This window comes from Xylanibacter muris (genome assembly GCF_013166605.1).
GTDB classification, from domain to species: domain Bacteria; phylum Bacteroidota; class Bacteroidia; order Bacteroidales; family Bacteroidaceae; genus Prevotella; species Prevotella muris.
Genome location: NZ_JABKKF010000001.1, coordinates 461,373 through 576,715 on the forward strand (window position 1 = coordinate 461,373; position 115,343 = coordinate 576,715).

General features: G+C 46.3%; 87 protein-coding genes, 2 tRNA genes and 1 pseudogene (2 of these 90 cut by a window edge). 42 read left to right on the forward strand and 48 right to left on the reverse strand.

Going from position 1 to position 115,343, the window contains the following annotated elements; all coding sequences use genetic code 11:
• The 6 genes from HPS56_RS01600 to HPS56_RS01625 form a co-directional block, all read left to right on the forward strand.
• Positions 1–441 carry the final stretch of a SusC/RagA family TonB-linked outer membrane protein gene (locus tag HPS56_RS01600; RefSeq protein ID WP_172272776.1) on the forward strand. The gene continues 2,844 nt to the left of window position 1, outside the view, so 441 of the gene's 3,285 nt are visible here — the last part of the coding sequence; the start codon falls outside the window, past its left edge; its stop codon occupies positions 439–441.
• Between the two features lie 21 nt (positions 442–462).
• Positions 463–2,229: a RagB/SusD family nutrient uptake outer membrane protein gene (locus HPS56_RS01605; RefSeq protein WP_172272778.1), complete on the forward strand. Its 1,767-nt coding sequence runs from the start codon at positions 463–465 to the stop codon at positions 2,227–2,229.
• Positions 2,230–2,269: 40 nt separating this feature from the next.
• Entirely contained in the window at positions 2,270–5,938 is a 3,669-nt protein-coding gene (locus tag HPS56_RS01610; protein WP_172272782.1) for a glycosyl hydrolase, read from the forward strand.
• Between the two features lie 370 nt (positions 5,939–6,308).
• Positions 6,309–8,654 carry a ricin-type beta-trefoil lectin domain protein gene (locus tag HPS56_RS01615; protein WP_172272785.1) on the forward strand — a complete coding sequence of 782 codons (2,346 nt, stop codon included), beginning with the start codon at positions 6,309–6,311 and terminating at the stop codon, positions 8,652–8,654.
• 463 nt (positions 8,655–9,117) lie between these two features.
• A complete protein-coding gene (gene kduI / locus HPS56_RS01620) occupies positions 9,118–9,963 on the forward strand; it encodes a 5-dehydro-4-deoxy-D-glucuronate isomerase (protein ID WP_172272787.1) in 846 nt (281 codons plus the stop codon).
• Positions 9,964–10,001: 38 nt separating this feature from the next.
• Complete coding sequence (locus HPS56_RS01625) at positions 10,002–10,805, forward strand: gluconate 5-dehydrogenase (RefSeq protein WP_172272789.1); 804 nt, start codon at positions 10,002–10,004, stop codon at positions 10,803–10,805.
• A gap of 183 nt (positions 10,806–10,988) precedes the next feature.
• Here HPS56_RS01625 and HPS56_RS01630 read toward each other — a convergent pair whose 3' ends face one another.
• Positions 10,989–11,264, reverse strand: coding sequence for an HU family DNA-binding protein (locus tag HPS56_RS01630; protein WP_172272791.1), 276 nt, complete (start codon positions 11,262–11,264; stop codon positions 10,989–10,991).
• 229 nt (positions 11,265–11,493) lie between these two features.
• Here HPS56_RS01630 and HPS56_RS01635 point away from each other — a divergent pair, with 229 nt between their 5' ends.
• The 5 genes from HPS56_RS01635 (at position 11,494) to bglX (ending at position 19,593) form a co-directional block, all read left to right on the forward strand.
• On the forward strand, positions 11,494–12,453 hold the full coding sequence (locus HPS56_RS01635; RefSeq protein ID WP_172272793.1) for a rhomboid family intramembrane serine protease: 960 nt from the start codon (positions 11,494–11,496) through the stop codon (positions 12,451–12,453).
• Positions 12,454–13,560 carry an endonuclease/exonuclease/phosphatase family protein gene (locus HPS56_RS01640; protein ID WP_172272795.1) on the forward strand — a complete coding sequence of 369 codons (1,107 nt, stop codon included), beginning with the start codon at positions 12,454–12,456 and terminating at the stop codon, positions 13,558–13,560. It abuts the gene before it with no gap.
• 115 nt (positions 13,561–13,675) lie between these two features.
• Complete coding sequence (secDF, locus tag HPS56_RS01645) at positions 13,676–16,684, forward strand: protein translocase subunit SecDF (protein ID WP_172272797.1); 3,009 nt, start codon at positions 13,676–13,678, stop codon at positions 16,682–16,684.
• Positions 16,685–16,991: 307 nt separating this feature from the next.
• A tRNA-Arg gene (locus tag HPS56_RS01650) sits at positions 16,992–17,063 on the forward strand.
• 268 nt (positions 17,064–17,331) lie between these two features.
• Positions 17,332–19,593, forward strand: coding sequence for a beta-glucosidase BglX (bglX, locus tag HPS56_RS01655; protein ID WP_172272799.1), 2,262 nt, complete (start codon positions 17,332–17,334; stop codon positions 19,591–19,593).
• A gap of 174 nt (positions 19,594–19,767) precedes the next feature.
• Here bglX and HPS56_RS01660 read toward each other — a convergent pair whose 3' ends face one another.
• From HPS56_RS01660 to HPS56_RS01675, 4 genes are all read right to left on the reverse strand, one after another.
• A complete protein-coding gene (locus HPS56_RS01660; RefSeq protein WP_172272802.1) occupies positions 19,768–21,909 on the reverse strand; it encodes a fimbrillin family protein in 2,142 nt (713 codons plus the stop codon).
• A gap of 98 nt (positions 21,910–22,007) precedes the next feature.
• A complete protein-coding gene (locus HPS56_RS01665) occupies positions 22,008–23,054 on the reverse strand; it encodes a fimbrillin family protein (RefSeq protein ID WP_172272805.1) in 1,047 nt (348 codons plus the stop codon).
• A 31-nt stretch (positions 23,055–23,085) separates the two neighbouring features.
• The gene (locus HPS56_RS01670; RefSeq protein ID WP_172272808.1) at positions 23,086–24,129 is read right to left on the reverse strand and encodes a DUF5119 domain-containing protein; all 1,044 of its coding nucleotides are present in this window, start codon (positions 24,127–24,129) and stop codon (positions 23,086–23,088) included.
• Positions 24,126–25,442: a DUF3575 domain-containing protein gene (locus HPS56_RS01675; RefSeq protein WP_172272811.1), complete on the reverse strand. Its 1,317-nt coding sequence runs from the start codon at positions 25,440–25,442 to the stop codon at positions 24,126–24,128. Before HPS56_RS01675 ends, HPS56_RS01670 begins: the two co-directional genes overlap by 4 nt.
• Positions 25,443–25,728: 286 nt before the next feature.
• Between HPS56_RS01675 and pelA the strand changes: the two genes are divergently transcribed.
• Positions 25,729–26,946: a pectate lyase gene (pelA, locus tag HPS56_RS01680; RefSeq protein WP_253952360.1), complete on the forward strand. Its 1,218-nt coding sequence runs from the start codon at positions 25,729–25,731 to the stop codon at positions 26,944–26,946.
• Positions 26,947–27,042: 96 nt separating this feature from the next.
• Here pelA and rseP read toward each other — a convergent pair whose 3' ends face one another.
• The 6 genes from rseP to tsaB all read right to left on the reverse strand — a co-directional run bounded on the left by rseP (position 27,043) and on the right by tsaB (position 32,884).
• Positions 27,043–28,419, reverse strand: a complete 1,377-nt coding sequence (gene rseP, locus HPS56_RS01685; protein ID WP_172272814.1) for an RIP metalloprotease RseP — start codon at positions 28,417–28,419, stop codon at positions 27,043–27,045.
• 62 nt (positions 28,420–28,481) lie between these two features.
• Positions 28,482–29,636, reverse strand: coding sequence for a 1-deoxy-D-xylulose-5-phosphate reductoisomerase (locus HPS56_RS01690; protein WP_172272817.1), 1,155 nt, complete (start codon positions 29,634–29,636; stop codon positions 28,482–28,484).
• Between the two features lie 8 nt (positions 29,637–29,644).
• The gene (rimM, locus tag HPS56_RS01695) at positions 29,645–30,154 is read right to left on the reverse strand and encodes a ribosome maturation factor RimM (RefSeq protein WP_172272820.1); all 510 of its coding nucleotides are present in this window, start codon (positions 30,152–30,154) and stop codon (positions 29,645–29,647) included.
• 25 nt (positions 30,155–30,179) lie between these two features.
• Positions 30,180–31,484 (reverse strand): UDP-N-acetylglucosamine 1-carboxyvinyltransferase, encoded by a 1,305-nt coding sequence (gene murA / locus HPS56_RS01700; RefSeq protein WP_172272823.1) that lies wholly within the window; start codon positions 31,482–31,484, stop codon positions 30,180–30,182.
• A 22-nt stretch (positions 31,485–31,506) separates the two neighbouring features.
• Positions 31,507–32,130 (reverse strand): DUF4290 domain-containing protein, encoded by a 624-nt coding sequence (locus tag HPS56_RS01705; protein WP_172272826.1) that lies wholly within the window; start codon positions 32,128–32,130, stop codon positions 31,507–31,509.
• A 61-nt stretch (positions 32,131–32,191) separates the two neighbouring features.
• Positions 32,192–32,884 (reverse strand): tRNA (adenosine(37)-N6)-threonylcarbamoyltransferase complex dimerization subunit type 1 TsaB, encoded by a 693-nt coding sequence (gene tsaB / locus HPS56_RS01710; RefSeq protein WP_172272829.1) that lies wholly within the window; start codon positions 32,882–32,884, stop codon positions 32,192–32,194.
• 155 nt (positions 32,885–33,039) lie between these two features.
• Here tsaB and HPS56_RS01715 point away from each other — a divergent pair, with 155 nt between their 5' ends.
• The 8 genes from HPS56_RS01715 to HPS56_RS01750 all read left to right on the forward strand — a co-directional run bounded on the left by HPS56_RS01715 (position 33,040) and on the right by HPS56_RS01750 (position 41,716).
• Positions 33,040–33,915 (forward strand): YicC/YloC family endoribonuclease, encoded by an 876-nt coding sequence (locus tag HPS56_RS01715; protein ID WP_172272832.1) that lies wholly within the window; start codon positions 33,040–33,042, stop codon positions 33,913–33,915.
• A gap of 38 nt (positions 33,916–33,953) precedes the next feature.
• On the forward strand, positions 33,954–34,523 hold the full coding sequence (gmk, locus tag HPS56_RS01720; RefSeq protein WP_172272835.1) for a guanylate kinase: 570 nt from the start codon (positions 33,954–33,956) through the stop codon (positions 34,521–34,523).
• 8 nt (positions 34,524–34,531) lie between these two features.
• Positions 34,532–35,131, forward strand: coding sequence for a nicotinate (nicotinamide) nucleotide adenylyltransferase (gene nadD, locus HPS56_RS01725; protein WP_172272838.1), 600 nt, complete (start codon positions 34,532–34,534; stop codon positions 35,129–35,131).
• 516 nt (positions 35,132–35,647) lie between these two features.
• Positions 35,648–37,672: a phosphoethanolamine transferase gene (locus tag HPS56_RS01730; protein WP_172272841.1), complete on the forward strand. Its 2,025-nt coding sequence runs from the start codon at positions 35,648–35,650 to the stop codon at positions 37,670–37,672.
• Positions 37,672–38,736 carry an acyltransferase family protein gene (locus HPS56_RS01735; RefSeq protein ID WP_172272844.1) on the forward strand — a complete coding sequence of 355 codons (1,065 nt, stop codon included), beginning with the start codon at positions 37,672–37,674 and terminating at the stop codon, positions 38,734–38,736. The genes HPS56_RS01730 and HPS56_RS01735 overlap by 1 nt, the downstream gene beginning before the upstream one ends.
• Before the next feature lie 51 nt (positions 38,737–38,787).
• A complete protein-coding gene (locus HPS56_RS01740; RefSeq protein WP_172272847.1) occupies positions 38,788–39,666 on the forward strand; it encodes a decaprenyl-phosphate phosphoribosyltransferase in 879 nt (292 codons plus the stop codon).
• A gap of 47 nt (positions 39,667–39,713) precedes the next feature.
• Entirely contained in the window at positions 39,714–40,295 is a 582-nt protein-coding gene (locus HPS56_RS01745; protein WP_172272850.1) for an HAD-IB family hydrolase, read from the forward strand.
• Between the two features lie 8 nt (positions 40,296–40,303).
• Entirely contained in the window at positions 40,304–41,716 is a 1,413-nt protein-coding gene (locus HPS56_RS01750; RefSeq protein ID WP_172272852.1) for a DUF6080 domain-containing protein, read from the forward strand.
• Here the strand turns inward: HPS56_RS01750 and tsaA are convergent.
• The 7 genes and pseudogenes from tsaA to dapF all read right to left on the reverse strand — a co-directional run bounded on the left by tsaA (position 41,709) and on the right by dapF (position 49,311).
• Positions 41,709–42,374 carry a tRNA (N6-threonylcarbamoyladenosine(37)-N6)-methyltransferase TrmO gene (gene tsaA / locus HPS56_RS01755; protein WP_172272855.1) on the reverse strand — a complete coding sequence of 222 codons (666 nt, stop codon included), beginning with the start codon at positions 42,372–42,374 and terminating at the stop codon, positions 41,709–41,711. The two genes, HPS56_RS01750 and tsaA, sit on opposite strands and share 8 nt — an antisense overlap.
• 14 nt (positions 42,375–42,388) lie before the next feature.
• On the reverse strand, positions 42,389–43,486 hold the full coding sequence (locus HPS56_RS01760) for a TlpA disulfide reductase family protein (protein WP_253952361.1): 1,098 nt from the start codon (positions 43,484–43,486) through the stop codon (positions 42,389–42,391).
• A 104-nt stretch (positions 43,487–43,590) separates the two neighbouring features.
• Positions 43,591–44,142 carry a hypothetical protein gene (locus HPS56_RS01765; protein WP_172272858.1) on the reverse strand — a complete coding sequence of 184 codons (552 nt, stop codon included), beginning with the start codon at positions 44,140–44,142 and terminating at the stop codon, positions 43,591–43,593.
• Positions 44,143–44,203: 61 nt separating this feature from the next.
• Positions 44,204–44,386: pseudogene (locus tag HPS56_RS13250) on the reverse strand (hypothetical protein); the annotation flags it as partial.
• Positions 44,387–44,894: 508 nt separating this feature from the next.
• On the reverse strand, positions 44,895–47,084 hold the full coding sequence (locus HPS56_RS01775; RefSeq protein ID WP_172272864.1) for a glutamine synthetase III family protein: 2,190 nt from the start codon (positions 47,082–47,084) through the stop codon (positions 44,895–44,897).
• A 115-nt stretch (positions 47,085–47,199) separates the two neighbouring features.
• Positions 47,200–48,429: an LL-diaminopimelate aminotransferase gene (locus HPS56_RS01780; protein WP_172272867.1), complete on the reverse strand. Its 1,230-nt coding sequence runs from the start codon at positions 48,427–48,429 to the stop codon at positions 47,200–47,202.
• Between the two features lie 18 nt (positions 48,430–48,447).
• Positions 48,448–49,311 carry a diaminopimelate epimerase gene (gene dapF, locus HPS56_RS01785; protein WP_172272870.1) on the reverse strand — a complete coding sequence of 288 codons (864 nt, stop codon included), beginning with the start codon at positions 49,309–49,311 and terminating at the stop codon, positions 48,448–48,450.
• A 1,190-nt stretch (positions 49,312–50,501) separates the two neighbouring features.
• Between dapF and HPS56_RS01790 the strand changes: the two genes are divergently transcribed.
• Entirely contained in the window at positions 50,502–51,134 is a 633-nt protein-coding gene (locus tag HPS56_RS01790) for a DUF4595 domain-containing protein (protein WP_172272873.1), read from the forward strand.
• 367 nt (positions 51,135–51,501) lie between these two features.
• On the opposite strand, the gene HPS56_RS01795 is transcribed toward HPS56_RS01790, so the two are convergent.
• The 5 genes from HPS56_RS01795 to HPS56_RS01815 form a co-directional block, all read right to left on the reverse strand.
• Positions 51,502–52,422 (reverse strand): acyltransferase family protein, encoded by a 921-nt coding sequence (locus HPS56_RS01795; protein ID WP_172272876.1) that lies wholly within the window; start codon positions 52,420–52,422, stop codon positions 51,502–51,504.
• 11 nt (positions 52,423–52,433) lie between these two features.
• Positions 52,434–54,914, reverse strand: coding sequence for a TonB-dependent receptor (locus HPS56_RS01800; protein WP_172272879.1), 2,481 nt, complete (start codon positions 54,912–54,914; stop codon positions 52,434–52,436).
• 168 nt (positions 54,915–55,082) lie between these two features.
• The gene (locus tag HPS56_RS01805) at positions 55,083–57,059 is read right to left on the reverse strand and encodes a glycoside hydrolase family 97 protein (protein ID WP_172272882.1); all 1,977 of its coding nucleotides are present in this window, start codon (positions 57,057–57,059) and stop codon (positions 55,083–55,085) included.
• Positions 57,060–57,079: 20 nt separating this feature from the next.
• Positions 57,080–58,054 carry a polysaccharide deacetylase family protein gene (locus HPS56_RS01810; protein WP_172272885.1) on the reverse strand — a complete coding sequence of 325 codons (975 nt, stop codon included), beginning with the start codon at positions 58,052–58,054 and terminating at the stop codon, positions 57,080–57,082.
• 287 nt (positions 58,055–58,341) lie between these two features.
• Positions 58,342–58,713, reverse strand: coding sequence for a DUF8177 domain-containing protein (locus HPS56_RS01815; RefSeq protein ID WP_172272888.1), 372 nt, complete (start codon positions 58,711–58,713; stop codon positions 58,342–58,344).
• Between the two features lie 810 nt (positions 58,714–59,523).
• Here HPS56_RS01815 and HPS56_RS01820 point away from each other — a divergent pair.
• Positions 59,524–59,790, forward strand: a complete 267-nt coding sequence (locus HPS56_RS01820) for a hypothetical protein (RefSeq protein WP_172272891.1) — start codon at positions 59,524–59,526, stop codon at positions 59,788–59,790.
• 86 nt (positions 59,791–59,876) lie between these two features.
• Complete coding sequence (locus tag HPS56_RS01825) at positions 59,877–60,365, forward strand: hypothetical protein (protein WP_253952362.1); 489 nt, start codon at positions 59,877–59,879, stop codon at positions 60,363–60,365.
• 405 nt (positions 60,366–60,770) lie between these two features.
• Here HPS56_RS01825 and HPS56_RS01830 read toward each other — a convergent pair whose 3' ends face one another.
• Together HPS56_RS01830 and HPS56_RS01835 are read right to left on the reverse strand one after the other, a co-directional pair.
• Positions 60,771–61,040, reverse strand: coding sequence for a zinc ribbon domain-containing protein (locus HPS56_RS01830; protein ID WP_172272894.1), 270 nt, complete (start codon positions 61,038–61,040; stop codon positions 60,771–60,773).
• A gap of 296 nt (positions 61,041–61,336) precedes the next feature.
• Positions 61,337–61,418: transfer RNA gene (locus HPS56_RS01835), tRNA-Leu, on the reverse strand.
• A 125-nt stretch (positions 61,419–61,543) separates the two neighbouring features.
• On the opposite strand from HPS56_RS01835, the gene HPS56_RS01840 reads away from it, so the two are divergent.
• Positions 61,544–62,635 carry a mannose-1-phosphate guanylyltransferase gene (locus HPS56_RS01840; protein ID WP_172272897.1) on the forward strand — a complete coding sequence of 364 codons (1,092 nt, stop codon included), beginning with the start codon at positions 61,544–61,546 and terminating at the stop codon, positions 62,633–62,635.
• Positions 62,636–62,755: 120 nt separating this feature from the next.
• Here the strand turns inward: HPS56_RS01840 and HPS56_RS01845 are convergent, their stop codons facing one another.
• From HPS56_RS01845 to HPS56_RS01855, 3 genes are all read right to left on the reverse strand, one after another.
• Entirely contained in the window at positions 62,756–63,154 is a 399-nt protein-coding gene (locus tag HPS56_RS01845; RefSeq protein ID WP_172272900.1) for an HIT family protein, read from the reverse strand.
• Positions 63,155–63,227: 73 nt separating this feature from the next.
• Positions 63,228–63,695: a transcription elongation factor GreA gene (gene greA / locus HPS56_RS01850; RefSeq protein ID WP_172272903.1), complete on the reverse strand. Its 468-nt coding sequence runs from the start codon at positions 63,693–63,695 to the stop codon at positions 63,228–63,230.
• Positions 63,696–63,923: 228 nt separating this feature from the next.
• Positions 63,924–65,615: a Na/Pi cotransporter family protein gene (locus HPS56_RS01855; protein ID WP_172272906.1), complete on the reverse strand. Its 1,692-nt coding sequence runs from the start codon at positions 65,613–65,615 to the stop codon at positions 63,924–63,926.
• 89 nt (positions 65,616–65,704) lie between these two features.
• On the opposite strand from HPS56_RS01855, the gene HPS56_RS01860 reads away from it, so the two are divergent.
• Positions 65,705–67,366, forward strand: a complete 1,662-nt coding sequence (locus HPS56_RS01860; RefSeq protein WP_172272909.1) for a nucleoside kinase — start codon at positions 65,705–65,707, stop codon at positions 67,364–67,366.
• A 199-nt stretch (positions 67,367–67,565) separates the two neighbouring features.
• Here the strand turns inward: HPS56_RS01860 and upp are convergent, their stop codons facing one another.
• Positions 67,566–68,222 carry a uracil phosphoribosyltransferase gene (gene upp, locus HPS56_RS01865; protein ID WP_172272912.1) on the reverse strand — a complete coding sequence of 219 codons (657 nt, stop codon included), beginning with the start codon at positions 68,220–68,222 and terminating at the stop codon, positions 67,566–67,568.
• A 290-nt stretch (positions 68,223–68,512) separates the two neighbouring features.
• On the opposite strand from upp, the gene pckA reads away from it, so the two are divergent.
• Both pckA and HPS56_RS01875 read left to right on the forward strand, forming a co-directional pair.
• The gene (pckA, locus tag HPS56_RS01870; RefSeq protein WP_172272915.1) at positions 68,513–70,123 is read left to right on the forward strand and encodes a phosphoenolpyruvate carboxykinase (ATP); all 1,611 of its coding nucleotides are present in this window, start codon (positions 68,513–68,515) and stop codon (positions 70,121–70,123) included.
• 128 nt (positions 70,124–70,251) lie between these two features.
• Positions 70,252–71,610 carry a DUF6080 domain-containing protein gene (locus tag HPS56_RS01875; protein ID WP_172272918.1) on the forward strand — a complete coding sequence of 453 codons (1,359 nt, stop codon included), beginning with the start codon at positions 70,252–70,254 and terminating at the stop codon, positions 71,608–71,610.
• A 56-nt stretch (positions 71,611–71,666) separates the two neighbouring features.
• On the opposite strand, the gene HPS56_RS01880 is transcribed toward HPS56_RS01875, so the two are convergent.
• Together HPS56_RS01880 and HPS56_RS01885 are read right to left on the reverse strand one after the other, a co-directional pair.
• Positions 71,667–72,581: a glycosyltransferase family protein gene (locus HPS56_RS01880; RefSeq protein ID WP_172272921.1), complete on the reverse strand. Its 915-nt coding sequence runs from the start codon at positions 72,579–72,581 to the stop codon at positions 71,667–71,669.
• A 2-nt stretch (positions 72,582–72,583) separates the two neighbouring features.
• Positions 72,584–73,459 (reverse strand): glycosyltransferase family 2 protein, encoded by an 876-nt coding sequence (locus tag HPS56_RS01885; protein WP_172272923.1) that lies wholly within the window; start codon positions 73,457–73,459, stop codon positions 72,584–72,586.
• A gap of 241 nt (positions 73,460–73,700) precedes the next feature.
• On the opposite strand from HPS56_RS01885, the gene HPS56_RS01890 reads away from it, so the two are divergent.
• A complete protein-coding gene (locus tag HPS56_RS01890) occupies positions 73,701–74,663 on the forward strand; it encodes a hypothetical protein (protein WP_172272926.1) in 963 nt (320 codons plus the stop codon).
• Here the strand turns inward: HPS56_RS01890 and HPS56_RS01895 are convergent.
• The 5 genes from HPS56_RS01895 to HPS56_RS01915 all read right to left on the reverse strand — a co-directional run bounded on the left by HPS56_RS01895 (position 74,654) and on the right by HPS56_RS01915 (position 83,724).
• Positions 74,654–76,117: a lipopolysaccharide biosynthesis protein gene (locus HPS56_RS01895; RefSeq protein ID WP_172272929.1), complete on the reverse strand. Its 1,464-nt coding sequence runs from the start codon at positions 76,115–76,117 to the stop codon at positions 74,654–74,656. The genes HPS56_RS01890 and HPS56_RS01895 overlap by 10 nt on opposite strands.
• A gap of 148 nt (positions 76,118–76,265) precedes the next feature.
• Complete coding sequence (gene metG, locus HPS56_RS01900; protein ID WP_172272947.1) at positions 76,266–78,311, reverse strand: methionine--tRNA ligase; 2,046 nt, start codon at positions 78,309–78,311, stop codon at positions 76,266–76,268.
• A gap of 97 nt (positions 78,312–78,408) precedes the next feature.
• Positions 78,409–79,113 (reverse strand): HAD family hydrolase, encoded by a 705-nt coding sequence (locus HPS56_RS01905; RefSeq protein ID WP_172272950.1) that lies wholly within the window; start codon positions 79,111–79,113, stop codon positions 78,409–78,411.
• A gap of 137 nt (positions 79,114–79,250) precedes the next feature.
• A complete protein-coding gene (locus HPS56_RS01910; protein WP_172272953.1) occupies positions 79,251–81,734 on the reverse strand; it encodes a glycoside hydrolase family 2 TIM barrel-domain containing protein in 2,484 nt (827 codons plus the stop codon).
• 16 nt (positions 81,735–81,750) lie between these two features.
• The gene (locus HPS56_RS01915) at positions 81,751–83,724 is read right to left on the reverse strand and encodes a six-hairpin glycosidase (RefSeq protein WP_172272956.1); all 1,974 of its coding nucleotides are present in this window, start codon (positions 83,722–83,724) and stop codon (positions 81,751–81,753) included.
• A 312-nt stretch (positions 83,725–84,036) separates the two neighbouring features.
• Between HPS56_RS01915 and HPS56_RS01920 the strand changes: the two genes are divergently transcribed.
• The 3 genes from HPS56_RS01920 (at position 84,037) to HPS56_RS01930 (ending at position 86,266) form a co-directional block, all read left to right on the forward strand.
• The gene (locus tag HPS56_RS01920) at positions 84,037–84,357 is read left to right on the forward strand and encodes a metal-sulfur cluster assembly factor (RefSeq protein WP_172272975.1); all 321 of its coding nucleotides are present in this window, start codon (positions 84,037–84,039) and stop codon (positions 84,355–84,357) included.
• A 76-nt stretch (positions 84,358–84,433) separates the two neighbouring features.
• Entirely contained in the window at positions 84,434–85,198 is a 765-nt protein-coding gene (locus HPS56_RS01925; RefSeq protein WP_172272978.1) for a UDP-2,3-diacylglucosamine diphosphatase, read from the forward strand.
• Positions 85,199–85,303: 105 nt separating this feature from the next.
• Positions 85,304–86,266: a Rossmann-fold NAD(P)-binding domain-containing protein gene (locus tag HPS56_RS01930; protein ID WP_172272981.1), complete on the forward strand. Its 963-nt coding sequence runs from the start codon at positions 85,304–85,306 to the stop codon at positions 86,264–86,266.
• 125 nt (positions 86,267–86,391) lie between these two features.
• Here the strand turns inward: HPS56_RS01930 and HPS56_RS01935 are convergent, their stop codons facing one another.
• From HPS56_RS01935 to HPS56_RS01950, 4 genes are all read right to left on the reverse strand, one after another.
• Positions 86,392–87,822 (reverse strand): NosD domain-containing protein, encoded by a 1,431-nt coding sequence (locus HPS56_RS01935; protein WP_172272984.1) that lies wholly within the window; start codon positions 87,820–87,822, stop codon positions 86,392–86,394.
• Between the two features lie 513 nt (positions 87,823–88,335).
• Entirely contained in the window at positions 88,336–90,444 is a 2,109-nt protein-coding gene (locus HPS56_RS01940; RefSeq protein ID WP_172272987.1) for a M6 family metalloprotease domain-containing protein, read from the reverse strand.
• Positions 90,445–90,516: 72 nt separating this feature from the next.
• Positions 90,517–92,835: a GEVED domain-containing protein gene (locus HPS56_RS01945; RefSeq protein WP_172272990.1), complete on the reverse strand. Its 2,319-nt coding sequence runs from the start codon at positions 92,833–92,835 to the stop codon at positions 90,517–90,519.
• A gap of 24 nt (positions 92,836–92,859) precedes the next feature.
• Positions 92,860–93,246: a hypothetical protein gene (locus HPS56_RS01950; protein ID WP_172272993.1), complete on the reverse strand. Its 387-nt coding sequence runs from the start codon at positions 93,244–93,246 to the stop codon at positions 92,860–92,862.
• Between the two features lie 306 nt (positions 93,247–93,552).
• Between HPS56_RS01950 and HPS56_RS01955 the strand changes: the two genes are divergently transcribed.
• From HPS56_RS01955 to proB, 3 genes are read left to right on the forward strand one after another with little or no spacing between them, the layout of a single operon-like run.
• On the forward strand, positions 93,553–94,107 hold the full coding sequence (locus HPS56_RS01955; RefSeq protein ID WP_172272996.1) for a helix-turn-helix domain-containing protein: 555 nt from the start codon (positions 93,553–93,555) through the stop codon (positions 94,105–94,107).
• A gap of 46 nt (positions 94,108–94,153) precedes the next feature.
• Positions 94,154–95,809 (forward strand): AMP-binding protein, encoded by a 1,656-nt coding sequence (locus HPS56_RS01960; protein WP_172272999.1) that lies wholly within the window; start codon positions 94,154–94,156, stop codon positions 95,807–95,809.
• A gap of 9 nt (positions 95,810–95,818) precedes the next feature.
• Complete coding sequence (gene proB / locus HPS56_RS01965) at positions 95,819–96,886, forward strand: glutamate 5-kinase (RefSeq protein WP_172273002.1); 1,068 nt, start codon at positions 95,819–95,821, stop codon at positions 96,884–96,886.
• Between the two features lie 246 nt (positions 96,887–97,132).
• On the opposite strand, the gene HPS56_RS01970 is transcribed toward proB, so the two are convergent.
• Entirely contained in the window at positions 97,133–99,529 is a 2,397-nt protein-coding gene (locus HPS56_RS01970) for a glycoside hydrolase family 31 protein (protein ID WP_172273006.1), read from the reverse strand.
• A gap of 512 nt (positions 99,530–100,041) precedes the next feature.
• Here HPS56_RS01970 and HPS56_RS01975 point away from each other — a divergent pair.
• From HPS56_RS01975 to HPS56_RS02010, 8 genes are all read left to right on the forward strand, one after another.
• Positions 100,042–100,674 (forward strand): hypothetical protein, encoded by a 633-nt coding sequence (locus tag HPS56_RS01975; RefSeq protein WP_172273009.1) that lies wholly within the window; start codon positions 100,042–100,044, stop codon positions 100,672–100,674.
• Positions 100,674–101,519, forward strand: coding sequence for a DUF5683 domain-containing protein (locus HPS56_RS01980; RefSeq protein WP_172273012.1), 846 nt, complete (start codon positions 100,674–100,676; stop codon positions 101,517–101,519). Before HPS56_RS01975 ends, HPS56_RS01980 begins: the two co-directional genes overlap by 1 nt.
• A gap of 59 nt (positions 101,520–101,578) precedes the next feature.
• Positions 101,579–102,874 (forward strand): carboxypeptidase regulatory-like domain-containing protein, encoded by a 1,296-nt coding sequence (locus HPS56_RS01985; protein WP_172273015.1) that lies wholly within the window; start codon positions 101,579–101,581, stop codon positions 102,872–102,874.
• Positions 102,875–102,886: 12 nt separating this feature from the next.
• On the forward strand, positions 102,887–103,633 hold the full coding sequence (locus HPS56_RS01990) for a LamG-like jellyroll fold domain-containing protein (RefSeq protein ID WP_172273018.1): 747 nt from the start codon (positions 102,887–102,889) through the stop codon (positions 103,631–103,633).
• Between the two features lie 6 nt (positions 103,634–103,639).
• The gene (locus HPS56_RS01995; protein ID WP_172273021.1) at positions 103,640–105,133 is read left to right on the forward strand and encodes a hypothetical protein; all 1,494 of its coding nucleotides are present in this window, start codon (positions 103,640–103,642) and stop codon (positions 105,131–105,133) included.
• 1 nt (position 105,134) lies between these two features.
• Positions 105,135–106,259 carry a CHASE2 domain-containing protein gene (locus HPS56_RS02000; RefSeq protein WP_172273024.1) on the forward strand — a complete coding sequence of 375 codons (1,125 nt, stop codon included), beginning with the start codon at positions 105,135–105,137 and terminating at the stop codon, positions 106,257–106,259.
• A complete protein-coding gene (locus tag HPS56_RS02005; RefSeq protein ID WP_172273027.1) occupies positions 106,256–106,696 on the forward strand; it encodes a hypothetical protein in 441 nt (146 codons plus the stop codon). Before HPS56_RS02000 ends, HPS56_RS02005 begins: the two co-directional genes overlap by 4 nt.
• A 159-nt stretch (positions 106,697–106,855) precedes the next feature.
• On the forward strand, positions 106,856–108,100 hold the full coding sequence (locus tag HPS56_RS02010; RefSeq protein WP_172273031.1) for a glutamate-5-semialdehyde dehydrogenase: 1,245 nt from the start codon (positions 106,856–106,858) through the stop codon (positions 108,098–108,100).
• 66 nt (positions 108,101–108,166) lie between these two features.
• Here the strand turns inward: HPS56_RS02010 and HPS56_RS02015 are convergent, their stop codons facing one another.
• The 7 genes from HPS56_RS02015 to HPS56_RS02045 all read right to left on the reverse strand — a co-directional run.
• Positions 108,167–108,949 carry a pyrroline-5-carboxylate reductase family protein gene (locus HPS56_RS02015; protein WP_172273034.1) on the reverse strand — a complete coding sequence of 261 codons (783 nt, stop codon included), beginning with the start codon at positions 108,947–108,949 and terminating at the stop codon, positions 108,167–108,169.
• Between the two features lie 20 nt (positions 108,950–108,969).
• The gene (locus HPS56_RS02020; RefSeq protein ID WP_172273038.1) at positions 108,970–110,109 is read right to left on the reverse strand and encodes an aspartate aminotransferase family protein; all 1,140 of its coding nucleotides are present in this window, start codon (positions 110,107–110,109) and stop codon (positions 108,970–108,972) included.
• A gap of 157 nt (positions 110,110–110,266) precedes the next feature.
• Positions 110,267–111,289 (reverse strand): N-acetyl-gamma-glutamyl-phosphate reductase, encoded by a 1,023-nt coding sequence (argC, locus tag HPS56_RS02025; protein WP_172273041.1) that lies wholly within the window; start codon positions 111,287–111,289, stop codon positions 110,267–110,269.
• Positions 111,290–111,408: 119 nt separating this feature from the next.
• Complete coding sequence (locus HPS56_RS02030) at positions 111,409–112,608, reverse strand: argininosuccinate synthase (RefSeq protein WP_172273044.1); 1,200 nt, start codon at positions 112,606–112,608, stop codon at positions 111,409–111,411.
• 129 nt (positions 112,609–112,737) lie between these two features.
• Positions 112,738–113,361, reverse strand: coding sequence for a GNAT family N-acetyltransferase (locus HPS56_RS02035; protein WP_172273047.1), 624 nt, complete (start codon positions 113,359–113,361; stop codon positions 112,738–112,740).
• Between the two features lie 33 nt (positions 113,362–113,394).
• Positions 113,395–113,871 carry an arginine repressor gene (locus tag HPS56_RS02040; RefSeq protein ID WP_172273050.1) on the reverse strand — a complete coding sequence of 159 codons (477 nt, stop codon included), beginning with the start codon at positions 113,869–113,871 and terminating at the stop codon, positions 113,395–113,397.
• A 416-nt stretch (positions 113,872–114,287) separates the two neighbouring features.
• Positions 114,288–115,343, reverse strand: partial view of a hypothetical protein gene (locus HPS56_RS02045; protein ID WP_172273053.1) — the end only. Its footprint extends 3,849 nt past the window's final position; the window shows 1,056 of its 4,905 coding nt (coding positions 3,850–4,905); its start codon lies beyond the right edge, outside the window; its stop codon occupies positions 114,288–114,290.

Below are 115,343 nucleotides of genomic sequence, written 5' to 3' on the forward strand. Positions count from 1 at the left end.
AACCTTGATGTGCGTTTCAATTACAGTCTCGGCAATGATGTGTACAACTATATGCGTTCTCAGCTTGAGGGTGGCAGCCGTTTCATGAATCAGACGAGCAACATGTTGGGCCGCTGGCAGGCGGAAGGACAGGTGACGGATGTGCCTAAGATCACATTCCAGGATCCGATGGGCAACTCACGTTTCAGCGACCGTTGGATAGAAGACGGCTCATATCTTCGTCTGAAAACTGTCACCTTGAGCTACCGTATGCCGATGAACTCACAGTATATCCAGGGGCTTGAGTTCTGGATTCAGGGCAACAACCTGTTGACATTCAGTAAATATCTTGGCTCCGATCCGGAATTTTCAACCACAACGTCTGTGATAGGTCAGGGTATAGACTGCGGTCAGTTGCCGCAAAGTGCGTCTTTTGTTGCAGGTGTGAGAATCAATTTGTAAAACATAACCATCAAGAAAGATATGAAAACAAAGTATATATTTGGCGGGATGATAACGGCCGCTTTAACAATATTTTCGTCATGCAGTGATTTTTTCGATCAAGACTCTGACCATGTCATCTTTACTGACGGTCATAAATTGAATGAGGCTTCCGACACTATTTACTCGCTGACGGGAATAATGACGAAGATGCAGGCACTTGGCGACCGCACTGTTCTTCTTGGAGAGGTAAGAGGAGATTTGGTGGACGTCACCAATGCTGCAAATGCCGACCTGCGTGAACTGGCACAGTTCAATATCAGCGACGAAAACAAATATAACAGTCCCAAAGACTATTATGCAGTTATAAACAACTGTAACCTTTATATCTCTAAGGCTGACACAACAATCAGGAACAGTTCAAACAAACCTCTGTTCCTTAAAGAATATGCCGCAGTAAAGGCTTATAGGGCATGGACCTATCTGCAATTGGTGTTGAATTATGGCAGAGTGCCGTTCTATACTGTGCCGATAACGACAAAGGAGCAGGCTGATGCGAAATATGAAGAGAAAGGCATCGTTGACTTATGCAATACCCTTATTGCCGACATTGCCCCGTTGGCAGATGTGGAGATGCCGGGATTGGGAAAAATAGGCGTCACGGACAGCCGTATGCTCTATTTCCCAATATACATGCTGTTGGGCGACCTGAATCTTTGGGCAGGGAACTATAAGGAGGCCGCAACGGCTTATTATAAGTATATAACTACCGCCAATGGCAGCAATTCATATTTCCCAATATCTTCATCGCGTGTATCCTGGGTCGGAACAGACTGGCTTAGTGCCCGTGATTCTTGGAGTACGCAATTTTATTCAGAGACTTTCACGCAAGACCGCGGAATAGTCACAATGATTGCCGGTGACTCTATTCCTTCTGACGGAAACTACAGCCAGTTGCGTAATATTTATAATAGTAATGTCGACAATGATTTCAAGCCGAGTCTTGTGCCTTCACAGTCGTTGATAGATCTGTCCGCGAGACAGGTATACTGTCAGTTGACAAACGGAGGCAGGGATACTATATATGCCCCTTCAAATCTCACTATGAACCGTGCCGGAGATTTGAGGCTTATATCATGCTGGAGTTCATACCGAGGCGTATATCAGGGCAATACCGTGACAAACCAGCGTATTTCAAAGTTCAGTTCGAGAAATATAACGGTATATCGCCGTGCCACTGTCTATCTTCGCCTTGCTGAGGCGTTGAACCGTGCCGGTTATCCGCATTTCGCTTACGAGATACTTGCTCAGGGCGTGAACAATACCATTATAGAAAGGCACGTGCTGCCGCATTGCAAGACAGCCGCAGACACAGCATTTGTCAAGTCATTTAATTTCCCGAGCGGTTCTTCCAACGGATATATTGTGGAGGATATTGCCAGCGGTCAGATTTATTATAACACCATAGGCTTGCATTCGCGCGGGTCGGGTTACAGTGACTGTAATAAGTATTATATGATGCCCGATGATGCCACTCTCGGTGAACAGGAGCGTCTTGACTATCAGATAAGCAAGGTTGAGGATATGATTGTCGATGAGGGCGCGCTTGAATTTGCCTTTGAAGGAACGCGTTATTACGATTTGCTGCGTGTGGCGTTGAGACGTAATGACCCGGATTATCTTGCCGGCCGTATCTATGCACGGAGAGGCGAGGACAAGACGGAAGAAGTGAAGTCGGAAATAAAGTCAGACCTTAGCGACATGAAAAACTGGTTTATGTCATGGGAGGGTAAGCTTGGCATAAGGTGAGACAACGTTTATAACGATATAAGATAATATGGCTATGCACATGAATATATGTTTTAGATGGGCTATGTCATTGTTGGGTATGATGACGGTATCGGCAGCCATGGCTGCCAATACCGTCACTACCGTTAACAAGGTGACATCAGATGTGGTAATTTCCGATGATGTTGATTATCATATCACGGATGCCGTTCCGTTTTCTGCTACCGGAAGCATCAATATTACGGCAGTAGACCATGCGGTGATTATTTTCGACAATGTGAAACCTTCGAAGCTTGTCAGCTATCTTCCGTATGTCAGGATAAATGGCGCCGATGCTGTCAATAACAGGACATGCCAGGTTAAGATATACAACCAGGGGTCTATGATTCTTCCATACGGCAGCGATATCAGGCCGCTTACTGTCTATAGCGGACAGAACTTTACCGGTACGTCGGTGAGCGACTTCGGTCTGGAGAGTAACGGAGGCTTCATGAATACCCTTAAAGATGAGAAACTGAACAACAAGATACGCAGTTTCAAGTTGAAGAGAGGGTATATGGTCACATTCTCTACACGTGCTGGAGGCTACGGCTATAACAGATGTTTTGTGGCTGATACGGAGGATCTGGAGATTGCGGAGCTGCCGGGAATCCTTGACCGCAGTATCTCCTCATACCGTATCTTCAAATGGAATGATGCCAGCAAGAAAGGTCTTGCCAACGATACTCGCACAGTATCTAATGACGCTCTGAACACCACATGGTGCTATTCGTTCGGTCTTGGTGAGGATACCGGCATGGATCGTGAGTGTGTGGCACATCATATTTATGAAGGGTGGCCGGCCATAGCCGACTGCGGCCGCAACAACTATACTACGTCTGCCCCTACCATGAAGACCAATAACGAGCCGGGAAACAAGTCTGATGATCATCCTCAGAGTGTTGCGGAGGTGCTTGCAAACTGGGAGACGCTGATGGCTACAGGATTGCGTCTGTGTTCGCCTTCTTCCCATGACGGCAGTCTTAACTGGCTGAAGGAATTCATGGATTCTGTGGATGCCAGGGGGTGGCGTTGCGATGTGTTGGACGTGCACTCCTATTGGCCGTCGGGCAGTTTCTACAACCTGCAGTCATGGTATAACAGCTATGGTCGTCCGTTGTGGATATCAGAGTGGTGTTGGGGCGCGTCATGGAACAACAACGGTGTGTTCAACTCCGGACTTTCCGATGAAGAGGCAAAGAGGCAGAATGCGGACAGGATAAAGGAACTGACTGAATTGATGAACGGCTATGGCTATGTGGAGCGTTTTGCCTATTGGAATTCAGAGGCCGACCGTTCAAAGGTATATCTGAATGGCACTCTCACCGATGCAGGCAGAAACTATGCGGCATTGAAAGGTGTCATAGGATATAACAAGAAATATGAATTTGTTCCGAAATTGCCAAAGGCTAAAGGAGCTCCTTCAAATCTTTCGTGCAGATTTAACGCTTCAACAGGAGTAGCGGTGCTTGGCTGGCATGAACCGAACGGAGAATATAATAAGAGCATGACTGTGGAACGCCGAAAGAAAGGGACTGCATGGGAGACGCTCATGGAAGTGGAACTGGAAGAGGGTGAGGCAGACTATAGAGTGGAAGATAATGAATCCTTTGACGGTGCCGAGTATCGCATACATGTTGTTTATTCGGATGGTAAAGACTATTATACAGCAAAGACAGCGACAGCCGTTCCAGAAAAGATGCTTCCAGGCGATGCCATAGATGTTAACGGCAGGAAATACTATATAGGAGGCAACATACTGATTAACGGCAGTTTTGATTTCGGGACTCAGGGCTGGACTAACGGTGAAGGCGGCATTCTGTCTCTGCCGGATTTCGAGGTGTTACCAAAAGGAGGCTATGACGGAGGAACATACCTGCAGTCTTATTCCAACCAGTCATTAGACAAGGCAGGTTCGGTAAAGACCATGGTCGAACTTGAGAAAGGGGCTGATTACTATTTCAGTGCGGCCTCATATTATAACGGCATGTCGGTAAACAAGCTGAGCATGACCCGTGACGGTGTTAAGGAAGACTCTGTTGTTGCCGGTATACCGAACAATGTTGTATGGTCGAAGTATGCCACGACATTCAATACGGGAACATACAGCAAGGCCTTGGTGGCGTTTTCCCACTTGGGAGCCCGCGCACAGTTTGACCAACTTTCAATATCACGTCTGTTCTTGTCAAAGGAAGAGGCTGTAGCAGACGGCTTGTCGGCAGAGACAAGAAGAGCACGGATGTTGCTTGATTTCAACAAGTCGCTTCCGCAATTGAACGAAGGTGTGAAGTCTGTTTTAGAGCAGGCCGGGAATACGGAGGAATACCTGTTGTCGCTGGTGTCAGTCATAGACAACACTATTGAGGCTCTCGGCATGAAGCGTATCGCTGACTCTGTTGCGGTTGTTGCTGGTGCGGCCATAGCCGAAGGCTTTGACGGCAGTGAAGAGCTGAAGGCCTCAATAGAGACATTGTCGTCAACGACATCGGCGGAAACATATATTGGCGAGGTTGCCACGCTTGGCGAGAAGCTTGCCGTATGTATGCCGTTTAAAGAGACATCGTTTATAAAACATCCTTCCTTCGGGCAGCAAACCATTGACTGGAAAAGAACCGGTTCCTATACAGGAGGGGAACAGGGTATATCCGTTCAAGACGGAAAGAAATGCTGGAGCGCACTGTGGAAAGACATAAGCGCGTCGGAGCAGGACGGACTCACGATGGCTGTATCACAGAGGATTATCAAGGATGCCGGCGGTGAATATCTTTCACATGGCCTCTATGTATTGGAATGTAAGGCTTCAACGCAGCATTATTGCGTTTCCGACCAGCATTCCTATATCGTGTATAAAGGAGACAGCATCGTCTCACCGATACTTTCCGCAGATTACCTTGACATTCCGGCAATAACCGGCAACGGCAAATGGCAGACGCTTATAACGCCTGCTGTCTATGTAAGCGACAAAGATACCCTGACAATAGGCTTCACCTCATCGAAGGCAAATGCTGTCGACAACGCCTGGAAACCGTATGGCGATAATAACGGAAAGGGCGACATGCGTGAAGGCAGCTGGTGTGCGACGGATTTTGTGCTCCGTTATCTGCCCGTCTATCATTATAAGGCGGATGCAAGCGGATGGTCCACACTTTGTCTTCCGTATGATGCAACCCCGTCAAAAGGTGTAAGGTTTTATCAGATAGCAGGCGTCACGGCTGATAAGTCGCAGATCTGTCTTGAGGAAATAAACGGGAGTGCGGCAGGTGTTCCATGCGTGGTCTATTCAGATCATTCTGATGTCGTGATATATGAGACGGGAGAGAAAGTGACCAAGAGAACAGTCGGCCCTAACGGGCTCAACGGACTTTTTATCACATCGGCCACGACGCCTGAGAACGGATTGGTGCTGAAAGATGGGAAATGGGTTATACAGAACTCTCCCAATCGTGATGAAAGGGCAAAGATCGGTGACTATTCCGCATATATAAAGAATATAGACAATATGACGGTGTTACAGGACTGGACGGGTGTCACTCTGCCTGTTAGCTCGCTTTTGTCATCTGTAAACAGGATAGACGCAGATGCCGGCAAGCCCGAATTCTATTCCTTGGATGGAATAAGATATGAGAAGGAACCGGAGTCGGGTGTCTATGTAAGGGTTGTTGACGGAAAAGCCGTTAAAGTGATGAAATGAGCGTTTTCGCTAAGCCGGATGGACTATATACATATCCTATCTTCCACAGTGTAGGGACATGCCTTTGGCATGTGTCAGGCGACAACGACCATACATCCCAATTCATTACACACACCATAGATATCGCAAAGCGATGGACTTAATCGTTGGAAGGACTCTTCAGAAAACAACCGTATATACGGTATACTCTTTGGAGAATGTTTGTACACATGACACATGCCGAAGGCACGTCCCTACACGGATGAATGCTATGGTATGAATGTTCTCGTTGAGCCAAACGGGCAATGTAAAAATAAGCTTGACATTGCCCGTTTGGCGAGAAAAAGTTAGAATAAAATTCAAGATAATAAATAAAAATATTGGAATGATTATGAGAACTTTCCTTTCTGTTTTTTTCGTTATGCTGCTGATGTCCGGACAGATATCAGCCCAAAGCATATCCGTTACTACCGACAAGCGTTTTGCCAGGGGAGCGACAATGGCTTTCGGACGTATGACAGTCAAAGGTACGGATATTAAGGAAACAGGTTTCTGCTGGGCGGAAACTCCTGAACCTACTGTTGATGACAACAAGACAGTGAAGTATCTGTCGAAGAACGGTAAGATTTATTGGCTTCAGGACCTCACTCCCTCCACCTTGTATTATATGCGTGCATACGCTGTCGACAAGGAGGGAAAGGCTTATTACGGTGATGTCATAAAATTCTATACCATTCCTAAAGGCACCATCAGCTATACCATACGTGACGGTGGTGCGGATGATGTGAAGACGCGAATTGCCAATGCAACGAAAAGTGCCGTGGATTATTGGAACAATCTTACTTCCATAACAGGCTTCTCCACAAGTGTGGGCTATGAAGCCGGTGTACAGACGGCCGACTGTTCTTATGGCGGATGGGTGAGGGTCGGGCCTAACGCTTCTTATCAGCGCACAGGCACTATCCTCCATGAGCTTCTTCATGGTGTGGGTGTGATTCCATGGGCGGATACGGAGTGGAGCCGTCATAATCTGCGTGCTTCAGTCAACGGTGACGGATATGGCACCGGTGCATGGCTGGGCGACCGTGTAACCGAGGTTGTGAGGTTTCTTGCCAACAATAATACGGAAGTTCTTAACGGTGATTATCAGCACATGTGGCCATACGGTATCAACGGAGCACATGAGGATGACGGAACAGAGATTCTTTATATAGGAAACGGTCTTGTATGTCAGGCTCTTGGGGAAGACGGCCTCCAGCATACCGCCACAAGCTTCTCGCGTCCTTATTATTCTTTCTGTCATGAGGACGGCAAGAAATACTATATTAAAAACGAGTCGGCGGAGTTCGGCCTTTACACTTCTTACCTTATTCCCTCCAAGTCGGGAGCTCTTGTATGGAAGACAATGACCGCCGCTCAGGCCGTTGGAAACGACAGTGCCGCATGGACAATAACGTTCACACCGCAGAATCAGTATTACCAGCTGAAGAATGTCGCCACGGGAAGGTATTTCAGCTATAGCGGCGCAGGAATCAACGGCATAACCACCTCTGCGGTCAGTGCGGCGTCTTCAACGGAGAATTTCCAGCTGATGCGCGGACGTAAGGATATTGCGGTAGGCGGGATGTCATTACCGCAGCGCGGATACTGGATTATATATCCAGAGAGCAATTGGTCGCCCAAATGTCTGCAGGCGAATGCCGGGGAGAAAACATCGGCCATGACATTCAACATATCCAATACCGCTGACAGCCAGCGTTGGCTGATACTTTCTGCCGAAGAGCTGGCAGACGTAGAGGCAATGGCAGTGGACGGCATAAAAACGGAGATAGCAAAGGCCCTTTCTGTGTTGGAGGACCTGATTGGCGTTCCACACACAGAGGATGTGGAGGGAGTAGATGATGAGGTGGCGTCAACAATCTCGAGGGTGTGGTCGGTCATGCAGACTTCTGTAGACATTTCCGAATTGAATTCCATGCAGGGTGAAATTCGTGACGCAACGTTTGCTTTTCTCAATGGAGCGACACCGTTGAGCGAAAGCCAGCCGTTTGACCTTACATATATGCTTGTCAACTCCGGAATGGATTCGGCTGAAGGATGGTCGGTGGCTCCTGCAGTCAATCATTCGTGCGGCGAGTTTTATGAGAAAACGTTCGATATGAACCAGATATTGACAGGCATGCCTGCCGGCACGTATCAGTTGCGCGCTAAAGGATTTCAGCGGCCGGGCTCCTCTGCTGATGCCTGGGCGAAGTATTCTTCTGGGCAGAGCAGGGTTACGGCTTTCCTTTATTTAGGCTCCGCCGCACAGAAATTGAATGATATATGTGCTTGTGCCTCAGACACGAAGTTGGGCGGAAGCGAATCATCTGTCGGCTCGCCGGTTAAATATATTCCCAATGACATGAAGTCGGCGAGTATTTATTTTTCCCGTGGATTATACGAAAATGCAGTGGTATATGAGAACAAGACAAAAGGAGCGTCGTTGAAACTCGGTGTCCGTACTGCAAATATGCCGGAAAAGTATTGGTGCATATTCGATGATTTCCGGCTGTATTTCTTTGGAAAGACCCCGAAAGAGGCTCTTGGCATAGAGGAGGTGCATGCGGATGGTGCGTACAGCCGCCGGTCGGGAGTATATTCTTTGGACGGACGTATTGTAAATAGAGATGCCTCGGCATTTGGGTCGTTGCCTAAAGGGATATATATTGTCAACGGCAGAAAACTGATTAAATAGGGATTTGCGCGGATAGATATTTCTCATTCAGGAGAAAGTTTTAATATTGCTTTTTTGTTTATGGTCTTGTCATGATTCGTTTCACGGCAAGACCATATTTGTTTTCATTATCAAATGGCTTAGGAATTTAAACAAAGTGTACATTGCGCGGATGACGGACAGCAAATGTTAGAAGTGTATTTAGCCTAAATACACTGTGTATGTAGGCTAAATACACTGTGTATGTAGCCCAAATACACTCTGTATGTGGCCTACATACACTTTTAACATTTGCCGTTCATTCTCCACGGCTTACCGTTTCGTCTGCTTTTTTTATGACAGAGAGTCCTTGCCCAGGTGTCACAGGCTTTCTTTTGTCTTCCAAATTCTTGTTAATGCAGGCGTTAAGTATGTTTTTATTTTGCAGGTTAACGGAAAAACCGTATCTTTGCACAAAACTACAGCTAAAAACAAATATTTCATTATGAAGACAAATTATGAAGTCAGGTATGCGTCACATCCTGATGATGCAAAGAAATATGACACAGCCCGTATCCGTCGTGATTTTCTTATAGAAACCTTATTCGTGGGTGATGAGGTGAATATGGTTTATTCGATGTATGACCGTATGGTCGTCGGTGGAGCCATGCCTGTAGGTGAGGAGTTAAAACTTGAGGCGATAGACCCTCTTAAGGCCGCTTTCTTTACTTCGCGCCGTGAGATAGGTGTCTTTAATGTCGGCAACGGCAGTGGAAAGGTGAAGGTCGGTGACGAGGTCTTTACACTTGGCTATAAAGAGGCTTTATACATCGGTCGTGGCGACCGTGACATAATATTCTGCAGTGATGACGCTGCAAATCCGGCAATGTTTTATTTCAACAGCACAACGGCTCATAAGGAATATCCCTGCATGAAGGTCACAAAGGCTGATGCCGTCGTTGCACACATGGGATCGCTTGAGATGAGCAACGAGCGTGACATAAATAAAATGCTGGTGTCGCAGGTCGTTCCGACTTGTCAATTGCAGATGGGAATGACAGAGCTGGCTCCGGGAAGTGTATGGAACACCATGCCGGCCCATGTCCATAGCCGCAGGATGGAGGCCTATTTCTATTTTGAAGTGCCTCAGGAACAGGCTGTATGTCATTTTATGGGTGAGGTGAACGAGACACGCCATATATGGATGAAAGGCAATCAGGCTGTTCTTTCACCGGAATGGAGCATCCACAGTGCCGCAGCTACACATAATTATACCTTTATATGGGGTATGGGAGGTGAGAACCTCGACTATGGCGACCAGGACTTTTCCCGGATTACAGATTTGAAATGATAATTACGCTCACAATTAAACTATAATAATAAAAGTATATGGATACATTTTCACAGAGATTCTCACTTGAGGGCAAGGTCGCTCTTGTGACGGGTGCGGCTTACGGAATTGGTTTTGCCATTGCAGAGGCGTATGCAATGGCCGGTGCGAAGATTGCATTTAACTGTCGTGGCCAGGAGCACATGGAAAAGGCGTTGGCTGATTATAAGGCAAAGGGTATTGACGCAAAAGGATATATTTGCGACGTCACAGACGAAGAGCAGGTGAAGGCAATGGTTGCCGACATAGAGAAAGAACTTGGAGTTATAGACATATTGGTGAATAACGCCGGCATTATCAAGCGTATTCCAATGACCGACATGTCTGTGGATGACTTCCGCAAGGTTATTGACATAGACCTGAATGCACCGTTTATCGTTTCAAAGGCAGTCCTTCCGGGAATGATAAAGAAAGGTCATGGTAAGATTATCAATATCTGTTCAATGATGAGTGAGCTCGGCAGGGAGACCGTTTCTGCCTATGCCGCTGCAAAGGGAGGCCTGAAGATGCTTACACGCAATATATGTTCCGAGTTCGGTGAGCATAACATACAGTGTAATGGTATCGGTCCGGGCTATATCGCGACTCCTCAGACAGCTCCTCTCCGTGAGACACAGCCTGATGGAAGCCGTCATCCTTTTGACAAGTTCATTATCTCGAAGACTCCTGCCGCACGTTGGGGTACTCCTGAAGACCTTATGGGACCGGCCGTATTCCTTGCTTCAGACGCTTCAGACTTTGTAAACGGGCATGTGCTCTATGTCGATGGCGGTATTCTCGCATATATAGGCAAGCAGCCATAATAAAATAACATGGAACCGTATGTGCACAGGAAAGCATATTTGACTTGAATCAGAATCTGCCGGCAGTTTGTGTTAAAACGGGCAGTCTCAAAGCAGTGATACCGCTTTCCGGTGTGTTTCTATAATGATGACGGGGCCGTGGCAATTTTGCCACGGCCCCGTCATCATACTTTCATGCTATGATTATTTATTAATCATTTCCGTCAGTTCAGAACCAGCCTTGAACTTCGCGATTTTCTTTGCTGCAATCTGAATCTTTTCTTTTGTGAGGGGATTGATTCCTTCGCGGGCCGGACGTTCGTTAACGCTGAATGTACCGAAACCTACGAATGTTATCTTGTCGCCTGCGATAAGAGCGTCCTTAATGGCGTCAATTGTTGCGTTAAGAGCTTTTTTTGCATCTTCCTTACCCAAACCTGAGCCGGCCGCAATCTTCTCGATCAATTCTGTCTTTTTCATAACTCTGTTTTTAATTAATAATATTATTTCTTTTATATTTGTTGTCTTGACAAATTCTCCGCAAATATAACTTAAAGAAATAAGAAATCAAACAAAAAATAAAGAAAAGTGATGATATTCTATAAAAATAGATGCTAAACACTTGTTTAAATGCTGTTTGACAGATATTTTTCGTAATTTTGCAGCCGATAAATGATATATTTTAATTTAGAAACAGGAAACAGTAATTATGCGCAACATTCCGGTAATAACGAAAAATCTGCTTATAATCAATGCCATTGTATTCATTGCCACTTATATTATCGAGAGAGCCGGTATTGATTTCACTTCCATATTCGGATTGCATTTCTTTTTGGCGGAGGATTTCCATATCTATCAGTTTGTGACTTATCAGTTTCTTCATGGCGGGTTTACGCATATATTCTTCAATATGTTTGCATTGTGGATGTTCGGATGCGTTATAGAGAATGTGTGGGGACCAAAGAAATTTCTTTTCTATTATATTTCCTGTGGAGTCGGTGCCGGCGTATTGCAGGAACTTGCCCAATTGTGCTCGTTCTATTTCACTGTCAGTGCCCAGGATCCCAGTATAGGAATGTTGGATATATTTGCTGTCGGTGACGCTTTGTCCCGCCAGCTTAATTCATGGACAACCATAGGCGCGTCCGGTGCCGTATATGCGATCCTGCTCGCGTTCGGCATGACATTCCCAAATGAGCGCATATTCATATTTCCTCTTCCCATACCGGTCAAGGCAAAGTGGTTTGTAATGTTTTATGCCGGTATAGAATTCTTCTCGGCCATGAGCGGTCCGGGCGACAATGTCGCGCACATGGCACACCTTGGCGGAATGCTCTTCGGCTATCTTATGATAAGGTATTGGAATAAGAATCCGCATTCCGGAGGCTTCGGTGAGAGAAATAATATCTTTGGAAATTTAAAGGACGGTTTTGGCCGTCAGAAGAAAAACTTTTTCAGTGGCTTTGGCAACGGCAGGCCGTCTTCCGGCAATGATGGCGACGTTTCCGGCCGGCAGCGTTTTTCGCGTGAAGATGACTGGGAGTATAACGAGCGTATGAAGGCAAGGCAAGTTGAAACGGACCGTATTCTTGACAAGATACGCAAAAGCGGATATGACAGTCTTACCGAAAGTGAAAAGCGTTTCCTGTTTGAGAGCGGTGATAAATAGATGGTAAGTCAGTTAAAGCAAATAACGGTGAATATGGCGGCGGGAGCGAATGTGGCTACTGTCATCATGATGTTTTTGTCGGGATTCTCAGATTATTGGGATCCTGTCAGGTTTCCCGTGTTGTCGTGCACAGGCCTTGCATTCCCGGTGTTTCTTGCCGTCAACATGGCGTTTCTTTTCTTTTGGCTTGCCTTTAAACGTATATACATGTCAATACCTTTGGTCGGATATCTTGCATGTTATGTGCCTTTGAGAATATATATGCCGTTGAATCTTCCGGAAGATATGCCTGAGGATGTCATAAAGGTTCTCACATACAACGTTGAAAACTATACCGGTGATCCGAGGTATGAAGACGGATTCTCTAAAATATATACATATATAAAGGAAAGCAAGGCTGACATAGTGTGTATTCAGGAGGATAATTCGAAACTGTTCGCGGCAATGCGTGACAGTGTCGGAGCCCCATACGCGTATTATGATACTACCGGTGTGGGCAACGCCTCCGTGAAGATGAATTGGCAGGGTATATACAGCCGTTTCCCGATTTTAAAGAAAGAAACGATCGGATATACCTCAAAGGGAAACGGCAGTGTGGCATATTATCTGAAGATTGATAATGACACCGTTATTGTAGTAAACAATCATTTTGAAAGCAATCACCTTTCTCCTGACGAACGTGAGATGTATAAGGATATGATTAAAGGCGATGTCGAGACCGATACGGCCAAGGCCGGATCGAAGATTATTTTTTCCAAGCTTGTCGAGGCCGTGGCCATGAGGGCGCCTCAGGCCGACTCCGTTCATCAATATATAGAGAACCATAAGGAATATCCTGTCATTGTATGCGGGGATTTTAACGACAACCCCATTTCATATACCAGGCGCACAGTGGCAAAGGGACTTGTTGATTGTTATGTCGAAACAGGCCGTGGGATAGGATTGTCATATAATCGGAAAGGCTTTTTTGTCCGTATCGACAATATTTTCTGTTCCGATAAGTTTAAGGCGTATAATTGTAAGGTTGATAATGAAATAGATGCATCCGACCATTATCCTATGTATTGTTGGTTAAGAATGGTGAATAAAAATGGAAAAAAGCCATAGAAAAAAGCCAAAAGATTTTTCAAAGTGTAAAAAAATCACTATATTTGCAAGCTTTATAACGCCATCTTGATGGCTCGGTTAAGGAATATAATAATTAAATAACATAAAAAATAAAATGCAAAACAAAGGAATTGTAAAGTTTATCGCACTTATGCTTATGCTCGTGTGTATATTCTACCTTTCTTTCTCTTTTGTGACACGCCAGTATGAGAACAAGGCTGCGGCAATGGGAGAAAAGGCAGGCAAGGAGTACCTCGACTCAATGAAGAACGAGAAAGTGTATCTTGGCATTTATTCTCTGAAGCAGTGCCGTGAGATGCAAATAGGTCTCGGTCTTGACCTTAAGGGCGGTATGAACGTGATTCTTGAGGTTTCTGTACCGGATGTAATCATGGTATTGGCCGACCACAAGACAGACCCGGCATTCATAAAGTCAATGCAGGAGGCAAAGAAAGAGGAGGAGACAAGTCAGAATGACTTTATCTCTCTGTTCGTTAAGTATTATCATCAGAATGCTCCCGGCCACCGTCTGGCTGAAATCTTCGCCACTCAGCAGATGAAGGGAAAGGTAAGCACACAAAGTAGTGATGCTGAAGTGGAGCGCGCCTTACGTGCGGAGGTTCAGTCGGCTGTAGACAACTCTTTCAATGTTGTACGTAACCGTATAGATAAGTTCGGTGTCGTTCAGCCGAATATCCAGAAACTTGAAGGCCAGTCCGGACGTATCATGGTTGAAATGCCTGGTGTTCAGGAGCCTGACCGTGTGCGCAAGCTTCTTCAGGGAAGTGCCAACCTTGAATTTTGGGAGACATATAACAGTCAGGAGATAGTTCCTTATCTTGCACAGCTCAACCAGCGTTTTGCAAATGAGAATGCTGACAACAAGGCTGTAAATGATACTGTACAGGCTGCTGCTGACACTGTAAGCACTGCCGCCGACACGGCAAAGGCAACAAGCCTTGCCGCTGCGATCAGCGGAAAGAAAGCGGAAAAGAAAGTCGTGTCGAAAGAAGCACAGGCCGAATTGCTTAAGAAGCAGAATCCGTTGTTCTCCGTGTTCCAGCCCGTACAGGGACAGAGCCTTAGCGTAGTCGGATATTCTTCATCAAGAGACACAGCGGATGTAAACAAGATTATCTATTCTGAACTGGCAAGACAGATACTTCCGTCGGATGTGAAACTTCTTTGGAGTGCGAAGGCCGCAGACTTTGATCCTAAAGCCGATGTATACGAACTTCATGCGATAAAGGTTTCGGAACCTTCCGGCCGTGCACCGCTTGAGGGTGACGTGATAACGACAGCCAAGGATGAGTTTGACCAGATGGGACATCCTTGTGTTTCAATGCAGATGAATTCCGACGGTGCGCGCCGTTGGGCACAGCTTACCAAAATGAATATTGGCAAGGCTATAGCCATCGTTCTTGATAACACTGTATACAGTGCACCCCGTGTGAACGGAGAGATTGCCGGAGGAAATTCACAGATTACAGGTAACTTTACCATTGAGGATACCAAAGACCTTGCGAATACCCTTAACTCAGGTAAGATGCCTGCTCCGACACGTATCGTACAGGAAGAGGTCGTTGGTCCTACACTTGGCGCACAGTCTATCCAACAGGGACTTATGTCATTTGTTGTGGCGTTTGTATTGCTGATGATTTACATGGTGGTATTGTATAATGTGATACCCGGTATGCTCGCAAATGTCGCATTGCTGTTCAACCTGTTCTTTACCTTGGGTATATTAGCGTCATTCCAGGCCGCACTCACCATGCCGGGTATCGCCGGTATCGTGCTTACTCTCGGTATGGCCGTTGACGCCAACGTGCTTATTTACGAGCGTACGAAAGAGGAATTGCGTAACGGTTTCAATGTAAAGGAAGCCATGAAGAAAGGATATTCAAATGCCTTCTCTGCAATTTTCGACTCAAACCTCACATCTATAATTACCGGTGTGATTCTTTACGTGTTCGGAACCGGTCCTATCCGTGGCTTTGCCACTACATTGATAATCGGTATCTGCTGTTCGTTCTTTACCGCAGTATACCTCACACGTCTTGTTTACAATCATCAGTTGAGTCGTGACAAGTGGCTTAACCTCACATTCACTACCAATTTCTCAAAGAACATGCTTCAGAACATGAAGGTCAACTTCATGGGCATGTACAAGAGGACATTCACAATCTGGGGTGTGGTTGCGGTTCTGTTTGTCATTTGCTTCGGTCTGCGTGGTCTTAGCAAGAGTATCGACTTTACCGGTGGCCGCAACTATGTTGTCGTATTGGAGAAAGGCATTGAGCCGGAGCAGGTTCGTACCGTTCTCAACGGTGCATTCGGTGATGCAAACGTCAGTGTCATCGCTTTGGGTACAGACGGCAAGACAATACGTATATCTACCAACTATAAGATAGAGTCAAACGATCCGAATATCGATGATGAGGTAGAGACAGTGCTTTTCAATGCCTTGTCTAAGGCGAACATGGTAACTCAGAAAGATGTTCACGCATTCAAGAATCCGGATATCCGTAGCGGCGGTTCCATCGTCAGCAGTACAAAGGTTGGTCCTGCAATTGCAAAGGATATTACTTACGGTGCCATTGTGAGCGTTATTTTCGCTTTGGTAGCTATCTTCGTTTACATCCTTATCCGTTTCCATAACGTTGCATTCTCTATAGGTTCAACCATAGCTCTTGCCCTTGATACACTCATTGTAATAGGATTCTATTCTGCATTGTGGGGTATAGTTCCCATGTCGCTTGAGATTGATCAGACGTTTATCGGAGCCATACTTACCGTTATCGGTTACTCCATAAATGATAAGGTGGTTGTGTTCGACCGTGTGCGTGAGAACATCCAGCTTTATGGCAAGCGCGACCGCATGGTGATATTCAATGATTCATTGAACCAGACTCTGGCACGTACCATAAATACATCCGCTACGACATTGCTCGTATTGCTTTGTATCTTCTTCCTTGGTGGTGACAGTATCCGCAGCTTCTCGTTTGCAATGATTCTCGGTGTTGTGTTCGGAACTCTGTCTTCAATATTCATTGCCGCTCCTATTGCATACCTTATAATGCGCAAGACAGGCCGTAAGGGAGAGAAGAATGTTGCGGTTGCATAATTGTTACTTGGACAAATGTGATAATTTAATTGCATAAATCCATATTTGGAATCTCTTATAAGGCGTATCGTTTTAATGCGGTACGCCTTTTTTATGAGCTGTGACAATCCTGTATGAATATTGCCATGGCTGGAAAATGTGCATGATGTATGGTTTTTCATTTATGCCCGTGGAAATAGAAATAATGTGGTATAAGGAAGGATATATAAAAAAACAGGACTTTTATTTTGTATTATCTCTGTTTTTACGTAACTTTGCAGGGTGAAAGCTTTCATGTAAAGAAAGATTTACAGATTCTATTGATGATGCTCTGATAGTTCAATGGATAGAATAGCTCTCTCCTAAAGAGTAGATCCGGGTTCGATTCCCGGTCGGAGTACAGATAGAATAGATAAAGTCCGATAGTTTATTGGGTGGAAGAGTTTGTTGCCTCAATAGACGATTATCTTATGTTTTTGTTTGGATACAGTCAGGATGGAAACCATATCCTTTGAGTGGGGTCGGGGCTTGGCACGTGTTATTGATATGAAAAGAAATGTGTGTCCGTTCTTTTCGGTGCAATGCTTTCGTCCGATTGTTTCAAAAAAGCATGTTCGGTTAAAATAATTGCATATTTTCCGCGTTCCTTCTATAAAGGAAAAACAATTATGAAAAAGATACTTTTATCGGTATGTGTAATTCTGTATGCGGCTGCTTCACAGGCTCAGAAGTCATCCATGAGGGAATATGTGGATCAGCTTATGCGGAAAATGACATTACATGAAAAGATAGGGCAGCTTAATCTTATGGTGGCCGGTGATATTACTACCGGTGGGGTCATGGACACACGTGTCGGCGGAGATATTGCGGCTGGTAATATCGGTGGGGTCTTCAACATAAAGGGTATAGACAAGATACGTGCCATTCAGGATATAGCTGTGAAGAAGTCGCGTCTCGGTATTCCGCTTATTGTGGGCATGGATGTTATCCACGGTTATGAGACAATATTCCCCATTCCGCTGGCCATGTCATGTTCATGGGATATGGAGGCCATAGAGCGCAGTGCCATGATAGCCGCAAAGGAATGCAGTGCTGACGGAATAAACTGGACGTTCTCGCCAATGACGGATATTGCCCTTGATGCCCGATGGGGACGTATAAGCGAGGGTGGAGGTGAGGATCCGTTTCTTGGAAGCCGTATAGCGGAGGCCATGGTGCGCGGCTATCAGGGTGATTATTCTAAGCCGTATAACATCATGGCATGTCTGAAGCATTTTGCCTTATATGGGGCGGTGGAGGCCGGACGTGACTACAACACGGTGGACATGAGCCGCATACGCATGTATAACAGGTATTTCCCGCCATATAAGGCTGCGGTAGATGCGGGTGTGGGCAGTGTGATGTCGTCATTCAATATTGTTGACGGTGAGCATGCTACGGCCAACAGGTGGCTCCTCACCGACTTGTTGCGTGATCAATGGAACTTTGACGGCTTTGTCGTGACAGACTATGAGTCGATAGGTGAGATGACAAAACACGGTTTCGCTCCGCTTGCCGAGTCATCTGTGATGGCACTTAGGGCAGGTACGGATATGGATATGTGTTCCCGGGGCTTTGTCGGCACATTGGAGAAATCGCTGAAAGAGGGCCTTGTGACAATAGAGGAAATAGACTTGGCATGCCGTCGAGTGCTTGAGGCAAAGTATAAACTCGGATTGTTTGCCGATCCATATAAATATCTTGACAAGAAGCGTGCAAAGAAAGATATATTCACGGCAGAGAACCGTAAGGCCGCACGTGACATCGCGGCAGAGACATTCGTGCTTCTGAAGAATGAAGGCAACTTGCTGCCGCTGAAAAAACAAGGTAAGATAGCACTTATAGGTCCGCTTGCCAATACGCGTAGCAATATTACTGGTACATGGTGTGTGGCGCAGACCCCAGAACGTTATTCCACTTTGAAGGACGGAATGGAACGTGCCGTCGGTGACAAGGCTGTCGTGCTCTATGCCCAGGGATGTAACATAAGCCGCGATGAGGCATTCCAAAGAGATTCCGAATTTGGCAGGACTATAGAGCGTGGTGATGAAAAACAGCTGAAGGCAGAGGCCGTTCAGGTGGCAGGGATGGCCGATGTGATTGTCTGTGCCATGGGCGAATGCTCCGAAATGTCTGGTGAGTCGTCAAGCCGTGCAAATCTTGATCTGCCTGATGTGCAGATGGAACTTCTGAAGGAGCTTGTCGCGTTGGGCAAGCCAGTGGTCCTGCTTAATTTCTCAGGTCGTCCGACGGTGATGAAATGGGAAGACGATAATGTACAGGCAATCCTTAACGTATGGTTCGGAGGCAGTGAGGCCGCTGATGCCATAGCCGATGTGGTGTTTGGCGACAAGGTGCCGTGCGGGCGTCTTACGGCAACGATGCCTCAGGCAGTGGGGCAGTTGCCGCTGTATTATAATCATCTTAACACAGGACGTCCTGTGCCGGAGGGTGCAAATAAGTATTACAAGTATCGCAGCAATTATCTTGATATGCGCAATGACCCGTTGTATCCTTTTGGCTACGGGCTGTCGTATACCACATTCTCATACAGTGACTTGCAGCTTAGCAGCAATACAATGGCTGCCGACGGTGACGTGAAAGTGTCTGTAATGGTCACCAATACCGGTGGCCGCGATGCGGCCGAGGTGGTGCAGTTGTATATCAGGGACGTGTTTGCATCTATAGCCCGTCCGGTGAAAGAGCTGAAGGGGTTTGAGCGTATTGAGCTTAAGGCAGGTGAAAGCCGCAGGGTAGAGTTTACGGTCACTCCTGATTTACTTAAATTCTATAACCGTAATCTCGACTTTGTGCTTGAACCGGGGGATTTCGAGATAATGGTAGGGCCTAACAGCCGCGATTTGAAGAAACTGAAACTAACGGTTAAATAAAACTGCGAGCCGGATTCAAAAGCAAAACTTGTTTTCGGAGGGAGTATCTAAGGATACAAAACAGCCAACTAATTCATGCTGGAAGCATTGTGAATTAGTTGGCTGTTTTTTTGATTGTTAAATGAATATCCCTACACCGTGTTCTGCATTTAGCTATAGTTACTATAATGTGTGTTAGCGGTTACGTACGACACGGATCTTCTTTTGGGTCATGCGCGGTACTGTTGTACCGTTGCCGAGATAAGCTCGGGTAGCGTCATTATAGGCTGTCGACGACCAAAAATCACCTGTAGTGAAGTTTCCGGCCGGCATTCTGCCAAATTGCTCATACGCCGGCAGATACCACAGAATATCATTTTCGAGAATTTTCGGTGCTGTTGTCTCTGTTCCGGTCTCGCTGTCGGAATATCTGTTCAGATAATAACGGTTTTTCTTTAATACCATTGTTAATGCCTGGCTTTCGTCAATCAATGAGCCCCCAACTTCCTGCGGTACGTCCGACGGATCATCATTTGCCCTGCGTCTGAATGCCGGTGTGTTGCTGGTGCCTATACGTTTCATCTGCTGTAATGCGTGTTCAAAAGTATTTGATATGGCCGAGCCTCCGAAGTTGAACAGCTGTACCGTATTGGTATGTCCGTCATCCGGAGAGGATGCTGTAGCACCGAGATTGCTCAGCTTAGAGTAATCGATTGCCACATAAAACCGTTGACTTACAAGTGATATATTATATGAATCATAGTCTACATACGATGACGCATTATATTGACTGACAAGATTGCTTATCATATTTCTTACCCTGTATGCGGTAATCAGCCCCGATGAATTATTGTAAATATATACAATCTTTGCCGTATAGTAAAAGCCGTAGGCTCCGTTGATGTTGTCATCGAGCTGTTCCCATCCCTCGTTGCCGTTCCACAGCGGGTGAAGCTGTCTGATCTCATGTGTTACAGTATAGCGTGGCGGGGCGTTGTCTACGCTGAGCTTTAGTGTTATTGTCCGGTCTTGCTCTGTGATATTCTCCGGAAGGAATATTGTAATTGGAAAATCGCCCGAGCCATAACCTTTCACTATCGATGTCCCGCGGGCCGACACATTGGTTATGGTTGTTCCGTTCCGTATTTCCTTGTCGGTCCAGAATCCCTGTTTTACAAATTCGTTGACGTCTGCACTCAGCTGGACGCTCGGATCCGCGTTGTCTGATGCTTCAATGCTGAGCGTCCACGACTTGCCGGCAGGCACACCGCTTATGCGTATGTTATTGTTGCATATCACATAGTGGGCATCTTGGGTTTCCGACGGTTCGGTGAATTCAAGTTCGAATGCCGATGTGATGCCTATATGGTATGTAGTGACGGTGCCCTGTTTCCATGTCTGGCCGTTGAGAGAGGCGGTGAGATGACGTTCAGTACCGGTAACGTCGTCTTGAAATACCACTGTAAGCATTGCGTCTTCTTCAAGTTGCTGTGGTATCATCATTAGTGTGTTATAATCGGGCAGTATTGCTGTGCCGGCCGTTTCTGTGTCTGTAGTAGCCTTGTCGGCATTTATGGTAAATGATGTCTTGCCGGTTAGATTGCTCCATTGTGTGGTGTATTGCCCGTGTGACATGATGCCGGATAGTGTAATGCTTTTTATTTTACCGGCCTGCATCTCTGTTCCGAATACGAATCGGACAGCGGCACAAAGGTGTTTGAAATGCAACGGCACGCGTTTGTCTGGGGTGTTCAGCCTGTCTGTAGTGGCTAACATGAGGTCTTTCTGGTTGTAGGATGATGCCGGCACATCATAATTTATTATCATTGATCCGATGTCTGATGCGGACTCCGTTATTTCTACTCCGGGAGAGTCTGCTCCCGCCATAGCCCAGAAATTTAGGGTTGAGCCGGGTGATGTCGGCCAGTAATAGAGGGTTGGGGTTGACCAGTAATCACTCTGTCTGAGAGCTTTCTCATTTCTGAAAAACGGTATCGGGTCTGCTGTTTCCGAAGAGTAGTAGAATGAATATATGCTGAAATCACCGATAGCGTCGGCATTAGTTATAGGTATGGACCTGCTTGTCTTTCTACAGGAATCCATATCGGTGACAGTAATTATGGCATCAACCTGAGAGATATTACAGGTGTCTCCGCCACATCGCAATGTCAGTATATCAGGCGTTCGGGTTTCTTCAATGGCACGCGACCTGGGGGTGATTCCTGCCACTCCAAACTTTATGCCCGCATTATTGCCGATGTCAATCAGTGATGTCTCATCAGTGCATGATGATATTCCGACAATAAATATGAATGATAATACCTGATATAATTTCATTGTCCGGTTTTTACTTGTTAGTGTTTAAATGTGAAGATTATGGATTATATGTTTCATACCGGTTCCGGTGAGGCCCGGTATGAAACTTATGATATTCTTTATTCTTCGGTTGGAGTAGTGCTCTCGGGAAGAGTAACGGGAATGCCACTTTCCTCTATCCATCCGTCAACATCAATAACGTTAAATTCGATTGGGAACATATCCTGCTCCGGGTCGATATTCTTGGGATTAATATCCGCCAGAAAGTTATAGCTGTGTCCGTTCTGGAATGTTGTTGTGGGAATCTCTTGGTTATTGTGGTAGTAAGTGGCAATCGTTTTGCCGTATACAATGAGATCGATATTAAATGAGATATTAAGTGTCTGTTCACCAGGGATGATAAATTTGGTGCCGCTTGCCACAGATGCTGCATTTAACGCGATTTGATTTGCAGGTACGAACAAATTATTGCGTAGAGTCAGTTCCGTAGTGTTGGAGTGATTGTTCCACGTAGGATCCTTTTCGCCAAGAGTCAGTTCGGCCTGAGTGGCGGCATTGGTTATCTTAAGGTCATAGATTTTTATTGAGTATGCATCGCTTCCCATTGCGTTTTTGAATGTAAACTTAACTCGTGACAGCGCGTGTTTGAATACGAACTCCACTTTACCGGGGCTGGTGGTGATTTGGGCTGGAGTGCTTTTGGTGGCATACGCATACACCAAATCTTCATTTCCTCCAGACTTTGAGTTGTCGATGGAAATTGTTCCTGAGCCATAAAAATCCGCATTTATATCAATAGGCAGATTGTCGGCCCATGTATAGGTGTAGTGGCTGTTGCCTTCGCTTACAGGTGATGAGATTGCAGTAAAGAAATAATTCTTGTCTGCTGTCCAATACTGGATAGGAGTATATCCCCATTCTGTAGATTGGTCAGGACGTGAGACAATTTGCCCGTCGAAGTTCTTCACAGGTGTCTCGTCACCAATATAGCCGTAAACGGTCATATTCATAAGATTTGTTTTTGATGCATCTGTGGCACGGGTGGTTTTGCTGACAAAACTGTCGAAGTTGATAGCTGCCTGGCCGGGAACCGAGATAACTTCATCGTTTGAACACGATGATAACATCAGAGATGCAGCGACTGCTGCTAAAACATGTTTTTTCATACTTTTGTTGTTTATAATGATTAATAATATGTTATATGTCAATTATAATGTCTTCATATTCACCCCAGCCGTCAACATCGATATCAAATCCTGATCCTGATTCGTTGCCGTCCTTATCGCTTATTTCAAGACCGGTGATTAATATCACTCCACCGTGTGGCTGAGCGGCAATCAGCTTCGTTACATCATGGTCGAAATTAATAACCTTGCCGTTTTTTAGCATTACTTCGAGGTTTAGACCGTAGAAATCTCCCGAACGCGAATAGTTGTTGTTGGGATAGTTGGGTATTCCGAAAGAGTTTACGACAGCCTCGATGCCCCAATCGTAAACATTGCAGTCATAAAGTATTGTGACACGGTCGTTACCGGTATGGCCGTCATACATGAATACCGAGCCGGCCATGCCTGTCATTGCTCCTCGGGCCAGTCCCGCATATTCAATGCCGCGAGTAAACTCATAGCGTACGACATATTTGAAAACCAAAGGTTTCATAGTGGCTCTGATAGTCATCGGATTTACCATGGGCTGCTGGTCATATTTTTCAATATAATAGCCGAACAGAGGATCGGGAGGCGATACCGTTTTCTCCGTTTTGTTTCCTGATGAAGTGTTAAGTGTGTTGCCTGTATATCCGGCCCTGGACCTTACGCGTGTTGTGGCTTTTGCCGATACGGAAATGTTCAGGTCGTTGAAAATGATATACTCGGTATCGTCGTTATACATAAGTAGTGAGTTTATGCCCGGTGTCATCTCGATGACTCCTCCTGTGGGAGGCAGGTGCCTTGACGTTTTTTGTCCGTTGCCACCGTAGGTGTTGACGCAAAGTCCTTCGGGCATTGACGGATTAAGCGAATGATAACTGTATCCGAAACTCTCCGGCCAGCAGGCACTCCAGTCGAAGCCGTCAGATTCGCGCATTTCCCATATCAGTTCGTATGATGCAGCCACCTTTGACTCGTAGCGTGCGGAATGTTTCGGATGGTTGAAGCACAAGTCTTTGTGTTCACAACTGCACAGTGATGTAGCCAGAACCAGTATCACGGTGACAGCGAAGCGTATGTGATGTGGTTTCATTCCGAATCTCCTTTCTGTTTGTTGCGGTTACCGTAGCCTATAAGCCATACCAGTGAAACCTCGGCTTTTGCAGGACCGAACCAGTGGCGCTGCTTGGTGGCTTGCCACACATAATGCCCGTCAATGGGCTTATATTCGTAATACTCACCTCCCAGATATCCTGCGCCGATGGTAAGGTCGATGTTTATACGCTGTCTTATCGGCAACGAGAATCCGTATTCTATGCCTCCTCCATAGTTGTATTTATTCCCCATTTGTCCTTTTCCGCCAAGTTCAAAGTCATACGTGAGTATCTGTGCATAAAGGCCTATGTGATGTCCGGTAAGAGGTTTTTCCGCAGCCCTTTGTCCGAACCAGCGTCTCAGGGCGATATCTCCGCCATAGTATCGCCAATAATTATGATGTCTGTCGCTTTTCCACCATGCATACGACCAGTTGGCGTTGAGGCTTACCATCTTTCCTAAATATACTTCTGCGCCTATGCTTGGTATCAGCAGGGCGTCATAAAGCATATTGCTTTTCAGCGAGACATATAATGGCCGGCGGGCGGTTTGTTTTTTTGTGCCTGTTGTCTGCACAGTATCTGTGGCAGGAACAATGTCTTGCTGTGTGTCCACGTTTTCTCCGGTATGTTTCCCGGCCATGTCAGGTGTTGTGTCGGCAACCTCGTTAAACGGCTTGACCACCGGAGATTTCTTTATATATATGAATGTTACCGATGCATAGCGGAAATCGTTCAGCAAGGGTTTTATTTCCTTCCACAACAACCCGCGGTTGAACTGTCTCAGCCGCTTTATCCTTTCGGATGGCGGGCGGTTGTCAGCCGTATCGTTTAATATCTCAAGCGCCTGCCGGCGGTGTGGTATGTCAGATGATTCTATGACACTGCCAAGTAATGACAAATCTATAATGTCATTTTTATGTGTCATACTTCCGATGACTGATGTTTCGGTTCTTTGCGTTACATATTTTTCTATGGCATGCATACGTTTTTCAGAAAGCTGACGGTTGAATAGCCGTGGTCCTTCCGGTGATGCATATCCGCAGAATACAATTTCCTTTATTTCAATAGTACTGTCGGCTATGGCTTTTTCTATAAATCGGCTGATATCATTCAAAGATTTTGAGTTGCCGCTGAATTGTGGGTCTATGTCATAGCGGTTTACATGAAATATAATCCTTGACTCCATCCGTTCCGCCGTGTATCCGGTGCCAGCCGTCTTTGAAATAAAGGCAAAGAGGAATGACAGCAAAACGAATTTACGTAAAGCAGGAAAATCGAATGTGATATACTTTATATGAGTATGGGGCATGTTGTAAAAATACTGTGAGATAATACCAATAAACCAAAGCGTATATGCCACAGTATAAAGGTCGTTTTATTAAACACTTCATAAATATAATAGTTTTTGTCAGGAATCACAAGAAAAGAATGCGTAATTTATGTTAAATACAGTTGGATTATTGTGTTTTTATCAAAAAAGTTATTATACTACCTATAATCCATGTGTCTTTTTATGTATGTTTAAGTTTTGCTGTTATCGGCAAAATTTGCTATATTTGCAAACCAAAACTATTAAAACAATAATCAAAAAGCACATGTATAACTTTAGGGTAAAAAAGGGAATGCCTTGTGGCAGGATTCTGTCCGGGACATCAAAGGGTATTGTCGGTAAATGTATTCTTTCAGTGGTTTCAACAATGTTTTTTGCGGCTCCTTATGCATCGGCAGGTGTATCGGATCATGAGAACCATATTCCGCGGTATAAGACACAAGTTGCGGTGACAGTTGAAAAGTATAAATACACATCAAGAGAGTGGAAGAGTATAGTCAGGAAAAGCCCCGACAGTTTCTTCCGTACTGATGAGGCTGTGAGAATAGCGGAAAACGTACTCGACTATCAGCGTGTCACCGGTGGATGGCCAAAGAACATTGCGATACACGAGCCGCTTGGCGACAGACGCAATGAAGTGCTTGAGGCAAAGAAGCGCAGAACCGATTCGACGACAGACAATGACGCCACAATTCTTGAAATGACCTATCTTGCGCGTCTCTATCATCAAAGGCCGGATGAGCGTTATAAACAGGCGTTTATGAAAGCTGTAGACTTCCTGCTCGACGGACAGTATGACAATGGAGGATGGCCGCAGTTCTGGCCTGAAAACAGGGGAGATTACCAGACACATATTACCTACAATGATAATGCCATGGTACAGACACTTACCGTCATACGTGACCTGAGAGACGGAAAGACCCCGTTCGACATCATCACAGACAAGGCAATCAAAAAGCGTCTTGCCAAGGCCTTCGACAAGGGTGTCGAATGTATTCTTAATACTCAGATTATTGTGAACGGAGAGCCTACTGTATGGTGTCAGCAGCATGACAGCAAGACATTGGCTCCGGCAAAGGCGCGTGCATACGAGCTTCCCTCATTCTGTTCGGCTGAAAGTGCGTCGCTGGTATATATGCTTATGGAGATTCCCAATCCCGACAGTCGTGTTAAGGCTGCTGTAAACGGTGCTATGAAATGGTTTGAAAACCATAAGCTTACAGGAATAAAGGTCGTCCGTTTTATAGACAGCGAAGGCAAAAGCGATACGAAGGTGGTGGAAGATGCCGGTGCCGAGCCTATATGGGCGCGATATTATGATTTGGAAGAAGCCGAACCAATGTTCTGCGACCGCGACGGGGTGCCACGGCGCACATTGGCGGAGATTGGCAGAGAAAGACGTGGAGGCTATGGGTGGTACAGCAACTCACCGGCGTATCTGTATCCGGAATATGAAAAATGGAAAAAGAAGTATAATATGTAGGGGAAATCGCTCTGTTGCCTTTGCCCATATATGCGGATGAGGTGCGTACAGCCTGCTGTACGCACCTCATCCGCATATATGGGTCAAGTCTTTTTCTTACATGTATCCAAGCCAGCGTAGGATATCGTTCATGTTGGCGACGATGAGAAGAAGGATTACTATGCCGAAGCCTACATATTCGGCGGCAATCATGAATTTCTCGCTTGGCTTGCGCCTTGTTATCATCTCGTATACAAGGAACAACACGTGGCCTCCGTCGAGGGCCGGGATTGGCAGGATATTCATGAAAGCAAGGATAATGCTGAGAAAAGCTGTCATCTTCCAGAACACGTACCAGTCCCATGTGCCGGGGAACAGGTTTCCTATCGTGCCGAATCCGCCTAAAGATTTTGCTCCGTCGGAGGAGAATACATACTTCATGTCATCCACATATCCTGTAAGTACGCTTATTCCGTATTTCACTCCGGCAGGTAAACTCTCGAGGAATCCGTATTCTGTGGTTACAGCCTTATAGCCCTTAATCACGTTCACCGGTGCGAAACCAGCCTTTAAGTCGGCGGTGAGTGTAAGTGAGACGGTATCGCGGAGATCTGTATTCCCTTTGCCGATCACCATAGTTACGTTTCTTGCCTTAAGGCTGTCGCCGGAAGTCTTTGCCACGGCCAACACATCGCTTAATTTGGAAATCTCATAAAGAAACTCGTTGTGCGAGTCTATGGCTTTCCCGTTTAGGGCGATTATTCTGTCGCCCTTGGCCAGTCCTGCCTTTTGGGCAGGGGTGTTGGGAAGAACGGAATCTACGCGTGCGGGAATGAGCATTTCGGCAAATAGAGGCCTATCCTTTATCATCTGCAGCATGTTCAGGTCGCCTGGGAGGTTTATCGTGACGTTCTTGCCGTTTCTTATGACATGAACCTGTTTTGCCTTTGATATATCACGGAACATATCCGCACCGAAGTCCTTGAAATCTTGTTTCTCAGTGCCTACAAGTCTGTCACCGTCACGGAATCCGAGCTGTTGCGCCTCTGTGTTGAACTTCATACCGTAAGTATAGTTCTTCAAAGGAATGTAAGAGTCGCCCCATGTGAACAATATCATCGAGTATATGAACAGTGCAAGTATAAAATTCACAAGCACTCCGCCCACCATTACCAACAGGCGCTGCCATGCCGGTTTGGCCCTGAACTCCCATGACTGCACGGGCTGTTTCATCTGTTCCGTGTCGAAACTCTCGTCAATCATTCCCGCAATCTTGCAGTATCCTCCGAGCGGAAGCCATCCCATGCCGTATGCCGTATCGCTGTTTTTCGGCTTGAATTCAAACAGATGGAACCACGGGTCGAAAAAGAGGTAGAACTTCTCGACACGTATTCCGAACAGTTTTGCGAAGAAGAAGTGCCCGCCCTCATGTAGCAGTACCAACAACGATATTGACAGCATGAACTGCAATATCTTTATCAACAAAATTTCCATTTCTTATTCTATTTGTTTTTAATTTGTCTTTATATATAGATAATGTCCAGATAAGTTCCGTTTCAGATGTTTTCCATTATTCCGAGTGCGATCTTTCGTGCCTCGCGGTCGCTTTCAACGTAGGTGTCGTATGTCGGTGCTGCGTCGAATGTGGCAAGCTCCATTGTCTGTTCTATTATCTCGCTTATCTGTATGAACCCGCAACGTTCCTCAAGGAATCCCCGGTTTGCAATCTCGTTTGCGGCATTCATTATACACGGCATGTTGCCACCGCGGTTCACGGCTTCGAAAGCGAGGGATAGACACCTGAACCTTTCCATGTCGGGCTTATGGAATTCCAGTGGTCCGGCGAACAGGTCGAGCCGTTCTGATGTGAGGCGCAGGCGTTGGGGGAAAGAGAATGCGTACTGTATCGGCAGGCGCATGTCCGGCACTCCGAGTTGTGCTTTCACGGCACCGTCGCGGAACTGTATGGCGCTGTGAACTATCGATTGCGGGTGTATAAGCACTTCAATCTGCGATGCGTCTACCCCGAAGAGCCATTTTGCCTCAATCATTTCGAATCCCTTGTTCATCATTGTGGCACTGTCTATTGTTATTTTTGCTCCCATTTTCCATGTGGGGTGTCTCAGTGCATCGTCTTTTGTAACCGTCCGGAGCTGATCCATTGTCATGTTGCGGAAAGGGCCTCCGCTTGCCGTGAGGAGAATTTTCTCAATCTCATTGCCGTCCTCTCCTGTAAGGCACTGGAATATTGCCGAGTGCTCGCTGTCCACCGGAAGAACCGGTGTATGGTATTCCGTGGCAAGTCTTTGTATCAGCTCTCCTGCCACGACAAGTGTCTCCTTGTTTGCAAGGCAAATTGTCTTGCGTGCCTTGATCGCATGTATCGTAGGCGACAGGCCGGCAAAACCTACCATCGCCGTAAGCACGATGTCTATGGGTGATGCTTCCACAATTTCGTCTACGGCTTCCTTGCCTGCGTATACTTTTATGTCAGGTTCGTCTGCGAGCAGTTCCTTCAGTCTTCCGTAATGGGCGTCGTTTGCTATTACCACGGCTGCCGGCTTGAACCTTCGTGCCTGTTCTGCAAGCTTATCCACGCGGTTGTTTGCCGTAAGACAGTATATCTCATACATGTCAGGATGCTCCGCTACCACTTCAAGTGCCTGTGTGCCGATAGAGCCTGTGGAACCAAGTATTGCTATTTGTTTCATAAAGAATATTATAAGTCTGCCAGTCCTTCCGGCACGGTCATTGTTATTTCCCGGTTCTCGCTGTCCACAGCCGTTATCAGCTCTTCGGCTGCCGGCACGAGTATCCCGTTGTCGAGTTCAAGTAGAATATTTATTGTTGTGTCGTCTACGGATATTATGTGTCCTATTACCTTGTCGCTTGTCGAGTCTTTCAGTGCGAATCCTACCGTTTCCGCCCATGTCATTCCTTTCTCGGTGCTGTCGCTGAGATGTCGCGGGAAGAACACTTCGCATCCTGTGAGCTGTGCGGCTCTTTCCTGTGTGTCTATGTCGCAGAATTTCATCAGTACGCTCTCGTCGTTTCTGAAGCGATACTCTTCCATGAAGAAAGGCACGAGTATCCCGTCTATCTTTAAAATAAGATATTCGCTTTCTGTGCGGTCGAACACGTCATCTTGAAATTGCATGGATATTTCCCCCTTTATTCCATGAGGTTTGCCGAGGCGGCCTATTTTATATACACTTTCTTCACTTATCATATCACTGTAGCGGGATGTAATGGATTCATACGCGTGTGATGTTTGCTCCAAGACTGTTCAGTCGGACCTCTATGTTCTCATATCCGCGGTCTATCTGTTCGATATTGTCGATATGGCTTGTGCCGTTCGCGCTTATCGCCGCTATCAGCAACGCTATGCCCGCACGGATATCCGGACTTGACATACGTCCGCCGCGAAGCCTCATCTGATGGTCGTGTCCCACGACGACGGCACGGTGGGGGTCACAAAGTATTATCTGTGCTCCCATGTCTATCAGTTTGTCTACAAAAAACAGGCGGCTCTCAAACATTTTCTGATGAAACAGCACTGTGCCTTTGGCCTGTGTCGCCACTACGATAAGCACAGACAGAAGGTCAGGGGTTAGTCCGGGCCATGGCGCATCCGCAAGGGTCATTATAGTTCCGTCAATGAACGAGTCGATAGTATAATGCTCATGCCGCGGTATTATAAGGTCGTCACCGTCTTCGTTTATTGTTATTCCCAGACGGCGGAAAGCATCGGGTATTATGCCGAGATTATTTATAGATACGTTCTTTATCCTTATCCCGTCTCCCACCATTGCCGCCATGCCTATGAATGAGCCGACCTCAATCATGTCGGGAAGTATCCTGTGCCTTGTTCCGCAAAGCTTCTCCACTCCCGTTATTGTCAGCAGGTTGCTTCCGATTCCGGTAATCATTGCTCCCATACTGTTCAGCATGCGGCAGAGCTGCTGTATGTATGGCTCGCATGCGGCATTGTATATCGTTGTATTGCCTCTTGCCATTACGGCAGCCATTATAATGTTGGCTGTACCGGTGACGCTTGCCTCATCCAAAAGCATATCGCATCCGTTCAGTTCCTTGGCGTCTACCTCATACACATTACGTCCCTCAATACGGTGGAATTCCGCACCGAGTTTACTGAAACCGAGGAAATGCGTGTCAAGACGCCTCCGGCCTATTTTGTCGCCTCCCGGTTTTGTGATGACGGCTTTTTTAAAACGTGCGAGAAGAGGACCTATCATAAGCACGCTTCCACGTAACGCCGCGCATTTCTTCACAAACTCGTCGCTTTCGAGATATTCCAGATTAAGGTCGGCGGCACGGAACATATATTCGTTTCTGCTTATTCGGGATATGCCGACCCCTATGTCATTGAGCAGTTGTATAAGGTTGTTCACGTCCCTGATGTCGGGAATATTGCTGATTGTCACTTCATCTTCGGTCAGCAAAGAGGCGCATATAACCTGCAAGGCCTCGTTTTTAGCACCCTGCGGTGTGATTGTTCCTCTTAGCGGATGTCCTCCTTCTATAGTGAATGATGCCATGGCATGATGGTTGTGGTTAGAGCTATTGTCTTCTTTTTTTTGTATTGCCCGGTGTCTTTCTCTGGCCTTCGTTGGATGACATGTTCATATTGTCAAACGTAAACCTGCTGAGGTCGAGCTGTATGCGTCCGTCAGTAAACCTGGCAAGGTCGTCTGCGACTTTCTCGTCATCCATGGAGCCGTGTCCCCAGTTTATCAGGTCGCGTTTCATCTGATTTGCTGCAAGCCTCACAAGTTCGTCACGTTCGTCTCCCTCCGGCATTGTCTTCAGCTTTTCGAAGATCTTTTCCATAAGGCATCCGTAATGTCTTAGACGAACATGCTCGTTGATGTCCGGACGTTTCATCGGTTCCGGTCTTGCCTGTATGTTCTCTGCCTTGCTTACGTCAAAGGGCCAGTCTATTTCAAGTTTCTTGCCGCTTATTATGTATAGATGATCCCACAGGGTCTGTTCGAAATTCGTATCCCCGTAGCGGTTGGTGACTTTCGTCGCCATCATCTTCACAATTGTTTCCGCACATACCTGTCTCATTGCCTTGTCGGGTACGTTTACGGTATAGTTTATCATGTTTTGAATTTCCCTGCCATATTCCGGCATGATCAGCGGTTCACGCTGTGTATTGTAATCCAAACCTTTTATGTCCATTCGGTTAAGTTTAAAAAATCCAGGGTGTTTGTCGTTTAAGAATGCGTCAGACTCATAACACCTAAATGAGCTTGCGCGGGGTCTTTGCCACAAAATCTTTCAAATAGAACGGTACGAAGTATGCCACGTCCTCAAAATCTTCATTTGCCATTTTCTTCTCGGCCAATGGAAACATCCATTTCGCCAAAGGCTCTATTCCTTCTATGAGATGTGCGTTGGGATGGTTGATACTTGCCATACATTTTGAAGCTCCGTTGCCGAAGAAATATACAGGACACTTGTCGAGGTATTCCTTGTAGGTCTCCGCATCCACCACGTCGGCGGATATTTCCCTTATGGGTCGCAGCGCCCGGTCATATATTCCTGCGTATACTTCCATTCTTCTTGCGTCTATCATCGGACATAGCAGCGCATCGTCCTCTATCTCCTCATGATTGAGCAATACGGGCACGGCCAAAAGTTCGGGTGTCGGTACTGACAGCAGGGGCAGCCCTTGCCCGTAGCAGATGCCTTTTGCCATCGACACGCCTATTCTCAGGCCCGTGTAGGAACCGGGACCGCAGCTGACGGCCACTGCATCGAGCGGTATGCCGTGACTGTCGGCAAACGACATGGCCATGTCGGCAAATGTACCCAGCTTCACTGCATGATTGGGTCCGCTGTGGTCTTCCTCGCTGAATATGCACACACCGTCCTGACTTACGGCTACTGAGCACACGTCGGTGCTTGTCTCAATGTGTAAGATGCTTGACATTATTATTTGTTGAAAACAAAGCTTATATTATGTTTAAAGTGCAAAAATAAGTATTTTCCTTCAAACCACCGCCGTTATTATATGTTTTTTAGAAAATAAATGCCCTTAGTCAGAAATTTACACTACCTTTGCAGAGATAAAAAACTCAAACAGTTATGATACAGTCAATGACAGGTTACGGGAAAGCAGTGGTAACCTACAAAGAAAAGAAAATCAACGTAGAACTAAAATCTCTTAACAGCAAAGCATTGGACCTTTCCACACGAATAGCTCCGCTATACCGTGAGAAGGAAATGGAAATACGTCAGACGATAGCCGGGGTGCTTGTCCGTGGAAAGATTGATTTCTCTATATGGGTGGAAAAGGATGCCGGAAGCGAGGCTCTGCCAATCAACAGCCAGCTTATAGAAAACTATTACCGTCAGATAAAGAGCATATCGGAGCGTATCGGAGTGCCGGAACCGGCAGACTGGTTTGCAAGTCTCTTGCGTATGCCTGACGTGATGGCGAAGAACGATGCGGAGGAACTCTGCGAGGAGGAGTGGGCTGCTGTCAAGGATGCCGTTGATAAAGCTATATGTCAGTTGTTGACATTCAGAATCCAGGAGGGTGAGGCCCTGGAAAGCAAGTTCACCGAAAAGATCGACAACATTGAAGCCCTTCTCAAACAGCTTGAGCCGTACGAAAAGCTCAGGGTTGAAAAGATACGCAGCCGTATTATCGAGGGCCTGAGCAATATTCCGGAAGTGGAATACGACAAGAACAGGCTCGAGCAGGAACTAATCTATTACATAGAGAAACTCGACATCAGCGAAGAGAAGCAGAGACTTGCCAATCATCTGAAATATTTCCGTGAGACTATGGGCGAGAAGGCCGGACAGGGAAAGAAGCTCGGTTTCATTGCACAGGAAATGGGACGTGAGATAAACACTACCGGTTCTAAAAGCAACAATGCCGAGATGCAGAACATCGTAGTGAAGATGAAAGACGAGCTGGAACAGATAAAGGAGCAGGTGCTGAACGCCCTTTAAACCGACAACAGAAAAACAATATTTGGAAAATAAGCACAATGGCAGGAAAACTCGTTATATTCTCCGCGCCGAGCGGAACAGGGAAGAGTACGATCATAAGCAGGCTCATGGAGCATAAGGAACTTAATCTGGCCTTTTCGATATCATGCACCACACGCAAACCGCGCGGAACGGAGCGGGACGGCGTGGAATATTTTTTCATCACACCGGAGAGGTTCCGTGAGCATATAGCAGCCGGAGAACTGCTTGAATACGAGGAGGTATATGCCGACCGTTACTATGGAACACTGAAACCAAAGGTTGAGGAACAACTTAATGCCGGACAGAACATTATTTTTGACGTAGACGTGAAAGGCGGATGCAATATAAAGGAGTATTACGGCAGCCGTGCGCTGAGTCTGTTCGTCATGCCGCCTTCCATAGACGAGCTTCGCAGGAGGCTTGAAAGCCGTGGCACCGAGACTGCCGATGTCATCGATACGCGTATAGCACGCGCGGAATATGAGATAAGCCAGTCTCCGAAATTCGACAAGATTGTTGTAAACAATATTCTTGAGGAGGCGGTAGCGGAGGTCCTTGGTGCCGTAAAAGAGTTCCTGGAGGCATAATATCTACTATGAAAGTAGGCATTTTCGGAGGATCGTTCAATCCTATCCACAACGGGCACGTGGCTTTGGCCAAATCATTGCTTGGTGTTGCCGGTCTTGACGAGATATGGTTTATGGTGTCTCCTCAGAACCCGTTGAAGAACGCTCCTGAGCTTCTCGATGAGGACATACGTCTGGAGATGGTCCGTGCCGCATTGTCGGATGAGCCCCGGCTTGTGGCGTCCGACTATGAGTTTGCTTTGCCGCGTCCGTCATACACATGGAATACGCTGACAAGTCTCAGCCGAGCTTTCCCTCACATCGTTTTTTCGCTTTTGATAGGAGGCGACAACTGGCAATGCTTCCATAAGTGGTATCGCAGCCGCGATATCATTGCCAATTATCCTATTGTTGTATACCCGCGTTGTGCGGACGGGCCGTTTGCCGGCACTGTTCCGGTGCGGCACGAGAATCCTGGCCATGTGACATTTGCCGATACGCCTTTGCTGGATATCAGCAGCACGGAGGTGCGCAAAAGGATAGCCGGAGGAAAATCCATTGCGGGTATGGTGCCTCCGGAAGTTGAGGCTATAATAACAGACCGTTGTCTGTATGCTCGTGCATTTTGAGCAATATGTCTTTTCCGTTCTCCAGTATGTTTTCTTTCTTCCGCAGGATGATTCGTCGCGGACATTGATGTGTTCTGCGATGTGTCAGGTGTTTTTTGTTGCATAAAAGATTGGTTATGACAGATGGGTGCCAAATGTTTAAAGTGTATCTGGGCTAAATACAGAGTGTACGTAGGCTACATACACTGTGTATGTAGCCTACGTACACTTATTGACCAGCCTGGACGTTTTTTCCCGATCTTACTTTGATTGTTTGTATTTTTTGTACCGCATGAAATTCGGTCGTGATTTTTGTCTTTAGTATTCATCCCATGTATGGACTTGTCTTCGGCATGTTTCAAACAGCGGTCATTGTATATATCGCAAAACGATGTCACAGCTCGTGGCAGTATATTTGGGAATTGATATTCCATGTCTGTCTTGCCAATATGTTATATGCTGATTTATCCCTAACAGAGGTTAAAAAACAAAGGTGTCACGTACATTAATATATAAATTATTAACTTTGCAGTTTCAATGGCACATAAGTTTAATAATACAATCGGAAAATTATCAAGTCAGGCAGGAAGGCTTTTGGGAAAGGCATTGTACCCTATACGGGGTAATGTCCTGTTTTTTGTCTTCATGTTTTGGCTCGGATATGAGTGTACCGTTCTTGAGGTTCCTCATGTCAGAGGTGCGAAGCCATACGCGCTTGCCGCAGAAGAGCTGTTTGTAGACATATATTTCGTATGTCTGTTGCTTGTTCTTCTTCCTTTGAGAATAAGGCGGTGGTGCAGGGCGGTGCTTTATACCGTACTTTATTCAACGGCGATAATAGACGTGTATTGTTTCGTGAAGTTCAAGTCGACGCTTACTCCCACGATGCTCTTGCTTGTAGGCGAGACCAATGGCAGCGAAGCCGCTGAGTTTGTCAGTACTTATCTCAGTTGGGATATCATGCGCACGGAGGTGGGTACGGTGGTGATGATAATGCTTCTTCACATCCTTGCCAATATCGTTGTCGCATCAAGGCATAGTCTTGCCCGGGTGGCAATGAAGTTGCGTCCCACGGCCGTGGCTTACAGGCTTGTGCGTACATTGCGGGCATGGATATTGCACCGGAGAGACGTCACGCGTCCGTATAGGGTGGCTTTGCAGGCCGCTGCCGGTGTAGCTGTAATATGGCTTTTCATACGCTGCTGGCAGGCTGTAGAGCCTAATAAGCTTGCCTATCAGAGACTTATGGGACTTGAAACCATCGGCAAGGTGGAACACGAGCTTACCCGTCCCGAGAGAGCCGTGCAGTATCTTCCTATATACAGGCTCATGTTCAGTATCCATGCGAATGATCTGGCGGCGGAGCAGGTCAGAAAGCTCATAGCGGCCAAAGATGAGGTTAAGGTGGACAGCTGTTCTTTCAAAAGCCGCAATATTGTGCTTGTCATAGGTGAGAGCTACAACCGTCATCACTCGCAGATTTACGGATATGAACTGCCTACCACTCCCCGTCAGGCAAAATGGGAGAAGAGCGGAATGCTTACGAAATTCACGGACGTTGTGGCACCATGGAACCTTACGAGTTTTGTCTTCAAGAACGTGTTTTCCGTGAGGGCGGTGGGAGATGAGGGCGACTGGTGCGACTATCCGTTGTTTCCGGAAGTGTTCAGGAAGGCAGGCTACAGGGTGACTTTCATCACAAACCAGTTCCTTCCAAAGGCTCAGGAGGCCGTATATGATTTCAGCGGAGGTTTTTTCCTCAACAACCCGATACTGAGCGAGGCCCAGTTTGATGTGAGAAATACAGACGTCCACCGCTATGATGAGGGAATACTTGCCGACTATGACCGGTTGAAGCCGGGTATGGGTACGGAAATGCCTGATGCGGGAGGCCGGGACAGTGCAAACTTGATAATTCTTCATCTCATGGGACAGCATGTCAACTATCGCGACCGTTATCCTGCCGACCGCAGGAAATTCACTCCGGAGGATTATAATGAACGTAAGCTGTCAAAGCGCAACAAGGCAATACTCGCCGACTACGACAACGCCACACTTTACAATGATTCTATTGTCGACCAGATTCTGCGGCGTTTCTCGGACGAGGATGCCGTAGTGGTGTTCATGCCCGACCATGCCGAGGAATGCTTTGGCGACGACATGCGCGTGTTCGGGCGTCTGCATTCGGCGGAGATAGACTACCGTCTGGCACGTGAGGAGTTTGAGATACCGTTCTGGATATGGTGTTCCGACAGATACGCACGATGTCATCCCGAAACGGTAAAGGCTATCAAGGCCGCTGCCGGCCGGCCTTATATGACGGACCGGCTTGCGCATGCCATGTTTTTCCTTGCCGGCATTTCATGTCCCGACTACAGGCCGCGCTACAACGTATTGGGCGATGAATACGACATGGACTGCCCGAGAACGATAAAGGGAACGGCGGATTACGATAAGTTGCGTGACGAATATCTCAGGAAAGAACAGGAACGGATTGCTGCGGAAGAAAAAGATGGCAAACGTATGAATAAGAATAATAAGAAAAGAAAAAAGAGAAGATAATGAGTGAAAACCGACTGCTCGGCCGTGAGGAATGCTCGGCTTTGAGAGGCATCGCCATTCTGGGCATCATGTTGCATAATTATTGCCACTGGTTGGGGTTTGCCGTAAAAGAAAACGAATATACGTTTATGGAGATGAATACGGACCGGCTGTTGCAGGTGCTTTCACATCCTGACATATATCTGCCGGTGCATCTTCTCTCATTCTTCGGTCATTATGGCGTGCCGCTTTTTCTGTTTCTCAGCGGCTACGGTCTTGTTTTGAAATACGAGGATGCGGCCCGGAACTGCCGGCCTAAGCCTCTTCCTTTCATAAAATACCATTATCTAAAGCTGTTGCGAATGATGATACCTGGGTTCGTGGCTTTTATCATAGTGGATGCCATGACTCCCGGAGCTTGGCGTTTCCATTCCGGAAATGTCGTTGCACAGATGCTTATGTGCATAAATATACTTCCCGGACCCGACCGTATCATCTGGCCCGGCCCATACTGGTTTTTCGGACTTATGATGCAGCTCTACATTATATATATATTGCTGCTCCGCCGCCATTGGTCTTTTACCGTTTGTGCCATGGCCGTGTGTTGGATATTGCAGGCTGCGTGTATGCCTGAGGGGGAGACTCTCAACCGCCTGCGTTACAATTTTGTCGGTGGAATCCTTCCTTTCGGTTTCGGACTGTTGTGTGCAAGATATCTTCCGGCGGGCGTGCCGTTCATTAAAGGATTAGTGAGGCCGGCAATAGCCGCGGTAGCGCTTACCATACTTATTGTGGTAATGAGTTTCGGCTATCATTCATGGCTGTGGGTGCCGGCTGTGGTCATTGCCGCTGCCATAGTGTGGATAAAGATTACCCCCACGCCTGTCTTGCGTCAGCTGGCATGGGTGGGAAGTATCTCCGCTGCAATGTTTGTGGCACATCCCATACTCAGGAAAGTTTTCATTCCCATATCGCGGCGTGGCGACATCTACGACGGACTTCTGTTGTATATTATTGCCACAGTGGCCGTTTCATGGATGTTCAAGCTTGTGATTGACCGTATTCCGGCACCAGGGATGAAATGAGAATGCCTGCGGCCATGTAAAAAGAAAAAACTGATAAACAAAGAATAGAAAATGGAAATATTAAAAATTCTCCGTCCCGGACAATGGGTAAAGAATCTGTTTGTATTGCTGCCGTTATTTTTCAGCGGTGGAATAACAGACTGGGACATGTTTTTTAATTCAATCGTTGCGTTTCTCGCATTCTGTTTTATATCATCATCCGTATATTGCATAAACGATATTATGGATATGGATGAAGATTGCCATCACCCTGTGAAATGTCTGAGGCCGATAGCCTCCGGAACCATAAGTGTGTCGCAAGGATATCTGCTGGCCGTGTCTATGTTTGTCCTGGCAACGATAGTCATGCTTTTATTGGACGACCGGGCACTTTGGCCCACAGCCTTTGTTGTCACCGGTTATTACGTTCTCAGCGTAGCATACTGCACGATTCTTAAAAGATATGCCATAATAGACGTGTGCATAATAGCTTCAGGATTTGTCTTGCGGGTTCTATGTGGAGCCCTGGCTTCAGACATAAGGCCAAGCCATTGGATAGTCATGATGACATTCCTGCTAACACTCTTCCTGGCCCTGGCAAAGCGGCGTGACGATGTACTGAGGATGAATGCCACAGGAGAGCCTCCGCGAAGGAACACCATGCGCTATAACCTTACTTTCCTCAATCAGGCCATCACCATTTCGGCGTGCGTGACCCTTGTATGCTACATCATGTATACCGTTTCACCCGAGGTGACAGAACGTTTTGACAACGGCTATGTCTACATTACAAGTATATTTGTAATCATCGGTCTGCTGCGTTATCTTCAGATAGTGCTTGTGGATGAGAATAGCGGTGATCCCACTAAGGTTATCGTTCGCGACAGATTCACGCAGATTGTCGTAATAGGATGGCTGCTTGCATTTCTCATTATTATATACAGGTTCTGAAAACAGAGAGGCAGTCACGGTAAGAAATCATCTGTAACAAGGAAAACATGAGAAAGATATACGCTTTCGACTTCGACGGTACTATAACCACACGGGACACAATGTTCCTGTTTCTGCGAGGATTGTCCGGCATGCGCAAGGTCGTATATGCATTGATATCGGAGGCACCGTTCATCATAATGATGAAGTTAGGGATGTATTCCCGCCATAATGCAAAGGAACGGCTGCTCAGGCGTTTTATTGCCGGAAGAAACATTCTCGACATTGATGCCTTCTGCAATACTCTCGCCGTCAGACATAAGGATATAATACGCGGAACGGCTGTTGCGGAGATTGAAAAGGCGAAGGCGGAAGGCGCGGAGGTTGTCGTTGTGACGGCAAGTGTCGAGAACTGGGTTAAACCGTTCTTGCCCGGTATAACGGTAATCGGAACAAAGCTTGAGACTACCCCCGGGGGAATCGTAACCGGCAGACTGTCTACAAGAAACTGTTGCGGAAGCGAGAAAGTAAAGAGGCTGCTTGAGCTGTATCCCGACAGGGAGAGTTATTATCTGGCGGCATACGGTGACAGTAGCGGTGACCGTGAATTGCTTGAGTTTGCCGATGAGCCTCACTATAAGGTATTTTAAATAGGAAAATGAGACTGCTTGATATATTCAGGATTAGAAAGGAGGAGAGAATCCCGTCATTGGTGGCGCTGACGGTGATAATATTGCTGAATGCCATGTTTGTGGCAAGGATGTATGACAAGTTCACTCCGTTAATGAGTCATTCGGAAACGGTCCGCACCATGCTGCGTAATTTCCACGTGTCGGGTTACGACCCGCTCACGCTCATCACCATATCGTCATGGACCGACGGCTATAACGTATACCGTCATCCGCTGTTGGCCTTTATGATGTATCCGTTGTATTTGCTGAACACCGTATTGGGGGAGATCTTCGGAATCAACTGCGCTTTGTTTATATGCGCGGTGTTGATGTCGGTATGCTCGTTCTATTCGTTTGTGTTTCTCCGTAGGATACTCACCGATGTGATAGGATTGGGAAAGACTGATGCAGGAATCCTTGCGGCATTGTTTTTCTCGTTCGGCTATGTGCTTGTCATATCCTTCACTCCCGACCATTTCGGTCTTTCGATGTGCATGTTCCTTATTGTGCTTTACGTATCCGGCATGAGAATAAGGAAGTCGCGTATCATACCGTCGTGGCAGATGGCATTACTGAACACCTTTGCCACCGGCATTACATCGACAAACACCGTGAAGATAGTACTTGCACAGATGTTTGTCAATGGAAGTAGATTCTTTCATTGGCGCAACATCGCCTTTGCGGTAATATTGCCGGTGGTGCTGCTTTGGTTTTTCTGCCGTTTCGAGTATAAGGTGTTTGTGTTGCCCGGAGAGAAGGCGCGTCATGAGGCGCGTGCCCGGAAGAAGGCAGAGCAGCGTAAGAAAGAAGATGAAAGGACAGCGCGCCTTATTGCTGCATCGCCAAAAGATTCCGTGGAGATAAGAAGGCGTGCGAAAGTGACGGCGGCAGCCAAGAGACGGCGGAGGGCAGGCAATCAGGGCAAACCGATATCCAACGGGGAATTCATGCGGTGGAGCGACATTACGACACCGAGGGCAGCCACGCTTGTGGAGAACTTTTTCGGTGAGCCGTTGATTCTTCATGAAAAGCATCTTTTGGGCGATGTGTTCCTGCGACGTCCGGTGTTTGTGAAATATGAGTCACCGTTGTGCTATGCGGCCGAGGCCGTGGCTGTGGGCTTGCTTCTTTTAGGAATATGGCTTGGCCGCAGAAGCAGACTGCTGTGGCTGTGTTTGTCGTGGTTCGCATGTGATATGGCGCTGCATCTCGGTATCGGGTTTGGCATCAACGAAGTGTTTATCATGTCGCCCCATTGGCTCTTTGTCTTCCCTATTGTATATGCGTTCATCCTGAGACATCCGAAATGCCGTTTTCCTGCACGTATTGCCTTTGCATCGCTTACCGCCTTTCTCATATATCACAACTTACCGTTGTTGATGAGCTTCCTTTTCATATAAATGCTTTTACGGTGCCGTTTTCCACTGTGAATTTTATATCCCGTCCTGCGAATGGCATGCCGTAGATTCTTCTGCTGTCACGGTGATAATGCGGCCGCGGGTCTTGAGAAAGAATCTGTTTGAGAGTGTTCCGCTCATCGGGTGTGAATTCGTTGACAATGCTTTCGGAAAGGCATACGGAAAGAGATTGCCATCCCACTTCGTCTGCAAACCCGCTGCGCACATTCGGATGGGAATCGGTGAACTCTACGTAGGGTTTTATGTCGTAGATGGGTGTGCCGTCCATCAGATCAGCCCCGCCTACATGTATTACGGGGCCGTCTGCAGAGTTGTAGTCGATATGTATGACAGTCACTGACGACAGTCCGAGATTGTTCGGACGGAATGATGAGCGTGTGGCAAATACGCCCATGTGTTCGTTGCCTCCCAGTCGCGGAGGACGCACCGTCGGATGCTTTGCCGCGTCCACATTGCATGAGAATCCCCATATAAGCCAGAGATAATCAAATCCTTCCATGCCACGGAGGGCCTCGGCATTGCGGAATCGCGGTTCAAAGACTATCTGCCCGCGCAGACCGCTGACGATTCCGCTTTGCCGCGGTATGCCGAACTTTGAGGTAAGCGGAGACTTGAAGTGTGCTATAGGTTCTATTTCCATTATAAGGCAATGGCTTAAAAACCGTAGATTTCAGCCAGTTTTGCCTTAAGCTGTTCTCCGCGCAGGTCGCTTGCTATTATTTTTCCCGACGGGTCCAAAAGGATGTTTGACGGTATGGAATTCACGCCATATACGGAGGCTGCTGCACACTGCCATCCTTTCAGGTCGGAAATGTTATGCCATTCCATGCCGAGAGCAGCGATGGCTTTTTTCCATGCTTCGGCATTGTTGTCAAAACTGACTCCAACGACATCATATCTCTTGGAATGGTATTTTCTGTAGGTCTCCACCACTGTCGGCATTTCTTGTCTGCATGGTCCGCACCAGCTTGCCCAAAAGTCTACAAGCACATAATTTCCCTTGCCGGCCCATTCGCTCAGCTTCCGTTCCTTTCCTTCCGTATCGTTCATTATAAGATCAGAGAACATCCGTCCTGCCATTCTTTTTTCCTTTGCCTCCATTGTGGCTAAAGCCCTTGCCGACAATGGACCGGATTTGTATGCGGTGTTTTCACTGAAAATTTCTTTCAGTTCCTCATAATCCATGTACATGTATATCATATTGATGAAATATGACGGCGAAACATCGTTCTTATGACTTGCACAATAACTCTTAATGTCGGCAACAGCCTTGTTGAGGCCGTTTTTTATCTCGTTGGCGATAGCTTCCTTACGTGCTTTGGCTTCGGGAGTGCTGCTGTTGTGGAGGGCGTACCCTTCGGCGCTCAGTGTTGAGAAGTGCTCAAACATGGAGGCGATGGCGTTTTGGAACCTGACGAAATCAGTGTTCATGACAGATCCTTTCACCGTATTGTCTATCAGGTTGATCTCCACAGGCACACCGTCGTTCACAACCGCAAGACTGTTGTATTCTTTTTCACCGGTCTTATGTCCGACGATGAGAAACTCGTTTTTTGCAGCCGTGCCGGCAAAGGTGAATTTCCCGTTTTTCACCTCCGTTTCTTCCTGAGGATTGCTTCCCCACATATTTTTAAACAGCATGATGTTCTTGACACTGTCGGCCACCGTTCCCTTTATACTGTATGCTGTAGGCTGGGCATTTGTCACCACGGCTGTAAACAGCATGAGTACCATAAAAATCTGTTTCTTCATATCGTTATTCTTAATTTATTGTTTTTTATTTTTATACTTATGCAAAGATACTAAAAAATGGAATATCCACAGGCACAGGCTTTAAGATTAAAGTGAATGATACGTTACTTTTTAAATCCTTTTACTACAGGATAACCGAAGAATCCTCGTCCGACTATGACGGTAATGCGGTCTCCTTTCCTTATCCTGCAGTATTCATGATAACTTAACGGCAGTTTCTTTTCTTTTCCTCCGTCGGGCGTGATAATGATATAGTGGTTGTAGCGGTGGCCGTCAGCCACATACCTGTGACGGCCTATACGGCGGTAGGTGTTGCGTCTTACCCTTTCACGTCCGGTAACGGAAACCGTTGTCTCACGATCGTTAAGCGAATCGGAGAACGCCTCATTGCCGATAATAAAAAATGAATACACAATAGTTGCAGTGAAGAAGACATGGCATAAGCCATTAATCCATCTTTGGGAAGATGACGTGAAAACTTTCCAGCGGGAAAGGCATAGCGGGGCTGTGAACAATGCCGCCAGCATGCCGTATCCTACAGGAATCCACCAGTCAATGAGAGTCCTTTCATAAATGATATAGGCATAGCCTCCGAGACAAAGACCGGCAACCACTGCCACAATCTGTAACACATTCTTTATCTTATTTCTTTTCATGCTCATCCTTTTTTATGTTTACATCTTATCCGGAGCCGGTCGCAATCCTTGACTTTTGTCGTCATTTCCGGCCAACAGGTCTTCTCCCCAGTTGGTCACGTGCCTTACGCTCACGTATTTCCTTTGCTTTCACGGAATAGAATATCATGTGCAATGACCGTCTGTAGCTGAAGTAGTTGTGCGTCCAATTCAGCAATACCACCATTTTGTTTCTTATTCCAAGTATCGAGCGTAAGTGTACCACCTGCAATGACCACACGTTTTCTGTTTCCTTTTTCTATATTTAAACTCATAGTTGATAAATGTTATAATTACCCTGATTCTGTCTGTGTTACCTGCAAAGATAGGATTTTCAAATAAAATAATTCCGAACACCGATACATATATCCGTTTATCCAACTATCTTTAACATCTTTACCGGTCATTGGTAAAATAATGTATTTGTAATGCCGTGGTATGTGGAGAACGTTTGCAGAATCATAAACACATTGTTTTTATTGATTACTTCTGCAAACAGTAATATTATCAACCGGATAGAGGCAACGTTGATAAGAGTGGCGGTTCTGGGTGACAAGGTGAAATGGAAATACACTATATTTATCATTTTACGACAGAACCGTAAAACGCTTCACAGCGCTTTACGGTAGCAAAGTTCAAAAACAACCATAAAAGTGGTGCGTACTGTCAGGAACGCGCCGGTTTGCCGATGTGTTTCAGATATATTGCCAGGCAATGGCGCGTGGGATGCCTTTTTATCTTATGAACAGAAGCTCGCGGTACTTCGGAAGTGTCCACAGGTCATCCTCTACAATGAGCTCGAGACGGTCTGTCTCGCGGCGTATGGTTTCCATCTTTGGTGCCACGGTATCATGGTATGCCACGGCTCTTTCGTATGCCCCGTTGATTCTGTTGGCCACGCGCCGTGCCTCAACGAGTGCGTCCACCCCGTCTTCAATGGCTGCTATACGGGCAGCGATTTCCTCGATAAGCTCTATGTTCCGGGCCGACAGGCGGTCGGCCTTTTCTGCTTTAAAGATACCGCGCATGTTGCTGACGTTCTTTATCAGCATGCTCTGATAATGTGTGGCCACGGGAATGATGTGGTTCATTGACATGTCTCCCATCACCCGTGCTTCTATCTGGATTTTCTTTGTGTAGGTTTCCCATTTCACTTCGTTGCGTGCCTCAAGTTCCTTTTCCGACATGATACCCAGCCGGCTGAACATGGCCACGCTCTTCTCGTCAAGATAGCTGCGGAATATCTCAGGACAGCTTGTCTGGCAGTCGAGGCCGCGCCGGGATGCCTCAGCCACCCATTCGTCACTGTATCCGTTTCCGTCGAACCTCACGGGCTTGCATGTCCTTATGTCCTGGCGCAGGATGTCGATTATGGCACCGGTCTTGTCACGTCCGGAGGCAATGAGATTGTCTACACGCGTCTTGAAATCGGACAGTGCTTCGGCCACGGCGGCATTGAGTGCGGTCATGGCTGACGCGCAGTTTGCCTCGCTGCCTACGGCCCGGAATTCGAAACGGTTGCCGGTGAAGGCGAATGGCGATGTGCGGTTGCGGTCGGTGTTGTCGATGAGGAGTTCGGGTATCTCAGGTATGTCGAGTTTCATTCCCTGTTTGCCGGCCATGGCGATGAGTGCGTCGGTGTCGGAGTTCTCGATGTGGTCGAGAAGTGCGGAAAGCTGTTTGCCGAGGAACGAGGAAATGATTGCCGGCGGTGCTTCGTTGGCTCCGAGCCGGTGGGCATTTGTGGCACTCATGATGGATGCCTTTAGAAGACCTCCGTGGCGGTATACTCCCATGAGGGTCTCTACGATGAACACCACGAAACGCAGATTGTCGGGCGGAGTCTTACCGGGGGAATGGAGCAGGATGCCAGTGTCGGTGCTCAGGCTCCAGTTGTTGTGTTTTCCGCTGCCGTTTATCCCCGCGAAGGGCTTTTCATGGAGCAGAACGCGGAAGCCGTGCCTGCGTGCTGTCTTTTTCATAAGCGACATTAGAAGCATATTGTGGTCTACGGCAAGATTTGTCTCCTCGAATATGGGAGCAAGTTCAAACTGGTTTGGGGCAACTTCGTTGTGCCTCGTCTTGCATGGTATGCCCAACTCGAGAGCCCGTATCTCGAGGTCTTTCATGAAAGCCTGCACGCGGTCGGGGATAATGCCGAAATAGTGGTCGTCCATCTGTTGGTTCTTGGCCGAGGCGTGTCCCATGAGAGTGCGTCCGGTGAGCAGGAGATCGGGTCTTGCGGAATAGAGCCCTTCGTCCACGAGGAAGTATTCCTGTTCCCATCCAAGATTGCTGTTCACTTTCCTCACGTCTGTATAGAAGTACCGGCATACGTCTGTGGCTGCGATGTTTACTGCGTGGAGCGCGCGCAACAGTGGCGCCTTGTAATCAAGAGCCTCACCGGTGTATGATATGAAGACTGTCGGTATGCATAGCGTGTCGTCCATGATGAACACCGGTGAGGTGGGATCCCAGGCCGAATATCCTCGGGCCTCGAATGTGTTGCGTATACCGCCGCTGGGAAACGATGAGGCGTCAGGCTCCTGCTGTACGAGAAGTTTGCCGCTGAACTCTTCCACCATTCCTCCTTTCATGTCGTGCTCTATGAAAGAGTCATGTTTCTCTGCCGTGCCTTCTGTCAGCGGCTGGAACCAATGGGTGTAGTGTGTCGCACCGTTGTCTGCAGCCCACCGGCGTATTCCGTCGGCCACGGCATCGGCCACCGAACGGTCGAGGCGTGAACCGTTGTCTATAACGTCAGTGAGCCTGTCGTAGATGTCTTTGGGCAGATACTTGTACATCTTCTCGCGTGTGAACACGTTTTTTGCGAAATACTCGCTGGGTCTCTCCTGCGGTGTGCATACTTCCACCGGCTTTTTTCTGAAAGCCTCGGCCACGACCTGAAATCTTAAGTTTACCATTGCCTTGATGTTTTTAAATGTTGGGGTTCAAGAGAACCGTGTTTTATTTTGTGTAGTGTTGTGCTTTATGTTGTGTGAATGCTTGTGTCGGTTTGTTTTCTCGGCAGGCCCGTTGTCATATCATCCGTGCCATGCGCCGCATGGCTTCCTCGCAGTCTTCGCGTTGTCCGAAGGCTGTCAGTCGCACATACCCCTCTCCGCTCGGGCCGAATCCCTCACCGGGTGTACATACAATACGGGCATTGTATAGCATCTGTTCGAAGAATCTGCGGCCTGTTTCCCCGTCGGGAGTCTTTACCCACAGATACGGGGCATTCCGGCCTCCGTATACTTTCAGTCCCATGGCTGTGAGCGCATCGTACATGATTTTCGCGTTATCCATGTAATACCGTATAGTGTCTTTTACCTGTTTTTTCCCTTCCGTTGTGTATGTGGCCTCGGCCGCCCGCTGGCTTATGTAGCTCGTACCGTTGAATTTGGTGCACTGGCGGCGATACCACAGGCGGTGTAGGGAAATGCGGTCCAGGCCGTCGGTGGTTCCGGCGGTGAGTTCCTTAGGCACCACGGTGTAGCCGCATCTTATGCCAGTGAATCCGGCAGTCTTGGAATAGCTGTGGAACTCTATTGCCACTTTTCTCGCGCCTTTTATCTCGTAGATGGAGTGGGGGATATCCGGATCCTGGATGTATGCCTCGTATGCTGCGTCGTAGAAAATCAGGGTGTCGTTCTTCAAAGCGTAGCTCACCCATTTTTTCAGTTCGCTCTTGGTCAGTGTCGTGCCTGTGGGATTGTTCGGGTAGCATAGATATATTATGTCGACACGCTTTTCGGGTATTTCCGGCACGAAGCCGTTTTCCTCCGTACACGGAATGTATACCACATTGCTCCATCGGCTGTCGTTAAGAAGTCCGGCCCGGCCTATCATCACGTTGGAATCTATATATACCGGATATATAGGGTCGGTCACTCCTATGCTGTTGTCCCAGCGCACAAGCTCCTGTATATTTCCCGTGTCGCTCTTGGAACCGTCACTGATAAAGATCTCACTCGGGTCGAGACGTATGCCGCGTGGAAGGAAGTCGTTCTTCACTATGGCCTCACGCAGAAACATATAACCCTGTTCCGGACCGTAACCGCGGAATGTTTCCCGTGCTCCCATCTCGTCCACGGCCCTGTGCATGGCATCGGTAACAGCCGGGCAAAGAGGTTGTGTCACATCGCCTATTCCGAGATTTATCACATTCGCGTCCGGATGGGAAACCTTAAAGGCGTTTACTTTCTTTGCTATTTCTGAGAACAGATAATTGTCCGGCAACTTTAAGAAATGTTCGTTTACTAATGCCATATCCGATTGTTTTTTTGTTTATATATTTGGAATCTCTCCTTCGAATACAAATTCGGCCGGGCCGGTCATATATACATGATTGTCGGCCTCGGACCATGCTATTTTCAGACGTCCTCCATCCATGGATATTATGCTTTCGCGTCCGCAGCGTCCTGTGAGGGCTGCCGCTACGGCCACGGCACAGGCGCCTGTGCCGCATGCCATGGTTATTCCGCTGCCTCGTTCCCATACCCGTGTTCTGACGGTTCCGTCTTTCATGACCTGTGAGAACTCTATATTGCAACGTTCGGGAAAAAGCGGGCTGTGCTCCAACAGGTTGCCGTAGAGGTTGATGTCCGTATGAAGCACATCATCGGTGAATATGACAAAATGAGGGTTCCCCATAGAGACAAACGTGCCCTTGAATTCTACTCCCGATACTTCCACGATGCCTTCAACCATCGTGCCTTCCGGTGTCGCAATCTGACGGGTATTGCATAGAACAGGCTGTTGCATGTCTACGGTGACGCTGTCCACCTTGCCGTCGGCCGTGACGTGTAGCAGAAGGTTCTTTATTCCTGAAGGCGTGTAAAGACGGATAAGCGTCTTGTCGGTAATGCCTTTGTCATACAGATACTTTCCTATGCATCGTGCCGCATTGCCGCACATCATTGCCTCTGAACCGTCCGCATTGAATATGCGCATCGCAAAATCGGCATCAGCCACTGGAGAGGCTTCTATCAGTACGAGACCGTCGCTGCCTATGCCCGTATGCGGTGAGCTCCATTTCAAGGCTGCGGACGAAGGGTCGCTGATTTCGTATACCGATGTATCTACATAGATATAATCGTTTCCCGCTCCGTGCATCTTTGTAAACCAGACTGTCTTCTGTTTATCCCACATACTGCTGATACTACGATTTTGTGAAGCCGTTGTTTTTTCGGATGCAAAGATACAACAGTTTTATAGGAAAAACGGGATTGGAGGGGCTTTTTAAATTTACGTGTTGTATATGTCTTATAGTTTTTATGTATTTATATGTTATTATGTTATACTTCGTAACATTACGGTACTTTGTAACTAATTATATATCAGATATTGTATTTACACATTTAAGGCTTGCTCAACAAACTTGCAACAAAAATATCATAAAATGTTGCGCTTGTTTTCGGAAGTGTTTTTCAGTCTGCAAGAATCAAATTCCAGAAGGGCAGATGTTAAATCTGCATTTTTTTCTATTGCCATTTGACTGACATTTACTTAGTTCAAGATAGAAGTGCTCTAATTCATTTTCTCTCTCCTACGGGCTTTTTAATTCGATTATCCGGCTCGTTGGATTTACGGTCGTCTGTATGCGGGTTATGTCGCTTGAATGGAGTGTAGCTGTTAAGGGTATGGCATTTCGAATCAGTCTGCTTACCACCCGATTGCCGATATCTGAATGTTTCCGGGGAGCAAGTATAGGTTTTGCATCCCACAAAACCGCCGGCAGTGCCGAAAAGAGCCGGACAATCCAGCAGGGGAACAGTTGGCATGAAGCTCCGGTAAACTCAAAAAGACAGCAGATGAGAGGAAAGGGAAGAACGGGACTGCAAGAAGCCAAAATCTCGCACCGTCTGCCACTTCTACGCACAAAAAATCGCTCGGAAACAAGGAATTGCCGGAATTTTTGATTACTTTTGTACTTGGATTGAGGCGACTCCATTCAAGACATACGAAAAAAGAAGAAGCGTTATGCTTATCTTGTAGTTTGGAAACGTAGGAAATTTTCAAATTAGATACAAGGGATGGCATAGTGGTTCTCACGCTATAGCGTGGGCTGCTATATCTACATCTGTATCTAAGGTTTCCTACGACCTCCAAACTAAGACGTGGCATTGCAGTTCCACGCTTCATGTGTAAATAAAGGCCTTAAAGGAGCTGTATAGGTAAAACAAAATTATGGAAATAAAACGAACTACAACCAGCATCGTCTTGTTGTTTTTGATGTTTTCAGTCGCCCAAGCACAGGATATTAAGGCAGACTCTATCGGCAGCGGCATCGAAAATTGGAATGAACAGACGGGGTATTGCAGACCTTGGCGGGATCCGGCATGAGAAATGCGGATGTGGCACACGAGAAACGCATTAACGAAGTGTGGAAACGGCGTGCCAAATACCGCAACATCTCTTACGGTCTGCAGACGCTAAAAAGCGATCGTGCCGTTATGCTGTATACCGCAGATTATGAATATTTTAACCTTACCACCACTTATACATTTGCTTTCGGTGAAAATCATTTTGCCAACAGGGTCATAGAGGCGGATTCGGACGGAGATAGCGGTATGATAAAATATCAGTATGACAAAGACGGGCATGTTATCTCTATTGATAGCTGGGGCGAAGATTTCCTGAAAATGGAATGGACAAACGGCAATCTGACCAAAATAAAACAAGATGAATATGATGCCTATGCAGTGTTGACTTACAGTAATCAGACAGTTTTCGAACGTTATAATATGTCACCGTTCCTGCTCGGCGTTGGCCTTGGTCCTTTTATGGATAAATTGGAGCAGTGGTATGAAAGAGGTTTAAAATATGCTCTTTATATAGGCTTTTTGGGAAAACCTTGTCAGAACCTTCCCGCAACCATAATCATTTATGACAACGTCAATCCCGAACCGGAGGACAAAACTTTTAATTATTATGAATATGGGGGTTGGGGCACTATAACTAACTCGCAATGAGAAAACGTATAATCGCCTTGTCATGTTACAATGGCAGGGCGATTTCCGTATATTTGACATTAATCGGTTGACAGTATATTTATGATGAGTCGTCCTCTATATGTAATGAAAATTCATGAAATGATTTTGTCTCGGTTCGCTGATTTCTGTGAATCCTGTAACAGGCTGATATATAGCGCGTTTATGGCTGACAAATAGTGTGCCAAAAATGAATGGCATGTTCACGCTTGATGAACATGCTATTCACGGCCGATGAACATGCCATTCATTGAGCGTGAATAGGCCATTCATTGGAAAAGAATTTTATATACTCCGAAAATGTAAATAGATTTCGAAAAATCATAATACCTCGTGGATTTTAGATAATTTAACAGTGTGCTTTCAGTAGCGTGTAGAGTTTCACTCCCGTGAACGCAAGTACGACGGATATGATGACTCCTCCGGACACGTAAATGAAAAATCCTGTGTGATGCGAGGATATGAGGTCGATGGGAATGGCTTCCATGAAATATACCCACAGGCTGTTTATGCCGATAAAGGAAAGCAACGTGCTGCGAAGTCTTGTCATGGGCGGTATCACCGACATGCGGGCGACAATTACTGAAAGAAGGCCGCAGGCTATAATCATGTCGTACAGATAGAATTTCCACGAAAAGATGAATAATATAATGAGCGCGGTGAGTGACCGCCAGCCACCGGTGCGTAGAGATTTCCGTTTGGCATGTAAGATGCCCAACGGAAAGCATATCACTGTGTTGTACCACCATGACGGGACATCATATATCATACATACCGCCATATATGTCACCGTGACTAAGGCCATCAGTGCGGCAGCCTGGTTTCGCACGTATTTGTAGAGCGACATATATATAGTGCAGCAACAGACTATCACACGGAAAAACCATGTGTCGGCTTCCGGCATCTTAAGAGACAGGAAATCCGTTATCCATCCGTAAGTGACGGCAGAAGGATTGAAGACGGCAAAGCTGGCCGTATAGAATGCCCAAAAGAAGAGATAGGGGATAAAAAGGCGTGAAAGGCGTCTGCGGAGATACCGGCTGTCTATGGAATTCCGCTCCAACGACAGTGTAAGACCGTAGCCGCTGAGAAAGAAAAAAATGCCGGTTGCGAACGTGCCGGATTGCAATACCCGGGAGAGGTGTAGGGCAGATATAAGTCCGGGAAACTCGTTTGCCGTATGCGAAAAAACAATCAGGAGCATGCAGATGCCGCGTATGGTATCCGTATAGCTCCTGAAGAGAAATGTATCTTTGGGGTTCTGTGTCATTATACAGGTGGTTATTCGTAACCTCCGAATCCTCCTGTGTCGTCGCCTCCGCTGTTCATCTCCTCCTGCTGAGGCTTTCTTTTCTTGGCACTCATATTGCCGAAATTCCATGTGAGTGAGACGTTGAAATTCGGGTCGCGCCAGTTTTTCTGATGACGCTCAAATGAGTCGCTGCTTGTGAAATTCTCCCATTTGCGGGTGTTGAATACATCGCGCCAGTTGATGGAAAGTGCAAGGGCCTTGTTGAGGAAGGACTTACGCAGTCCGAGGTCGAGACTCGCGTTGTGCTTGCGGTATCCCTGGGTTATCACGCGGCGTGAACGGTAATTGCCCGTTGCCTGGAAAGATATGTCGTAAGGCAGGATGACGCTGGCGAGCATACGTGCGTCCCATGAGAAGTTCTCATCTGAACGGCCTGTGACGGTCTGGTCACCGATGAGGTAGCTGAAACCGTCAAGCTTGTAATAATATGCGTTCACTGTGGTGGTGAGGTCGAGTATTCTGAAGAATTTGTCTTTCATGATAAGCTCCACTCCCGCGCTCTGGCTCTTGGCCACATTTTCGTTTGTAGAGTAAATGACGCCTCCTTCGTTGTATGTCACCCGCTGTATGACATCGGTTGTCGGACGGTAGTATGAACCTATGGAAAGAGTGTGGTCCGTCCATGATTTCAGGAAGTTGAGCGTGAATGAATTTGTGTATTCAGGGGTCAGCTCCGGATTACCGAACGACACCATCGAGGCGTCTCTTGTGTTTCGGAAGTTGTTGAGCTCACCTCCCCACGGGCGGCGCAGGCGGCGGGTGTAGTTGAGCTGGAGCTGTGCCGTCTCCGTAAGGCTGTAGTTGAGGAACAGGCTTGGGAACAGCTGGAAATAGTCTTTCTTGAAAGGCTTGTCGCGCAATGAGGCATCGTGCTCCTGTTCCCATGTGTAGCTCTCGGTATTCACATTCCAGTATTCTCCGCGCAAACCGGCCATAACGCCTATCGGACCGAGTTTTGTAGTCACTGTGGCATATAGGGCATGCACATCGTTGTCGTAGATGAAGCGGTTATAGTATTCACGGTCTTCTACCTGGTCGTGACCGTCCCAGTTACGGTTGTCGATCCATGCCTCCTGTGGTGTGTTCTCGTGTGAGAAGCGGCCGTTATATCCGGCCTCAATCCTGAAATTGTCGGTTATCTGGTTCTCATAGTCGAGCTTGGCCTCCCATGAACGGTTGTTGATGAACATCGGGCGGTACTGATATGTGTATGTGGTGGGGGCTCCTGTTTCTATCCACTCCGTGCTGTCGCGGTAGAAGTTGTCCTGATCGCTTTTCCACTTGCCGAATGTAAGGTTGAAATCTATTTTATGCTTTTCGCTGAAGGTGTGGACATATCCGAGCTCTCCGTGATACATGTTCATGTCTCCTCCTCCGGTGTTGTTGCGGTACATTATGTGTGTGTCGTTCTGTGCGCCTACCGTTCCATAACGGTATGGGGTGAAGGAGTATTCGTCGCGTTTCCCGAGCATCGTCATTCCGGAAAGGGATATGTCGTCTTTTTTTGTGAGATGCCATGTCAGGCCGGCACGCGCAAACAGATTGCGGCCGCTGTGTTCTGACTCGCTCTCGTAGTTCTGATACTGGTTTGTCTTCAGGTATGTCTGTTCGCTCGATGAACCTCCCTTGCTTTTACGCTGGCGCCATCCGAGATTGGCGTATGCATCGAGCGTGCCGCTGGAATAGTTGATGTTTCCTCCTGTGTTCCAGCCGCCCTGGTTCTGCACTCCGGCACGCAGTGAGCCGTAATATCCGGCCTTGCGGTCGCGCTTGAGCACGATATTTATGATGCCGGCACTTCCTTCCGGACTGAATTTTGCACTCGGGTTGTCGATGACTTCGATTTTCTCGATGCTCTCGGCCGGTATCTGCTGGAGTATTTCCCCGCGGTTGTCGGAGGTAAGACCGCTTGCCTTGCCGTTAATCCATACTTCCACGCTTGAGCTTCCGCGCAGGGATATCTCACCGTCTGTGGTCACTTCTACGGACGGGATGTTCTCAAGCAGGTCTGTGGCCGAGCCTCCGGCTGCGGCAAGGACCTGGTCTACAGAGAATGTCTTGCGGTCCACTTCGAGCTTCATCTGTGAGCGTTGGCCGGTAACCTGCACCTCTTTCAGCATCTGACGGTCTTCGGCAAGATAAAGCACAGGAAAATTCGACCGTGGGCTTGCCTTTGAAAGCGAGAACTTGCGGTTGATGCTTTTATATCCTACATAAGATATTGTTAACTGGTAGTCACCGTAAGCGATATTGCCGATGGCGAACTGTCCTTTTGCATCGGTGACCGACCCTTTCACCATTTTTCCGGTGGCGGCGTCTTTCACGCTTACGTTTACAAACTGCAATACTTCATTGGTCTGTTTATCCAAAACACGTCCCCTTACCGTTCCTTGCGCGAAAGAGATCATACTTGCCGCAAGAAACAGACAAATAAAAAATAATCTATTCATAACAGAACTATGACTTTAAATAATCCATTTGGTTTAATCTTCTTAAAAAATGCAGGCGGGAGTGATCGGTTTCCCGCCTGCCATCCTGAACAATCTATAAAAACATTCTTTTGCATCACACAATGATGCTCTCTAATCATTATCCTTGTTCAATCTCATTACTCTTTGTTACTTTAATATCATTCCACCCTTGGGCTGAAGAATAACCTTTGCGGTGCCGTTCTTTCCTATTTTAAGTTTCGACAGCATTCCGTCAGGTATGGCATACGCCTCCGGATCCGCGTTCTTTCCTGTTCTTGCCTTCTTGTCTGTATAGTAGTCTACGGATGTTCCTGCGGACATCGGCACGGAGATGTTAAGTTTCAATTCCTCGTTTGTGCCGTTCAGTCCGGCCACATACCAGTCGTCACCGTGTCTGCGGGCTATCACCACATACTTGCCCGGGTATCCGTCTATGAATCTTGTTTCGTCCCATTGTGTCGGAACCGTTTTCAGGAAATCTTTCTCAAACTGCGGGAGTTCGGTGAGATTGTTTGGCTGTATGGCTATGCATTGTATGGCAGACTGGTTGACTATCGATGCAGCCATTTCGAATATATCCGACGTGTAACGCTGGTGGCGGCTGTTGTTGTCCCGCGACATGCGTCGGTTCATTATAGTGCCTCCCCAGTCCATGGATGCCACTGCGTTGCGGCAGAAAGGATGCATGGTCAGTTCGAATCCTTCCTGACGGGCGTGATGGTCGGAGAAATAGACATTCTCGGAAGCGAGCACTGCCTCGCTGCTTACAAAATTCGGATACATCTTCTCCCATCCCCGCGGTAGGGTGCATCCGTGGAATATTACCTGCAGGCCGAAATCGTTGGCGTCGCTCAGTATGTCCTCATACAACTGCATGGTGTGCTGTTTGTCACCGGCGAAGAAGTCTACCTTGATGCCTTTTACACCGATGCTTTTCAGCCATGCCATCTCCCGCTTGCGGCTCACAGAGGTGTTCATGCAGTTCTTAGGAGTCTGAGGAGCGTCATTCTCCGCTCCGTTTGAGTTGTACCACAGCATCAGAGAGACGCCTTTTCCCTTTGCATAACGGCTCAGCTCGGTAATGCGGTCGCGGCCTATCTGGGCATCCCAGAAATTGTCTACAAGCACATATTCATAGCCCATTTCGCCTGCAAGGTCTATAAATGCCTTCTGGTCGTTATAGTTGATGGACTTGTCCTGCCATATCAGCCAGCTCCATGTGTATCGTCCGGCCCCGTATTGTTCTGAAGCCTTGTACTTTTCTTCCACAACATCGTATGGGATGGTTGTCTCCACGATTGGCTTTAATGTGTTTCCTACGGTGACGGTACGCCACGGTGTGGCTCCGGGAAGTGGCATCGCCGCTGTTGACGTTCCCCAGCCGTTGGCTTCTCCCTGCATGGGGAATGTCACCTGGTAGCCGTTCTCCACATTGTAGTCTGACAGATGGCTGCCAACATAGCCTCCGTCGTTTCCTGTCTCGCTGACGAGCACCCAACCATCGTTGCCCACATGGAAAAGGCACGGAAAGGTGTATCCCTCGCCATATCTTGATTTTTCCGTCATAGCCGCATCCGGCTTATACTCTTCCTCGTAGCTCGGTTTTGTGCGTTTCCAACCCACCATGGCATCTGATTGCGGGCAGATGAAAGTGGTTGTGTTCTGCGGCAGACGGAAAGATGTCATTTCCTCGTTGACAACCATTGTGGCTGTCTCGCCCTGTTGCGGAAATGAATAGCGGAATGCCACATCGTTGTCGGAAACATTGAAGGTGACTGTCATCTTCTGCCTGTCTGAATTCTCATAGTTTATGTTTATCTGGTTGGCAACGTAATGCACGTAAGAGGTCTTCGTGGTGCGCATGCTGTAGGTTTTGTCGATACGCTTTTCATTAAAGTCTTTCATGGAAAGACCGTTGCTGAAGTCACCGATATTGGTCTTAAGGCCTAATGCCGAGCGTTCCATCATTTGTTTCCCATCGTAGACTATGGAATAAAAGGCGCGTCCGTCATTGTCTTCAACAGTCACGGCAAGTTTTCCGTCGGGTGATTTCACTGTCTGCACACCGGCAAGGACACCGGAAAATGTGAGAGACATGAAGCAGCTAAAAAGAATCTTCTTCATTTCGATACGTCTTATTGTTGTTATTTGAGGTTATATTGGTGTATGATTGTTATCTTTCCTCCATTAGGGTTGAAATCAAACATTAAATCCCTTTCTTTCCTATATATGTTCAGTTTGACACCGTCCTGGCTCGCGACAATGTTTCCGGGCGTGTCTTCATTGCTGTTGCCGCATACAGTCATGGTCAAAGGAACATTAAAGATTTTCGGGTCAAGACCCGTTTGCATTGCTATTTCTGTAATGTTCCCTTTTGTTCTGACTTTTAGTTTTATATTGTCACGTTCCTGTATATATGCGGAAACATCGTGTAATGGCGCAATCCAAAGGCTGTCGCGTCTGCTGCATGCATAGTCTATATGGTTCCATAATATACTGGGGTCTGTAAACGCGTCATAGCCTGTTGTGATGCCGTGGGTCATGCCAATGCCCCATTCTCCGTGCGATATTATGCCATCAATCCATTTCTTCAGCCATTCTGTATCACGTTTTGAGCCGATGCTGATTTGAAAAGTGCGTGTTCCTGTCCGGTCTTGGGAACAGAATTCCACGGCTGTGTCTGTTTTTCTGTTTCCAGGATAGAAATATGTGCGTGGAAACACCCCTACATTATTATATATAGCAGTATCGTTATGTTGTACCTCATAGCGTAGCTCATCAGCGGTGAGGTTGGTAACGTTGCGGTGTGCCCATCCGTGGTTTGTGATTTCCTGTCCGTCATCTGCCATTTCACGCAGCTGTTCCCAGTTCATGCAAGGAGTGCCTTTCATGTCATGTCCGACTTTGCTTCCTATGATACAGAAAGAACCTTTTATGTTCCGCTTTTTAAATTCAGGAAAAACTTTTGTGTAATGCTCGAGAAGACCGTCGTCAAAGGTATAGCTTACGGCAGCCTTGCAGTTGCCATGATATTTTGCAACAGATACGTTTGTCTGCGCATTCAGGCCGCACAGGCAAAATACATACGTGATAGCGGCTGTAAGGCTTTTATATTTCATCGGAATTGTCGTTTGTTAAACAAATCTCTGATATTTTGGTCGTTTTGCAAAATACGGTGCAAATTTACATGAAAATCCTGAGATTCCCATACCAGCGGGATAAAGAAATGATTTTTATTTATAGGAAAGTTAACGAAATATACGAAAGGGTGCCGGTTTCTTGATTTCATTTCTTCTCAGCTTGTTGACTTTTTAATGACAAGCCTTTGTAAAATGTCATAATCATCAACAACGGCTGTATCCATGCACGAGGCGGAAACAGCCGTTGTTGATGATTATAGAGTTGTTCAATGTCTGCAACATTGTTGCTTGTTGCAATGGGTATTGTTGCAATGGGTGTCGGATATTACCTGAACTTTTTGTAATTTACCATTGAGCATGAACGTCAAATAGCAATTATTAAATGTCTTGAATTTCTTGAATCCGGCGGAGATTGTAAGGGTCCTGCCGGTATGTGTGGTTTTCAGTTCCTTGCACTTGTAGGCCGTACCATTGTTATGGAAAACCACATCCTCAAGAATATGTTTGGAGTTTACAGAGTTTACTTCTACAATGACTGTTGTCTTGTTTTTGAAGTTGTTCAATGATTTGAACTTTGAAGAAGCCCATGTGGAACACGTTATCAATCCCAAAAGAGTCATAAAGATTAATTTCTTCATACGCAATAATTTATCCCTTGGCTCTGAGGGATGATAAACGGTGAAAGAAAACGTGAGCCGATTATACCAATCTTTGTCCGATTGTTTCTTTTTATATTTTCTGCAACTACAAGATCATGTATAACGTTTCTTGTCTTTATATATTGTGAACCGACCGTTGTCGATTCATTTGCAAATATACGACATTTTTCTAAAAGTCTGTTGCTTTATGATTAAATTTGTTGACGTTTTTCTTGAATAAAGTAAAAGAATGTAATAAATTGATGGCAAAAATTGAAACTTTTGCAATCAGATGTTTGGGGTATGCTGTGTTTTTTATGCAAATATGATAATGTTTTAGGGATACAGGAACATAAGTGATTTACAATTTAAAAGGAAAAGAAAATATCAGGATTGTCGCTGGAATTTAAGTATGATTTGTTGGTTTTCAATGAATTTTCTTATCTTTGCAGTTGGATTGAGTTCGCTCTTTCCAAGACATATTAGAAAAGAAAGAAGCGTTATGCTTATCTTGTAATTTTGAGAACGTAGGAAATTTTCAAAAGAATGTACAAGGGTGGCATAGTGGTTCTCACGCTATAGCGTGGGCTGCTATTACTACATCTGTACATTCGGGTTTCCTACGACCTTCAAAATTAAGACGTAGCATAGTCAGTTCCACGCTTTGTAATATAATTAATTCATTGTGGTAGCTGGAGGAGAAATTTAGATAAAAAACTATGAGAAGAATTGTGTTACTATTCCTACTCCTTCCTTCCTTTATGTTCGTAGGGTGCAAAAATGATGCACAAAAATCAGTTACAAAAGAAGATGTACAATTTGTACAGGCGTATTGCAGTACGGTTCAAATTGTTTTCAACACAAAATATTTGGACTTTCCTTAAACTTGACACACAAACAGGACAAATATGGCAAGTACAGTATAGTGTGGATGAGGATAAAGGACGTTTGGAATATGATTTAAATCTTAATACGCTTATAAACGGTCAAAAAAGAATAAATGGACGTTTTGAGCTTTATCCGACACAAAACATTTATAATTTTGACCAAGTAGATGGAAAAATGTGGCAAGTTTAATGGTCATTTGATGAAGAAAGACGTGCTGTTTTGCCGATAAATAAGTAATCTCAATATATTAAAATCATTCTAATACAAATTGAATTATGAAAAGTTATTATTTTTGCTGTGTCTTGCATTTGTGGGTATTTGCGCAAGAAACCTCGGAGCATTTGAGATTTAAAGGCGTTCCAATTGACGGGACATTGAGTGAATATGTTGCGAAGATGAAACAAGCTGGTTTTCCCCATGTTGATACAGAAGATGGGATTGCATTACTTCGAGGGGATTTTGCAGGTTTTAAAGGGTGTACAGTGTTGGTTTCTACTCTAAAGTCAACTAATAAGGTTAATACTATTGGAGTAATATTTCCAGAAATGGATAAATTGGCTTCGCTTGAAAACAATTATACCTGTTTGAAAACGATGCAGACAGAAAAGTATGGTGAACCGTTTGAATGTGTAGAGAAGTTCCAAGGTTATGTCTCTCTAAAAACAGACAGTGATAAATTGCATGCATTAAGGATGGATAGATGTAAATGGTATACGGTTTATAGTACTTCACAAGGTAATATCGAATTGTCAATAGGCAATTAAAGTGTAATGAGTTGTTTCGTAATACTCCGTTATTTTGATAAGATAAATACTGATGCAGTAAGATCGCAAGCATGGATGATTTGTAATAAATATTTCTTCCTGTTCATTTTGGGATTATAGTTTCGCTAATACAGCTGTTATTGGTATAGCGATATTCCATTAGTGATATTCTATAGACAATTACAAAGCAGCCAGCTAATTCATACTGTATTACGAATTAGCTGGCTGCTTTGTGTATTTAGATATTCCTCATAAATTAAGGTTTGTCAGCCAAAACGAGGGATTCTGGTACTAAGATATGGTAAAGATATGCAATATTTCTGAAATCAAGCCTACTTTAGGCTTTACAAAGTTCGATATTATATAAAAGTATCGTAAGAGTTTTAGTGAAATTCCTTTAAGAGTTTATTTTTTCCAGCGTTTGAGATTGGGATAGTATTGTCGCATCATTTCTTTAGCCTGTTCCACGGTCATGTTTTGTCCCGATGATTTGTTTATCTCATCGGTAAATTGGGCACAGTGATCAATCATCTGTTCCATAGTCATGTCCTGCGTGAACATGCCGTTCTTGTAGCAATAGATGCAGTAATCCTCATTGCTGCTGTTGTCAGCGTTTGTTCCCTTGATGTCGTCAGTCAGTGGCATACCACAGCTCTGACAGAATTTTTGTTCCATATCGTTTTTCTTTTATGAATAATAATCTCTATGCTCACTGATGACAAAGTTACTACAATTTTCTGTATTGCAGATGATTCTTGCAAGATTTTTGATGTTCCAATGGCAAAATATACCATTAAAATGGGCTCAAAATACCTATATCATCGTGCCTCGATTATATTAGAGTCGGAAATAATGGTAATATTCATCCTGTTATATTTATCGTGTGAGCCATTTTACGAAAATTGTATGGGAAATGGAGGTAAAATAAAATCGGCTAAGTATTTCTTTGATCACTTAGCCGATTTTATTCGTACCCAGACCCGGGGTCGAACCGGGACGGATTGCTCCACTGGTGTTTGAGACCAGCGCGTCTACCGATTCCGCCATCTGGGCTTTTGCGGTTGCAAAGATAGTTAGTTTTTTTTGAATAAACAAATAATTTGATAAAAAACTTAAATTCTTTGTGCAGTTCGAGGAATATTCGTAAATTCGAAGCGGAATTTAAATCTGTTGTTTATATGAAAACTATGAGTAATAATTATTGTGTTATTCTTGCAGGCGGAAAAGGTCGTCGTTTATGGCCTTACAGCAGAGACAGGCGTCCGAAGCAATTTATTGATTTCTTCGGATGCGGGCGTACGCAGTTGCAGCTGACATTCGACCGTATTGCAAAACTGTTGCCAAAAGATAATATAATTGTATGTACCAATGCCGAATATGCGGATATGACACATGAACAACTTCCCGAAGTTTATGAAAGTAATTTTATTATAGAGGAAGTTGGTAGAAACACTGCACCGAGCGTGACACTTGCGACTTTTATGATACAAAAGCGTAACAGTGATGCAAATATAATAGTTACACCTTCCGACCAGTTCGTGTTGAATGAGGACGCCTATGCCGAGAATGTGCGTAAGGCTTTTGATTTCGTTTCAAAGAACGAGAAACTACTGGTTATGGCCGTTAAGCCAACGCGTCCGGAACCAGGATACGGCTATATCCAGATTGGTGACAATATGGATACTTCAGGAGTGTTTTCTGTAAAGTCGTTTACGGAAAAGCCGGAGCGTGAGTTTGCCCAGATGTTTATGGACAGCGGTGAGTTTTATTGGAACACAGGATTGTTCTTAGGTTCGGCAAAATGTTTTAGCAACAGTTTTCCAAAAATGTTTCCGGAAATGCACAATAGATATGAAGAAGAAAGGAAAGAAGGTACTCCGTCAGAGAAAGAAACCTTTGCAAGGAATAACTATTCGTCATTTCCCAATTTGTCAGTAGATTATGGCGTGCTTGAAAGATGTTGTGATATATGTGTCATGACATGTGATTTCGGATGGGCCGATCTTGGTACATGGCATTCCATATATGAGTGTATGAGTAAGGGTACGGATGATAATGTTGTCGTTGATTCTAAGGTCATACTTGACGACAGTCATAACAATGTGATAAAGGTGTCAAAAGGAAAGCTTGCTGTCATTAACGGACTTGACGGGTATATCGTTGTTGAGCAGGACAATGTGCTGTTTATATGTAAAAGAGGAGATACGTCATCTTTGATTCGGAAATATGTCAATGAAATAGGCATAAAGTTCGGTGATGAGTTTATATAGAAAAATAATATAATTAATAAACGGGATGTATAAAGTTCTTATACATCCCGTTTATTGTATTTTCATATAGCTCCTTTCGCAGCAATGCTGTCTTTGCCGCTTCGATGATTAATGGAGATTCTATTTTGAGAACTCTGCGTATATTCTGTCTGATATTTCCTTAAACTCCTCATCGGTCAATTTGAGTTTCGGATTTGAGAAAATCATGTCTTTCTCGTTTTGCATGGGAATGAGGTGTATGTGTGCATGCGGTACTTCGAGTCCTAATACGGCCATGCCGACTTTTATACATGGGTAGGCTTTTTTTATCGCTTGTGCAACTTTCTTTGCAAATACCGTCATTTCTGCCAGTTCCTCATCGGTAAGGTCGAAGATATAGTCTTCTTCGCGTCTTGGTATTACCAATGTATGTCCTTTTACCAATGGGTTGATATCAAGAAAGGCATAAAACTTGTCGTTCTCCGCACATTTGTAGCTTGGTATTTCCCCGTTTGCTATCTTTGTGAAAATTCCGGCCATAGTGTAATGATGTTTTTTATGCTACAGTAATAGGTTGTTGTTATTTGAAAATTATCCGATAGAGTATTAACTATTATGTGATGGAAATGTTTTCTATTCTCAGCCTGATGGTTCCGTTTGGAATCGTTATTTCGGCTTCGTCTCCTATTTTCTTGCCAAGCAAACCTTGCGCGATAGGGGTCTTTATTGAAATCTTTCCTTCGCGAAGATTGGCTTCATTCTCACTTACAATGGTATATGTCATCCTTGCCTTATTAGCAAGGTTTGTCATTTCCACTTTCGTAAGAATCTGAACCGTATCTGTGCTGAGGCGTGATGTGTCTATAATCTTTGCCTCGGCTATTGCCATTTTGAGCTGATTGATTTTATTTTCGAGATGTGCCTGTGCTTCTTTGGCCGCATCGTATTCAGAATTTTCACTCAGATCGCCCTTGTCGCGGGCTTCAGCTATAGCGGCAGATGCCTTAGGACGCTCAACGCTTTCAAGGCGTTTTAACTCGGCTATCATATTATCGTAGCCTTCTTTTGACATATAAGCCATAATGTTGTTTGTTTTTATTAGTTAAACGATTAAATTCTATTATTATTTGCCAAAGACAAAAAGAATAGGATTCCGACATTTCTTTCATGTCGGAATCCTTATCCTGTTGTTATTATGTCTTTGTTATCTGTTTGCAAAGTTAGGCATAATAATCAATATTGCCAAATTAAAGATGTTAAAATATCTTTTGTATGAGTGTCGTGCTTTTTTGTTATAGACCATAGCCTTTCATTTCTTTCTTGTTCCCATGCGTGCTTCAACCACGTTTACGACATAGTCGCCAAGTCTTTCGCATTCGCTTATTATATCCATATACATTGTGCCGATGCCATAAGTATACTCGTGGTTGTTTACGTCGTTTATATTCTGGCTTCTCAGCTGGTTTCGGAAGTTGTTTATTTCGTTTTCAATATTGAATGACCTGTTTATGTCAAAGTTGTCTTTTCTTCCGAGAAGAAGTACATTCATTTGGGTGAGGCTGTCTTCGGTGAGTTCGAACATCTGGTGGAGGTGCTCGTATTGTTTGTCGGTGAAGTCTTCTTTCCCTTTCTTTTTCCTATTTATTGAGCGTGCGATATTATAGCAGCTGTCTCCTATGCTTTCCAATTCAGAAATTTCCCGCAACATGGCCCGTATCTTGGCTTTTGTATCATCACTGAGGTGGGCATCGCTTACTCCGTCGAGATATTTTGCAATTTCTATTTCCATGTTGTCGGAAATGCTTTCATATTTTTCAATGCGTGTAAACAGCTTGTTGAATTCCGCATCGTTGCTTATTCCGAGCAGTTGTCTTACGAATCCGAACATACGCTGTATGCGTTCTGCAAAAGACTGTATTTCTTTTTGAGCTTCAAGAACAGAGAGCTCAGGTGTTTTCATAATTGACTGGCCTCCGATATAGTGCAGGCGGAAGTCTTCTTCCTCGTCTTTTGCCTTAGGCTTGATGATTTTGCAGCAGAAGTTCTTTATCTGAGGTATAAACCATATTAATATAAATGTGTTGCACACATTGAATGATGTATGGAAAGCAGCAAGAACTACCGACAGTTTTGCTGCGTCGAGCGTAGACGGTTCCTGCGGATTGTATCCTACGAGGTTGCATGCCATGTTTACAAACGGATAGAAGCAGCATAGAACCCAGATGACACCGAATACATTGAATACCAGGTGGGCGAATGCGGCACGGCGTGCCTGCACGTTTGCTGTCATGGCGGCAAGGTTTGAGGTGATTGTCGTTCCGATATTCTCACCGAGGACGAGGGCTATACCCATGTATATAGGGAGTACTCCGCTTGAGCATAACACCATTGTTATGGCCATGAGGGCCGCAGACGACTGCATGCAGAACGTTAGTACCGTACCTATTATCAGAAATGCGATTATTGTGAAGTAACTTGTTACATCGAAAGAGCTGAAGAATTCAACTACAGACTGGTTGTGTGCCAGATCCATTTCCTTTCCGGTATTGCTGAGTGTCGCCAGAGCAAAAAACATGAAAGCAACTCCAAAAAGAAAGTCTCCCACATAGCGATAACGTCGTCTGTAAATCAGAATGATTGCTATGAAGAAGACTGGAAAAACTATATTTGTGAAATTAAAAGAGAAGCCTAGGCTCATTATCCATGCCGTGAATGTCGTTCCGATGTTGGCTCCCATTATGACCGATATTGCTTGTGACAGAGTCAGTAGTCCTGCGTTGACAAATGATACGGTCATTACTGTCGTGGCTGTTGACGACTGTACGGAAGTTGTTACGAACATACCTGTAAGCAGGCCGGTGAAGCGGTTCTTGGTCATTGTGCCGAGCACATGGCGGAGCTGAGAGCCAGCCATCTTTTGTAAGGCCTCGCTCATTACTTTCATTCCATAAATCAGCAATGCAAGTGAGCCTATAATTTTAAAAATAATCCAAATAGACATATTTTATTATAAAAATTGGTGTAAAGACCGTTGTAATCTCATTTTTTAGGATTATCTTTACTGACATTAAACTTTAAAACCCAAAGCTTATGGAGCAAATGTTACAAATCCGTTGCAAAAATAATAAAAAAACAATAAATATTTGCATAGGAAGTACACTTTCTGACGTCTATGATAAAATTAATCTTAATATGAAGTTCGGGCCTGTGGCCGCAAAAGTCAACAATAAAGTTGAAGGATTATGTTATAGGCTGTATCATAATAAGGATGTTGAATTCATAGATTTGCATTATTCCTCAGGCTCGCGTATTTATTCACGTAGTCTTTTCTTTGTGCTTTGCAAGGCTGTGAGTGATATTTATCCGGAAGCAAAGGTTGTTATCGACATTCCTGTGAGTAACGGTTATTATTGTGATTTGCAGTTTGGCAGAGCTGTTACTATGGACGATGCCGACCGTATACGTCGCAGAATGCAGGAAATAATAGATGCTGATATTCCCATACAAAGGCATGAGGTTACTACGGAAGAGGCAATCAGGGTATTTGGAGAAAGGGGAGAAGAGTCAAAGGTAAAACTTCTCCATAGCATAGGTGCGCTATATACCGTTTATTATGATATAGACGGCTATTGTGATTACTATTACGGAACTTTGCTTCCACGTACATCGGGACTTCATCTTTTCGGACTTGAAAAGTATTATGACGGCCTGCTTTTAAGGATTCCGTCTCAGGATAATCCTTCTGTTCTCGGAGACCTTGTCCGTCAGGATAAGATGTTTGAGATATTTAAGGAGCACCATCTTTGGCAGGAGCTGCTTGGCTTAAGAACCATAGGTGATTTGAATGAAGCTGTGGCAAAGGGACATACAACCGAACTGATAAATTTGTCGGAGGCACTTCAGGAAAAGAAAATATCAAGGATTGCCGATGATATTGCCTCACGAAAGGGTGTGAAGATGGTGCTTATTGCTGGTCCGTCGTCAAGTGGAAAGACCACAGCCTGCAAACGTCTGTCAATACAGTTGCTTACAAACGGTATCAGGCCGATACCCATATCGTTGGACGATTATTTCGTTGATCGTGATAAAACACCACGTGATGAGACGGGAGACTACGATTTTGAAAGCCTTTATTCGCTTGACATACCATTGCTTAACAGGCAGATGAATGCGTTGTTCGCCGGTGAGGAGGTTGAGTTGCCGAAATATAATTTTCAGACAGGCAAGAGTGAGAGGAGTGGAAGAAAACTGCGTCTTAAGGGCAACGAGGTGCTTGTGGTGGAAGGCATTCATGCTCTTAATCCTGAACTTACAGCGCAGATTCCCGAGGAACATAAGTTTAAGGTTTATGCCTCTGCCCTTACCACAATATTGCTTGACACTCATAATTATGTGCCTACAACGGATAACCGTCTTTTGAGGCGTATCATACGTGATTATAAATATCGCGGTGTTAGTGCCCGGGAGACAATCCGCCGCTGGCCTTCAGTAAGGGCGGGAGAGAATAAATGGATATTCCCGTATCAGGAAAATGCGGATGTTATGTTTAATACAGCCATGCTGTTTGAACTTGCTGTCATAAAGACACAGGCAGAGCCTTTGCTTGAACTTGTCCCGGAAAACGCTCCGGAGTATAGTGAGGCATATCGTCTTTTGAAATTCCTTAGGTATATAAAGCCTATACCATACCGTTCTGTTCCTCCGACATCCCTGTTGCGTGAATTCCTTGGCGGCAGTTCGTTTAAATATTAGCCGGTTCAGTCAGACGGGAATGGCAACACAGAGTTGGCGACTGACATTAAACAGGAGGATGTTTTCTCTTTTTATTGAAGGCATCCTCCTGTCTGTGTTTTTGTCGGCATAGACTTTTAAGGCATGCTTTATTATTTGCAGTGATTCATGTGGCAGTTGTAAGTATGATTTTTAAATCGGCTACGATTGGTATCCGACTTTATATCTTTTCTCCGTAGCATAGATCACCGGCATCTCCGAATCCTGGTACGATATACTTGTGACTGTTCATTTTCGGGTCAACAGCTCCGCACCATATTGTCGTGTTGTCGGGGAATGTGTGTTTGATGTGTTCTATTCCTTCCGGTGTGGCTATCACACAGGCAATATGTATGTGTCTTGGTGTCCCTTTCTGTATGAAAGCTTTGTATCCGAGTTCCATAGAGCCTCCGGTGGCAAGCATTGGATCTGCAATGATAAGGGTTTTATCCTCAACAGACGGAGCGGCAAGGTATTCGACATGAATGCCGACTTCGGTATGTTCTTCGTTTGTATATGTTCTGTATGCGCTTACGAAAGCGTTGTCGGCATGGTCGAAAATGTTGAGGAATCCTGTGTGGAACGGAAGGCCGGCGCGCAACACTGTTGCAATCACTACATTGTCTGTCGGAAGGTTTTCTGTAGCGGTTCCGAGAGGGGTTTCCACATCTTGCTTTGCATATCTGAAAGTCTTGCTGATTTCGTAAGCTTCTATCTCACCGATTCTCATAATGTTGTTGCGGAACAGCAGGCGGTTCTTCTGATAGTCCTTGTCGCGTATTTCTGCAAGGTATCTGTTTAAGACGGAATTTGTTTTATTGAAAATGTTAATCTGCATATACAGTGTTTATAAGTGTAAAATATTGATTATTATTGGTCTGTAAACGTAAAACCGTGCAAAAATAATGAAAATCCCTGTTTTTGCAAAGTGAGAGTTGCAAAACTATTGTTGCATGTTAGATTTTTTAATACTTTAACCTAAAAAGGTTTATAACCAGATATTTCAAGATATAAAATCTTTGCCCGAAATTTATTTTTTTACTAACTTTGCACCCGATTGATAAGATTATAATCAGTTGATAACTATTTTCAGAATAATATTCACAACTAAATACATTTAAATTAAAAATGGCAAAGTTTGATAAGTCAGTTTTAGAGAAGTATGGAATCACCGGTACTACCGAGGTTCTGTACAATCCTTCTTATGAGGAGTTGTTCGCTGAGGAGACAAAAGAAGGCCTCACAGGTTTTGACAAAGGTCAGGAGACAGAGCTTGGCGCTGTAAACGTGATGACCGGTGTTTATACAGGCCGTTCTCCTAAGGATAAGTTTATCGTTGACGATGAAAACTCTCACGGTACAGTATGGTGGACTTCTGATGAATATAAGAACGACAACCACCCTGCAACAAAAGAGTGCTGGGATGCTGTTAAGGAAATCGCAAAGAAAGAACTGTCTAATAAGAAGCTTTATGTAGTGGATGGTTTCTGCGGTGCCAACAAGGATACACGTATGAAAGTGCGTTTCATTGTTGAGGTGGCATGGCAGGCTCACTTCGTAACAAATATGTTTATCCGTCCACAGGATGAGGCTGACCTCGAGCAGGAGCCAGATTTTATCGTTTACAATGCTTCAAAAGCTAAGGTTGAAAACTACAAGGAGCTGGGTCTGAACTCAGAGACAGCTGTTGTATTCAACGTAACAAGCAAGGAGCAGGTAATCATCAACACTTGGTATGGCGGTGAGATGAAGAAGGGTATGTTCTCAATGATGAACTATTTCCTTCCGCTTAAGGGAATCGCTTCTATGCACTGCTCTGCAAACTGCGATATGAACGGTGAGAACACTGCAATATTCTTCGGACTCTCAGGTACAGGTAAGACAACATTGTCTACAGATCCGAAGCGTCGCCTTATCGGTGATGATGAGCACGGATGGGACGATAACGGTGTGTTTAATTTCGAGGGCGGTTGCTATGCAAAGGTTATCAACCTTGACAAGGAAAGTGAGCCTGATATCTACAATGCTATCAGACGTGACGCTCTTCTCGAGAATGTTACAGTGGCTGAGGACGGTAAGATTGACTTTGCAGATAAGAGTACTACGGAGAACACGCGTGTTTCTTATCCAATCAATCACATCAACAACATACAGCCGGGTTCATCAGCTCCTGCAGCAAAGCAGGTGATTTTCCTGTCTGCGGACGCATTCGGTGTTCTGCCTCCGGTATCTATCCTTACTCCTGAGCAGACAAAATATTACTTCTTGTCTGGTTTTACAGCAAAATTGGCAGGTACAGAACGTGGTATTACAGAGCCTACTCCTACATTCTCGGCTTGTTTCGGCCAGGCATTCCTCGAACTTCATCCGACAAAGTATGCTGAGGAACTTGTGAAGAAGATGGAGAAGAACGGTGCAAAGGCATATCTCGTGAATACAGGCTGGAACGGTACAGGTAAGCGTATATCCATCCGTGACACACGTGGTATAATCGATGCTATTCTCGGTGGCGACATAGACAAGGCTCCTACAAAGCAGATACCTATGTTCGACTTCACTGTTCCTACCGAACTTCCTGGAGTAGACACCAACATCCTCGACCCGCGTGACACATATACTGACGCTGCTCAGTGGGAAGAGAAAGCAAAGGATCTTGCCGCACGTTTTATCAAGAACTTTGCTAAATATGAAGGCAATGAGGCAGGTAAGGCTCTTGTTGCTGCAGGTCCGAAACTTTAATAGTGTATGGACTGTAATAGAAGAATAAAGGTTTTGATTTTTAAATAACATTATTTGAAGCCCGTCGGATTGTGAAATTCGGTGGGCTTTTACAATTGTATATGTTTTGTTTATCTGATAAATGGAATATGAAAATTTTTAAGCAACTGGTAAGTATTTTCGGCATCCGTCGTGAGGAGCGTATACCAGCATTGGTAGCGGGAATCCTGTTTGTGGCTTTGAATGCACTCATGATAATGAAATACCATGAACGCTTCACGTTGGGTGGAAATATCGGATTTTGGAGCGTATTCAGCAAGAGGTTTCTTGTCTCGGGATATGATATGTTCACTTACATGATACTTTCACGTTGGGGGCTTTACTATTCTCTTTACCGTCATCCGTTGCTTGCCGTGCTTCTGTATCCCGCTTATCTCTTCAACAGCTGGCAGATGGAGTATACCAGTTTTAACATGGCGGTTTATATAATGGGTGGTATTCTCGTATTCTGCGCTTTTTATTCATTTATCTTCATCTATCGTGTTTTACGGGAGATTATAGAATTGAAGCGCAATGATTCGCTTCTTCTTACAGCTTTTTTCTTTTCTTTCGGCCATGTGATGCTGACGGTGATGGTGCCGGATCATTTCTGTATGTCTATGTTTCTTCTGACTTTTACCATGTATGTTGTAGGACGTGCGATGAAGAATGGGACGACGATAGGCAGTGTCTTTCTCGGGCTCGTTTATCTTGTCTCTTCCGGTATCACTCTTACCAATGGTGTGAAGATACTTTTGGCCGGTGTATTTTCTAATGGGAAGCGTTTTTTCAGTTTCCGCAGCCTTATTGCATCTGTAGTCATACCCACTGCCGTTTTGGGAGGAATATATCTTGCGGTGCATTATCAGGTAGAGATTCCGACAGACCGTCTTAATGCTGCGCGTCTTAATGCAAAGATAAAGAAAGACAGTGTTTTTGCAGAGAAACTTAAGAAAGAACACAAATGGGTGAAAGAGCATATGGGCGAGCCGATAGCTGACAGCAAGCTGTTTGCATGGACGGATATGTCTACATCACGATGGAAGGCTGTGGCAGAAAATCTTTTCGGAGAGTCGATACAGCTTCATCAGGGCCATCTTCTTGAGGATACAAACCGCACACGTCCTGTCTATGTTTCCTATAAGTGGTGGTGGAGCTATGTTGTTGAGGCTTTTATTGTGTTGCTGTTCGTTCTTGGGATATGGTGCGGATGGCGTAGCGGTTTTTTCCGGATGTGTCTTTCCTGGTTTGGATTTGACATGCTTGTCAACATGGTAATAGGCTTTGGTATAATGGAGGTTTATATAATGAGCGGGCATTGGATTTTTATAATTCCTGTTGCCATAGGATTCCTGTTTAAATATACCTCACAAAGTAATGTGGCATGGCTTCGCGGACTGTTGCTGGTTGTCACGTTGTATCTTTGGATCTATAATGGAACTCTTATCACATCATATATGCTCAGGTGATTCAGGAAGGCATATCATGCCGGTAGGATTTGTCGGCATGATATGCTTTGTTATATTTATGCTCCGAAGTCGCCTTTCAGTGTTCGTTTTATGCGTCTTATGGCTTTGGCCATGAATGAGTTTGTTCGTCTGTAGTATTTTGTGAAGGCTTGTCTTGCAGTTGCGTTTTCCCTTATATCTGTTATCTTTACCACATCAAGCCGGTCTGTGTATAGATTTGACTGGTATAATCCGCCTCCTCCGCAGTTTGTTCCGCTTCCGTCAAATCCGTTGTTTTGTACGAGTGATTTGCCGGTGTTTAACGACAGTATGCCGGCAAGAAACAGTGATGCGTTCCATCTTATGGCCCATGAATTGTTCCTGCCTTCGGTCTGTCTTCTCAGCATTCGTGTGAATTTATAGTTGCCGTTGAAATCGAATGTATGTGTGAGTTTTCTTTCTTCAAGTTCTTTTAGGAGGGCTTTCCCGTCGGGATTGAAATGTTTCCATGCTCTTGACCATGTTCCCCATCCCCAGCTTCCTGTGAATTTTATCAGGAATGTGTCGGGCAGTGCGGGGTCGTTGGTGAAATCGTATGCCTGTATGTGTCCGATTTTAGGCTCGTCTTTATATGTGTCAAGAGCATCGTTCATAAATTGCAGGAAATATGGTGCCACAATGAGGTCATCTTCCAGCACAATAACTTTTCCATATCTGTTTATTATTTCAGTCACTCCGTCGATTATATTCCGTGCGAGTCCGTAGTTCTCGCATCTTTCAGTGATTGTGATATTGGCGAATCCGGTGATGTTGCGGATATATTCCCTTACCTTTGCAACATTATCGTAGTCGGTTTCATTTTTTGCAGCATCGGAGTAGATAAACAGTTCCGTTTGTTTTGCAATGTCATTGTTCTTCAGCGCCTCCACGGCCTGTTGTGTGTGGAGCGGTCTGTTGTATACGAATAGCAATATCGGAGATAAACTGTCCATTGTCATATATAGTTTGGTTTTTGTTTTGTGTTGTTTATTCTCGTGGTTATGACCTTTGGCGTATCTGCACATAACCTGAATACAATATTCATGTATTCTGATGCTTCTCCCGTTCTTCCGTGCATAACACTTTTAACGGCTTTTTTTATTCCTGCAAGCACGCTGTAACCGAAAGCTTTCCCGATGCTCAGGTTTATATTGGCATATTGGGATAGGAGATAGACATATTCCGAGTGCATAAATTGCCGGTGTGTGATCTGTCTGTATTCACGGTCATGGTAAGCTATTGCAGAGTGCATGAATCCGATTCTCAAGTGCCGGTATATTACGCGGTTGGCAAAGTCGATGTCTTCTCCATAGTGATAGAATAATGGGGAGAATCCTCCTGTCGTGCGCAGCACTTCCACGGGAATCATCCAGAAAGCCGCGTTCACAAACTGTACATCGGTTATTGTGCCGTTTGCCTTCCCGTCTTTTGCATAAAAGGCAAATCCTGCATCTTCACAGTCGCCTTTGCCGGTAATATGTGTAGGGGAGAGAATTCCGTAATCATGATGCTTCTCCATTTCCTTAGCCAGCTTCTCTATTGTATCAGGTTCAACCCAAGCATCCTGATTCATAAGGAAAACGTAGTCAAATCCTTCTTTTAAGGCAATTCTCATTCCAATATTGTTGGCACGTCCGAATCCGAGATTCTTGCCTGTGGGTATTATTCTTACTTCAGGATAGTTTCTGCGTATTATTTCCACTGTGTCGTCCTGTGAGCCGTTGTCTATTACAACGGCAGATACAGGTATGGTTGTCTTTCTCAGACTGTCGAGACACGGATTAAGCCACCTTTTGAAATTATATGAAACGATGATAACCAGAATTTTCATTGCCTATGTATATAAATCAGATACAAAAGTAATGAATAAATTCGACAAGGCCAACTGCATGGTGGATATAAAAGACAGTTTTGGCAAAATGATTTTTGTGGATGATGCAATTATTATTGTATTAATAATGTATTTTGTCATATTATTATGTAAATTTGTAGTTGTTTCTTAATATAATGTTTAAAGACTTATGACGATAAGAAATAGAATTCGAATGTTTGTATTCAAGATATTTAAAGCCATGCGTATATTGTATGGTAAGGTTATAGGATATGAAAAGCCGTCACCTGTTATTATGGAGAAGGATCGTAATAAGGTTTCCCGGTTAATATATGACATGCTGTCTGCAGACGGACCGTGTATGATAGCAAGGTTTGGAGCCAATGAGATGGGCTGTGTTCTGAACTATCTTGATGTAAAGAGGGGAATGCCTCCGTTATTGGATTATATTCGCGGTAAGTCCGGTGATTGGTGGTGGAGTGAGGGAAAGAAAGCATGTATGTATAATCAGGCAGGTTTCTTTCCTGTTGATGATGAAAGCCTTTCCCGGTTTTCGGAGATGATGCTTGATGATGCCCGTATGATGTCGTTGTGTGGAGTTCTTACATGTGAGATATATGACTTGCCGAAGTTGTACGCTTATATGGATGATCCGGAGTTTGTTCCTGTCGGCTTTCTCGATCCGTTTGTCGCCAATGTCCCGTGGAGCCGTGTTCTTGAGAACAAGCGTGTAGTGGTGGTGCATCCTTTTGCAGAGCTTATAGAAAGTCAGTATGCCAACCGCAGGAATCTTTTCAGTGACAGCCGTGTTTTACCGGACTTCACACTCCGTACTGTTAAAGCGGTGCAGAGTATAGGTGGAGGAGACGCTATTCGTTTTGACAACTGGTTTGAGGCTCTTGACTATATGAAGTCTGAGATAGACAAGCTTGACTATGATATTTGTCTTCTCGGGTGTGGGGCATACGGTTTTCCTTTGGCTGCCCATGTGTGCCGTACAGGCCGTAAGGCCGTTCATATAGGCGGTTCGCTTCAGTTGTTGTTCGGGATAAAAGGAAAGCGTTGGGAGAATCCTTCAGAGGCTGTACAGTTTGGTCTGCCGAGTGATTTTTATATAAAGCTGATGGATAATCCCTATTGGGTTCGTCCCACGAAATATCGTACGGATAAGAGTGACAAGGTAGAAGGCGGATGCTATTGGTGATGTCCGTCAGGCTTGCTGCGTTTGATTTTGGAGGTGATGAATTCCATGCATTCATCAAGAATCTTTACCTTTGCTACTTTCATTACGGCATAATAGCCTGCGGCAGCTGTCATTATGCGTATTGCAAGCAGTGCTCCGTTGTTATGGACGGCAAGAGTAATGAAATGGGTAGCTGTCATTACGGTGGCAGCGGCAAGTGCGAACGGCACGATGTCGCGTAGGAACATCATAATGGTATATCCTGTAAGACGGTATGTGATATATTGCCACACAAACATCCACAATATGTTCAGCATGGCATAGGCAATCACCATGTTGCGTATACCCAACGGCCATATTGTCATCATCAGTACCACCTGGGTGATACATAAGGCAAGTGTGCAGCGGAAATAAATGTCGGAGCGCCCCTTGCTTATCACCATGTTTGACAGAAGGGTGCATAGAGGCATTGTTGAACCGCCTATGCACAATATTTTCAGCAGTTGCGTGCTGGCAATCCATTGTTCCTTTATCGTAATGATAATCAATTCGTATGATATCAATGCCATTCCGAAGAGCAGGGGAAAGGATATGAAGGCTGTGAACCGCATCATTTTGCGCAGCGTGTTCAGTTGCCGTCCGGAGTCATTGTTTAGTCCTGCCAATACCGGCTGTGCCACCTGTTGCACCATGCCCTGCACGAGGAACGTGCCTTTGGTGTTCCATTGGTATGCCTGGTTGTAATGGCCGGTGTCGGTGGCGGAGAAGTGGCGTCCCAGCAGTATGTTAAGTATGTTGTTGTTTACGTGTATCAGTATGTTTGTTGCAAGTATCTTGCTGCTGAATGTAAACATGCTTTTGATTGGGGTGAAGTCTATGTTCATTGTCGGGCGCCATGGAGATAAGTGCCATGTCATAAGTGTGTTTACACCGACAAAGACTATTGTCTGGGTGGCGAGCGACCAGTAGCTCATGTCCAGCCACGCCATTGTCACTCCGATAATGCTTGATGACAGTATCGCGGTCATACCGGCGATGGCTTGTTGCTTCACCATAAGATTCTTGAAAAGATAGGCTGTCTGTGCCGTGCCGAAGCTTGATGCTATAATGCATAGGAATGCGTACCGGCATAATGGAATAAGCTTGGGATTGTGATAATATCCGGCAATGACAGGGGCACATATCCACAGAAGTGCATATAGTGACAGTCCCATAATGATGTTGAACCAGAAAACGGAGTTGTATTCCTTGTGCCCAGGATTGCGCATGTTGGCAAGTGCGGAGGTGAATCCGCTGTTCTGCAGTGTCGAGGCGATTAGCGGGAATATGCTTATCATGGCCATCATTCCATAGTCCTTTGGCGACAGAAGCCTGCCGAGGATGATTCCGAACACCAGTCCGATGAGTTGTTGTACACCGTTGTTCAGACCTCCCCAAAACATACCCTTTGCTGTTTTTTCCTTAAGTGTATCCATAGGCTGTAAAAAGCCGGCCATATTATGATATGCCTATAAATATGGTTTTGAATAATGGTCGATTCGACTTTTTATCCATAATGCGTAATATTGGCATTTCATAATATGGCCGGTTGTAGTTATTGTTTTGTGGGTGAAATGTTTGTGATTAGCAAACTTTGCTTCCCGGCTTTACATTCCTGAGTATTGTTGTCACGCTGAGATTGCCGTCAAAGTTCTCGGCTGACAGTATCATGCCCTGACTTTCTATGCCCATGAGCTTGCGTGGTGCAAGATTGGCGATGAACAACACATCCTTGCCGATAAGTTCTTCCGGCTCATAGAATTTGGCTATTCCGCTTACAATGGTACGGTCTGTGCCTGTGCCATCGTCTATTGTGAACTTAAGAAGCTTGTTTGCTTTCTTCACTTTCTCGCAGTTTTTGATATGTCCCACACGTATGTCGAGTTTTTCAAAATCGCTGAAGTCAACCGTGTCTTTTATCGGGTCGGCCTTGTATGCTGCGGCCTCGTTGGCTTTCTTAGTGTCTTCGAGTTTCTGCAGTTGCCTGTTTATTACCTCATCCTCAAGCTTTTCGAACAGCAGTTCCGGTTCACCCAACTGATGGCCGGCAGCCAGGAGGTTTGTTGAGCCAAGGTCTTGCCAGTTGAATTCGTTGATGTTGATCATCTTGCGCAGGCGGGCGCTGCTGAACGGCAGGAACGGCTCAAATGCAATGGCAAGGTTGGCTACAATTTGCAGGGATATATAGAGAATAGTCTCTACACGTCTCGGGTCTGTCTTCCAGACCTTCCACGGTTCACACTCTGTGATATAGCGGTTTCCGATACGTGCCAGGTTCATGGCCTCTTTCTGTGCATCGCGGAACTTGAATACGTTGAGGAGGTCTTCCACGTTTTTCTTCACGTCTTTAAACTCGTTGAGTGTGTTTTTGTCAACTTCCGTCAGTTCACCGCATTCCGGCACCACTCCGTTCCAGTATTTCTTTGTCAGTTGCAGTGCACGGTTTACAAAGTTTCCGTAAACGGCCACAAGTTCATTGTTGTTTCTTTCCTGGAAATCCTTCCATGTGAAGTTGTTGTCTTTTGTTTCCGGAGCGTTGGCGGTCAGCACATATCTGAGCACATCCTGCTTGCCCGGCATTTCTTCGAGATACTCATGAAGCCACACGGCCCAATTGCGTGATGTGCTTATCTTGTCGTTTTCGAGGTTCAGGAATTCGTTGGCAGGCACGTTTTCCGGTAGGATATACCCGCCGTGTGCTTTCAGCATTACGGGGAAGACTACACAATGAAACACGATATTGTCTTTTCCGATAAAGTGTATAAGGCGTGTTTCAGGGTCTTTCCACCATTTTTCCCATGTGTCAGGAAACAGTTCCTTTGTGTTTGATATATATCCGATGGGCGCATCGAACCATACGTACAGCACCTTTCCTTCTGCGTCTTCAACTGGAACGGGTATTCCCCAATCGAGATCTCGTGTCATAGCTCTGGGCTGAAGATCCATGTCGAGCCAACTCTTGCATTGTCCGTAAACGTTAGGCCGCCATTCTTTGTGTCCGTCAAGAATCCATTTTTTCAGCCACTGCTGGTATTCGTTGAGCGGAAGATACCAGTTCTTTGTCTTTTTCAACACAGGCTGTGAGCCGCTGATGGTGCTTTGCGGGTTGATAAGCTCTGTGGGGTCAAGATCGCTTCCGCACTTCTCACATTGGTCACCGTATGCTTTAGGGTTGTGGCAATGGGGGCATTCACCGGTTATATATCTGTCAGCAAGAAACTGATGTGCCTCTTCATCGTAGTATTGTTCTGTTTCTTTTTCTATCAGTTTGCCGTCATCGTAGAGCTTTTTGAAAAAGTCTGATGCAAGTTTGCTGTGAGTCTCGGATGTTGTACGGCTGTAGACATCGAATGATATTCCGAAATCCTCAAAACTTTTCTTTATCATAGAGTGGTATCGGTCCACCACGTCCTGCGGTGTGATGCCCTCTTTCTTTGCCCGTATTGTGATTGGCACACCGTGCTCGTCGCTACCTCCGATGAATATCACATCCTGTTTCTTAAGTCTCAGATAGCGTACGTATATGTCGGCCGGCACGTATACTCCGGCAAGATGGCCTATGTGTACACCGCCGTTTGCGTATGGCAGCGCGGCGGTGACGGTTGTTCTCTTAAAGTTCTTTTCTTCCATGTGTTGTATGTGTATGCTTTTTATTCGTGGTGCAAAGTTATTAAAATAAGGTGGAAGTACAAAATGAATTTATCCGTTTTTGCCTTTCCTCCGCCTCTTACACCGGTATGACTTTCATGATGTCCTTAAAATGCGATACCTTGGCAAGTCTTTCGTGCTCAAACTCTTGTGTGTGTTCGAGTTGCCATGTCACATGGAACGGTATATGTATGGCATAGGCTCCGACGGTTATTGCCGGTACTATGTCGCTTTTGAACGAGTTGCCCACCATTACCATTTCCTCCGGCGCGATGTCCATATTGCGGCACAGGTTGCGATAGGATAGCTCGGTTTTGTCGGACACAATCTCCACGTGGCTGAAATATCCCTCCAGCCCCGACCGGCGCAGCTTGTTCTCCTGGTCGAGCAGTTCGCCTTTTGTGAATACCGCAAGTCTGTACGCACCGCTGTCTTTCAGCTTTTCAAGTGTAGATATGACACCGTCAAGCGGAGTGCCCGGTAGATTCTGCAGGGCTTTACCCATTTCGGCAAGCTCTCCAATGGATTCTGCCTTTATTTCTCCATGGCTTATATTAATGGCACATTCTATGACAGAGAGTGTGAATGCCTTGCATCCGTAACCCAACACCGGCATGTTTGCAGCCTCGGTGGCGAACAGTGCCGATGATATCTCATCGTGTGTTCCCCATGGACTGAGCATGTCGCAGAGCCTGTTCTCGACCTTTTCAAAATATGACTGACAGTCCCACAGTGTGTCGTCGGCATCAAAAACTATTGCTTGTATGTTATTGAATGTTTTCATCTGGTGTAATTGCGGTATGGTATTTGGAAAAAACGCACGGTGCGTGCCGATGGTCACCAAGGTAATCCATAGGACATGCACCGTGCGTAACGGTTTGCAAAGATACGAATTATTTTCCGTATTACGGATGTTTAAAGCTATTGCTTCATTGTTTTTGTTTTGAAAGTCTTGCTCAACTTGCCTGCCTTCACTTTAAGCGTAACGTTGCCGCCCTCGGTCTTGCTCCGTAAAATCACCTGCATGCGTCCGTAGCGCATAGGTTTTGTGCTTACGTTGAGGAACAGATCATTGGTATAGTGGTCGGCATTGTCGATGGCGAGCAGCGTGGCCTGTCCGTCCACGCTTACGGTCAGCGGCTCGTTGAAGTCTATGGCCCTGCGTCCTTTCTTGTCCACGGCCGTGACGTTGAGATACTGCAGGTCTGTGCCGTCGGCTTTCCATTCCGTTGACTCTTGTTCAATATGCAGTGCCACGGCCTTTCCTGCCGTTTCCATTTTGTGGCGTGCCACAATCTTTCCTGAAACATCGCGTGCTATTGCCTCTATGGAGCCACCGTTTCCGTAGCTTACGTTTGACCAGAGGATAGAGTTTTTCTGGTCCTTGCGAGTCTCGTTGTTTTCTTTTGTGCCGATGCTTTTCCCGTTTACAATAAGTTCCACGGAATGGGCGTTTGTATAAGTCACTATATTCTGTTTGCTTCCGGCTTTAAAGTTCCAATGGTCGAGTATCGACGGGCGTCCGACAATCACGTCGTTCCAGTTCACGCTTTCGCCTCCCTTGCTGTCTATCACTCCTATGCGCACCAGCGGCTCACCGGCCTTAAATGCGGAGCGTATAAGATAGGCTTGCGGATACGGGTGCACCGTATGGTCGAAGAAAGAGTAGTTCCAGCCTTTCTTTGGCCAGGAATTCGATTCTCCCCAGTATTCGATAGAACCCCAGTATGCCATTCCCACATTGCGTTCATGGTTCATGTTGTGGAACGGTTCGAGCATCTTTGATGTTTCCGCCTCGCTTTGGAATATTATCATGTCCGGTTTATATTTCATGTATGCCTCATACTTGTCGGACTGATAGTTTAGCGAAGCTATTTCCGTTGCGCAGCTCAGTTCCGGTGGAACGAGATAGTCTTCGAAATCCTTGTCTTTCCTTGTTATCGCTCCTGCCCGTGCGGGGAACATGCCGACTGTGGTGAGGCGGGTGTTGTCAAACCTTTTCACTGTCTGGTCGAAAATCCTGTATGTGGTCACTCCCCAGTCGTTCATGCCGGTGAATCCTGTCCAGCCCTCACGTATCTGAAGTTCGTTTCCGAGGCTCCACAGGATGACGCTCGGGCGGTTGCGGTCGCGCTTTATCCATTCCGGTATCAGCTTGTGCCATATATTTGTGAACGGTTGCCGTCCGCCCCAGTAGTCGTTGTCGCTCCATTTGTCTATAAGCTCGTCTACAATAATCATTCCCACCCTGTCGGCAATACGTGCGAAACTCTCGCTGTATGGATTGTGTGAGCACCGTATGGTGTTGTATCCGAATTCTTTCAGTTTGAGCATCATTCTTTCTATGCCTCTGTCGTAGCATGCCGCTCCGAGAGCCCCGAGGTCATGGTGTCCGGAATTCCCCTTTAGGAAAATCTTTTCTCCGTTGAGCCTGAAGCCGAATTCGGGTGAAAATTCGAGTTTGCGTATGCCGAATGTCTCGTTCAGGCTGTCGACAGCAGTTCCGTTAGAATAGACAACCACTTCTGCGTTATAAAGGTAAGGCGTGTCCGGTGACCATAGTTTTGGAGCTGTCACTTCTATTTCCGGCAGTTTCACTTCCGTACATGTCTGATGTGTATGCTTCGGCATGCCACTTTCAGATGTGCCTATCGTGTGTCCGTCGGCATCTTTCAGTCTTGTCTGTATCCTTACGTTCTGTTTCTGCCATCCGTCTACTTCCACCTGTACGCATACCTTAGCTCTTTCGCGGCTGATTTCCGGAGTCGTGATAAATACCCCGTGTCGTGCGATATGGGTAGGATTTGATACTTTCAGATATACATCCCTGAAAAGTCCTCCTCCTGTGTACCACCGTGAGCCTTTTTTCGGGCCGGTTGACGCATACACGGCAATCACATTGTCGTTGTTGAAGCGGAGGTATGGGGTAAGGTCTGCCTCGAATCCTACATAACCGTAATCTGTCGATGCAATCTTATGTCCGTTGATGTACACATCACCGAAATATATCAGTCCCCCTATATCAAGCGTTATTCTCATGCCGTTCAATGCCGGATCCGGCCGGAAGGTTTTCCTGTACCATCCCCGGCACATGGGCTTGAAGCCCCGTGCGCCTCCTGTGTTCCGGTTCCACGGTTGTTCAAACTGGAAGTCGTGCGGAAGGTCGAGTGTCCTCCATCCTGAGTCATCAAACGCAGGATCTGCAAAATCCGTTTTCTTGTCGTTGTCTGTCACAAGGTGGAATTTCCATCCGAAGTTAAACAGTGTCTTTTGTTTTCCCGTAAAGTTCGCAAGAGGTCTGTTGCGCTGTTCTTTCTTTTCTTTCACATCCTTATACTGGGCATGTGCGGGCAGGCTACACCCCAGTGATAAGGCAAATACGGCTGTTACGAATAGTTTTCTCATTGTATGAATTTGTATTTTAATTGTTTACAAGCAGATAGAACATCAACGCAAAATCCTGGTCGTTGGCGTAGGCGTCTGCGAAGTGTGTCTTTTCGCCGTTCACTCTTTTTGGATACACGAATGCGCATGTCGCGCGTCCGTCTTCGAAGAAAAGACAGAGGTTGTTACGTACTATGTTTTTGGCCAGTTCCTGATATTTTGTCTTGCCGGTGGCAATGGCATAATAATGATATGCTCCGGCTGTTATCGTACTCCAATAATGCGGGTATACGTCTCCCCATGTCTGTCGTTTGCCGAACCAGTATCCGTCCCAGTGCCGTATGGCAATTCCGTTCATTCGGAATGACGGTTGTCCGCCGGCGAAGGCCTCAAGGGCCGGAAGCATCAGTTCCGCTCCATTGAGGTATTTCTTTTCTTTTGTCTCGAGATACAGCTCGCACAGGAATTGTACTGCGGGGGCTATTATGCTTTGCTCGTAGTTTACTTCATGGTGCGGGAAGTCGAGGCCGCGTGAGACAAATCCGTTACCCACTTTACGGAAATTGCTTAACAGCGTGTCTCGTTCGGCAGTCATTCCGGCCTTTCCGAGAGCCTTCAGACCGGTTGTCACTGGATAGTCTATGCAGTAGAAATTGTGTCCGAACTGTCGGAAAAGGGCTTTCATTGTGCCGTATCCGTTGCGCGCATAGTCTTTATTTCCCGTGATGTCATACATTCTGAACCAGAAGTCTGCCACCCAGGCATAGTTGTATCCTCTGTTTTTCGTCTGTCGTCTTACATTGGATGTCGTTTTATAGTTGTGGTCCTGCAGTTTGCGTATAAATGCCGCGTATCTGCTCAGTGATTCAAGAAGTGCGGCAGACGGATTTTTTTTATAATATTCGGCAAGGAATATTCCCATGCCGACACGCTCGCGTCCCTCATCGAGGTCACTACGTCCGAAGTCGTTGGAGAGTATACTGTCTCCCTCGTTGTCGTAAACCATATACGCGCCATGACGCGGGTCGGCAGGATTATCCATCTGCTGTCGGGCTGTGATAAAGTCTGCCCGTTTTTCAATAAGTTTGTCTTCTCCTGATACGGCAAGAATGTCTGCCCATGTATGCCGGCCTTCGGAATACTTATATGTCATTCGTATTTCACCGATACGGGTGATTTTCTGTCTTATCGTTTTTGTCTCTCTGGCAGAGCGGAAAGTAATCTCGGCCGTTTCTCCTTTCTCGTAAACATATTTTGGTGCAGATACTATTACTCCCCCGCGATTTATCACCTTCTCGTCGAAATCTCCTCCGTTGTGAGTGAATATTCTCCAGCTCAGTTTGTATTTTCTTCCCGATTCTATTTTCATGTCGGGTACGTTCATTGTTATTATTCCGCGGAAGTTTGACAAGCCTTTCTTTTTGTCACGTTCCAATATTTCGTAGCTGTCAATGGCGCCTTCTGTGACAATCATTCCAATATGTGGCCCGTGTCCGTTCATGCGCATGGCTTTCACCCATGCGGCGGAGCCTCCTGCCCATACGTGTGCATTGCAGCGTGATGTCATGCATGTGGAGGCGTCGGGATAGTTGTCGTTCCATGGTGTGAAGATGCCGATGTCTGATAAGGCGACGGTTTTGCCGGATATGTTCATAAATTCATATTCTTCTACCAGATCACCGTTGTCGGTATATCGTTTTATATTTATCTTTATGTTGCCCGTACGGTATATAAGGGTATTTCTTGTTTTTCCCGAAGGATGGTCCCAACTGTGTTTCACACCATCTATGGAAAGGAATCCGAGTCCCCAGGCGTATTTGCTGCCGACCCATTCATATTGTGTCCTGTCGGGATTTATTATCCAGTTCATGTTGTCTGAAGCGGATATCGAGATAATGCCTCCGGTAATGTCAGACACTTTATAACTCACTTCCCCTGCATATGAATGCAGACATAAAAGTAGATGGATGATTAGGAATACTGCACATTTGGGTTTTACGTTTAATTTCATAATTAAGTAATGCTTTTACAATATAAATGTAATTGATTTGTTTTAAGACTCTGGATTTTTACGGATGCAAAGATAGGTAAAACAGTATTTACTGGCGGACATTTATGTTGAAAATAAGGGTTACAGATGTTGAAAACCCTTTGTTTGCGGCCGTTTATGGGCATTATGTATGAAGCATAGCGCACAGACTTGAGATCTATCTTGGCCCGAACCGGGTAAAATACTCCGGCCGGTTTTGTGTTCTCGGAAAAATGATGTATTTTTGCAATGTAAACGCTGTATGGCAGAACACATAAATTATATAGTAAAGATATGACACAGGAAGAAAAAGCAAGTATCGAGGGTAAGATAGTGGATGTTCTGAAAACTGTATACGATCCGGAAATACCGGTGAACATCTACGACCTCGGCCTGATATATAAGGTAGATCTGAAAGACGACGGTGATGTGGACGTTGATATGACATTCACTGCTCCCTCATGTCCGGCAGCAGATTTCATACTTGAGGACGTACGTCAGAAAGTAGACGGGGTCGAGGGTGTGCGTAATGCCAATATAAACCTCGTGTTTGAGCCTGTATGGGATCAGAGCATGATGACCGAGGAGGCACGTGTCGAGCTTGGCTTCGACTGATAATATGTGGATAACCTGTCGCGATGATGTCAGTGGCAGGAGATCCGTTTTATATCAATGTTATCCGTGTAAGAATATGAAGAACGTTTATTTCCTTTCCGACGCCCATCTCGGCTCGTTGGCCATAGATCACGGCCGGATGCATGAGCGCAGACTTGTGAGTTTTCTCGACAGTATCAAGGACAAGGCTGCCGCAGTATACCTTTTGGGTGATATATTTGATTTTTGGTATGAGTACAGGTATGTGGTGCCGAAAGGATACACGCGTTTTCTCGGAAAGCTGTCGGAACTTACCGATATGGGGATTGAGGTGCATTTCTTCACCGGCAATCATGATATATGGGCATACGGATATTTGGAGAAAGAGTGTGGAGTGGTGATTCACCGCCAGCCCCTTACCACGGAGATATACGGTAAGGTGTTTTTTATGGCGCATGGCGACGGACTTGGAGACCCTGATCCGAAGTTCAAGTTCTTGCGGGCGATGTTTCACAACAGTATATGTCAGATACTGTTTTCCGCGATGCATCCGCGATGGGCTATGTGGCTTGGACAGACATGGGCAAAACACAGCCGTATGAAGAGAATGAACGGAGAGGAACCGGCATATATGGGAGAGAACAGGGAGCATCTGGTGCTGTTTACCAGAAGATATATACAGCATCATTCCAATGTCGACTATTTCATCTATGGTCACCGCCACATCGAACTCGACCTGCAGCTTACTAAAAAGGCGCGTGTAATGATACTTGGCGACTGGATAACACAGTTCACATACGCCGTGTTTGACGGAGAGCACATGTTTCTTGAAGAGTTTGTGGAGGGAGAGTCCCGTCCTTGACTTGGCATGGCGGGAATAATAGATTATGAGAAGGACAGCGACGTGGGGAAATGGATTTGCATGACGCGTCAGGTATAACAAAAACTAAATACAAAAAGAGAAGCAATGAAATCGTTTATCAATGTAGATGACATCGGCAGGCTTGATAAGGCCCTTGCCGAGGCAATGGAGATAAAGAACGACCGTTTTAAATATCAGTGTCTGGGGAAAAACAAAACCCTGCTTATGATATTCTTCAACAACAGTCTGCGCACAAGACTAAGCACCCAGAAGGCAGCTATGAATCTCGGCATGAACGTTATTGTGCTTGATGTGAACGCGGGAGCATGGAAATTAGAGACTGAGCGTGGGGTTATAATGGACGGTGACAAGAGTGAGCATCTTCTTGAGGCAATTCCGGTTATGGGAAGCTATTGCGATATTATAGGGGTGCGGAGCTTTGCCGGACTTACAGACCGCGAGTACGACTATGCGGAGACGGTGCTTAATCAGTTTATAAAGTACAGCGGGCGTCCGGTGTTTGCCATGGAGACAGCCACAGTACACCCTCTTCAGGCGTTTGCCGACCTTATAACCATAGATGAATACAAGACTGTTGCCCGTCCGAAAGTGGTTCTGTCGTGGGCACCGCATTGCCGTGCGCTTCCTCAGGCCGTTCCGAATTCGTTTGCACAGTGGATGAATGCGGCCGATGTGGACTTTGTGATCACACATCCAGAGGGTTATGAGCTTGATCCGGTGTTTGCCGGAGGCGCGCGTGTGGAGTATGACCAGATGAAGGCCCTCGAAGGAGCTGACTTCGTATATGCGAAAAACTGGAGCTGTCCTGGGGTGACACGTCCCGACGACTATGGAAAGATACTAAGCAGGGATATGTCATGGACTATAGACAGAAGTCACATGGCTGTGACGAATAATGCAAAGTTCATGCACTGTCTGCCGGTGCGACGCGGTCTTATCGTTACCGATGATGTGATAGAAGGACCGGACTCGATAGTCATTCCCGAAGCCGCCAACCGCGAGATATCTTGTTCGGTGGTTATCAGACGTATGCTTGAGGCAATGTAGGGCTTGTATTCCTGCAGGAAGTCTGTGAAGGAAGGTATATGAATAATAAAAAACGGTGCCGTCTCACTAAAAAGCAGACGGCACCGTTTTTTTATTCTTTACCTGTGAATCTTGTTTCCAGACTGTTATCTGCCCTTTATGGCAATGTTTCTGGTAATTATACCCTTGTCGGTAGCCATGCGCACGGTGTATATTCCGGGACGCAGGCCGGAGAAGTCCTTGCCGTCAGTTTCTGCAATCTTTATGCCGTTGAGGCTGTAAACGCTCACTTTGCCAATCTTTCCTGTTGCGGCTATTCCACCGATATCTGCCGGATCCTCGTTGAGTGCCGGCATGAATATCACTTCTCCGAGACGTTGGTCGTCGTTCTTGTGGAATATCACGGTCTCTATGCTTTCCCTGTCCTGTTTATCCACGCTTTTCCAGTAGTTGCCTTGCGCGTATACCGTTTTCGTGGAGTTGTTATACAGGTCGTATGCGCTGCCGCTGTTACTGTTGTTGAGAAAGACATTCATTCCGGGATTATAGTCTTCGGCATCTTTATCCTCCGTCTTTCCGAGATTTATATTCTTGCCTCCAATCACAGTCACTCCCCATAGGTTGCCTTCAATATGGTTTCCCGTTATCATTGTTGTCTGTGTCATTTGCGGGTCGTAGATGTTTATTCCGCTTCCACCGTTGTTCGGGTTTGTCTCATATTTGTTGTTAATCAGTAAGTTGTTTCTGATTATTGCTTTCTGCTCGCAATATACGGCCACTCCGAATCGGCAGTCTCTTATCTCGTTGCTCTCGATGATGGTATTCATATCGCCTGTCATGCCGATGAGGTTTGACACCACGATGCCTCCGACCATATTGTATGCCGGGTTGCCGGTAATCCGGCAGTTGCGAACCGTGACGTTGCCTGCCGTCGTGAGATTAATCTGCGGGGTGTTGAGATTTGATGTGCCGTTGCCTTTGAATACGCAGTTTTCCAATGTTATGGGGTTGGCATAGTTGGCGGCACCTCCGATGCCGCTGCGCATGCATTCCTCGAAGATGCAGTCGCTTACGTTGAATGCCGCACCGCTTGTGCCCAGTCCTAATGCCGATGAGCCGGACACACCGTTGTGTCTTTTGAATGTGCATCCGGAAACGTCAAGTCCGTATGTCCCGAAGTTTTTCAGACCGGCATATTCAAAGTCTATGTTTGAAAATGAGGTCGTGGAATGATCATTGTCCACAAATATTCCGTAAGGTTTTGCCGTTTCGTCTGCAGCCGTGAAGACCACACGCTCCCCGGCGTCGAATTTTGCCTCGCAGGAGATTCTCAGCTGTACGCCGTCGGCCATGAGAACCTTTATGCCGCTTTCTATTTCAAATCTGTCGCCCGCGGCGATTTCAACGTTATTTGCCATCGTGAATGTCTGTCCCTCTTTCGTTACCCCGCTTCCAACCGTATCGGCAAGCTTGCTCAATGTCCATGTGGTACCGTTGCCGTTTGTCTTGAAGTCACCAGCAAGTGCTGATACTGCTGACAATAATGCTGTCAGCATAATGAATACAGTCTTTTTCATGTTCTTTTCTTTTGTTTATAATATAAAAATAAGATATGTAATATCTCTTGTATATTGAGGTTAATACACGGCAGACCGGCACGGTGGGAACTTTTCATATTGTTGGGGTCCGCCTATCTTATGCAAATATAGTGCAAACCGAACGCAATGAAACTTGTTTCAAATTGCTGAGGTGCCGCCTATCTTATGCAAAGATACAACATTTCCTATATCTTTTTACTAAATGTGTAAAGATAATACTATAATCAGTATGTTTGCGGAAAACAAACTGTAAATGTTAAAAGTGTATGTAGCCTACATACAGAGTGTATTCAGCCTATATACACTGTGTATTCAGCCTACATACACTTTAAGGGCATGCTATGCATGGAACAGGGATATGGAAACGGTTAAAAATAATAGGAGTGATTATTTTTAATAACTGTCTGATTCTCCATATAGAGTTATTAAAAATATATCACTCCTATGACAAGTGTATGTCTTATGGAAATACTCTGTTTTGAAACAAAACAGTTATTTCAACACCTTCTTACCGCCTGTTATATACAGTCCGTGTCCCATAACGCTTATGTCGTCTCCGAGGTAGCGTCCGTCGATGGAATATACTCGTGTGCCGGCAGTCTGGCTGTTGCCGTTTGTCAGGCTTTCGATACCGTCTGTAACCGGTTTGGAAACTCTCACTTCGTCAAGGAACTGACGCATGGAGGAAGCGAATTTCAGTCGTCCTTTGCCACTGACTGTTATTTTCAACTCGCATTTCTTCCATTCTTGATTAACGATGTCGAACGTACCGAGTATTGTCTCCTCTCCGGTCACGCTGCTTATGAAAGATACGGTCATGGTACTTTCCTCGTTTGCCCACGGACCGGCAAGACATGTAAGTTCCGCTCCTTGTTCCGCTTCGAATTCAGGAGAGGTCAAGGAACCCGGTGTGCTTTTTGTGCCAAAGCGTGCGCATTGTGCGCCGGCATACTGTTTTATTCCGCTCCAGCCGTTGAGGTCGGTTATCAGGGCGTCTCCTCCCTGGCCTTGCCAAATTCCGTCGTTGCCACCGGTGCTTGAATTCTCGTCGAAGGTCTCCAGCAGCAAGTAGTCGTCGCGCTCTATAGCCGTATTTGAAAACTTGAATGAAATGTTTCCGTTGTCATCGAGCGTTATGTCTGACAACGATTTTCCCACACACTTGTGTCCATTGGCATCAGGCGCATACCACAGCGGTTTTGGGAAAGAAATGCTGTTCAGACTGTTGTTTTCGTTGTAAGGAAACAGGTCTCCGGCCAGATCTTCCTTCGAAGTGCCGTCAGAATTGTCAGCGTGGAATATAGTGCAGCGTTGCCGCTTTTCATTATTGTTTACGGTATTGTCATTCCATACGGAAGCATCGTAGTCCACATGCAACGCCATGAGTCCCGATGCCGGCTGTGCCGCATCCCAGCCTGTCTGTTTGCGGTTTTCGAACATTATGAACTCATCGTTGTTGCCGCTGTTATATATTATATAGGCATTGCCGCCCTGGCTCAGGGGCTTGAGGTCTGTGATTTGAGTGTTTTCTGTGAGTTCGACAGGAGTAATCCATCCGGCCACCCATTTCTCGTAGGCGGTGTAGCCGGAAGGCGTGTAGCCACCGTTGTTGTAGCTTCCGTAGTCCATGAGGTCCCACACGTCCATTCCGAAGTTCTTTGTGCCGAACTGTGATGTGTCGTACATGTCGGGATAGCCGAGACAATGAGAGAATTCATGACAGATTGTTCCGATGCCGTCAACAACTTCCTTAAAGTCGTTCTCGTTGTCTAAGGTCATTTCACAACTGCATGCGTAGGTGTCTATCTTTACATTGTCGAGTGTAATGGACCGGCCGTAGTCGCTTTCATCCAAAGTCCACTTATGGGGCCATATCGTGTTTGCCGAGCCTCCTGACGCTTCGCCAAAACCGGCATAAAGCGCGAAGACCTGGTCAACTTCACCGTCACCGTCCCAGTCGTAATCGGCAAAATTCACACTGCCGTCGATGGCCTTGCATGCCTCGGCCACCATCTCGCCAACGTGGGCATCACCGCTGATGCCGACATTTTTTCCGTAATAGGCATACGGGTTTGGCATTGTCACCGGACCGACGACGTCGAAATCGACCTCGAGTCTTCCAAGACTCTGATCCTTGAAATAATCCTTCACGCTACCGTTGAAACCGTCGGGAGTAGTGAATCCTGGTTCGTTGGCAAGTCTTTTGTAGAAATTCAGGTCATGCTCTTCTTTGAAAGCCTTGTCTTCAAACTGCACAAGAATTATCAGGCCTTTCTTCTTTCCCTCATAAACCTTGCCTGTTCCGCCTGCAAGTTTCATTGTCCTCGCCCGGTTGCCCCTGTCGAATATTTTTCTGCGTGCCTTGGCGTAGGCTGTGAGGGATTCTTTGTCGGTTTTCCTGTAGATGCCGTCTGTATCGGCCACATAGCAGTCGCCTTGCTCGGTCTGGTAGAAGTGCACCATATCATCTCCCTGAAGGCAGGCGCGTACCTGACTGCCGTCGGCCAGTTTCAGGTTCTTCCATATTCCACGCTTTGCAGGTACGGCAAAGGTGCCGGCAGCTAAAGCAAATAGGATAAAAACAGATAAGATTCTTTTCATAATGGTATTATTGAAAAATACGGCTTTCGGTATGCTGTATGGTAAAGCATGCCGAAAGCCGGTTGCGGTGATTTATTTAAGAACAGGTATCTTTATCGATACTGATGTGCCGTCTGTATGGCTCACAGTGATGATGTATATACCCTTTACAAGTGTCGAGAGATCGACGGTAGCCTCGTTGTTCCCGTTGCTTCCGCTCATGACTGTACGTCCGTTGAGGTCGCAGACCCTGATGCTTCCGATGGTCTTCTCTGTTTTCACGGTCAGTGTGTTTCCGTTGAGCATGATTCCTGATTTTCCGTCCTTGCTTAACGAGACGGATGATGTCTTGCCCATGATCATGTATACAGGTATCTTGGTGTAGCGGTTTAGCGGGTCGTTGCCGGTTATCTCGATATAAGCCTCGTAGATTCCGTCGTTGAGATTCTGCGGTGCGAAGCCTACCGTAACGTTTCCAGTGTTGCCCGGAGCCACTTCCACTGTTTCTTTGTCTATGTTGAGCCAGTTGATGGCCGGTGTGCGGTTGCCTGTCACATTGGCACGTATACAGTAGTTATAGTTCAATCCAAGATCGGCCATTGACCACCATGTAGAGCCACCGATGTTTACAAGGTCACCGAAGCCGGTGTTTGCCGGTCCCTCATCGGTGCCGATGTAGTAGCCATTGGCGTTTATCTGGTTCATCTTTACTCCTATCCAAAGGTCGGTGCGTCCGATTTCCACAGGTTTGTCGAGAACGACATGGTTCCATGAATCTTCTTTAGCAGTGAAAGCCTGTTCGGTAATGAGTTCTCCGCATTTTGTCTGTTTGTCTTGTCCGTATATCACGATGCTTGTGCTTTTTGGTAGGTCACCGATAAATACGTCTACGCTGCTGATTGTCATTCCTTCAAGATTAGAGAGCATGGATCCAGGATACATATTGGCAAATGTTGCACTGTTGGCGTTTCCTATACCTATGCAGTCGTATATGTCTGTGTCATATTTCAGTACATATTGTGTGGCGGCGTCTCTTGTCGGTGCCATACGTCTGTCTGCTGTTTTCTTCGCTGTCTTGAATATGCCTTTGAAGCCGTTCTTGGGAGCGTTTCCTGAGATCTTGCTTGAAGGGTAGTCCGGCAACATGTAGTCGAATGATATGTTGGCTTTGAGTGTGCCGTTTCCGTTGTTGCTCAGTTTCAGTCCTGTTTCCGCACCGTTGTCTGTTATCTGTTGCTCTATGAAAGTCTTGTCTATGGCTGCTATCGGATCCTCGGGAGTCGCTTTCACGATAATGGTATAGTCTTCAACCTCTCCGTTATAGAATGATTCTGCAGGACTTGGAGTATAATAATAAGGTACGGCTACGATACGCATGAGGTGCTCTCCGATCACGGCAAAGTCGGGAACGCTTATTTCTGCCACAGCTGTCGCACCGTTTTCATCAGCATTGAAAGAGCTAAAGGTTACGGCTTCGTTTTTGCTGAATACATGGTCACCGTTCCAGTCAATGAATACACCGAGTGCCGGTTGATAGTCTGTAGACTTGATGGTGATGTTGAGCGTCTGTTTTTCTCCTAAGGTGATGGTTGTTTTCTTGTCTTTATAGTCGCTGTATGTTGAGCCTTCGCTTGTGTTGTTGATGTCACCGAGTTTCACTTCCGTGATTTTTATCACATTAGGTACACGCACAAAGCATTCCGGGTATTCGCCCACAACAGGAGGCTCAACGGTCATGTCGGCCGTCTCGTATGATTTCTTCTCATCACCGGGAGTCACGTTTCTTACGGTGATTTTGTGTTTCCGGCTACAGTCCACACGGGTGTTGAATGTGTATTTGTAGTAGTCGAACGGTTCGATTGAGGTATTAACGTCCTCGGTGGCTACAAGCTCTCCGTCGACATAAAGTTCAAGTCTTGCGTCATCGATGGTGTTTTCACCTATGTTTGTAATTTCCACCTGAACCTTTTCATATTTTCCGGATGCGGTTGGCGAAGGTGTCATGAAGCGTTCTATTTGCAATGCCTTCTTCGCGTTGTGTGTTCCATTGCCGTAAAGACAGAAGGCGCAGCCCATTTGACCGCTGTATTCCTCATTTATGATGTCTTTCTGGAAAGCGGACTGACCGCCAACGGTAAACACGGCAAACCAACATGACGGTTTGTCACCCATATCCTTCGCGTTGATTTGTATGAAACCGTGCTCCAGGTTTATTTCCTGTCCGAGTGGGGCCTTGAATTCGTAGATGTTTGTATAACCGGAACTTTCGTCTCCAATCTGGACTCTTGTCTTTTCACCGATAATCTCGATGTCTTTCTGCATTACGCATTTGCCGGGAAGCCCGTCGTCGCCTTCCTCGTATATCCCTATGGTGAATGTCACAGGTTTCTGCATTTCAAGGTTTTCGTCCATATTGCCGCGTTCGTTGCAATATATCTAGCTGTATTTTTCTTGGTTCCAATAGTTGAACAGGCCGAGGAAACGTACTTCGTTGAATGTATAGAAGCAGTCGTCGAAGTGCTGGTAGTATTCCATCCCGAATCCCGGACGGCCGGCATCTGCGCATGCCGAGCCGGTCCATGGTGTGTTTTCGGTAAGTTCATTTCCGAACACGGAACCTTCCTTGCATGACAGGATGTCGTAGGCTGTTTCTTTGGCCATCAGGCTCATTTTGCCGTTTCCCGTGGTGAACATGTGGTTTTTGCTATTTACTATAAAGCCATATTCATTAGCAGTTTCTGATGTCGGGGATGTGAAACTGCCCTGTGCGAATGTCGCAGTGGCCATGGCTGCAGCCAATGATAAAACGCATAGTTTTTTCATAATTGTTTTGTCTTCCGCGGGAGTGTTTGTTTTTTTGATGTTTTTTCTGTAAAGATAAGATATCCGAATTACGGATTCCGCGGTTTTAATCCGTGGAAACGGCACATCTTTTTACCTTCTATATTTCGGGGTGCAAAGTTATTATATTTTTCTGTGTGTATGAAAGATAACCGTAAGATTTTCTGAAAAGATGTCAAAATGGAAATTTGCTGACACGATTCTTTGCTTTAAATCTATAGCGATGTTTTTCCGTATTTCACTTTTTTATCATAACTTTGCATGCGTAATAATTAATTTATAAGAAATATGGATGAACAGATAAGGCAGATTGGCGAGAGGCTGCGGGGGCTGAGGGAAGTTCTTGACATTCCCGCAGAGGAGGTTGCGGAGCTGTGCGGCATCACTCTTGACCATTATATGAAGATAGAGACAGGCGAGGCCGATCCGTCGGTGTACAGACTGTCGAAAATATCCAAGCGGTATGGAATAGCGCTTGATGTCCTTATGTTTGGCGAGGAACCGCGTATGAGCAGTTATTTCCTTACAAGAAACGGTCAGGGTATGAGTGTTGAACGTCGCAAGGAATATAAATATCAGAGTCTTGCCGGAGGTTTTCGCGGGCGTAAGTTCGATCCGTTCATGACGCGTGTAGACCCGTTGCCCGAGGGAGAGACCTTTCATAAGAACTCGCACGAGGGTCAGGAATTTGACTATGTGATAGAAGGACGGCTCGAGATAACCATCGGCAACAAGGTAATGGTCCTTAACGAGGGCGACAGTATCTTTTTCGATGCCTCACAGCCACATTGCATGAGGGCGCTCGACGGACAGCCGGTAAGGTTTCTCGTGGTTGTGGAATAGATGAACGGTTTTCGCTGCTTTGGTGAAACATATAAAAACAAAAACTATGATAGAAAGATTTTTAGTGCAGACAGATTTTAAGTCACAGGACGACTTTATACATAATCTGCAATTCAGGATACCGGAAACTTTCAACTTTGCTTATGATGTGATGGACGTATGGGCCGAAGAACGGCCCGACAAGCCTGCGTTGTTGTGGACTGACGACGATGGCAGATGTATGCGCTTCACATTCAGAGACCTTAAGGAACAGACCGACCGTACGGCTGCATATTTTATGCAGCTTGGAATAGGGCACGGAGATATGGTGATGCTGATTCTGAAACGCCGTTATGAGTTCTGGCTCTCGGTGCTTGCCCTTCATAAGATAGGTGCTGTGGCCATTCCTGCTACCCACATGCTTACTGCACATGATATCGTATACCGCAACAACCGTGCTGGGGTGAAGGCGATAGTATGTGTGGGAGAGGAGTATGTGGTGAGCCAGGTGAAGGCTGCCATGGCAGACAGTCCCACCGTGGAGACACTGATAAGCGTCGGTCCCTCGCATGCGGTCGGTTTTCATGACTGGCACAATGAATGGAATGATGTCAGGGATTTCGTGAGACCGGAGCATGTCAACGATAATGATGATACAATGCTTATGTATTTCACCAGCGGGACAAGCGGTGAGCCGAAGATGGTGGCGCACGACTATCTGTATGCGCTCGGCCATCTCACCACCGGTGTGTTCTGGCATAACCTGTCGGAAGACAGCATTCATCTGACCGTTGCCGACACCGGATGGGGTAAGGCCGTGTGGGGAAAGCTATACGGACAATGGTTTGCAGGTGCGGCTGTTTTTGTTTTCGATCATGAGAAGTTCACGGCCGACAAGCTGTTGCGCCAGATTGAGAAATACCGTATAACATCGTTCTGCGCACCACCGACGGTATATCGTTTCATGATACATGAGGATTTCTCCAAGTACGATTTGTCGTCTCTTCGCTACTGTTGCACCGCCGGTGAGGCACTTAATCCTGCTGTGTATGACAAATTCTTCAGCCTTACAGGCATACGCCTTATGGAAGGGTTCGGACAGACGGAGACCACAATGACACTCGGCACAATGCCGTGGACAGAGCCTAAGCCGGGCTCCATGGGCCTGCCGAACCCGCAGTATGACATAGACTTGATAAAGCCTGATGGCACACAGTGTGAGGACGGAGAGAAAGGCGAGATAGTGATACGTACTGCAAATGGAAAGCCTGTCGGACTTTTCAAGGAATACTTCCGCGATGAAGAGCTTACAGAGAAAGTATGGCATGACGGGATATACCACACCGGTGACGTGGCATGGCGTGATGAGGACGGATATTATTGGTTTGTTGGACGCATCGACGATGTGATAAAGAGCAGCGGCTACCGCATAGGACCGTTTGAGGTGGAAAGCGCTCTTATGACACATCCCGCGGTAGTGGAATGTGCCATTACGGGAGTGCCGGATGATATACGCGGCATGGTGGTTAAAGCTACGGTCGTGCTTAAGGACACGTGGAAACAGAAGGCTGGAGACGAACTGGTGAAAGAGCTTCAGAACCATGTCAAGCATGAGACCGCACCCTATAAGTATCCGCGTATAATAGAGTTTGTAGACGAGTTGCCCAAGACCATAAGCGGGAAGATAAGACGCGTTGAAATAAGGGCAAGGGATAATAAATAACGGGATATTATGAGGATAGTTGTAAAGGTGGGCAGCAATGTGCTTACACGTGACGACGGAAAGCTTGATGTGACACGCATGTCTGCCATTGTAGACCAGACGGCATGGTTGCGTTTACAGGGACATGAGATTATCCTCGTGTCGAGCGGAGCTGTGGCATGCGGCCGTGGAGAGCTCAAGGTTTCCCACAGGCTCGACAGCGTGGAGCAGCGTCAGCTGTTTTCCGCACTCGGACAGGCAAAGCTGATAAATCTTTATTATGACCTTTTCCGTGAATACGGCCTGCATGTAGGTCAGGTGCTTACCATGAAGGAAAGTTTTTCCACGCGCCGTGAGTATCTCAACCAGCGTGCATGCATGGGTGTGATGCTTTCCAACGGTGTTATTCCTATTGTCAATGAGAATGATACGGTAAGTGTTACAGAACTGATGTTTACCGACAATGACGAATTGTCCGGGCTTATCGCATCGATGATGGATGCCGACATGCTGATTATATTGAGTAATGTTGACGGTATCTACACCGGTTCTCCGACGGATCCTGAATCGGAAGTGATACGACGGGTAGAGCCGGGACATGATTTGAGCGGGTATATACGGCATGAAAGGAGCGGATTCGGGCGTGGGGGAATGACGACAAAGTGCGGCATTGCACGCAAGGTGGCCGATGAAGGTATAAAAGTTATTATAGCCAATGGCAGGCGTGACAATATTCTCGTTAGTCTGGCCACTTCTCCGGACACAACGCTGCATACCGAATTTATGCCGAATACAGGAGCCGTATCAAATGTAAAGAAGTGGATAGCCCACAGTGTTAGCTTTGCCAAGGGTATGGTCCGTGTCAATGCCGCTGCCGCTGCCGCGCTGCGCGGCAACCGTGCCGTGAGTCTGTTGATGGTAGGCGTCACTGCTGTTGAGGGCGATTTTGAGGAAGGCGATATCGTTTCCGTTACAGATGACAGGGGAGATACGATAGGTGTGGGGCGAAGCTCATATTCGTCGGATGAGGCTGTAAGGCTCATCGGGGCACATGATGTAAAGCCTATAGTACATTATGATTATCTTTATATAGAGTGATGTGAAAATGTCATGTCTGTATTTTTGTCTGCTGTTGTATGTTTATGTATGCAGGCGTTGCCAAATGCCTTTTCCGGCAGGGCTATGGCAAATATTTGAAGAATATTCGACGATACACAATAGCCAATGTCGGGCAAAGCCAGGTTTGCGGTGGTGAAGCTAATTGTGTGAGGCAAATATGACTTTTGAAGATGTGCCGTTCTATTACCGCACATCTTCTTTTTATAGTAATGTATTGCTTGTTTGTCAGAATTTCACTACAGTTTTCTTTCCATTATATTTCACGGTATGGCTTCCGTGGGGTGTTTTCACAATGAATGTACGTTCCTGTTGCATGCCAGTGAAAGAGCCGCTTCGGTTTCCTATGGTGAGAGTACGCTTCTTATCGTTCCATGTGAGCGGAATGACGGAATACCTTCCGCGTTCATAGTTATAGTTGTCGCCTTCGTCTTCATATATGCAGAAGTCGGCCTCATTGCCCGGATACACGTTTATTGTCACGGGTTTGCCAATCTGTGCTCCTGTATGTTCCGCTGTTTCTGTCGTGATTATTATGCTTCCGCATTTGGTGAACAGAGGCAGGATGTCTATCTTGCTTTCTACTTCTATCCATTGGCCTCCGTTGTATTCCTGTCCGGTATGATAGTCAGTCCATCTACAGCCTTTGGGAAGATAAATCTTTCTGTTCGGCATTTCGCTCATAGGGTATGTGACAGGACATACGAGGAAGTTGCCGAACATATATTCATCCTTTATGTCTGCCGCTTCCATGTCTGTTGGGAAATCGAATGCAAGGCATCTCGCCATTGTATAATCCTTCATCGTCTGCATTGCCGCCATGCTGTATATATACGGGATGAGCGAGTAGCGCAGGTTTATCATTTTCAAGATGGCATCATAATACGGTGTTCCGCTTTCACCGAATTGCCATATCTCGCGGGGAGTATCGCTTCCGTGACTGCGGAGCATGGGCAGGAACGCGGCCCATTGGAACATTCGTGTATAGTATTCCTTGTATCCGTTGTCTTTCACTCCGTTGTTGAATTTTCCCGTGTAGAACCATCTGCGTCCGTCGTTACGCGTGAAAAAAGAGCCTACGTCAACGGTCCAGTATGGATTTCCTGTCGACATATAGTTGAGTCCGGAGGGGATCTGCTGGCGGAAAGACTCCCATGCGGCGTATGTGTCACCGTTCCATACGATTGTTCCATATCTCTGCTGGCCGGCATACGAACTTCTGGTGAGGTTTACCACGCGTTTCCTGTCTGTGGTGAGTCTTTGGTTTTCGTAGATGCCACGCGAATGATACAGTGAATACAGGCTGCTGCGTTCGGCTCCGAGAGCGTCACTCAATATATCCTTGTTGAGCTGCCAACGGCGTTCATGATCATCCTTTCCATACGCCTTGCCGTCCTGTGGCGGAGGCATCTTGTTCCAGTCACCGTCAAGCGGTTCGCTGCTGTCGCACCACCATGCATCAAATCCGCGTGAGAAGAATTCATCGTATGCGTATTTCCAATAGTATTTGCGTGCTTCGTGACTGAATGCATCGTAGATTGAATGTCCAAGCATGAAGCCGCGTTCGCGGAAATCGCGTTCCTGCGGACAGTATTGTGGATTGGGCCAGATGCTGACCATCAGTTTTGCATTCATGGCATGCACGGAGTCGGCAAGGGCTTTTGGGTCAGGATAATATTTGGGGTTCATCTTCATGTATCCCCATCCCTCAGGCCAATAGTTCCAGTCTTGCACAATCATGTCTATAGGCACGTGGCGCCTCCGGTATTCACGGAGAGTGCTTATGATGTCGTCAGATGATGTGTAGCGTTCTTTCGATTGTGTGTATCCGAAGACATAGCGCGGCATGAGTGAAACGCTGCCCGTAAGATATCGGTATCCGGCCACGATGTCGTCCATACGTGCACCGCGGATAAAATAATAGTCGAGCTGCTTGGCCGCATCAAGCTCCATGGTGAATCCTTGGGTGTTATCAGGCATGGGGGAGAATTTCATGGCACATCCTGCATCGAACAGCAGGCCGTAGCCGCCGGGCGATACAAGCACCGGCACCATGGCTTTCAGATTGTGCTGGGTGAGATACATTGTCTTGCCTCTGAGGTTCATGTGGTCTTCCATGTGCGAGCCGAGTCCGTAGACAGCCTCTTTGTCCTGGTATGAGAAGTTTACACGGTAACGTGTGCTTGTACCGGTGGTGTCGCGTCTGATGATGTCTTTTACCGTCACCTTGCCGTTGGCAGTGTTCTCCATTCTGGCGGAATTGTCATCATAGACGATATGTTCCTTGACAACCTGTTCCGCTTCGTGAGGATGTGAGGAACACTCTTTTATGACGGTTTTGCCTGTATGTCTGTCTATGAATTCCACGGCAGAGGTGGATTTATCTACTTTAACTGTCAGATCTGATGATGTGAATACCTGATAATCGGATGTTTCTTTGTGCTTTACCTTCACCTTTTTTTTCTCGTACACGCATACACCGGTATTGTTACCGGTGAAAATACTGTCTGCCGTCCATTGTACTCTGACGATGGACGGGGTTATGAAATCAATGTCCAGTTTTTGTGCATGGGCTGTAATGGCAGATATGGCATAACATGCGACAGTACCTATAATTCTTCTCATGAGGCTGTAAGTTTTAGTTACTGATAAAATTGCGGCAGGATGTTTATGGTTCATTTTGATAAACAATGGTGCATCTTGTATTGTACAAAGATACGGATTGTATTCGAAATGGCAAAGTAAAATTATGGATAAACGGCAGGCACTTTGGGTTGTATATATCTTTATATAGGCGTTTACATGCGCTTTGTCTTAGGCTCTACAGAATCTAGCAAATTCAATATCTTGCTGAAAGACGAAGCAACGTAGATGTCCAGGGATGTGGCTATCGGCGCATCCCCTTTTAGTGCTATCCGCAAGTTTTGTCTTGTGGTTCAAACTATGGGAGGGGTGTGCTTATTCATATCGGCGTGGGCTTCTGGCGTTGCTCTTCACAGCAAGATGGGCAGTTGCTAGAGCCTCGTAGAGCGTGAAGGGCAACCATGTACAGACTCTCACGCTTTTCTTGTATTATGTCAGTTATACAAGATAAAAATGTTTGCCGTGAGTCTGCAAACAATTAAAGCAACATTACCATGAAAAAGACACTATTTATCTCATTCGTTATGGCAACGGCAGTTGCCATGGTATCGTCATGTGGCGGAGCCGGAAAAACGCAAAGCACACCCGATTCACAGCATTCAAACATCTATGGTGCGGAGATTACGCTGACAGACTGTGAGCAGTATGCCTTGGCAGACCCAGGCCGGCGTGCGGCTGGTAAGGGGACCAGTTACAACGAAAGTACAGCGAGAAACCTTGCGGAACTTGATGCACGTGCTACTATGTCGAAGGCTATAGATGCTGCCGTGGAGGCAGCTGCAAAGTCAGGTTCATTAGGCTATCATAAGTATTCCGGCAATGACAATTCCGGGCAGACGGTCGGAGATGAGGGGACAAAGACCAATGATGTAACCTCTGTGTATTCGGCCAACATAATAAAGAACGCAAACATTGTGAAGGTCAACAAATTCTTCGGCAAGAACCGGCAGTATACTGTTTTCGTCTGTCTTGAATACAACGGTACTGTGGCGGATATAGCAAAGAAGGTTGTGGAGAATGTACGGCAGAATGTGTCTGATGCTGACCGCAAGAAGATAGACAGCAACTTGAAGGAATTTGAGGATAACGTTTTAAACAACATGAGAAAATCTCAAATGATTCCATAATGAAAAAGATATTTATGGTTTTATTCGCGCTGATGTCGATCAGCGCAATAGCGCAAAAACCACGTTGGGTGGGGAATACGCCGAAAGAACAGAACAATACCTACCGTTTTGTGGAAGTGGTGTCTGTAGGTCAGGACCTTGAGGCCGCCAGAATAGAGGCACAGAAGATATTGGCGCAGAACGAACAGCTCCGAAATGCAGTAATGATGAACGTGAATACCGGCAAGCTTTCAAACATAGAACAGGTGTATACCAACGGCAACCTGCAGGAAACGATACACGACAAGATTACTGTACAGATGGAAATTCAAGGGCAGGAATTCAGGTTGCAAGCCTCTTCTGTAGACGAATATGTTGAAGGACGCAAGCACGGGGTATATCGTCTGCATACATTATTCATGGTGGCAGTGACAGATAATCCGGTATTCGATAGAATATATCTCAGCACGTCGTACGGTGTGACGCCCGCTGTCATGTCGGTAATACCCGGTATGGGGCAGATATACAAAGGCTGTACGGCAAAGGGAATCGTGATGCTTGCATCTGAGGCTGCGCTTGGCGCCGGTATCGTGTTCTGTGAAAACCAGCGTGCTGACTACAAAAAGAAGATGAAAGAGCAACCGCGTTTTGCCAAGGATTACAATACAAAGTCAAACAACTGGCAAACGGCACGTAATGTGTGCATCGGGGTAGCTGCTGCTGTGTGGGTATACAATATTGTCGATGCGTCCGTAGCCCGTGGAGCACGTCGTGTGAAAGTTAAGAGAGCGGGTGTTGGCGGATTAACCATGTCACCGATGCTATTGCCTGACGGTGGTGGTATCTCGATGGCCTATAGATTTTAATATGGATTAAATGTAAATAATGCTAATCAAATAATGTATTAACAAGAAAACAAACAGAAATGAAGAAGATTTTTTCAATGATTGCAGTGTGCCTGTTAGGCATTATCGTATTCACAAGTTGCAGTGAGGACAATGAAGTGCTGACGGGAAGTATCAGTGGTATTGTCAGCGACTACACAAACGCTAATTCACCTATAGCCGGTGCCACTGTAACGCTAAACGGCAAGGGACAGACAAAGACCACGGGCAGCGACGGACGTTTCGAGTTTGCAGACATAGAGCCGGGCACATACACCATCTCCGTAGCATCCAATGGCTTTCAGCCGACAACAAAGCAGGTTACGGTATATGCCGGGCAAAACGTCAATTGCGACTTCCAACTGTCGAAAGGTTCGATGAACGTGGAAATCACTCCCGTGAACCTCGTGTTCGGCAAGGGTGTGGAGCAGCTCTCGTTCAGTATCAAGAACAACAGCAACTCTGCGCTCACGTATACTATATCAAACGCTCCCGATTATATTGAGATAGCTCCGATGTCGGGCACAGTGGCTGCCAAAGGCAGACAGGCTGTAGGCGTACACGTCATCAACCGTAACAGTATCACGACCAACCGTAGCGGTCAGATAACAGTGAATGTAGGCAGCGATTCTTACATCGTGAGTATCAGCGTGACCAACAATACCACTACAACTCCTGACAATCCGGATGATCCGGATGATCCGGATAATCCGAATGACGGTACAACGGAGGTGACACGTGGCCTTCTGGCATATTATACATTTGATGACGGAAAGACGGTGCAGAATACTTATGATCCGATGGCAAACAACGGTCAGATAAACGGCTCGCCAAAGTTTGTGATTGGAAATAACGGCAAGGGATACGGTTTGAATTTAAAGAAAGGACAGTTTGTCAACATACCTTCAAATATGCTTGATGGAAAGACTGTGTTTACTGTTTGCATGTGGGTAAAAGATTTTGGACAGGGACATCTCTTCGCCACAAATAACGGAAACAGTTACACAGCACCGTCAATCTGGGTTGATGAGACCGACCATTTCCGTTATTGTTATAACAACAGTACATGGTATACGATTAAATTTGCCAATAATATAATGAATATGCAGACCGGCGGATGGCACCACATTGCCATAACACAGTCGGCTTCTCAGGCGATACTCTATATAGACGGAGTGATGAATGACACCAAAGGTATAGATGTTGGCACATGTCGCGGCTCAAGCATGCAGATCGGTTCGCCAAGCACTGATGAAATGACGGTCGATAATGTACGTATATATGGTGTGACACTGAGCACCCAGGAGATTGCTAAAATATATAACTCTGAAAAGTAAAGGATAATAGGTATGAAAAGAATATTCTATTTTATGTTTGCCTTGGCGGCCGCAGTTGCTTTGCAGGCATGCGAGGAAGACGAGGACGGTACGACAGACGGTACCGGTAGCAGTGTAAACCTAAGCCGTGATCTCGTTTTGCATTACACGTTCGATGAGCAGGCCGGCACAACTGTCAGAGACTACTCGGTCAGTAATGTCACGGGAATCATAGACGGCAACGCCTCTTTTGTCAGCGAGACTCCCTCTGGGCGTGGTAGTGCATTGAAACTAAGACAGAATGCTTTTGTCAATATCCCCTCTTATCCGCTTAACGACAGCACCAATGTGAGTGTCTGTATTTGGGTCAAGGACTTCACGCATGGTGTGTTTCTCACATCGTTCGGCCAGAATAACGGCCTGACCACACCGACAGTATATGTGACGGCGGAGAATAAAATATCCTACATATATGGCATGAGCCCGTGGTATAAAGGAACAATGAGCCTGTTAATGGACGGCTATCAGGCATCGGGATGGCATCATATCGCTGTTACCGCGTCACGTAAACTCAAAATAGTCAGTCTCTATATCGATGGGCGTCTGACAGATACATACAGTGCCGACCAACACTCCTGTAGCGGAACGAAGATGCAAATTGGCGGTAATGCTGACGGAAGCATAGTGACAGACCCGATGATTGTGGATAATATACGCATCTACAAGCGCTGTATCAATGCCGCTGAAGTGGCTGCTATATACGACGCGGAACGTAAATAGCACATCATGAACATCTGGAGAATTGTTTTTACACTCATTGGCACTTTTGTCCTGCAGTCTTTAATGGCGCAGGACAAGAGTGTTCTTGATGCGTATAAAAAGAACAAACAGACGCAAATAGAGACATATCATAAGACTAAGCATCAGCTTTTCGAGGAGTACCGTAAGCAGAAGAACGATGAGTTTGCCGGTTATCTTTCGCGTCCGTGGGAAAGTGCTGAAAAGCATCCGGCCGTGCCGGCCCCTAAAAAGCCGGACCCTGTGAGACCTGTTGTTGCGCCTATGGACAAGACGTCACGGCAGCCGGCCGCTCCGATAGAGTTTCCAATAGGCGGTGTGGTCCGGCCGATCACACCGTTGAAGGAAGAGCCGCTTGATATACCACAGCCTGAAGAGCCACGTCCAAAGACAGGAGGAAAGATGAACGTAAGTCTGTTCGGTATGTCGCTGCCCGTTTCAATGACGGCCAAAGAGCGTTTCAAACTGAACAGTCTTAACGAGAAGGAGATAGGCAGGGTATGGAAGATATTATCTGGAGATGCCTACACCGCCATATTTGAAGACTGTGCGAGAATGTATGAAGAAATGCGTCTCAACGGATGGGCAACATACAATCTGTGTAAGGCCATAGGCGAGACGTTGTTGGGTGAGGGGACGCCCGAGGCGGTGGTTTTGAAAACATTCCTGATGACACAGTTGGGCTATGATGCACGCATAATAAGGCTGGACAACAACCGTCTGGGAATGATATGTCCGGCCAATGTAGAGATAGCACGGATAACGTATATAAACCTCAATGGTAAACGGTATTACCTATGGGACGACCAAAAAGGGGAAAAGAATATACGTACATATAAGAATAATTTTTGCAATGCCACACGTTCTATCGACTTTATGAACGGAACGTATATACGATTTGCGGAAAAGATGACCACACCGCGTAAGTTTGTTTCAGAATGGAATCCCCAAGCTGCTGTTACTGTGAGTGTCAACAAGAGTCTGATGGACTATTATAAGGATATGCCTCTGATAACGGACTGGACCTTTTATGCCCGTCAGAATATGGATGATGGAGTAAGACAGCAGATTATGCCGGTATTAAAGAACGCAGTGGCCGGCAAGGGAGAATTCGAGGCCGTCAATGTATTGCTGCATTTCGTGCAGACTGCATTCGAATATGAAACGGACGAAAAACAATACGGATATGAGAAGACGGATTTCAAGGAAGAACCTTTCTATTACAGGGCTTGTGATTGCGAGGACCGCTCTATACTGTTCTCCGAACTCGTGAACAGTATCCTTGGGCTTGATGTGGTATTGTTGTACTATCCGAATCACTTATGTACGGCAGTAAGGCTGAACAGTGAAGTTGCCGGTGACTATGTGAGCGTGTACGGCCGGAAGTATCTCATTTGCGACCCTACATACATAAATGCATCGGCCGGAAAATGTATGCCACAGTTTAAATCTGTAAAGGCCAAGATATACAAGATATTCTGATATGAAACTGACACGGGGACTGGTTCGTCATATTGCTGTCACGGCAATGTCGTTTGCTGTAGTGGGGCTTTTTGTGATTATGATGATTAATATATCGTTCCTTAACCCCATAGCTCGTGCTTTCGGCAGCTTCTCTACCATAGACATTTATTACCAGATGCTTGTCGACGACCCTGTTGTGAGCACGGACATTTCGATAATAGATATTTCTACCGTTGAGTCGCGCAGGGACATTGCCGCAATAATAAACGAGGCGGAGAGTCTTGGGCCGAAAACAATAGGCATGGATATTGTGTTTGCCAATTGGAAGGATGCTGATGGAGGGGATGATATGATAATGAACATTGCCGGGAAGTATGACAATATAGTGTTTGCGGCAAACTGCCAGTTTGATGCAGTCAGGCAGTCGTACTTGAAAAACCGTTCGTTTTTCACTCCGTTTATAAATGTGAAGGAGGGCATGACCAATTTCAACAGAGAACTGTATAGCGACATGAAGCGTGATATGAATATCGGGATATGTCTTGGAGACAGCCTCTGGCCCTCGTTTGCATGGCTTACGGCATCGGTATCATCCGACGGAATCACACCACTGAAGGACAGAAAGGAAGTGATAGACTTCAGTCCGACACTTTTCCCGGTGATAGCCCCTGACTCTATAACAGCCAAATCCGACCTGATAAAAGACCGCATAATACTGATAGGAGCCGTGGGGGATGATGTGGACAGGCACTACACTCCGTTGGGAAAGATCTCGGGAGTGGAGTTGCAGGCCTATTCCATACAGACTCTGCTGCAGAGGAAAAGCGTCCGCCCGATGCCGGCAGTCGTCGTTGCTGTGTTGTCGTTTCTCATCGTACTGATTACCGAATGGCTTCAAGAGAAATACATTCAGGTGGTCGGTTGGAGTAAGTTCGTCATAGTCCGCCATTTTCTATCTACCGACATGGCGCTTGGTGCTGTCACGTTTGTATGGATGTTGATACTGCTGTATATATCCGTAATTCTGTTTGCCAAGACACGCATGAGTATTGACATAGGGTGGGCTTTGTCGGCCATAGCGATACTGGCTGCAACAAGAAATTTCTATAATACCTGTATTAGTATAAAAAGAAACAATAAATGAAACAAAGAATATTAAGACTCGTCTGCATTGCGGTATCAATAATTTGTGGCAACACAATCTACGCACAGAAATGCGTTGTTTATTCCATAATAGGAAATGTAAGCACAGTTAATGGAGACAGGCAAAGTTCCATACAGCTAAGGGATACGTTGAATATGAACACGACAATAAAAATATCGGGGAACTCGATACTTGAACTGTTTGACGAAACCAACAGGAAGAAGTACGTGATAAACACTCCTGGCTGCAATACCGTAGCCAACATGCTGAAAGACAAAAGAAATGATACGATAGAGCTGACAGAAAACTATTTCAACTATATTCTAAGAAACATAAGAAATAACAATGGAACCATCATACGGACCTGTAGCGATATAGCCAGCGTGACGCGGGAGGTCTTGGCGGATTCTATAGCGTATGCGTCGGAAAATGAATAATGAGACTGTTGGCTGGAATATTCATGGAGAGACTGCTGTATATTGTTTTTTCCAAGTATTATAGCAGAAACGGTTTGCATATCATTATTTCAGCAATATTCTTGTAGGGCAGGAAATAAAGCATTACTTTTGTATCTCTCAATACAAAAAACATTCGGTATGATACAGATATTCGAGGCTGCCAAGGCTGCCGGCCGCGTATTGGCACTTCTTACAGACGCGAAGCGCAATGAGGTGTTGCTTGATTTGGCAGACGTGATAGAAAACAGTATGGAACGTATACTTGAAGCCAATTCAAGGGATTTGGAACGTATGGATCGCGGCAATCCTTTATATGACAGGCTGATGCTTACTCCCGGACGTCTTGCCGCCATTGCCGCTGACATGCGTAATGTCAGCCGGTTGCCGTCACCGCTCGGCCGCATTCTTTTGGAGCGCACGCTTCCTAACGGACTGAAGTTGCGGCGTGTGAGCGTGCCGTTCGGAGTCATTGGCATGATATATGAGGCCAGGCCTAACGTGACTTTCGATGTTTTCTCTCTCTGTTTTAAAAGTGGTAACGCATGTGTGCTGAAGGGCGGAAAGGATGCCGACTGTTCCAACCGGGCGGCAGTTGGGCTTATCCACGGTGTGTTGCGCCGTCATGGTATATGTGAATCTTCTGTGAGTCTGTTGCCGGCCACCCGTGAGGCCACGGCCGGGATGCTGAATGCCGTCGGATATATAGATTTATGTATACCCCGTGGAGGACGGAAGCTTATCGACTTTGTGCGTGACACGGCACGTGTGCCGGTGATAGAGACCGGTGCGGGAGTGGTGAATACGTATTTCGATGCGGCGGGAGACAAGGATAAGGGCCGGCGGATAATTTGCAATGCCAAGACACGGCGTGTGAGCGTGTGCAATGCCCTTGACTGTCTGATAATAGACGTGAGCCGTCTCGATGATCTTGCTTATCTGTGCATGCCGCTTTCGGAAAGTAATGTCACCATATATGCAGACGACAGGGCATACGCGGCTTTGTCCGGTTGTTATCCGGAGGAACTGCTGATGCATGCCGGTGACGACAGCTACGGCACTGAGTTTATGGACTATAAGATGGCTGTCAGGACCGTTGGCGGTATTGATGAGGCTATAGCGCATGTAAACCGTTATGGCTCAGGTCACAGTGAGTGTATAATAACAGAAGACCGCGATAGCATGGATAAGTTCCGTATGCAGGCCGATGCGGCTTGTGTGTATGTCAATGCTCCTACAAGTTTCACCGACGGGGCACAGTTCGGACTTGGCGCGGAAATTGGCATAAGCACGCAGAAGCTTGGTCCGCGCGGCCCGATGGGACTCGAGGAGATAACCACATACAAATGGCTTATAGAAGGCAACGGGCAGGTGCGTGATAAGTAGGGTTCGTTCGTTTTTATACCAAAGAGCCGCCATCTGCAAATCTGCGGATGGCGGCTCTTTGGTTCTTTATTTCAATTTAAGTCCCCTTATCACGGCATTGGTGAAACCGGCCTGTTCCATTGCGTTGAGGCCGCGTATGGTAATGCCTCCGGGTGTTGTCACCTTGTCTATCTCCGCTTCGGGATGGTTGCCTGTGGACATAAGCAGGTCCACTGCGCCTTTCACTGTTTGCAATACGATGTTTTTTGCATCGTCGGCCTTGAAGCCAAGTTCCACGCCTCCCTCGCTTGCCGCCCTTATATAACGCATGGCGTATGCGATGCCGCATGACGCAAGTATCGTTCCGGCCGGCAGCAGCTTCTCTTCAACAACGAGGGTGCTTCCCGTGGTGTCGAAAATACTCTTTATCATGTCTGTTTGTCTGCCGTCTGCCCCTATGGGGGTGATGAATGTCATGGAACTGCATTCGGCAATGGCGATGTTGGGTATGACGATAAACAGCGGAATCATTGTTCCGTCGTCTTTTTTCATCCATTCCGTAATCTGTTCCGAGGGGAGACCGGCAACGACTGTCATGAGAATCTGCCGGTTGTAGTCAAGTACGGGTTTTATTTCCTTGAACACCGTTTCCGCTATCCACGGCTTTACGGCCACGCACACTATGTCGGCATTGGCTGCGGCTTCACGGTTGTCGGTGGTGATGTTCACGCCAGTTTGGGAAAACTTGTCAAGGGCTTTATGAGTGCGGTTGGATACTGTAATGTCGGAACTGCTGAAAACATTGCCTTTCAGAAATCCCTGCACCATTGCCCCGCCCATTGCTCCTGCGCCTATTATTGATATTTTCATAATTGTCTGCGGCTTTTATTCTAATGTTTCAGTTCCTGGCTGAGTTTCACGATGAATTCATCAGCCATTTCACGTGTGAAGCACAATGGAGGAAGCAGGCGAAGAAGATTTGTTCCTGAGCATCCTGTGAACATGCGCTGGTTGTATACGAGTCTTTCGCGTATGGGCTTGTGCGGTATATCCAGTTCTATGCCAATCATGAGTCCGCGTCCGCGTATGTCGGTGATGTGATGCCCTGTCTGTTGCAGTTCCTTAAGGCGTTCCATGAGGTATGTTCCTGTCTGTCGTGCATTCTCAACAAGATTTTCGTTTTCCATCACGTCAATCACTGCCAGTGCTGCTGCGCATGCAAGGTGGTTGCCTCCGAAAGTTGTGCCGAGCTGTCCGTATTTTGGCGCAAAGTCCGGAGAGATAAGCACCGCTCCCATCGGAAATCCGTTGGCGATTCCTTTTGCCACGGTTATGATGTCGGGACGTATTCCAAGCCATTGATGGGCGAAGAACTTGCCGCTGCGTCCGTAGCCGCACTGTATCTCATCGCATATAAGCACCGTTCCGTAATCTTTGCAGGCCTGGGCAAGTCCCGTTGCAAATTCCTCTGTAACCATTCTTATGCCTCCGACACCCTGTATGCACTCTATTATGCAGGCACATACGTCACCCTTGGCCAGTTCTTTTCTCCATGCCTCGAGGTCGTTTAGCGGCAGGTATGTCACATGGCCGTTGGCATTTATCGGGGCAATGATGTTCGGATTGGCTGTGGCCTCTACTGCTAATGAAGTACGTCCGTGAAAGGCTTTTTCTGCGGAGAGCACACGGGTGCGGCCGTTTGTGAATGAAGCCAGCTTAAGGGCGTTTTCGTTTGCTTCCGCACCGCTGTTGATAAGAAACAGCTGATAGTCGTCACAGCCGCTTATCCGCCCTAACCGTACGGCCAGCTCCTGTTGTAGTCCGTTGATGACGGAATTACTGTAAAAACCTAAATTGTTTAACTGTGATGATACTTTATCTATATAATGCGGGTGACAGTGACCGATACTGATAACGGCATGTCCGCCGTAGAGATCGAGGTACTCATTTCCCTTGTCGTCCCAGACCTTACATCCTTTTCCCTTTACGATGTTTACATCGAATAGCGGGTATACGTCAAATAGTTTCATGATTTTAAAATTTTAGTCGTAGAAGCCCCTCAACAGCCCTTCCAAACCTCCCCAAAGGGGAGGCTTTTAAGTGGAAGGGTCCTGCTTTATTCATCTTTCCGCTTAGAAGTAATCCCTTATCCCCCTTTGGGGGATTAATAGGGGGCTTTTATGAGGTTTAGAAAGCACTTGCCTTAAGTTTCAGTCCTGCGGTTTCATCAATACCGAACATTATGTTCATATTCTGTACCGCCTGTCCTACGGCACCTTTCAGAAGGTTGTCGATGCAGGATGTTATGAGCAGTTTGTTGCCGAACTTGTCGCAATGCACAAGGCATTTGTTTGTGTTCACCACCTGTTTCAAGTCTATAGGCTTGTCTGAATAATATGTGAATGCCGCGTCTTTATAAAACTCCTTATATGCCGCGGTAATCTCTTCTATGGAAGCATCCGTTTTTACGACCTCGGTCGAGAATATTCCGCGGGCAAAGTCACCGCGGTATGGGATGAAGTCAATGTCTGCATCAAAACTTCCCTGTATCTGAGTCAGACTCTGGCGTATCTCCGGCACATGCTGGTGTGTGAAAGCCTTGTATATGCTCATGTTGCAGTTGCGCCACGAGAAGTGTGTGGTCGCTCCCAGTTTCTGTCCGGCTCCCGTACTTCCTGTTATGGCGTTTACGGCGATATCGTCTTTCAGCAGTCCGAGCTTTGCGGCAGGCAGCAGTCCGAGTTGTATGCATGTTGCGAAGCATCCTGGATTTGCTATATGACGGGCCTGGGCGATCTGGTTTCGGTTCAGTTCTGGAAGACCGTATACATAGTCGTTGCCAGGGCCTGCTATGCGGAAGTCCTGTGCAAGGTCTATTATTCTTACGTTTTCCGGAATGACGTGCTCTTTAATGAAAGCCTCGCTTTTGCCGTGGCCGAAACAGAAGAACAGTACATCAATGTCGTTGAATGGCATTTCCGATGTGAATATGAGGTCTGTGTCGCCATAGAGACCTTCGTGCACATCAGCCACGGGATTCCCGGCATTGCTCTCACTGTTTGCAAATACGATTTCCGCTTGCGGGTGGTTGATTAACAGTCGGATAAGCTCACCGCCGGTATATCCGGCCGCACCGAGAATGCCGACACGTAAGCCCCCCTTAGTCCCCCTGAAGGGGGGATTTGTGGATGTGTTATTGGATTGTTTCATTTTTATGAATATTCTTTAGTTTGGAGACTGCTTTCCATATTGTTTTCCTACTTCTCCCCATTTTCTTCCACTTAAAAGCCTCCCCTTTGGGGAGGTTTGGAGGGGCTGTGTGGGCTATTCTACCTCTCTTCCTTATGTATTCCGTAATATACGCGGAGCGGAGTGCTTGACACCTTTATGAAGCCTTTTGCCTCTTCGGCTGTCCATCCGTGCTGCATCTCGCCGTATTCGCCGAGTTTGGATTTTGTGAGGTCATCGTCAGAATCCACACCTACGGTCTCGAATCCCAGCGGGCGCAGTTTCAGTATGGCTGTACCGTTGACATTGCGTTGCGATGATGTCAGCATGGCCTCGATATCCGGCATTACCGGCTCGAGGTACTGGCTCTCGTGCAGGAACATGCCATACCAGTTTGCCACCTGGTCTTTCCAGTATTGCTGCCATTTGCTTAGTGTTGACTTTTCAAGCAGGCGGTGAGCCTCTATTATGAGTTTGGGTGCGGCTGCCTCAAAGCCTACACGTCCTTTTATGCCGATGATGGTGTCGCCTACGTTGCAGTCTCGTCCGATGCCGTATGATGCGCCTATTTGTTCTATCTTCTGTATTGCTGCCACCTTGTCGCTGAATTTCTCTCCGTTTACGGCCGCTATCTCTCCCTTCTCGAAGGTTATTTTCAGCAGTTGCTCCTCTGTTTGAGTCACATGTTTCAGGTAGGCCTCTTCAGGCAGACCCTGTGTCGGGTCAAGAAGTTCGCCTCCGCAGATGCTTGTACCCCAGATTCCTACGTTATATGAATATTTCAGTTTAGTGAAGTCTGCGGTGAATCCGTTGGCATTCAGATAGTCTACCTCTTCTTTACGTGTAAGGGCCTTGTCTCGTGTGAGTGTTATTATCTCAACACCGGGAGCCATTACGAGGAAGGTCATGTCGAAACGTATTTGGTCGTTGCCCGCACCGGTAGAGCCGTGGGCTATGGCGTCTGCGCCTATCTCGTTGGCATAGCGGGCTATGGCGATAGCCTGGAATATACGTTCGGATGATACGGAGATAGGGTAGCAGTTGTTGCGCAGTACGTTTCCGAATATCATATACTTCAGAGATTTCTCATAGTATTCCTGTGTGACATCGAGAGTGACATACTTTATTGCGCCTAATTTGTAGGCGTTCTCTTCATTCCTTTTCAGCTGCTCAGGGCTGAAGCCACCGGTGTTTGCGCATGCTGCGTATACTTCGTATCCCATCTCTTTTGTGAGATACATTACATTGTAGCTGGTGTCAAGACCGCCACTGAATGCTACTACTACTTTTTTCTTTGCCATATCTGATTGTTTTTTGTATTTCTTCCTGATCTCCCCAAAGGAGAGTCCCACAAGAGCCCCCTATAATCCCCCAAAGGGGGATGAGGGATTACTCTAAGCAAGAAAATGAATAAAGCAGGACTCTTCCACTTAAAAGCCTCCCCTTTGGGGAGGTTCGGAGGGGCTACCCCCATCAATCTTCCGTATTCTTTCCATCACATCTGCAGGAATCTTTGCAGGAAGGTGCTCGTCCGGGTCGAACAGCATTCCCGTGCATATACAATATTTACGTTCCGTGCGTTTGAGTATGTCTACGTTTACGCATCCTTCGCATCCGCGCCAGAACGCCTCGTCGTCTGTAAGTTCGGCAAATGTCACCGGCTTGTATCCCAACTGTGTGTTCATCTGCATTACCGCCGCTCCGCTCGTAAGCGAGAATATCTTTGCCTTAGGCCATCGTGTACGTGCGAGTGTGAAGGTGAGGTCTTTTATTCTTTTGGCGAGGCCTACTCCCCTGAAGTCCGGATGTACAATCAGTCCCGACGTGGTCACATATTGCTTGTTGCCCCATGTCTCGATATAGCTGAATCCCGCGAACTTGTTTCCGCACAAGGCGATTACGGCCTTGGCCTCGTTCATCTTTGTGGCAATGTATTCGTGTGATCTCTTTGCGATACCGGTGCCGCGCACTTTGGCTGCTGCCTCGATTGTCTCGAGGATGGTGTCTACATATATTTCATGATGGGGTGCCGCCACCATAACTTCTATGTCCATTGTTATTGTTTGTTATGAATTGGATTGAAAACATTATTTCAGGTTTGGCACCACCTCGCTCAGGGCATTTGTAACGTCTTGAGGGTGTGCGTTTTCCTGTAGCACTATAAATATTGTGTCGTCACCGGCAATTGTCCCTATTATCTGGGGGATGTCGCTGTTGTCTATGTTGTATGCAATGCTGCTGGCATATCCGGGGCGGGTTTTTATCACGCCCATATTGCCTGAGAATGTTATTGACTTGAAGCCCGGCACTTGCATCATTTCCTTTATCTTGTTGGGGGTGCTTACGCGCTTATACATTGTGACATTCGGCAAAACATATACATAATTGCCGCTCATGCTTGCAGCCTTCGCAACTTTCAGTTGTTTCAGATCGCGGCTCAGGGTGGCCTGGGTAAGTTTGAAACCTTCTTCCTGTAATGCTGCAAGAAGCTCTTCCTGGCTTCCAAGTTCCCTGCTTGATATTATCATGCGCAGGGTTTCAAGTCTGTTCTTCTTAATCTTCATGAATGTATAATTATACAGATGTGGGTGCAAAGGTATACATATTTATGCAATAAAACAAATAATATTGAATAAATTTGCATCATCATTTGTCGTTTCATTGCATGTCGTCCTTTTATAGGGCTGTTTTTCCGGCCCAGAGTGAAATGCCGGATATGAGACTTGCATATCCCTTTCTCTCCCCTTGGGAGAGGTTAGGCGGGGCTTCTCTTTCTTTATGAGTCGTAGGGGCTCTTCATCCTATATGTAGGGACGTGCCTTTGGCACGTGTCAGGCGTAAAAACATCCTCAAGAACGAATGGAATCCGTAGCCCTGGGTCTGCGTGTTATTCAGGATACCGGTGGACGTACCGTATGAAATAAAAAAGAGGTCCGCCGGTGAAGGCGGACCTCTTGATTTCTGTTGTCAGTAAGACAGGTTATCTGATAACAACCTTCTTGCCGCCAATGATGTACAGACCCTTTGCCAGACCATCGAGAGATTCGCCGGCTTTGCGTACCATAACACCGTTGATGGTGTAAACGTTGTTGTTTTCAACCTTGACAGTATTCATATTTGTTATACCTGTGCCGTCCTCATCAACTACGATAGTGTAGATGTGGCAACCGTTGGTATTTGTCACTGTAACGTCTACAGGCTCATCTGTCTCCTCACCCGGAACTGTCCATGTGAACTTCTCGAATGTTGCAGGTATTCCTTCTGCAAAATCAGTACCGTTGATGCTCAGTTTCACACCGCGTTTGTCGTTGTTCTTGTGAGACTCGACTTCCATGATGATGGCAGAGCCTGGCTTGACTGCCGGAATGACAAATGTATGGTTCTTGCCGCCAATCCAAAGATATGCCGGACCGTTGTAGTTGCCAAGTGTTGTTGAAGGATAGTCTATAGCTATTGCCAAAGCACCTGCAGCCACCTTATTGAAGAGCAGACCCTTTGTCTCTGCTATGACCTTACCGTTGGCGGTAAGCTCCTGTGCCTCTGCGATCTCTGTACCATACCAGTATGCCGCACCGTTTCTGTCTGGATCAGCATCTGAAGGACCACCGACTTTCTCATAGCTGCGCCATGGAGTTACGGTAGGATATGTGCCGTCCTCACCGGGAACTACGGTCGCTGCATCTGCCTTGAGGTTTTCAACTGTCTCCTCGCTCCACTTGGTGAAGTCCCATGTGCGTACTGTCTCAACCACTTCTTTCTCTACGATGAACTTGACAGCGTGGAGGGCAACGTCTGCGCCATTGCCGTCGACATCGATACCTGTGAACTCAACGGCATACTTCTTGGTCTTGTCCAGCTCTACTGTTGCAACGGCTGTCTTGCCGTCGACAGACGGTGTGGAGGCGGTAACGGCCTCACCATCTTCAGGAGTGGCTGTAACAACGATTGAACGCTCGTTCTTGTTGGTAGATACACCGTAAGCGGAAAGCTTGTCGATACCTGTTACGTATACCTTGAACGCTTTAGCCGCATTGCC

Excerpts from the sequence above, each read along its gene's own strand:
- HPS56_RS01830 (WP_172272894.1), bottom strand. The coding sequence starts at position 61,040 with ATGGAACAAAAATTCTGTCAGAGCTGTGGTATGCCACTGACTGACGAC.
- HPS56_RS01735 (WP_172272844.1), top strand. The coding sequence starts at position 37,672 with ATGAGTGAAAACCGACTGCTCGGCCGTGAGGAATGCTCGGCTTTGAGA.
- HPS56_RS01855 (WP_172272906.1), bottom strand. The coding sequence starts at position 65,615 with ATGTCTATTTGGATTATTTTTAAAATTATAGGCTCACTTGCATTGCTG.
- HPS56_RS01765 (WP_172272858.1), bottom strand. The coding sequence starts at position 44,142 with ATGAAAAGAAATAAGATAAAGAATGTGTTACAGATTGTGGCAGTGGTT.
- HPS56_RS01920 (WP_172272975.1), top strand. The coding sequence starts at position 84,037 with ATGACACAGGAAGAAAAAGCAAGTATCGAGGGTAAGATAGTGGATGTT.
- HPS56_RS01840 (WP_172272897.1), top strand. The coding sequence starts at position 61,544 with ATGAAAACTATGAGTAATAATTATTGTGTTATTCTTGCAGGCGGAAAA.
- proB (WP_172273002.1), top strand. The coding sequence starts at position 95,819 with ATGAGGATAGTTGTAAAGGTGGGCAGCAATGTGCTTACACGTGACGAC.
- HPS56_RS01895 (WP_172272929.1), bottom strand. The coding sequence starts at position 76,117 with ATGGATACACTTAAGGAAAAAACAGCAAAGGGTATGTTTTGGGGAGGT.
- upp (WP_172272912.1), bottom strand. The coding sequence starts at position 68,222 with ATGCAGATTAACATTTTCAATAAAACAAATTCCGTCTTAAACAGATAC.
- HPS56_RS01780 (WP_172272867.1), bottom strand. The coding sequence starts at position 48,429 with ATGGCATTAGTAAACGAACATTTCTTAAAGTTGCCGGACAATTATCTG.
- HPS56_RS01845 (WP_172272900.1), bottom strand. The coding sequence starts at position 63,154 with ATGGCCGGAATTTTCACAAAGATAGCAAACGGGGAAATACCAAGCTAC.
- tsaA (WP_172272855.1), bottom strand. The coding sequence starts at position 42,374 with ATGGAAATAGAACCTATAGCACACTTCAAGTCTCCGCTTACCTCAAAG.
- HPS56_RS02020 (WP_172273038.1), bottom strand. The coding sequence starts at position 110,109 with ATGAAACTATTTGACGTATACCCGCTATTCGATGTAAACATCGTAAAG.
- HPS56_RS01810 (WP_172272885.1), bottom strand. The coding sequence starts at position 58,054 with ATGAAATATAAAAGCCTTACAGCCGCTATCACGTATGTATTTTGCCTG.
- HPS56_RS01790 (WP_172272873.1), top strand. The coding sequence starts at position 50,502 with ATGAGAAATGCGGATGTGGCACACGAGAAACGCATTAACGAAGTGTGG.
- HPS56_RS02015 (WP_172273034.1), bottom strand. The coding sequence starts at position 108,949 with ATGAAAATATCAATAATAGGCGCAGGAGCAATGGGCGGGGCAATGGTG.
- HPS56_RS01935 (WP_172272984.1), bottom strand. The coding sequence starts at position 87,822 with ATGAAAAAGACTGTATTCATTATGCTGACAGCATTATTGTCAGCAGTA.
- HPS56_RS02005 (WP_172273027.1), top strand. The coding sequence starts at position 106,256 with ATGAAACAAAGAATATTAAGACTCGTCTGCATTGCGGTATCAATAATT.
- HPS56_RS01980 (WP_172273012.1), top strand. The coding sequence starts at position 100,674 with ATGAAAAAGATATTTATGGTTTTATTCGCGCTGATGTCGATCAGCGCA.
- HPS56_RS01995 (WP_172273021.1), top strand. The coding sequence starts at position 103,640 with ATGAACATCTGGAGAATTGTTTTTACACTCATTGGCACTTTTGTCCTG.
- murA (WP_172272823.1), bottom strand. The coding sequence starts at position 31,484 with ATGGCATCATTCACTATAGAAGGAGGACATCCGCTAAGAGGAACAATC.
- bglX (WP_172272799.1), top strand. The coding sequence starts at position 17,332 with ATGAAAAAGATACTTTTATCGGTATGTGTAATTCTGTATGCGGCTGCT.
- HPS56_RS01910 (WP_172272953.1), bottom strand. The coding sequence starts at position 81,734 with ATGAGAAAACTATTCGTAACAGCCGTATTTGCCTTATCACTGGGGTGT.
- HPS56_RS01940 (WP_172272987.1), bottom strand. The coding sequence starts at position 90,444 with ATGAAAAGAATCTTATCTGTTTTTATCCTATTTGCTTTAGCTGCCGGC.
- HPS56_RS01750 (WP_172272852.1), top strand. The coding sequence starts at position 40,304 with ATGAGACTGCTTGATATATTCAGGATTAGAAAGGAGGAGAGAATCCCG.
- rimM (WP_172272820.1), bottom strand. The coding sequence starts at position 30,154 with ATGATAAGTGAAGAAAGTGTATATAAAATAGGCCGCCTCGGCAAACCT.
- HPS56_RS01610 (WP_172272782.1), top strand. The coding sequence starts at position 2,270 with ATGAATATATGTTTTAGATGGGCTATGTCATTGTTGGGTATGATGACG.
- HPS56_RS01925 (WP_172272978.1), top strand. The coding sequence starts at position 84,434 with ATGAAGAACGTTTATTTCCTTTCCGACGCCCATCTCGGCTCGTTGGCC.
- HPS56_RS01975 (WP_172273009.1), top strand. The coding sequence starts at position 100,042 with ATGAAAAAGACACTATTTATCTCATTCGTTATGGCAACGGCAGTTGCC.
- HPS56_RS01605 (WP_172272778.1), top strand. The coding sequence starts at position 463 with ATGAAAACAAAGTATATATTTGGCGGGATGATAACGGCCGCTTTAACA.
- HPS56_RS01625 (WP_172272789.1), top strand. The coding sequence starts at position 10,002 with ATGGATACATTTTCACAGAGATTCTCACTTGAGGGCAAGGTCGCTCTT.
- HPS56_RS01805 (WP_172272882.1), bottom strand. The coding sequence starts at position 57,059 with ATGAAGAAGATTCTTTTTAGCTGCTTCATGTCTCTCACATTTTCCGGT.
- HPS56_RS01760 (WP_253952361.1), bottom strand. The coding sequence starts at position 43,486 with ATGAAGAAACAGATTTTTATGGTACTCATGCTGTTTACAGCCGTGGTG.
- HPS56_RS01825 (WP_253952362.1), top strand. The coding sequence starts at position 59,877 with ATGAAAAGTTATTATTTTTGCTGTGTCTTGCATTTGTGGGTATTTGCG.
- HPS56_RS01690 (WP_172272817.1), bottom strand. The coding sequence starts at position 29,636 with ATGAAACAAATAGCAATACTTGGTTCCACAGGCTCTATCGGCACACAG.
- HPS56_RS01730 (WP_172272841.1), top strand. The coding sequence starts at position 35,648 with ATGGCACATAAGTTTAATAATACAATCGGAAAATTATCAAGTCAGGCA.
- HPS56_RS02040 (WP_172273050.1), bottom strand. The coding sequence starts at position 113,871 with ATGAAGATTAAGAAGAACAGACTTGAAACCCTGCGCATGATAATATCA.
- HPS56_RS01775 (WP_172272864.1), bottom strand. The coding sequence starts at position 47,084 with ATGGTAAACTTAAGATTTCAGGTCGTGGCCGAGGCTTTCAGAAAAAAG.
- HPS56_RS01985 (WP_172273015.1), top strand. The coding sequence starts at position 101,579 with ATGAAGAAGATTTTTTCAATGATTGCAGTGTGCCTGTTAGGCATTATC.
- HPS56_RS02010 (WP_172273031.1), top strand. The coding sequence starts at position 106,856 with ATGATACAGATATTCGAGGCTGCCAAGGCTGCCGGCCGCGTATTGGCA.
- HPS56_RS01715 (WP_172272832.1), top strand. The coding sequence starts at position 33,040 with ATGATACAGTCAATGACAGGTTACGGGAAAGCAGTGGTAACCTACAAA.
- HPS56_RS02000 (WP_172273024.1), top strand. The coding sequence starts at position 105,135 with ATGAAACTGACACGGGGACTGGTTCGTCATATTGCTGTCACGGCAATG.
- HPS56_RS01890 (WP_172272926.1), top strand. The coding sequence starts at position 73,701 with ATGCGTATATTGTATGGTAAGGTTATAGGATATGAAAAGCCGTCACCT.
- HPS56_RS01630 (WP_172272791.1), bottom strand. The coding sequence starts at position 11,264 with ATGAAAAAGACAGAATTGATCGAGAAGATTGCGGCCGGCTCAGGTTTG.
- HPS56_RS01815 (WP_172272888.1), bottom strand. The coding sequence starts at position 58,713 with ATGAAGAAATTAATCTTTATGACTCTTTTGGGATTGATAACGTGTTCC.
- HPS56_RS01880 (WP_172272921.1), bottom strand. The coding sequence starts at position 72,581 with ATGGACAGTTTATCTCCGATATTGCTATTCGTATACAACAGACCGCTC.
- HPS56_RS01660 (WP_172272802.1), bottom strand. The coding sequence starts at position 21,909 with ATGAAATTATATCAGGTATTATCATTCATATTTATTGTCGGAATATCA.
- greA (WP_172272903.1), bottom strand. The coding sequence starts at position 63,695 with ATGGCTTATATGTCAAAAGAAGGCTACGATAATATGATAGCCGAGTTA.
- HPS56_RS02035 (WP_172273047.1), bottom strand. The coding sequence starts at position 113,361 with ATGGACATAGAAGTTATGGTGGCGGCACCCCATCATGAAATATATGTA.
- HPS56_RS01800 (WP_172272879.1), bottom strand. The coding sequence starts at position 54,914 with ATGAATAGATTATTTTTTATTTGTCTGTTTCTTGCGGCAAGTATGATC.
- HPS56_RS01930 (WP_172272981.1), top strand. The coding sequence starts at position 85,304 with ATGAAATCGTTTATCAATGTAGATGACATCGGCAGGCTTGATAAGGCC.
- kduI (WP_172272787.1), top strand. The coding sequence starts at position 9,118 with ATGAAGACAAATTATGAAGTCAGGTATGCGTCACATCCTGATGATGCA.
- HPS56_RS01990 (WP_172273018.1), top strand. The coding sequence starts at position 102,887 with ATGAAAAGAATATTCTATTTTATGTTTGCCTTGGCGGCCGCAGTTGCT.
- HPS56_RS02030 (WP_172273044.1), bottom strand. The coding sequence starts at position 112,608 with ATGGCAAAGAAAAAAGTAGTAGTAGCATTCAGTGGCGGTCTTGACACC.
- HPS56_RS01945 (WP_172272990.1), bottom strand. The coding sequence starts at position 92,835 with ATGGACGAAAACCTTGAAATGCAGAAACCTGTGACATTCACCATAGGG.
- HPS56_RS01820 (WP_172272891.1), top strand. The coding sequence starts at position 59,524 with ATGTACAATTTGTACAGGCGTATTGCAGTACGGTTCAAATTGTTTTCA.
- metG (WP_172272947.1), bottom strand. The coding sequence starts at position 78,311 with ATGGAAGAAAAGAACTTTAAGAGAACAACCGTCACCGCCGCGCTGCCA.
- HPS56_RS01665 (WP_172272805.1), bottom strand. The coding sequence starts at position 23,054 with ATGAAAAAACATGTTTTAGCAGCAGTCGCTGCATCTCTGATGTTATCA.
- HPS56_RS01970 (WP_172273006.1), bottom strand. The coding sequence starts at position 99,529 with ATGAGAAGAATTATAGGTACTGTCGCATGTTATGCCATATCTGCCATT.
- HPS56_RS01740 (WP_172272847.1), top strand. The coding sequence starts at position 38,788 with ATGGAAATATTAAAAATTCTCCGTCCCGGACAATGGGTAAAGAATCTG.
- HPS56_RS01860 (WP_172272909.1), top strand. The coding sequence starts at position 65,705 with ATGGAGCAAATGTTACAAATCCGTTGCAAAAATAATAAAAAAACAATA.
- HPS56_RS01705 (WP_172272826.1), bottom strand. The coding sequence starts at position 32,130 with ATGGACATAAAAGGTTTGGATTACAATACACAGCGTGAACCGCTGATC.
- HPS56_RS01905 (WP_172272950.1), bottom strand. The coding sequence starts at position 79,113 with ATGAAAACATTCAATAACATACAAGCAATAGTTTTTGATGCCGACGAC.
- dapF (WP_172272870.1), bottom strand. The coding sequence starts at position 49,311 with ATGTGGGATAAACAGAAGACAGTCTGGTTTACAAAGATGCACGGAGCG.
- gmk (WP_172272835.1), top strand. The coding sequence starts at position 33,954 with ATGGCAGGAAAACTCGTTATATTCTCCGCGCCGAGCGGAACAGGGAAG.
- nadD (WP_172272838.1), top strand. The coding sequence starts at position 34,532 with ATGAAAGTAGGCATTTTCGGAGGATCGTTCAATCCTATCCACAACGGG.
- HPS56_RS01915 (WP_172272956.1), bottom strand. The coding sequence starts at position 83,724 with ATGAAATTAAACGTAAAACCCAAATGTGCAGTATTCCTAATCATCCAT.
- HPS56_RS01875 (WP_172272918.1), top strand. The coding sequence starts at position 70,252 with ATGAAAATTTTTAAGCAACTGGTAAGTATTTTCGGCATCCGTCGTGAG.
- HPS56_RS01955 (WP_172272996.1), top strand. The coding sequence starts at position 93,553 with ATGGATGAACAGATAAGGCAGATTGGCGAGAGGCTGCGGGGGCTGAGG.
- HPS56_RS01885 (WP_172272923.1), bottom strand. The coding sequence starts at position 73,459 with ATGAAAATTCTGGTTATCATCGTTTCATATAATTTCAAAAGGTGGCTT.
- HPS56_RS01675 (WP_172272811.1), bottom strand. The coding sequence starts at position 25,442 with ATGCCCCATACTCATATAAAGTATATCACATTCGATTTTCCTGCTTTA.
- pckA (WP_172272915.1), top strand. The coding sequence starts at position 68,513 with ATGGCAAAGTTTGATAAGTCAGTTTTAGAGAAGTATGGAATCACCGGT.
- HPS56_RS01670 (WP_172272808.1), bottom strand. The coding sequence starts at position 24,129 with ATGAAACCACATCACATACGCTTCGCTGTCACCGTGATACTGGTTCTG.
- argC (WP_172273041.1), bottom strand. The coding sequence starts at position 111,289 with ATGAAACAATCCAATAACACATCCACAAATCCCCCCTTCAGGGGGACT.
- rseP (WP_172272814.1), bottom strand. The coding sequence starts at position 28,419 with ATGGAAATTTTGTTGATAAAGATATTGCAGTTCATGCTGTCAATATCG.
- HPS56_RS01635 (WP_172272793.1), top strand. The coding sequence starts at position 11,494 with ATGCGCAACATTCCGGTAATAACGAAAAATCTGCTTATAATCAATGCC.
- HPS56_RS01615 (WP_172272785.1), top strand. The coding sequence starts at position 6,309 with ATGAGAACTTTCCTTTCTGTTTTTTTCGTTATGCTGCTGATGTCCGGA.
- HPS56_RS01745 (WP_172272850.1), top strand. The coding sequence starts at position 39,714 with ATGAGAAAGATATACGCTTTCGACTTCGACGGTACTATAACCACACGG.
- HPS56_RS01950 (WP_172272993.1), bottom strand. The coding sequence starts at position 93,246 with ATGAAAAAACTATGCGTTTTATCATTGGCTGCAGCCATGGCCACTGCG.
- HPS56_RS01640 (WP_172272795.1), top strand. The coding sequence starts at position 12,454 with ATGGTAAGTCAGTTAAAGCAAATAACGGTGAATATGGCGGCGGGAGCG.
- secDF (WP_172272797.1), top strand. The coding sequence starts at position 13,676 with ATGCAAAACAAAGGAATTGTAAAGTTTATCGCACTTATGCTTATGCTC.
- pelA (WP_253952360.1), top strand. The coding sequence starts at position 25,729 with ATGTATAACTTTAGGGTAAAAAAGGGAATGCCTTGTGGCAGGATTCTG.
- tsaB (WP_172272829.1), bottom strand. The coding sequence starts at position 32,884 with ATGTCAAGCATCTTACACATTGAGACAAGCACCGACGTGTGCTCAGTA.
- HPS56_RS01960 (WP_172272999.1), top strand. The coding sequence starts at position 94,154 with ATGATAGAAAGATTTTTAGTGCAGACAGATTTTAAGTCACAGGACGAC.
- HPS56_RS01795 (WP_172272876.1), bottom strand. The coding sequence starts at position 52,422 with ATGACACAGAACCCCAAAGATACATTTCTCTTCAGGAGCTATACGGAT.